Origin of the sequence: Streptomyces iconiensis, assembly GCF_028657195.3 — a bacterium.
Taxonomy (GTDB): domain Bacteria; phylum Actinomycetota; class Actinomycetes; order Streptomycetales; family Streptomycetaceae; genus Streptomyces; species Streptomyces iconiensis.
Window position 1 is genome coordinate 57,672 of sequence record NZ_JANCPR020000021.1, and the last position, 100,684, is coordinate 158,355.

Consider the following 100,684-nt stretch of genomic DNA (forward strand, 5'->3'; position numbering starts at 1 on the left):
GTCGACGAGATCCGCGAGACGCTACGCAAGGAGCACAAGAGCAGCTTCCGCGACATCCGCGGCCCCCGCTTCGGGCTGCACCCGCTGGTCTGGGTCGGCATCATCCTGGCCGCTTTCCAGCAGCTCGTCGGCATCAACGCGATCTTCTACTACTCGACGACGCTGTGGAAGTCGGTCGGCTTCAGCGAGTCCAACTCCTTCACGACGTCCGTCATCACCGCAGGCATCAACGTCGTCATGACCGTGGTCTCGATGCTGTTCGTCGACCGCGTCGGACGCCGCAGGCTGCTGACCATCGGCTCCGTCGGCATGTTCCTCGCGCTGACGCTCACCGCCGTCGCCTTCTCCCAGCAGCGCGGCAGCGGGGAGGACGTCAGCCTGCCCGACCCGTACGGCCCCCTGGCCCTCATCGGCGCCAACGCCTTCGTCGTCTTCTTCGCCCTCTCCTGGGGCCCCATCATGTGGATCCTCCTCGCGGAGATGTTCCCCAACCGCATGCGCGCCATGGCCCTCGCCATCGGCACCACCTCCAACTGGATCTTCAACTTCATCGTCACCTTCTCCTTCGAACCCATGACCGACAAAGTCGGCCTCTCCTGGCTCTACGGCGCCTTCGCCTTCTTCGCCCTGGCCTCCTTCATCTTCGTCCGCGCCAAGATCCCCGAGACGAAGCAGCGCGAGCTGGAGTCCATGACCGGCGAGACCTATCAGCGGCCGGCGCGGTAGTGCCCTGAGCGGGGCGGTCATTCAAGAACTGAGACGAGGCCCCGAGGAACCTCGTTCACCGGCCCTCCGTCGGAACCCGCACAAAGCGCCACCACCGCATGCCCACGGTCTGCGCCGAGGGCGGGGAGTGGTGACACTGCTGAAGCCGTGTTACTCAGGAGCGGTCCGCAGCGCACTCGGATTGCGAACCGGATGCCCCTCCAACGCCGTGCCCCTCCGCCGTCCCTGACTCGCGTCAAGGATCCGGACTCCTGAATCTCCTGCGCCTTCGGCTGCCGCTCGCAGCAGGCGGGCAGGCCGAGACAGGACTCTTGGGACCTACGGTCGAATTCCCGTACGGGGGAGTGCCTTCTCTTCTAGGATCCGAGTCTCTTCCAGGGGCCCGAGGACCTGGAGGACCCACTTCAGTAACGGGGGGAAGCCAGTGAAGTCCGGCAGACGGTTATGGGCACGTCCCAGCGGGACCGTACTCGTCGTTCTGGCGCTTGGCATGGCGACGGCCGTCGCCGGCTGCACAGAGGAGGGCGGTGCCTCGGCCTCAGACGGCGGCGTGCGCCTGTGGAAGAAGCATGTCGCCGTCGACGCCCGCGACACCGACCTCTGGGTGACCGAACGGCACGTGATGCTACGAGCCGGGGACGGACGGCTGGAGGGGCGGGACCCGCGGACCGGAACGCGGAAGTGGTCGCTGAAGCCGCCGGAGGGGATGGGCCTGCTGTGCGCGGTGGCGCCGCCGAACGAGGAAGGCATCGCAGCCGCCGCCTACGGGCAGCAGGAGAGCAGCGGCACCTGTCCGCGGCTCGCCGCCGTTGATACCAGGACCGGTGAGCGACTGTGGGAGAAGAGGCTCCCGGGCAAGGAGTCAACCTACGTACGCCCGTCGCTGACCGTCGGTGACAAGGCCATCGGCGTCGCCCCCCATTCCGGCCCAGCGCTGCGTGTGTCCCTTCGCAGCGGTGACGTCGTGTCCCGCCACCATGAGGGATGCCCGGCTTGCCCCAGCACCACGGCTGCCATCGACCGGCGGCTGGTGACCCTCAGCGCGCAAAACATCCGTGGCAGGCAGCAGCTGACCGCGTACGACGTGGACTCGGGCCGCAGGGTCTGGCGGCGCGAGGAGAGGTTCACCGTCCCCGCGGTCTTCGCCGACACCCTGTCCGGCCGCCCCCTGATCACCTCGCTGATGCACTCGGCGATCAGCGAATTGCGGACGTACGACGACCACGGAAAGCTGCTCCACGAAGTCGGCGGAACCAACGAGGACTTCTCTCTGGTCCCCTACGCGGACGGTGCCCCGGTAGGCAAACGCCGTCTGGTCGTGCAGCACGACGACTGGGCCGGGTCCGGCAGGGATCTGCTCGTGGGTGACCTTCACGCCTACGAGCCCCGTACGGGAAAGCGGTTGTGGCGGCTGAGGAACAACGGCTCGCGACAATTCGATCCCTCCGGCATCGCGGGCGACCGGCTCTACGGCGTCGTCACGGAACGCAAGAAACGCGGGACGGGCAAGTCCCGCCAGGAGCGCTGGTTCGCCGTGGCCGACCTCGACTCGGGACGCGTCACCAAGAAGGGGGCCGTCCCTTCCATCGACAACGGCTCCGGAAACCGCGACATGTCGGTCACCGCGCTGAGGAACGACGACGAACGCATGTACCTGGTCCAGGAGTCAGGGCGGAGCGAGTACTACCTGACGGCGTACCCGCTGCCGGACCAGAGCGCTCGCGGGGCCCGGTGAGCGGGCGGGGGACCACGTGGGGCTTCGCCTCTTTCCCCGTCGGCCTCGTCGGCCGGGCGCCTGGGGCGCTGCCCCGATAGCCCTCGCCTTGAGGGGACTCTGCCCACCTCCAGGTCTCCTTCCCCGCGAAGGGGACCAGACTTCCAAGCGCCAGGCCGAGGGGGCGCTTTCGAGCCTCTCCTGGGAGCACTGTTCTGAGGGCCCTGTCCTCGGGCGCTGTCCTGACGAGGCACCCCCGTTTCTTGGTCACTGGCCGGTGATGCGGGTGGTGAGGCGGGTCAACAGGGTTACGCAGTCGCGCAGTTGTCGCCGTTCGTCGGGATTGAGCGCGTCGTGGATCGCGGTGTTCAGCCATGTGGCGCGCTGGCTGCGCTCCTGCTGGAGGCGGGCGCGTCCGGTGTCGGTGAGGTGCAGGACGAGCTTGCGACCGTCACTGGGATGAGGTGCGGCGCGCACCCAGCCGCTGTCGATGAGCTCCTTGACGGACTTGGCCGCGGACTGGTGGGTCACTCCGCGTCGGTGCGCGAGTTCGGCCGTCGTCTGCGGGCCGCTCCGGTCGAGGTGGCCGAGGACGGCGGCCTCTCCGGGCGGCATGGTGTCGGCGGTCCGCACGGCGCGGACCAGTTCACCGATCGCTTCTCGCAGGTCTTCAGCCAGTGCCTCGTCGTCCATGGCCCCATCCTAGCTGAGCTGTACAATTAATTTGTACAGCTTGGTTGTATAGTTATGGCACTGCCAAGGAGGTCCACATGCATCTCACCAAGTTCGGCCACGCCTGCGTCCGTATCGAGAAGAACGGCCGCCGCCTGGTCGTCGACCCCGGGGGCCTGACCGGCCCGGAAGCACTCGACGGTGCCGACGCCGTCCTGGTCACCCATGAACACTTCGACCACTTCTCCGAGGAGGCGCTCCGCAGGGCCGCTCGGGACAATCCCGCCCTGCGGATCTGGACCAACACCGCCGTCGCCAGGCGGCTGGACGGCCTCGGCGGGAGGGTCACCGCCGTCGGAGAGGGAGCGGCGTTCACGGCTGCCGGCTTCGACGTGGGAGTGCTCGGCACATGGCATGCGGTCATCCACCCGGACATCCCGCGCGTCGGCAACATCGGCTTCCTCATCGACGGCGCACTCTTCCACCCCGGAGACGCCCTCACCGTGCCGGACGTTGCCGTCGACACCCTGCTGCTGCCGGTCCACGGCCCCTGGTCCACCACTGGGCAGCTGATCGACTACGTACGCGAGGTGGGCCCCCGCCAGGTCTGCGCCATCCATGACGGCGCCCTCAACGACGTCGGTGCCACCATGGTCGGCGGCCTTCTGGGCGACAACGGCCCCGGAATCGGCGCCCGCTACCACCACCTGCCCGCCGGCGCGTCCGTCGCGATGGGCGCCGAGCCGGTCGAGTGACCGTCCGCGACCGTCGATGATCGGCCCCGTAGCGCGAGCGGCCGGGCGGGACGGAGCGGGCCTGTCCCTGTCAGCGTGGACTCCACCACGGTCCGGGCTCGCTGTGACGCTGTCGGGGGAAAGGGGCCCGGCAAGGAGGATGCCGTGAAGCTGGCCCCGTCGAGCGCCGGCTGCATCCGGCTCTCCGGGCTGACCTGAGCGGGACCGCTCCCGTTGGTCACGTGGTTGGACATGCGACGGAGGGACATGCAAGATCCCTGATCAACAGGGGCCTGAGCTGGTGTCCGAGGAGGGCTTGAACCCGGCACGGGGTCGGCCACGGCCTGCAAAAACCGGCAAAATTCCCTCGTGCGGGTTAATGCCGGTGCTGTTTCGATCCAGCGGAGCCCTTCTCGATCTGGTTCCGTGCCCACGAGTGGGCACGGGGCATTGATAGTGCGTACAAACTATGCGGAGACTCGTCTCGATCTCGCTTGGTCGACGCTGCAGGGGGAGAGCCCTCACCCATGGTCACCGGCCCGCTCGCCATACCAGCAAGATCTCCTCTGGCTGCCGTCACTCATCCAGGTTGAGCGCGGTTCGAATGGCGAGTCCCAGGGCATGCCCGACGGGCGGAGGGGAGGCGTGCCCCACCTGCCTGTAGCGGGCTGTCTTACGGCCCGCGAATTCCCAGTCAATCGGAAAGCCTTGAAGACGTGCTGCCTGCCCGACAGTCAACGGGACGAGGCCCTTGGCGCCGAGCGTGGGGTCCAAGCGGAAATCCGGGCCGGGCACTAGATCGGCGACTGTTCCGCCGTTCACTCCCATCCGAGCCCAGGTGCGTTTCGACCCCGTCGGCCCCAGGTCCGCGCCGCCGCGATTCCACGATCCTCCGACCAAAGTGGGGGCGACCCGGTCGGCTTGCGCGGTCCATGCAGCCGCCTGAGGCCAGCCGCGGGCGGCCATGGAGGCACCGAGCGCCGCTCCCACGGTTACCGGTTGTACAGCGTTGGGCGCAGGGGCGGCGAAACCATCCAGGTGGTCGCCCTTGAAAGCAACGAGAATTCCCTGTTTGCGGTCTTGCGGAACGTCAAAGTCCATCGCGTTGAGCACAAGCCAACGATGCCGATAGCCAAGGTGTTCAAGCTCTCTCGCGATGTACGTGCGTATAGGCTCATAGGCAGGCTTTGACACGAGATCGGGGACGTTTTCGACGAGCAGGGCTCTCGGTTGCACGGCGTGCATCAGCATGATCGTGGCCTGGAGTAGGCGGATCTCCTCGTCGCTGTCCTTCCGCGTGACCGTGGCGGTCGCCTTGACGCGTGGGAGGCCAGCCGCCAACAGGTCCACGTCGTAGGCCTCGTGATGGTCGACGGGGTCGAAGTCCAGCAGGTCGGCTTCGAGCACGTTCCATCCAGGACGGTTCAAGCGCAGGGTCTCGCACGCTACCGAGCGGTTGTCCAGGAGCAGGACGGGGTCGAATCCGGCCTGTTCAAGTCCGAGGGCGAGGCCGCCGGCGCCGGCACACACGATGAGGGAGCTGAATCGTTCGGGCAGGAGATCCTCCATATCGCCATCTGGGGTCGTCGAGCAGTGCCGATCAAGGGAGAGACTGGGTGCTTCTGTCCACGTATCGGGAAGCTCCGTCGGGCCTCGATCTTGTCGCTTCTCATTCATGGTGATCCAGGTGGTTGTCCACGAGTGCGGCGTGCCCAGAGGCAGCAGCACCGATGATATGTACAGGTTCTGGTGGGATAGGTGCCGATGGTCCCGTTTCATTACGAATGTCACAGCTACCCGAGCGTGCATGAGGCCGCAGAGGAGCCGTGGCACTCGAACCGGGCTGGAGCCGCGTCGAGCGCTGCACGCAGCGGGTCTCCGTTTTCGCGTACACAGCCGCCGCTCAGTCGCCACTCTGCACGGGCCGACTGCCGCGGACCGGTGCTTCGTCGAACAGTTCGCGGAACTGCTCGGCGAGGATCTCCACGGACTCCTTCGGGGTTCGTTCCTCGTCGGGGCCGCCCGGGAGGATGCGCCTGTTGACGGGCATGGCGTCCTCGGCTCCGTCGCTCCACGCGCGGATGTCGGTCGGGTTCCGGTCGACGTCCGGAGCGAGCGCATCGAGGAACAGGGTCGAAGCAGCTGCGTTGACGGCAGCGGCCAAAGCATTGGTCTCCCTGCCGGTTCGGACCGTCCCATCGGTGAGGAGCCGAACGACAGCTTGGGCAGTCGGCCGATGGTCCATGACCTCCAGACGGATGGCGAAGTTCAGGATGTCCTGGATTCCGCAGGCCGTGACGACCGGGGTGTAGTCCGGGCCGTCTCGGAAGAGTTCGGCGGTCCACCACAGACGTGCGAACGCCTGCTTGTAGTGCGGGCCCTTGAATCGCTCGGCCGGGACGGGAGCGGTGGGCTCCGCGGGACGCTCGCCTGAGGGGTTGTGCCGCCAGTGCACGTAGTCCGGGGCGACGCCGAGGGCCAGGTAGTTCCACAGCCCGGGGTCGGCGGCTTCCACGCGGGTGAGGCGCAGCGTGGCGTGCAGGCGGGGGGCGAGCCAGGCGTCGGCGGCGGTGCGGGTCTCGCCGAATTCGTACATGGCGTCTTCGAGCAGGTCTCGGACGCCATCCCAACGGAAGCGCTTCTCCTCGGGGAGAGGCTGGGCCTCTCCGTCAAGCTGGATCGATTTGACGTCGTCCTCTCCGGTGAGGAGGCCCTCTGTGAGGAAGAGGCCCGCGCTGCTGTCCGGGAGGAGCCGCAGGTACTTGGGCTGTCGGGTGGGCTTACCGGTCACTCGTCGTCCTCCCGACGGAGTCGTTCCAGCCCGCGCACGGCTTGGATCAGGGGGGAGCCGGTCCCGCCCCGGCGGGCGGCGGCATAGTGGATGCGGGGCTGGATGTCGGTCCAGCCGGTGGCGCCGACGCGCCGTTCGTTCAGGGCCCGCAGGGCGGTTTCGAGGGACTGCTCGGGGAGGATGTCGGGGAGCATTTCCCGCAGCACGGCGCCGCGCCAGCCACTGGGGAACATCGGCCGTTCACGCTCGTCGAGTTCGAGGTCGCCGAGGGCCGCGTGGAAGACAGCGAGCCAGATGTCGGAGGCCATCTGCGCGGCGAGCAGCTCGCCGACGGCGCCCTCCATACCGCGGCCGTCCGCGTCCAGCAGCGCTTCGATGCCTTCGACGTCCGTGTTGATGTGGACCGTGGGCAGCTTGCCGGCCGGGTCGACGACCCACGGCACGTCCTTCATGCGCCGCAACCAGTAGGGCCCTTCGGCGAAGCTGTGCCGCACGGTCTCGAACGGCCGGTCCCGGACGGGCACGTCGGCGGTGACATCGATGAACCAGTCGTCCTCCGACTCGCCGACCAGTCGACCGGGCACTCCGTCGACCGTCGCGACGACCTGAGCGGACAGACGGGCCCGGTCGAAGATGTCGGCGCGGGCAAGGCCCAGTTGGCCTGTCCAATGGCACGGATCGTCAGCCGTGGGAGCGAGGCGGGCGGTCAGGCGGGTGTTCGTGGCGCCTTCGGTCAGCAGCGCAAAGACCGCGAGATCCGACCACGGTGCGTCGTGGCGGAGGGCGCTCTCGGGCACCGTGGCGCTGACTTTGATCACGGCAGCGTCCCAGCCTTGAGTCTCCGCGGTGCCGAGGCCGAGGACGCGGTCGATGACCGAGCGGGCCGAGGCCGCGAGCGGTTCACGCGGGACACCGGGAGCGGTGACGCTCGCGCTGTCGATGGTGATCGTCGTGGCGGCGCGCAGGCGGGGATAGGGGTAGATCTTCATCACACGTCCCCTTCCACGAGGTCGAGTTCGACGACGAGACCGGAGCGGCTACCGCGCACAGGCTGGGTGGTCGGGTCGGTGACGGCCCGGAAGACAGCGCTGCGGGCGCTAGGGGCGAAGTGCAAGGTGCCGTCGACCGCTTCGCAGCCCTGCACGCCCTCCAACTCGGCCCAGGCGACACGGGGCCGAGGGCCAGAGCGGACGTCGAAGGCGGCCGTCGGGCGGGCGATCCACCTGTCGCCACCCCGAGGAACGTTGATCTCTCCGGTGACCTGCCAGGCGCCGTTGGGCAGGATCGTCGGCTGCAAGTCTTCCAACTCAGGGCGCGAACCCGCACTCGGGCGCGGCTTGGCCTTGGGCCTGCTCTTGGGCGCGATGCGCTTGGCCAGGTTGCCCGCCTCTCGCTGGGCGCTGCTTTTCCGTTTCGGTTGTGCGAGCAGGCTCTTCACCTGCGCGTGTGCATCGTGGATCATCGTGGCGATGCGGCGGTGGGCGCTGGGCGCATAGTCGTTGGTGAGTTCCTCCGTCTGCATCCACTTGTTGTGCTCCGGAGGCTCGGCAGCGCGCAGGAATCGCTCTGCTTCCAGCGCACAGGGCGTCTGACCGGCGGCGGTGCCGGTGAGCAGCACGGCCTGGAAGGGGTTGGCGCCGAGTGGAAGGCCGGGAACGTTCTTGGTGCGCACCGTCATGAGGTTGCCGCGCATCGCGGCCATGACGTTCACGGGCTGCTCACCGTCGATGGCATCGGTGACGAGCAGGACGGCCTTGTGAACACCGGCCGTGCTCCGCGCGTCGCGGCCGGGGAGCTTGAGCTGGATGCTCGCCTGAGCGACCTGGCCGGTCTCGGTGAGGCGGTCCACGGTGGTGCCGTCCAGGAACGCCTTGAGGGCGCGGGTGCGGGAGGGCTCGACGAGGGTCGGGTCGATTCGCTCCTCCGGGATCAGCTCCATCCCGTCCCGCAGCGTGCGGACGGATGCCTCCAGGTGCGGGCGGGCGCCGTCGGCGGCGGTCATGGCGGCCCAGAAGTTGCGACCGAGCGCGTCCACCAGGCGACGGTGCATGTTTCGCAGCTCGTCACCGTTTTCGTCCGGCTCCTCGTCGTCGGCGAGCGGCTTGCCCTCGGCGAGACCTGCGACGTCGTGGGCGCCGACGACCAGGAAGGAGGTACCGGGTTCGTCGTTCTCACGAGCGAGGTGGAGACGGCGCACGATGTCGTCGTCGGCCCACCAGGAGCGGGCGATGCGGGCGCCCGGGGTGTCCGGGTCGGCGCGGCCGAACCAGGACGGCCCGGCCAGAGCCTCGTCGCCGACGCGCCGCCAGGGAAGCTCCAGACGCCCGACGACACGGCGTTCGGTACGGCCCTCGTACGGCTCGGAGAGAGTGGAGTTGATCAGCACCATGCCGAGGCGGCTGGTGCCCCACAGGGTCGCCTTGCCCAGGCCGTAGGATCCGCCGGAGGTGCCGTCCGTGTTCTTGTGGCTGTCGAGAGTACGACGGACGACGGCCGCGTAGGTGCTGTCCCCGTACTCGTCGCCGGTGAGGCCCAGGGCGTTGTAGTCGTCCACCCGCAGCAGGACGAGCCTGTCCCGCCTGTACAGATCGTTCAGGCCGGCCTTGACGGCCCGGCTGACCTTCTGGCGGGCGCTGTCGGCGACTGCCTGGTAGTGCGGGGCCAGTTCGTCCCACTGCACGGCGGCGAGGAAGTCGGCCAGCTTCTCGCCGGTGATCTCGTGCAGCGTGAAGCGCAGTCGTACGGGGCGGCCGTTGTGCTCAAGGCGGGCGTCCAGGCTGTTCTGCCCGATCTCACGAGCAAGGACCTGGACGTCGGCGTCGAAGGCGAAGGTGGCCGCGTTCCCCATCTCGCGTCCGCCGTCCGCGTGTTCGGGCCGGTGATACCAGCCGACGGGGAGGCCGGCGGTGGTGTCGGTGTCGCGCGTGTGCACCGTGGCGATGTCGGTGCCCAGGGCCTCGGCGATGAGGGCGGCCATCTCGGGGCGTGGAGTGGATCGGTTGGTGACCCAGGCGGAGACCGCGGCCCGGGTGACACGCAGCTCCTTCGCCAGCTCCGTCTGGCTCTTGCCCGTGAGCTTCAGCTGCCGTGCCAGCCACGGGCCGAACTCGGTTCCTGTCGTCTCCACTCTCCACCTGCTCGGTTAGACGTCCGCGGGGGGCGTGCGACGACTACCGTACCGTACGCGCTTGACAGGGATCCACGTTGTCAACAAACCTTTGACTTGCTGTGCGGGCACGGCCCTCATTGTTGGGGTTGGGTCCGGGAGGCTTCGAGGGGTCGAGGGGTGGTCGACACGGGATCCGGAGGATTGGATTCCGAATTCGGTTGCCCGATGTCCTCAGAGGGGCGAGCGGGGTCGGGTTCGGGGGACTTTTCCTGTGCTCACCAGGCCGATCGCCACTCGATGGTGGGAATTCCGCCAATCCGCTTGCTCTCCCCGGAGAAACATCCTAGCGTGGCGCATCTTCGGGTGTGAATTGCCCGGTGGCTCAATCCGTCCCTCTTGAGGGACAGGTGCGTCCAATTTAGAGAGAGGTCTCTGCTCTTGAGCACCACGCCCGGCTCCCACGAGCCGCCCGAAAAAGAGCTTGCCCGGATCAAGGAGCTGGTCACCGAGTACTTGAAATGTGAATCCGACGAGGACCGTGCCACGTATCTCCGTCGGCACGACCAGACGGAGGCGTCGATCCGGCTCCTCCAGGCGTCCCTGGAATGCATCCACTGTCCCGGAAAATCCGGGGGTAGCAATCATGCGCGGTGCGGTGGGAATGTGCACTACCCGCGCCACCGCCAGATCGTGCGCCACCGAGTGTGCTACTGCCGTATCCACTGACGGGAGTGGTCTCACAGGGCCACCTACCAGTACTTATCACCGCCTCGCCCCCCCGTCGCCATCGTCCACCCGTCCGATCGGAGCGTCATGTCCGACGTCACCTCGTCCGTGATCCAAAAAGTCCGCGACATGTCGGAGACGGTTTTGCGGGTCTACGCCGAAGACCCCGGAATCGTCACCGAGAACGCGAATTCCGAGCGCCGTATCGTCAAGGGCGGATACGGGGATCGCCAGCTCTTCGAATTGGTGCAGAACGGGGCCGACGAGGTGGCGGCGGAGCCGGGTGGGAAGGTGCAAGCCGTCCTTACGGATACGCACCTGTACTGCGCGAACCAGGGCACCCCGGTCACGGCCGAAGGCGCGGAGACCATCCTGCGCATGGGGGTCTCGAAAAAGCGTGGTGGGCAGATCGGAAGATTCGGCGTCGGCGTGAAATCCGTTCTCGTCGTCACGGACGTCCCGCAGTTTTTTTCCACGACCGGTTCTTTCGGTTTCGACAGGGCATGGGCGATGGAACGTATTCGAACCATCCCGGAAGTCGCCGCCGCCCTCGGCGGCGACTTCGAGGCCCCGGTCCTGCGCATGGCCCGCGCGCTGGACGAGGCCGCCGAGCGCACCGCCGACCCGGTCCTGGACGAGCTCATGCGCGAGCACACGACGGTCGTGCGGCTGCCGCTGCTGGACGGAATGGCCGACCGTCTGAGTGAGGACATGATCGGCCACACGGGTAACGGACGCTCCTTGGGGCGCGAGGAGTTCCCCACCGGGTTCCAGCTGTTCTCCCCTCACGTCGGCACGGTGACGCTGGAGGACCGCCGGCAGCGGCCGGTCCAGCGCCGGGTCCTCACCGTCACACACGACGGCAACCGTCACCGTGTGCACGAGGTCCGCAGCCAGAAGGCGCCCGAGGACTCCCGGTGGCGGGTCTTCCGCAGGAGTCACGAGCCGTCCCCCGCTGCCCGCAAGGACGCCGGCGAACTCCACGACCGCATCAGGCTGGAGCTGGCCTGGGCCGTCCCGGAGTTCACGGTCGACGAGCAGTCCGGGCTCCACCAGGCGCAGTCGCGTCGGGGCCGGATGTGGACGTTCTTCCCGACGAAGTACGAGATGACGCTCACCGGCATCCTCAACGGAGCGTGGAAGACCAACGAGGACCGGCAGAACCTGCTGGACGCCAGCGCTTTCAACGACGAGATGCTCCGGGTGGCCGCGGAACTGGTCGTCGACTCGCTGCCGCAGTTGGCGCCCGCCGAGGACCCCGCCGCGTACCTCCCGCTGCTCCCCGGGCGCACCAAGGCCGTGGAGATGCTCAGTTGGGCGGACGAATGCCTGACGAAGACCGTCTGGGCCGCTGCCGCGCGCCGCCCTTCTCTCCCCGACCAGGACGGCGTCCTGCAGGCTCCGGTCGACCTGAATGTCCATCCCTCCCTCGGCAAGGACAAGTCGCTCGCCCGGTGGTTGCGGATGTGGCACGAGTATCCCGGTCGGCCCGCCGAGTGGTTGCACCCGTCAGCCGAGGCCACCGACCTGCGTTCCGGGAAGGTCGAGCACATCCTGTCCGCCGCCCGCAAGGAGCGGGCGAGCCTCACGGAGTGGCTGGAGGCGCTTGTCGCGGACGGCACCCCGAAGTCGTCCGCGGTCGCCCTGGCCATCGTGGCCGACATGGTCGAGAGCAACCCGAAGCTCGGTGCCGAGGCCCGCACCGCGAAGATCCTGCTCACCGAGGACATCGGGATGGTGCCCCCAGCCCCTGGCCAGATCTACCTCCGCAGCGACGAGGGCGGTCTGCGCGAGACCCTCACCTACGTCCACCCGGAGCTGGCCGCCGACGCCGAGGCGCAGCGCGCGCTGCACGTGCTCGGCGTGCGCGAGGCGGACGCGGAGGGCCGGTTCCTCTCCGTCCTGGAGGCCGGATTCGACGGCTACGGGCCGCGCGAGTGGGAGTTGTTCTGGGACCGCCTGCACCGGGCGGGCAGCAACCGGCTCGGCCACCGGATTCTTCAGCAGATCGACGATGCCACCTCGACTCTGCACGTGCGCACCGTCGCCGGTCGGTTCGTGCCGGTGCGGGACGCGATGCTGCCAGGCGCGGTGGTCACTGCCGAGTCCGACCCGACCCTCGCGATCGACCTCACCTTCCACTCCGACGACGGTCCGTTCTTCCGCGACCTGCGTCTGAGCGACCGGCCCACGTCCGGCCACGATGTGACCGAGGCCTACTGGTTCGACGACTACCGCGAGGCCCTGCGCAAGATGATGGCTCGAAAGCCCGAGTTCGCGAACCGGGCCCCGAGCCTCGCCACGATCAAGGCCGAGGGGTCACCCGTCGGCGGGCCCTTGCACCTGCTGGAACAGATGTCGGAAGAGGCCCGCGCCCGTTTCCTCACCGAGCTGCCCACCGACGCGCTGATCGACTTCTGGACCGTCCAGATCGGCAACCGCGCCACCACCCGCCAGCAGGCTTCCTCTCCCATCCGCTGGATGCTGAGGAAGCACGGCCGGGTGCGGACCTCGCAGGGGATCAGGCCGCTCGCGCAGGCCGTCGGACCGCAGCTGGCCGAGTACGGCACCTTCTTGCCGGTGGCCGACCTGCCGGCCGAGAAGGCACGCAAGTTGCACCTGGCGACGACGCTGGAGGAACTGCCGCAGGCCCGCTGGGACGAGCTCTTCGAGGAGCTGGTCCGGAGCGAGGACGACGCGTTCGTCGGCTCGATGTACGTGCTGCTCACCCGCCGCGAGCTGGACTTCCCCGACGGCCTCACCCGCTGCCGCGTCGGCGACGCCTGGGAGACCCGGGAGGACGCCGAGATCGCCGTGGCCGCCGACGCCGACCAGTATCGGGCTCTGCGCGCCGAGAACATGCCGGCACTGCTCGTCGGCTCCGCCGAGGACGCGGAACTGATGATCGAGCGCTGGAACATGATCCCGTTCGGGGACGTGATCAGCGTCGAGACGCGACACGTGGCCGGCGACGAACCCGTGCAGGTCGGTGAGTTGTTCCCGTCCCTGCGCAAGGTGGCGGGAAACAAGATCAGCCAGTACACGGTGGTGCGCTGCTCGGAGCTGGAGGAGGTGACCCGCACCCCCAACGGCGTCACGCCGAAGCCGTTGCCGTCCGCGTTGCTCGGCTCGCGGGTGCTGGTCGCCGCCGACGCGGACCGGCTGGAGACCCTCACCGCCGTCTCCTCCGAACTGCGCCTTGGCATCGACGCGAACGGCTGCCGACGACTGCTCGACAGTGAGCGGCAGGACGCCGAGGACAAAGCGCGTCGCGAGGCCCGCAGGCAGGTGCGCGACACCGAGGACATCGTCGACAAGCTGCTCCTGCTGCTCGGCGCGGACACCTTGCGCGAGCGGCTCCCCGAGACCCTGCTCGACGCCGAGCGCACCGCCACCGGCGACGAGCTCTCCGACCGTCGACTCGCCGAACTCGCCTTCCACGTCCACGAAGAGGGCATCCTTCAAGTCCACTGCCGCGATCTGCAGCAGCGCTACCCGGACGCCCCGGGCTCCTTCCACGGCTCCTCGACCGCCACCCGCTTCGTCTCCGAGCTCGGCTTCCCCGGCTCGTTCGCGGGCTTCCGCACCCCGACCCTGGAGTCGCGGATCGACGTCGACGGACCACGCGACTTCCCCCGCCTGCACGCCTACCAGGAGAAGCTGGCCGACAGCGTCTTCGCGATGCTCGACAGGCTCCAGCCGCAGAGGGCGATGCTGTCGCTGCCGACGGGGGCGGGGAAGACCCGCATCGCTTCCGAGGCCGTGATCCGCTGGATCAAGCAGGTCGGTGAACTGTCGGGACCGATCCTGTGGATCGGCCAAACCAGCGAGCTGTGCGAACAGGCCGTCCAGAGCTGGAAGTTCGTCTGGGAGAAGGCGGGTGCCGCCGGGCCGTTGGCGATCAGCCGGTTGTGGAGCGAGCGCGAGGCGGGCCCGGTGGACGACCGTCCCCACCTGGTCGTCGCCACCGATGCCAAACTGTCCGAGGAAACCTGCCTGGCCGACCCTTCGTACGAGTGGCTGCGGCAGGCCGCGCTGGTCATCGTCGACGAGGCGCACGCGGCCACCGCGCCCAGCTACACCCGCATCCTCACACAGCTCGGGATCACCTCCCGTCAGACGGATCGGCACCTCCTCGGCCTCACCGCGACGCCCTTCCGAGCCCGCAGCGAGGAGGAGACACGCCGGCTGGTGGAGCGGTTCGGCGCACGACGCCTGGACGAGGGTGTCTTCACACGCGACGACCCCTACACCGAGCTGCGCGAACTCGGTGTTCTCGCCGACGTCGAACACAGGGTGATGCAGGGTGGCTCCATCACACTGAGCCACGAGGAGCTCGAACGGGCAGAGCAGATGCGGGTCCTCTCCCGCACCGCCGAGCTCAGGCTCGCCCAGGACCACGACCGCAGCACCCGCATCGTCGAGCAGATCGCGGCGATGCCGGAGGACTGGCCGGTGTTGGTGTTCGCCACCTCCGTCGACCACGCCAAGACACTCGCTGCCCAGCTGAAGGACCTCGGCGTCCGCGCGGCCTCGGTCGATGCGAGCACCTCGACGCAGGACCGTCAGTCCCGCGTCGAGGGCTTCCGCGCCGGCCGCATCCGGGTGCTCACGAACTTCGGCGTCCTCACCCAGGGCTTCGACGCCCCCGCCACCCGGGCCGTCGTCGTCGCCCGGCCCGTCTACAGCCCCAACGTCTACCAGCAGATGATCGGGCGCGGTCTGCGCGGTCCGCTCAACGGTGGCAAGGAGACCTGTCTGATCCTCGATGTCCGCGACAACATCGAGAACTACGATCACAGTCTCGCCTTCACCGAGTTCGAGCATCTCTGGAGCCGTCAGTGAACGACCTCCGTCCCGCTGCACCGCCGCTCACCGAGGAACAGCGTGCCGTGGTCGAACAGCCCTGGGACGCCCGCCTGTTGGTCTCGGCCGGCGCGGGTTCCGGCAAGACGCACACGGTGGTCCGGCGGTTGGACCACCTGGTCGGCGGCGACGATCCGGAGGAGTCCCTGGAAGCGGGTGAGATCCTGGTCCTCAGCTTCTCCAGGGCGGCAGTGCGCGACCTGACCGAGCGGATCGCTCGCCACGGCGAGCGGGCGAACCGTGTGCGGGCCCGCACATTCGACGCCTGGGCCCTCGACCTGCTGTTGCGCACCTACCCCGACACGGACTGGCATGCCGAGTCCTTCGACGCCCGGATCGAGGCGGCGGTGAAGGCCGTCGAGGCAGGAGCCCTCGACGCGACCGAGGAGGGTCCACCGACGCACGTCGTGATCGACGAGGCGCAGGACCTGGTCGGGGAGCGCCGGAACCTGGTGGAGACGGTGCTGGACAAGTACCAGGATGAGCTGGGCTTCACCGTGGTCGGGGACGCCGCCCAAGGCATCTACGGCTTCCAGGTGGAACCTGACCTGCGGGAGCAGGAGAACGGCTGGTTCTTCGACTGGCTACGCAGTTCCTATCCGGACGACCTGAACGAGCTGTCCCTCACCGCGAATTTCCGAGCCCGCACGACCGAGGCGCGCGTCGCCTTGTCGCTCACCACCCGGGTGCAGCGGCTGGGCACGGACGATGCCGAGGCCGAGCGGCTGTTCCAGGCGCTCTCCGACCGGCTCGCCGACCTGCCCGGCTTCACCTCGCTCGACGACGAAGTGCTTCTCATGGCCGTGCGCGACAATCCGACGCCGACGGCGATCCTCAGCCGGGACAACAGGCAAGCCCTCATGGTCTCCGAGCGCCTGCGCGACCACGGCGTCCCGCACATCCTCAAGCGCAAGCTGGAGGATCGGTCCGCACCTGGCTGGATCGCGGACCTACTCGCCCGCACCGATGCGAGCACCCTGGCCAAGAAGCGTTTCGACACGCTTTTCTCCGAGCTCGACCCGCCTGCCGGCATCGACTCCGAAGAGGCGTGGCCAGTGTTGCTGCGGTACGCCCGCGCGGGGTCCGGCAGGGCGGAGCAGATCGACGTCGTCCGGGTGCGCGAACTGATCGCGACCAGGCGCTTCCCGGAGGAACTGGCACCCCTCGACACCGCCCCGCTCACCGTCTCGACCGTCCACCGGGCCAAGGGCCTGGAATACGACCGCGTCATCCTCCTCGATCCACCGGCCTGGTCCGAGCTGCCGAAGAGGGTCAAGGACGAGGTCGACCCGGTGGCCGAGGTACGGGGGCTGTACGTGGCCATGACCCGGGCCCGTGACGACCTGCTGCACGTCCCCGGTCCCGAAATCCGGCAGTTGCGCACCCAGCGGCCCTCCGGTCGCTCGTACCTGGGCGGCTTCAAGTACTGGGAGCGCTACGGGCTGCAGCTGCGCGGGCGGGACGTCCGGCGGGACGTCCCGCCGGGCCACGGCGCGGACGCGGACCCGGCGAAAGTCCAGGAGTACCTGCGCGAGGCGGTCCGGCCCGGCGACCCGGTGACGCTGGTCGCCCCGCTGGCGTTGACCGAAGGGGACCGGCAGAGTCCGCGCTACCTGATCGTCCACGGGGACGAGGAACGGGTCGTGGGCGAGGTCTCGGAGACGTTCCGGTGCGAGCTGTACGCCGTGCTGAAGGTGAGCGCGACCTGGGAGATCCGCGACTGGCCCGAGCGGATCGAAGGCGGGCACGTGGACTGCGTCGAGGCAGTCGCCGGCGCCGCCTCCGTCGCCGCGGACGTAGGCGTGACGGGCAACGGCGTGTGGTCGGCGGTGCGCCTGGCAGGACTGGCTCGGTTCGCACGGGCCGAGAACGACGAGGAGCAGACGTGAATACGCAGAAGGGTCGGTACACCCGCCACTACGAGGTGCGAGACGAGCTGGTGGATCGGCTGCGTCGCGAACTCCTCGGCCCGGACGGACCGGGGCACCCCGACGGCGAGGAGATTCTGACCGAGGACGCGCCCGTCACCCGATACCCCACTGGTGTGCTGTTCCCGCGCCCTGCCGCGAGCAGGAGCGGCACGTTGCCGGACGGTGAGCCCGACCCGCAGGTTGACGACAACGTCGCCGAGCTACGTGGAAAAGCGGCGGACGACAATCCGGAAGATGCGCCCTCGTCGGCGGCGGGGCAACGCCGACCGTCCACCATGGGCGTCACCTTCGCCGTGGACCCGGCGCTGGCCTCCCGCATCGTAGTCATCGCGCGCGGCGCCCGTTACGAGCCGACTGACGCCGGGGGGCGCCGCGTCGCGGCCGGTCGTGCCGAGGCCCGCACGACGGAGGCGCAGGTCGAGCATTGGCGACGGCACGAGCTCGATCTTGCCCCCGTCGAGGTCGACACCACCAAGCCCGACCCGAAGACAAGGACCGACCTGGCCGATGGGTTGGAGCTGGATGTACGGGTCCGCCGCGCGAGCCCGGAGACCGGAACCGTCACCATCACCGCGACGCTCGTCAACACCCGCACTGTCGACGAGCGCGATCTGGCCGATGCCCACGCCGTCTTCCAAGCCGGACTGACGGTGCGCGCGGTCGACGACGCGAGTTGCTTCGTCGAACGCCCGGCTGTCCACGGCGCGGACGATCCGGACGTGCGCACCAACCGCCTTCTCTACCGCCACGTCCCGACCTTCGCCGTGGGCCACGGCTGCGCGGCCGAGTGGGACTGGCAGCCTCCGCAGATCGGCCTCGCAGACGTGGAGGGCGCGGCCGTCGACGAGATCCGCACCGAGTTCGTGCCGAGCCACGAGGTGCTTCTGACAGAGTCCAACCCGAACATCGACGCCTCGGCACTTGGCATGATCGGCTTGGCGCACGGCTCGGAAGCCGACGTGGTGGACGCGCTGTCCCGGTTGGTGGACGGCTACGAGCACTGGATCACGGACCGCCGGAACGACGCCAAAGCCCTGGAAAGCACCGTCCACGGCCGAGCCGCCCACGCGCGAATCGAGGACTGCGACGAAGTCCTGAAGCGCATGCGCGCAGGCATCGCGCTGCTGGCCGAGAAGCCGGACGTGCTGCGCGCGTTCCAATTGGCCAACGAGGCGATGGCCGCCCAGCGCGCCCGTAGCGCCTGGATCAAGGACGATCGAGGGGGCGAACCGAATCTGGCGGAAGCCCGGTGGCGTCCGTTCCAGATCGCCTTCGTGCTGCTCTGTCTCGCCGGGATCGACGACCCCGAGCACCCGGACCGGTCGGTCTCCGACCTGTTGTGGTTCCCCACTGGCGGTGGCAAGACCGAGGCGTACCTCGGGCTGATCGCCTTCACCACGTTCCTGCGCCGACTCCGTCTGGGCCAGCGCGGTGGCGGCGTCGCCGTCCTCATGCGCTACACCCTGCGGCTGCTCACCCTCCAGCAGTTCGAACGCGCCGCGATCCTGATCTGCGCCATGGAGGAGCTGCGTCGACGCAACCCGGACGCGCTCGGCACGGAGGAGATCTCCATCGGCATGTGGGTGGGCAAATCGGCGACGCCCAACACCCTCGAAACGGCGAAGAGTCGACTCCGCAAGACATCCGGCGGGCAGATCCTCCAAACGGAGAACCCCGTCCAACTGGCGCGCTGCCCCTGGTGTGGCACCGGTCTGGACCACCACGCCTACGAGGTCGACGAGACGGCCGTGCGCATGAACATCCACTGCCCGAACGCCTCCTGCGACTTCCGCGACGGACTGCCAGTGCACGTGGTCGACGACGCCGTCTACGCTGCCCGTCCCACCCTCGTCATCGCCACCGTCGACAAGTTCGCCTCCATGCCGTGGCGCCCGAGGACCGCCGCTCTGTTCAACCGGGACCGGCAGGACGGCACCCCACCCCCCGAGCTGATCGTCCAGGACGAGCTGCACCTGATCTCCGGCCCGCTCGGCACGCTGACCGGCCTGTACGAGACCGCGGTGGACGCTCTCGCCGACCGTCCCAAGGTGATCGCTTCGACCGCGACCATCCGCCGCGCCGCGGACCAGGGCCGCAGGCTCTTCGACCGCTCCGTACAACAGTTTCCGCCGGCGGGCCTGGACGGCCGCGACTCCTGGTTCGCCGTCGAGACCTCGCGCGAGCTCAAGGCCGCCCGCCGCTACGTCGGTCTGTTCGCCCCCGGCACCAGCCAGGCCGTACTCCTCATCCGCACCTACGCGGCCCTGCTGCATCAGGCGATGCGAGCGGACTGCCCGGACGACGTGCGGGACGCGTATTGGACGCTGGTGGGCTTCTTCAACAGCCTCCGGCTGCTCTCGGCCGCCGAGCTCCAGGTCCACGACGACGTCGTAGGCCAGCTCAAGGTGCTCGCCCGAGCCGACGACTGCGAACCGCGCGACAGCAGCGGCTACGCCGAGCTCACCAGCCGGGTCGACGCCAGCGACATCCCACGCCTCCTCAAGCAGATCGAGAAGAGCCTGCCGCACTCGGACACCGTCGACGTCCTCCTCGCGACCAACATGATCGCGGTCGGTGTGGACATCGACCGGCTCGGGCTCATGGCCGTCATGGGCCAGCCGCAGACCACAGCCGAGTACATCCAGGCCACCAGCCGTGTCGGCCGCCAGTGGCCCGGCTTGGTCGCCGTCATGCTCAACGCCGCCCGCTCCCGGGACCGGTCGCACTACGAGAACTTCACCCACTTCCACTCGGCCCTCTATCGCGAGGTCGAGTCGACGTCCGTCACACCGTTCTCCGCTCGGGCTCGCGACCGCGGTTTGCACGCCGTCGTCGTCGCGCTGACCCGCCTGACGATCAAGGAGGCGGCGGACAACACGGCAGCCGGTCGGATCGACCGCTTCGTCCACCGCATTCGCACCGAGGTGAAGCCGTTGATCACGGCCCGAGTGCACAACGTGGGGTGTGAGGAAGAGAAGGCCACCGACCTCGCCGTCGAGGACTTCCTCGATTGGTGGGAGGAGGAGGCGGAGCTCTACCCCAACCTCACGTACGAGCCGCAGCGCGGACGCCCCGGCCGGTCCCTGCTCGCCCCCTTCGACGACCGCGCCGAGGGCTCCGAGGCGTGGGAAACCTTGTGGAGTCTGCGCGACGTCGACGCCGAGTCGAAGCTCTTCCTGGAATCGCACACCACTACGCCCGTGGGCAGCGCGAACACGACCACCACCGATGCGACCGAACCGGAGGCATCCGCATGACTCCGCCGTCCCGCCGCCGTCGGCGCACGGGCTCCGACCTGGGCAGCGCCACCCCACGCCGCACCCACCCGGTCAAGGGCGCAATGCGCCGCTCTCAGATGATCACTACGTACGGGGTCGGCGGTCTCGTAGCCGTCGACAACGAGTCCTTCATCGTCTCCGGCCTCGACAACGCCGACCGGGCTTGGGCGCGCGACGAGGCCCCGCCGGTCCGGGAGCCACGCCTCGCCACTCTGCTCGGGGTCACCCATTTCCGTCTGCCGCCCGCCTCCGGCGACGGCAGCGAGGACGGCATCCGGGTCAAGCGGTTCCCCTGGTGGCAGTCGTGCTCCAAGTGCGAACTCCTCGCGCCGTACAAGGACTTCAACAGCCCATCGGGAAAGAGCGTCTGTCCCACTTGTGCGGACAACCCACTCACCCCGTCCCGCTTCGTGATGGCCTGCGAGCAGGGGCACATCGAGGACTTTCCGTACTGGAAATGGCTGCACCGCAAAGATCGTGGGCGAGGCACGAGCAGCGGAAGGTGCGGCGGCACCATGCGGCTGCGCTCCACAGGCACCACCACCTCACTCCGCTCCGTCGTGCTGTCGTGCAGTTGCGGCGTACCGGACGTCTCCATGGAGGGCGCTTTTCGGCAACGTGCCCTTGCCGACCTCGGCATCACCTGCTCCGGCCGCCGCCCGTGGCTGGAGGCGGCTCCGGCGGAGCACTGCACCAAACCGCCTCGCATCCTTCAACGTGGTTCGTCCTCGGTGTGGCAGCCGGTGCTGAGCTCCGCGTTGTCCATCCCCCCGTGGAGCAGGAACGACGAGTTGGCGCAGGTCGTGCTCGCCCACCGGGAGAACCTGCTCCACTTCGAGGATCATCCCGAGCAGCTCGCTGCCGCACTCCGGATGTTGCTGAAGTGCACCGAGGTCGATGTGGCCACGGCGCAGAAGCTGCTGCAAGGCAACGTCCCGAAGCAGGAAACCCCCTTGGAGGAAGGGACACACCTGATCCGCCGAGAGGAGTACGCAAGCCTCACCGACGGCAACGCCGTCGACGTGGAACAGCAGGACCACAGCGAGGACTTCGTCTGCGTCCCGCCCGGCGCCGACGCCGGACTCCTCGCACCGTTCGGCCTCATGGACCCGATGTTGGTCAAGCGCCTCCGCGAGGTGCGGGCTCTGACGTCGTTCACACGTATCGTCGACGCGGAGGCGGCCGGACCCACCCATCACGCCCGGCTCTCTCGTGAGCGCAAGAGCTGGTTGCCCGCCATGGAGGTACGCGGCGAGGGCATCTTCCTACGGCTGCACGAGGACCGCCTGCACCGCTGGGAGCAAGACCCGGCGGTCCGCACCCGCATCGATCAACTGCACACCAACCACACGGAGCATCTGCGCGAGTACCACTCGGGCGACGGCCCTCCGCGCGTCTCCCCGGCCTCCCCTCGTTACGTGCTGTTGCACACCCTCGCCCACATCCTCATCGAGGAATGGAGCCATGAGGCGGGTTACCCCTCAGCAGCCCTGCGTGAGCGCCTCTATTGCGACGACGAGATGGCGGGCCTGCTCGTCTACACCGCCACCAGCGATTCGGCCGGCAGCCTCGGCGGCCTGGTCGCCCAGGGTGAGCCGAAACAGTTGCTCTCTTCACTGGAATCGGCGCTGCGGCGAGCCTCTTGGTGCTCGGCGGACCCACTGTGCGTCGAGTCACGGAACACAGGCGTCGGTGGTACCAACCACGTGGCCTGCCACGCCTGCCTGATGCTTGCCGAGACGAGCTGCGAGAACAACAACATCCTGCTCGACCGCGCCTTGCTGCTCGGATCCCCTGAAGAACCACATCTGGGGTTCTTCGCCGGAGTTTTGGGCCTGACCACCTGACGTGCGCATCACCTCCCGTCGGTGCCGGCAGGAGGTGATGCGCGGTAACTGCGCCCCGCCATGGCTCCAGCCGTTCCACGGATAGGTGTCCGTGCGACGCATCGGCGATGGGCGCTACGGCCGGTCGGCGAGTCGTCGGCCCGAAGTGCTCGATGATAGGCACACGGAGATCGATGCCTGCCGACTCCCTCGCATTCTCCCTGGGAGAGGAGGATGGTCCGACGGGCCCGAGGACCTTACCGGAGCCTCACGAAACGATGGCGCTGAGCGGCCTGAAGACCACCGAGGCAACTGGCACCCGTATGAGCCGGCAGAGGAGCCGCGACACTGTGATCGAGATGACTCCGCGCCGAGCGCTGCACACGGCCGCATTACGGTACCGGGTACACGGAAGACCCGTCGCCGGTGTGCGACGCGAGGCCGATCTCGTCTTCGACCCGGGCACGCGTCACGGTGTTCGTCGACGGCCGTTTCTGGTACGGGTGTCCCGAGCACGCCACCTTGCCCAAGAACAATGCGGACTTCTGGCGCGCGAAGATCGTGAAGAACCGTGCACGCGACCGCGACACGGATGCCCGCCTCGCAGAGGCCGGGTGGCTGTCAGCGCGCGTGTGGGAGCACGAATCCACCGAGGTGGCCACGGGCCGAGTGAAGAAGATCGTGCAGCAACGTCGATCGAAACAGAACGGACGGTGAGAGCTCGGGCCGGTGCCGCCGTGGGAGGCGACTGCCGACACTCCAGGGCCGCCTCGCAGCCGTCAGCCCTCGACCGGCACAGGCGTGCGCTCACCACGCGCGCTGGGCACAGAGTCCCCGGTCGCGGGACTTCCCCAGACCGCCAACCCACTCAGAGCCGCCTCGGACGGCTTGCTCCCCGTGTCGAAGGCGGCGCGGAGGATGTGGGCAGCGAGGCGGGGTGGAACGGCGTTGCCGATCTGCTGGGCGACGTCACGGCCGCTCCACGGATAGTCGATCGGGAACGTTTGTAGGCGCCCTGCCTCGGAATGGTCGAAGCGTGGCAGCTCCGTGCCATCCGGGGCGACGACTCGGTTGCGGGAGATCTTCCCGGTGACTGTCGCGGAAGGCTCGTCGGAGCGTCGACGACCTCTGGCCTTGGGATCTCCACCAGTGCCGTAGTTAGAGATCACGACAAACGGGCTGGGGCGAGAAAGCACGTCCGCCATGGTCACCCATGGGGACAGCAAGCTGTCTCCGTGCTCGTGTGGGACGCCCTTGCGATAGGGACGGTGCGTGGGCTTCGGTAGCTCGACGGCCCAGGGCGTGCGCCTGGCGATCAAGACCGCACGTTTGCGCGTCTGTGGCACTCCGAATTGTTCCGTGCGCAGGATGCCGCAGTCGACCGAGTAACCCTCGACCGTCAGCGTCTTGGCCACGGCTTCCCACACGGGAAGCACAGCAGGCACCTGCTCCAGCACAATCGCCCTGTACGGGCGCTCAAGATCGTCGATGGCTTCCAGCGCCCACCTCAGCGGCTCCAGGACGAGCCCCGTGCGCTCGTCCTTCAGCCTCGCCAGATCCTTCTTGATCGCTTCGCGGTCTTCGCGCGCAGCCATGCGCTGGACGAACGAGAGCACGTCGTCCAATGCCTTGCGCCCGGCTCCCTGCCCGGCGACCGTGTACGTCTGACACGGTGGGCCTCCCGCGAGCACATCCGCATCGGGGAAGTGGGCCGGCCCCCATTCACGTACGTCCCCCTCGATCGTCTCCAGACCGGCCGCACGGCGCGTGGCACACGCGTTGGGGTCCCATTCGAGACCCACCGCTGGAATCCCGAGCTTCTGTGCCGCTACGTCCAGCCCCCCAGGCCCGGCGAACAGGTCTACGATCTTGACGGGGTGCACGTGGTCTCCCGGGGTCGGACTGCCACTGAACCAAGTCGGAGTGCGGGCACCCGACGACGGCATCACCGGCGTATCTGTTCTTGAAATCGCTTGTCAGCGGTCACACAGGCTACCTGGCCTGCTGTTGGTGTATGCGCGGCATTGCTGAGGCGTAGGCGGAACCCGCGACGGGCTGGGCACCAAAGGCTCGGACGTCCGTCAGTACGGAGCCAAGACGCTCGCAGCAGGCTCCGTCTCTTCAGAGAGGACGTAATCCTGCTCGCTGATCGCGATCGATCGGCGCGGATCGTCATCACTGGGTGCCGCGAGCTGCGCTACCACCCACGAACCTCGACGAGGCGCCGGGATTCCCAGAGCTTCGGCCATGGCCCGATGCTCCCGACCGTGCCCGAGGACGACGATCCCCCCACCGCCGAGGCGTTGGGGCAGCCGCGCGTCCCGCGCACGCTTGGTCCGTCCTCCCGCCGGGCCACCGTCAACACGATCGTGCGGTCGACCAGGCTGCCCTCCGGCCGGCCATCTTTCGTTTGCCGGAACGCGACTCTGCAGAAGAGCTCGTCTATGCGCAGCAGGCCGACGCGGAATCTGGGGCGGTGGTCCTCCCCGCCCACATGAGCAGGCACACGTGCCTCACGGCCTCGCGGGGATCGTCCACGTTCTGCGGGTGGTGAATCACGCGTCGACCTCGTGACCCATGATGTCGTAATCCATGGACGGACCGTCGTCGAGTTAGAAGGCGGGCCGGACGATGATCTTCGCTTTCGTGCCCAGGTATGTCTTCCCCGTCTTCTGCCGCGACGTCACGTCGAACCTGCCTGTCCGTTGCCTGTCGAGAACCTCGTCGATGGACTGCCGCAGCGCAGCACCGAAACGTGCCTCCATGTCGATTTGCTCATGGAGCCACGCGGAGACCTGGCTCAGTGCGTGATCCTCCGATTCGCTCGACGTGGGATTCGCATCGCTCGTGGGGAAGACGAAGGTTAATACCAGGACAAAACGTCGAATTGGTCGAGCCGGTGCGAACCAAATAGCTCAGCGTTTGTCAGTGGTGCGCGCTACGTTGGCGTACGCAAGCAGGGACAGTCGTTCGGGGAGGGCTCCGTGGGTTCGCTGGTCGCCGGCACGACAGCGGGAGAGGTGCTGACTCACTTCTTGGTTTCGCAAGCTGCGCAAAGCGCCTACGAGTCCTGGCGTGAGGATGAACGGTACAAATCGGATGTAGTCCCCTGTGTGCTCGCGCATAAGACGCGCGTTGCTTATCGACTCATCCCGGATGATGTGGAACGTGCGTGCCAGGCCACTAAGAAACCCGGCGGACATGCCCTGGGCTGGGTGAAGAAGGCCGACGCCGACCGTGTGCCTGCCATCGCCGACTGGAACCCGCCGTTCGCCTTCGGGTACCTGTTCCATCGCATGCTGGAGACGGGCGGACGCATCCCTGAATGGCGGGATGTCTCCAGGTACATCAGTAACCATCCTGACGGCGTGCATGTCCTCGGTTCCGCGATACGCCGGGCCCACGCGGACCACGACGCGACGTATGGGCGGCAGCTCGTGGAGGACGCGATCCAGTGGCGCCTCGGCAACGCCTACTACTCCTTCCTACGGGAGTTGCACGTCCTGTCGCACCTCCGTGCTCGCGGGCTGGACGCTCAAGTGCATCCGCTCGCGGATGCCTTGTTCCGAGTCGACGCCTGGTGCGGCAACCGAGTGCTGTGCTTGTACATCGGCAACAAGGCCTACCGAAACGAGCACGAGGGGCGGAAGAAGGAAGCCGTCGCGATCCTGGGTGCGCAGAACTTCGAATTCGACGTGATCAACCTTCCGCCCGCGACCACGTACGGAGAGGTCCATCTGCCGACCACAAGTGACATTGAGGAACACCTGCGGAGACTCCTGGCCTCGGGGTAGAAGGGTGCCGATGGGGTGGCGCCTCGACTCTTGGTGAGCCCGGACCATCGACTTCAATCTGGTGTGTTCCTGACGGTTCGAGCGCGAGAAGGTACCCGAACGTGCTGCGTGAACCCGTGGCACTTACCGTCGACGACGAGGGCCGTGTCTCGCTGCCCATCGGGCTGCTCGTCGAGTCCGGCCTCTCGCCGGACGCCCATGTGCTCGCCTACAGCCTTGGCGACGCAATGTACATTGCCCATATTTGGTTGAAGAAGATCAAGAGCATTGGTGAATCTACGACCACGGCTCCTTCTCGATAGGCCATCGGTAGACCGGTGTGGGAGTTCTTCCCGAGAGAGGAGAGCGTGGAGTTGGGGGTCTGATTCTCTGGCCTGAAGGTTTCCACCGGAGGAACCGATGGGCTTCCGGGGCCGCGGTGCGCAACCCTCGCATGGTGTCCAGAGAATTCGTCCGGGAGCGCGGGATGGCCCGAGCCCCACCAGAAGTAGGCCTGTCCTCCCAAGGTGGTTGAGGATTGAGAGCCGGCGTCGTCGTATGGCGCGAGTCCGAGCGGATCCGCCCAGGCATACGGATTCTCGACGTATGCGATTGGGTTGGGTGCTGGGGCCAGGCCGAGTGGAGCAGGGGAAAGGTGTCGAGCCGTCGCGGGGTCGTAGTGCCGACGTTGGTAATGGAGATCTGTCTCGGGCCGTAGTACTGGCCTGAGAAGCGGAGTGGGCTGTATGTCGTGCTGTCCGCCAGCCAGGTTGTTGTGCCCCCAGAGCGTGGAGCGGGCGTGGCAGGCTATGCTTCCCGACTCGTCGATCAGTTCTGTCGGTGTGCCGACCAGGTTGGTGACGATCGCGTAGAAACGCGAGTCGATTTCCTGTTGTGTCGCCTCGTTGGTGAGGCGTTGCGTCTGGGCCAAGGATACGAAGCCGTCGTGGTCCCAGGTAAGGGTTATCGGGTGGGGGAGAGACCCGGCGCCTTGCGTCGTCTCCTCGATGAGTTTCGGGCCGTCCCAGGTGAAGTCAACCCCATCGCTCTCCGACTCCTTGGTGATGCGGCGGCCCAAGGGGGCGCAGGCGTAGCGCCATTCAGTGCCGTCCGGGGTGGTGACCTTTGGGAGGCGGTCTTCCGCATTCAACCTCATAGCGCCAGGTGTCGGGTTTCTTGGAGAGACGGGGTTTGCGGCGGTGTGTGATGCGCCCCGCCTCGTAGTGTTCGTAGTGGACGCGGCCCGCCGTGCGGATCGCCGTGCCCTCGTACGTCCCGGGCCTAGCTTGACTCTGTCGGGGATCTTGGGGATTCCCGGCGGGGCAGCCTGGTCAACGGGCATGCTCGGCGCTGTTCAAGGACCGACGCAGTTGTCGAGGTGCCCGTTGTCTCTTCGCCCCCGTTCCGGTGAGCAGGTCCCGCCTCTGACTGCGCAGATCGCGCGGGCGAGCAACCCGGGCGGCACGACGGCGATATGGGTGCGCGACCGCCTCGACGGTCTGTGGTGCGACGAGGATTTCGTCGACTGGTACCCGTGTGACGGGCGTCCGGGGCTCTCGCCCGCTCAGCTGGCCACCGTCTGTGTGCTGCAGTTCCTGCTCGGCCTGTCGGACCGGCAAGCCGCCGAGGCGGTCGGATGCCGCATCGACTTCAAGTACGCCATGGCCATGGAGCTGGACGATCCCGGGTTCCACCACAGCGTGCTGGCCGACTTCCGTGACCGTCTCGCCGAAGACGACCGTGCTGACGGCCTCCTCGATCTCGCGCTCGCGCGTCTCAAGGAGGCCGGGCTGGTGCGCGAGCGCACCACGCAGCGTACCGACTCCACCCATGTCCTGGCCGCGGTGCGTGACCTGACCCGCATGGAGCTGATCACCGAGGCCGTCCGCGCCGCACTCGAAGAAGTCGCCGGTTCTTCCCCGCACCTGCTCGACGGACTGGTTGACGAGGACCGGGGGCTCCGCTGCGGCCGGCCGGTCCGTCTGGGCAAGAACCCCACCAAGCCCAAGACCAGGATCCTGGCCACCGGTGATGACGCCGTCCGGCTCCTGGAACACCTCGACCGGCACGGAGCAGACCGCGCGTCCGGTCCTCGCATCCAGGCCCTGCGTCAGATCATGGTGCAGAACTACCACCGTGACGAGGCAGGGCACCTGCTCTGGCGCACCGCTGAGAAGGAAGGCGGGCCCGGACTGCCGCCCTCGTCCCGGGCGATCGTCTCTCCCTACGACACCACGGCCCGCTACGCACGGCACGGACACATCATCAGCTGGAAGGGGTTCGCCGCTCACCTGACCGAGGCCTGCGCTCCCGACGGCCCCAATGTGATCACGGACGTGGCCACCACAGCGGCCACCACCCACGACAGCCAGGTCCTGCCCGGCATCCACACCCGCCTGGCGCGTCGCGGGCTGCTGCCCGCCGAGCACCTGGTCGACGCCGGCTACACCTCCCTGCCCCACCTGGAACAAGCCGCCCGTGATCACCAGGTCACCGTCTCCGGGCCGCTGCGGAGCAACCCCACCCGCCAGCACCGCCGGAACGAGGGTTTCGCCCGGGACGACTTCCACATCGACTACGACCGTCAGCAGGTCACCTGCCCGAAGGGGCAGGTCAGCGCGGGCCGGCACGGCCCCTATCCGACCTCCTCGCCTACTGCGGCCCCGCTGATCGTGGCCCGGTTCGCCAAGAGCCAGTGCCGTCCCTGCCCGGCCCGCGCCCAGTGCACCAGCACCGCCGACAGCGCCCGCACCGTGGGCTTTCCCCCGCGAGAACTCCGTGACCTGCAACTCCACGTCCGTACCGAGCAGCAGACACCCGAGTGGAAGACCCGCTACGCGGTCCGCTCCGGAGTGGAGGGCACGGTCAACGAGTTCGCCCACGGGCACGGCATGCGGCGCTGCCGCTACCGGGGACAGGGGAAGGCACGTATCCAGCACGTCCTGACGGCCATCGCCGTCAACATCGAGCGACTCAGCGGACTGCCCCCGGCCGAGGAAACCCTCATGCCCCGACGACCGACCTCCTTCCAGAACTACCTCGACCAGCGCGAGATACCCCGGCTGAAGTCCTGGCGAACCCTGGGCACCTGACCTCGGAAACCCCAAGATCCCCGACAGAATCAAGTTAGTGCTTCCGGTGACGCCTGCTGCTGTGGCCAACTCGCCTCTGTCTGGTTGCCTGCCTCGTCGTAGACGTAGCGCTCCGTCCAGCCGCGGGCGTCGACCGCTCAGGCGTTTTGGGGATCTTCGGCAAGACCCTACGTCGGTAAGTAGGTGACTGGTAAAGGTGCCTGGCACGCAAAGCGACGCTCCGGAGCAATACGGTAGAAGGTGCCTCGTCCCAACAGGCGGGGCGCCTTCGAGCGGTGCTGACCAGTGGAAGGGGAGAGGCCATCTCATGGCTATACCCAAGTTGGTGTTGCGGTGGATCACTTCACTTGTGCCCCCGTTCGCAGCGTACTTCCTCATCGTTGTGCCGTGGGTCTATGGATGGGAAACCACAGCGGCCTTGGCCTGGTCCGCAGGAGCATGCATTTCGATCACAGCCCTGTTAGCCCTGCTGCACCGTTCAATTGGGCTGCCCATTCCTTTGCTCCACTCGGCGTGGCCGCCCAGCGATACGCATGAATATTTGTCCGCTGATGAGAGCCAGAAAATGGTGTTCCCCGTTCGGCGTCGCGTGAGTGGCCTCCCGTACTTCATGCTGGAGCCAGGCTTCGTCGTGGTGTTGACGGGGGATCAGGTGATGGCGTTCAGCTGTCACAGAGGCACCGGGCGGATCAAAGAGAGGCTCTGGGCCGAAGAAGACCTGGAACTCTCACTCAAGGAACACCATCTGGAGCTGCTGCCCGGTGCCGAGGCAAGGATTCCCCTGGTGACATCAACCGCCTACAGGGCGGATGTGGAGTACTGGGTTGAGCGCCTGCGCGACCAACGCTGTGGTGGGCGTGGCCGGTGTGGGACCGAGTAAATTCACGTCTATGGCGAGCAAGGGCCGACGCTAACAAGGCCGAAAGGGAAGGGCTGGGCGCTCGGAAGGGGTATGTTCCGAGCACCCAGCCCGCTTCGTATGCACTTTGAAGGACACCGCATTGGCCAGGCATGTGAGTCCGCCTGTGCGGCTGTTGGAGCCGTTCTGGAGGTTCGCGGTACCCATCCTTTCCTGGGGCGGCGCACTCCTCGCCGCGAGGTGGCATTGCCCGGTGCCAGTCACCATCGGAATTGCTTTCGCCGCGACCCTCTTCACGGGTGCGTTGATTTTCGCCGTGCCATGCGGATGGTTGTGCCCCCGTGACCAGGCAGTGAAGGGCCGCGTGCCACCCGTCAGACCCGGACATACACGAACTGCAGCCCAGCGTGTGTGGGGGCTGAGGGCCAGCGCGCCGCGCGTCGAACGCTTTGTCTCGCCCCGCCCCGCAGGGCATGGCCAGTCTCACCGCGGAAGGACACCACGGGATTCATGGGGGTGACCGTGGGAATCTCGGTGGCCCGTGCGGGTACAGCACGGGCCAACGTCCTGAGGCCGTAGGTGTGCCGGGTTCACCCGATGCCGTGCGCACCCGCCGCAGCACCCTGTTTCAGGGGGCTGTCGTGGCCGACGCCAGTATGCGGTGCTCGCGCTCCGAAGTTTTCGGGGCGCGAGCACGGGAGCGGTGAGGTGTGTGGGTGTCAGCGGTGTTCGGCTGGTACGGGCTGACGAGTTGAGGTCGCTCCCTTCTGGATGTTTGGTCCCGAGGAGTTGTACTGGAAGCGGCGCGGTGTCTCGTTCACCTGGCGGGCGTGTCCCTGGGCGACGAGTTTGGGTAGGGCGTTGGCGATTGCGCTGGAGGAGCGTCCTACGGCCCGGCTGATGCCGGTTGCGGTGAACTCCTTCTCGGGGTGTGCCTGGAGATGGACCAACACGATCTCTTGCAGCCCTCCGGGGTGCAGCCTGTTGCCGTCGGTCGCGAAGCGGGCGGCGCTGCGGTTGCCCGCACAGGGTGCAGCATTCGCCCGGCTCGGGCGACGCGAGAGCCGCCGGAGCCGAGCCGGGAGCGGCGGGGGCAGGGGGACTCGGCTCGGTGTCGGACGTCCCGGCAGCCGGGGCGCTGGGTGTGGGGGCCGGGGGCGTCCGCTCGGTACTGGATCGAGTTCCCAGGTCCGGGTTGGGCGCCTGCTCGCGTCGGGCCGCTTCGGTTTCCTGGTCGGTCAAGGCCGAAGCGGGGGTGGTTTCAGCGCCGGTGGCGTTCCCGCTGTCCTTGGGCGGCAGGTTCGCTTGCTCTGCGTCTGATACCTCCTCGATGGGAACGGCGCGTGCGTCCGGTCCATGCTGCCGGGATGCGTCCTGTGCGAGGGCGTGCTTCTGGTTTTCCGGGGCGGTCTCGGTGCCGCTGCCTTTCAGGGCGGAGCCGTAGTCCTCGGACAGCTCGTCGTGGCTGTCGCGGTCCGGGGAGGGGTGGGTGGCCCCCGGGGCGTTGTGGGGGAGGGCGTGCCAGAGGTCGGGGGTGGATTTCTTGCCGGGGCCGTTCTCGCCCCGGTCGCGCACGGCCAGGTGACGTGATTCCAGGAGGGTGAGGGCTTTGCTGGTGGTGGAGCGGCCGAGTCCGGCGGACTGGGCGAGGGCGGCGGCTGTGGAGCCGGGGTTCGCCCGGAGTGTGTCGAGGATGGCGGTGTGGGTGGCGCTCAGTGTGTCGGATGTGGTGTCGGATGTGGTGTCGGGTGGCAGCGGGGGGCGGGTGTGCTGGTGTGACATGAGAGGACCTCAAACCGTTGTGCTGCGGTGTGGTTGGGGTCCCCGGCCGGGGTGCGCGGCGCGCGGGGCGTGCAGCGCATGGTCAGCGGGTCGCGTGTACGGCGCGGTGGTGCCCGCCGACGACCATGGACGCTCGACATTCACGACAAGTCAAGCGGCCCCCCGTTGGGCCGTTATGGCTGGTCACGAGGTGTTTCGAGAACTGCCACGTGAGCGGTTTGCGTCCCGGCGTACTGATGCGTGAGTTCGCCCGCACGACCCCGCGCTGCGGGTCAGCCCGGCCGGTCTGTCGCCGTGCCGTCAGTCGGCCTATGGGCGATCCGCTGGCCGATCTGCCGCCCGCGCGTTCCGATCGGTGTCGCCGCCCAGGTCAGCGCGCTTATGCGAGCGATCCCCTGCGTGCCCGCCTCGCGGTATGTCGTTGTCATGAGGTACGCGCAGGGCGGCGGGCTGACGGAGGAGCGGCGGGAGTTCCGAGAGGGCCTTCGGCTGACGGCGGCCGGGCGGTTCGCCCGGGGCGATACGAGTCCGGTGATCGCGAAGGATCTGCGGGTCAGCGTCCACTCGGTACAGCGGTGGCGACGCGCCTGGGCCGGTGGCGGTCCGTTGGCCTTGCGCTCGGTCGGTTCGGCCTCGTCGCCACGCCTGAGCGAGGGCCAATTCGGCCAGTTGGAGGGCGAGTTGGTCAAAGGACCCCCCGCGCACGGCCGGCCGGACCAGCGGTGGACTCCGGCCAGGGTCAAGACTTGACAGGCCGTCGGTTCCACAAGAGCTGCACCGTCCAGGGTGTACGCAAGTTGCTGATCCGGCACGGCTATTCCTGCCAGGTTCCGGCCAGACGTGCCGTCGGGCGCGACGATCCGGCGATCTATGGCTGGGTGAAAGAGACCTGGCCACACGTGGAAGCATCGCGGCGGCGCCCGGGGCCCGGATCGTCTTCGAAGACGAGTCAGGCTTCCCGATGACGCCGCCCATCGCCCGCACCTGGGCCCGGCGCGGGCACACCCCCGTCATCCGGGTCCGTGGCCGCTCCAGGCGCCGCGTCCCGATCGCTGCCCTGACCTGCTAAAAGCCCGGCGAACGCTCCCGGCTGATCTACCGCCCCGCCGCGACGACGGCCAGCGTGACGGCCGCAAGAGCTTCGCCTGGACCGACTACCGCAACGTGCTCCAGGTCGCCCACCACCAGCTCGGCGGCCCGATCGTGCTCATCCGGGACAATGTGAACGTCCACCTGGACACCGGACTCCGCACCTGGACCGCGGACCGGGACTGGCTGACCGTTCACCAACTGCCCACCTACGCACCGGATCTCAACCCGGTCGAGGGCATCTGATCCCTGCTGCGAAGCGGCTGGCTCAGCAACGTCGCCTTCACCACCCCCGAGCACCTCGTCCAGACAGTCCGTCGCGGCCTGCGCACGATTCAATACCGCAGCGACCTCAACGACGGATGCCTCGCCGGAACCGGCCTACCCCTCACCCCGACGACCCCACGAGTTCAAACTCAGTAACTAAGGTCTGCCTTCCCCATCGGGTCGAGGAGACGATCGATCTCATGGCGTCTGCCACGGCCGCGCCGGACGAGCCCTCGATCGATCCCGGAACTGCGGCGCGTGCGCTTATCGTCGAGTGCGACTCCAAACTGGCCGCCCACCGCGCCGCACTTGAAGCCGGCGCAGATCCCGTACTTGTCACACAGTGGATCTGCGAAACCCAGGCCCGCAGAGCCCAAGCAGAGACTGAGCTGCGAGCCGACTCCAGGAAACGGCGTGCCGTCACGGACCGTGAAGAGGTCGCACGTCTCGTACGGTCGGTCGGCGATCTTTCAAAGGTGATCCCTCAAGCCGACCCGGCCGACGAAGCGGAGCTCTACAAACGGCTAGGAATCCGTCTCCGCTACGATCCCGCGCAACAAAAAGTGCTGGTCGAGATGCATCTCGACCAGCACTCTACGAGTACCCGTGGGGTACCAGTACGTGTCCGAGGGGGAAGTTGGACCGATACCCTACGGGTCACGCCCCTGACGACTGCTTTTGTTCTTGCGCCCAGTAGCCATGCACAACGTGTGGCCATTACGCGTCGGTCAACAGGGCCTTCTTAACCTCGATCTTGCATGAGGGTCCGCCGACGAAGTCGGTGGACCCTTTCGCTTTCCGGAGCTGATGGTGGGCAGGCTGGCGGCCCGGTTGTCGCTTCGGGCGGGCGCCGGGTTCCACTGCTCCGGGCTGGGGTCTCTTCTCGTAGGGACAGGCGAATCCGCTGGTCAGCCGGGGTTGGGTAGGAGCGCAAGCCGTTCGAGGGCGCTGGTGATCTCATGGGTCCAGGGCCAGTGGCGGGCGAGGCGGAGGATGCGGCGCCGGCCAGTGGTGACGAGCTGGGCGACTGCGGAGAACAGGCGGAATCGCAGGCGGCCCGGCCTTGGCGAGCGCCACGACGGCCAGGAAAGAGAACCCGAGAAGGGAATGACCGGAAAAAGGCATGGGGAACACCTCTTCCATGGAGGGAGTACGTCCGTCCCCGAGGGGCGAGAGCCGCTTCGGTTCTTCACCACGTTGCTGATCGACGCCGTGAACGACTGTCACAGGGGAGCTGTTTGGCGCTCCAGGAAAAGCCGTAAATCTGGGCAGAATGGCCTGTCGGTGCGACTGTCGAACCCGTGGAGTCCCATACGTTCCGGTTCGATCGTCAGCCCATGTGGGGGCCTCGTGGTCGGTCCTGAGCGTCAGAAGTGCGCTGGTGAGGGAGGGGTTGACGAATACCAGGGAGAGGTGGGTGGCGAAGAGGGGCCCGGCGAGGGAGGCGGAGCTGAAGAGGCGAGGCTGGTGGCGAGGGCGACGGGGGTGCAGAGGAGTTCGGTGAGGGCGTCGTAGCAGAGGGTGCCCCAGCGGTCGGCGACAGCAGTGACCTGGAGAGGGGGACGGTTGCCACGCACCATGCCCGCGATCACGGGCAGCGTGTCCAGGATCGGTGTCAGGCCGGGGACTGGCTTGGTTCACGAGAGCCGGGATCAGGCGCGAATTCCGCGAGGACGACCATTGGGATTCCGGAATCGTGACGTAGCGTCAAGTGGGGCGTGGCGCCGTGTGGAGGGGACGCTTTACCTCGCAGCGAGACCCGGGATCACAGCATGCCGGTCGCATCACGTTCTGGCTTGGGGGGTCGGGAGCTGCTTGATCCGGTCGGTCTTCCCACAACTCCATGGCGACGTCGCAGCGCCCGCGTCAAGGAGAACAGTCGGCTCTATGAGGCCCTTGGGCCTGTATTCGGCCACTTCGGCACGTGCGCTGCCAGGGACACTCTCCCGCCGGTCCGTGGGCGTGCGTTACGCGGTGCTGTGTGGTGCGCAGACGGCGGAACGGTGATCACGGAGTTTGGGCGCAAGTTGTCGTGAACCCGATATCACGTGCCTTGTGGCCCCCCCATAGGCTGCCGACGGCGCGCGGCAGTAACACTTTCCCCGTGCGTCTCCTGGCAACGTGAACTCCGGAAGGAGCACGCATTCCATGAAGAGAATCTTAGCCGCGGTCGGCGTGGCCGCGACGATCTGTCTGCTGGTACCCACCAGCCAGGCAGCCGGCGCGGGGGAGAGACCCGAGCCCACGCCGACCGCCTCCGCCACCCCTGAGCAGCCGGGTGGGCCCATCAAGGAGACCGATGGCTGTAAAGCCCAGGAGAAGGCCGCACAGCGCCGGGCGGTCCAGGGTGATGACCAGCAGGTGTGTATCCGGCCGAGCACTCCGGACGAAGCGCGGCAGACCCAACCTCGGGCGCTGGAACGCAAACTTGAAGATCACAGGCCCAAGGACTATGTGCCGATCCCGGAGTGGTGCTGGGATCATGCCCTCGACGGCTGGTGGGTCAACCGCGAGCATGCGTGCAAGATCTCTTCGAAGACTGCCATCGTGCGGCAGTTTCCGACGTGGAAGAAGATCGGGGAGATCTACTTCCTTGAAATCAACTACGCCTACACCGACGCCTCCGCTCCTACCTGGGGCAACCAGATCGTCGTCGACAAGTCTGGTGGCTGGGGAGCCATCGAAGGGGCTCGGGTGCAGGGCTTCGCTGCCTGCAGCGGTCAATGCAAGGTCGGCGAGGGGAAGTTCCCGTCCCAGCTCTTGTCCAAGGAGAAGGTCTCGTACGGCGAGTGGTTACTGGACTCGACCGTGAGCGCCGGTCAACGCGGGAACGGGTCCAACGTTCCCGGCTACTACATCACGGTGCCGGGAGCGATCCCCAGCCCTCCGGAGTTCGACGCGACCGAGACCATCCGGTGCGATGACGAACTGCGTCCCAGTAAGGGCCCGGGGTGCGTGGTGCCCAGCTATGAGCCGCCCTGGGCGGTGAGCCTGTCCGGCCAGTGGAAGAACTTCGCCCGACATGTGCGCGACGCGCAGAAGTCCGGGCTTCCCGGTGCGTACCCGGACGGCGAGCCCCTGACCCGGCTGCGGGACCGTGCCGACATACGCCGCAACGGCGACCGCGCCTGCCCCCAGGAGGGAGCCGGCGGCTACCCGCGCCCGACGGGCTATAGCTGCGACGAGTACCCCTTCCGCTCCACCCATCAAGGCGCGTACACCCAGTCGCCGCCGCCACAGCCCCCGGCGCCTGGACGTACCTTCGACTGGTGCCAGATCAACCAACTGGGGTCCGGGACCGGCGCCAAGGGCTGGTCCGCGTGCATGATCCCAGCCACTGAGAACAGCGAGGCCGGACGCGAAGGACTGCGTCCCTTCTATGAGGACAACCGCGTCCTGGCGAAGGACGAATTCCACGTCTGGATCGTGGAGTAGCAACACGTCTGGAGGTCCGACGTGCACGAGCAGGCAAAGTCAGCGAGCGGCCTGGTCTCCGTGGAATACCGGTCATTCCTTCTCGCCGAGCCCGGCACGTCGGGCCGCTCCGCCCCGGAGCACTACGCCAACGGCCTGGTCTTCACCACCACGCCCGGCGAAACCGTGATCCTCACCGGTATCGCCAGCGGCGACGTCACCGTGAATCTGGAGATACGACGGCAGCCACCGGACACGGTGGACCTTGATCCGTGGGACGAGGTCGTCGACCACTCCCTGGTGGCGCCCATAGGGGAGGTGCGGGTCCTGTGTGTCGACGACGTACCGCCCGACTTCCCCGTCCTCTCCCAGCAGGGCCCCGGGAGCTACCGAGTGCGCGTCCACGCCCGAGGGCGCGACACCGCACCCGACGGGGTCACCTTCGAGCCGGTGGAGGAATACCACCTCACCGTCTGGCCCGCACCAGCCGCGCCCGACCATGTCCACAAGCAGACCGACTCGGTCGGAGCAAGCTGGCGCAGAGCAGCACAACGGCCGACTCCGCAGTCTCCTCCACCAGACGCTCTTCCCAGCACACCACCGGCAAAGTCCTCCGGCCCGCACCCGCCGCCGGAACGATAGTCCAGCCCCTCGGCGCGAGGGACGGTCGTTCCGCTCCGTCCGGACCATGGGACGGTCTGCCTTCACAGCAGCTCATCCGCTCCTGTTCGTGCAGCTCTCATCCGAGGCGACGTCGCACCCAAATGACTCCACGTCACGATGCTGGAATCCCAGTATCGTCCTCACGGAATCTTCGCCTGATCCGAGAGCCGACAGCACCTACAGGAGCTCGGGAGGCTTCGGTGGGCCATCGTGTTCGGGCGGTTCGTGAGTCTTCGTGCGGATCTGCTGTCGTCTGATGGTGTGGCGGCGGGGCGGAATCTGCCGGTCCGCGGTTGTTGATCTGGTGATGTGACCGGGTGAGTGAACGCAAGCCGACCGGCACCGCCCGGTCAGCGGCCATCAGGGCGCCTACGACATGCGGGAGATCATCAACGCGCTCCTCTGCCAGGGGCGGACCGGCTGCCAAGGGGCCTACCTCCCGCACGACCTGCCGCGGAAGAGCGCAACGTACTGCTACTTCGCCGCCTGGCGGGACGACGGAACCGATCAGGTCATCCATGAACTCCTGCGCTGCCAGGTCCGTGAACGCTCCCGCCGGTGAGAGGACCCGGCCCTGGTGGTGCTGGACACCGGGAGTGTCCACGTGGCCGCCGGGGTTCCCGCCGCCACGAGTGGCCACGATCCGGCCAAGCGGGTGCCCGGCCGCAAACGTGGACTGGCCGTGGACGTCCCCGGCCTGGTCATCGCGGTCGTCGTCCCCGCCGCGAACACGCACGACAACACCGTGGGCACCGTCCTGCTTGACCAGGTCGCCGATCACGCCGGCGACACCGTCCGCAAAGCCCTGGTCGGCCAGGGCTTCAAGAACCAGGTGGTCCTGCACGGCGCCAACCTGGGAATCGATGTCGAGATCGTCGCACGCAGCCCACAGGAGACGGGGTCGGTGCTGCAGCCGAAGCGGTGGAGGGTCGAGCAGACCTACGGGATTCTGATACTGCACCGGCGCCTGGTCCGTGACTACGAGCACCGCTCCTCTTCCGCCGCCTCCCGCGTCTACTGGGCGATGATCCACGTCATGACCCGGCGCCTCACCGGTGCGAACGCCCCCTCCTGGCGCGTGGCGCAGGAGGTGACCGTGTGAACATCCGGCCTCTGCCCGATGCCCTGGACCTCCAGGAAGACGCCGCCCGGGCCCTGGCCGACGACCTCCGCGCTCAGATCGACGACCTGGAGACCCGGTTGCGGGAGGCCGAGATGCACCTGGAGCACCTCACGATCACCCGCAAGACCGTCACCGGCCTCGCCGACCGGCTCCCGCATCCCCGCCGGAGCTGCCCGAGCACCCGGACTACCCACGCATTCTCGCTGTCTTGAACGAGGCGACCGGCCCCCTGCGGGCCAAGGATGTCTGACAGGTCCTCGGCCGCGACGTGCTGCCGAAGAACGTCGAAGGCACCCGGGCCAAGCTGAAACGCCTTGTCAAAGTCAAACTCGGCATCCTCACCGAAGCCGACACCGGCAACTTCGCCAGAAAGCAGTAGCCAGCACCGCGGCTGGCGCCTCTGCTCCAACCGTCACTTGGAAACGGGCATCGACTCACGAACCGCCCACTTAAAGGGCGTTGAACTCGCAGCTGCCGTCAGGTGTGGCCCAGGGGATAGTGCGGTTACTGCTGACGACCTCGGGAGAAACCGAAATGCGGATGTGCTGGTCTGGCGGTTCGGCTGGTGGGTGATCAGCAGGCTACATCGCGGACGAGGACGAGTTCGGTGCTTGTCTCGCGGCGGGTGGCCCGTCGTGATGATCGGTCGGAGACAGGTGCAGCGATCGCGATGTGGGTCTCGGCGTAGTTGTCACGGGGGCAACCGTCGTGAGGGCGCCCGCTGGCGGAGCTCGGCGTCGGCGTGTTCCACGTAGATGCGGGCTGGGACGGCGCCGCGGCTCCCGCCAGACGTACTTGTCCCCGTCGCATGCCTCCTCCTTGGGCTTCGTCGACGGAGCGCTGACCTGGGCGCGAAACTTCTTAGCCGGCCCCAGGTACCCGGAGCCGTCGGCCTGGGCCTTCGCCCTGGGCCAGGTCCGGAACTGCTCGGCGATGCCCTCGGTGCGCATGGCGATCTGGACGCGCTTCCGGCCCGGCCACACCAGACAGCTGCATGCGGCCCTGGCTGTCGCTGAACGTGTGGCCGGGTGAACTCGTCGACCCCGCCGAGGTGTTCGAGGACGGCTCTGCTGGGGCCCCCCTTCGGACAGAAGGTTCGTTCGCCCTCGGTCCGGTCCGCGAAGTGGTGGAGTTCCGCTTCAATGTGTAGCGGGCGCGGATGGCGGACCATCCGCGACTAGTCAAACCAGCAGGTCAAAAGGGGTGTGCCCATTTCCGGGCTCACCCCGCTGCGGTTCCGGTCGCTGGTTGGGTGCTGGTGAAACTGATACGTCGTCACCTCTGGTCACCCGTCGTTATCCGTACGGTTGCTGGTTGTGCGCTGGTTCGAACGGGGCGTCAGTTTTGGGCGGGTAGCCAGCCCCGGAATCCGCCGTCATAAGCCCCTCGTCGGCCGCGGTTCCCGGCACCCCGGGGGCCGCTGTCGGCCCCGTAGCCGCGCTCCGCAGTTGGACACACCGATTCGTCCCGGCCGCGTACGCGCGGCGGCACACGGCGTATGGCTCCAGGTGAGTCCCGTTTCCCGTAGCCGTAGGTTCGAGCCCCCGGCAGGGCGCGCCGCAGATGGGAAACGTCCAGCCCTGCACCGGGGCGGGGCGATCGTTGTGGTCGAGGAGACGTACCGCCTGGGATGAGGGCTTGGTGGGGGCTGGGCGGGGGCGTGTGGGTTCGTGCACTGCCTAGAATCGTGCCCCCCAACTGGCCACAACGCGAACCCCGCCGGGCTCATCGAGGCGTCGGCCGTCGGTCTTCTCCCGTCGCACGCGAAGATCCGGAGGGACGCTTGTCACGCGGCGGGTGAACCGACGGATAATCGACTGTAGGTGGATCTCGCGTCCTTCGGACGTGGGGGAGTCTCGGTCTGGTCGTCCCGCCTTGCTTCACGTAGGTGCGTGCGACAGCATTCGCTGCACGGCATATCCGGCATGGGAGGCGTGATGTTCGGGGATTTACCGTTGGCTGAGGCCATTGCCAGTTCCTTCACGGGGGCGATGGGGACAAGCCTGTGGGGAGCGGTGCACGCGAAGGTCGCGCGCGTGTTTCAGCGCGACCAAGGTGACGAACCTGCCACGCTCCTTGCCGAGTTGGAGAACAACGCGCGGCTTGTGGCAAGCGCCGAGGACGCAGCGGCGGCTCGGCAGCAGCTGGCTCCGTATTGGCAGTTCCGGTTCCAGGCGCTGCTTCGGGAGGATCCGCAGATCGAGTCCGAGCTGCGTGATCTGGTCGCCGAGCTCGCCCCGCAGTTGGCGCAGGTCCATGGGGCGCAGGTGCAGACGAACAACGCCTACGAGGGGTCGTCCGTCTTCGCTGCCCAGGGTGGGAACGTGATCGTGCATCAGGCTCCTCCTCCCCCGCCGGAGGAGGAGAGTGGCCGGTGACCGAAGAAGAGGGGACGCCGCGCCAGCAGATCTTCGTCGAGTCGGGATACGGCGTCGGCGTGGTCGGCGGGGATCTGAGCGTCTACCAGGACCGTGGCCCGGTCTACGTACTGCTGGAAGACCGCCCGCACGTGCCGCCGGACCCCGCCTGGCTGGTGGAGCAGCCCAGCCGCATGCTGAACGCCCACCACCAGGTGGTGGAGTTCACCAGCCGTGAGGGCGAGTTGGCGGAACTGGCCGACTGGCGGGACGCGAGCTCACCGCGTTTGTCCGCGTGCTGGATGCATGGTCCGGGCGGTCAGGGGAAGTCGCGCTTGGCGGCCGAGTTCGCCGCGCGCAGCGCCGAGGCCGGGTGGAAGGTGGTGCACGCCGAGCATGGCCCGCAGTGGCGGGTGCTGCCGTCGCCCGGGAGCCAGGATATGCGGCTGCACGGTCAGGAGAGCGGGCTACTGCTCGTCCTCGACTACGCCGACCGCTGGCCCGCCTCGCACCTGAGTCTGCTGTTCAACAACAAGCTGCTGCACCGCGAATTCCCCACTCGCTGCCTCCTGCTGGCGCGCTCGAAGCGTCCTTGGCCGGTGGTCCTGTCCGCGCTGTCCCAGGTGCAGGCCGACACCCGTATCCAGGAGCTGCGCCCCCTGGCGGACGGCCCTGACGAGCGCCGTCGCGTCTTCCGCGTGGCCAGGGACTGCTTCGCCGCGCGCCACGGGCTGAGCCCGGCTGATACCGACACCATCGCGCCCCCGGCGGCTCTCGAAAGGTCCGCGTTCGACCTCGCGCTGTCGGTGCACACTGCGGCGCTGGTCGCGGTCGACGCCCGTGTACGGGGACTGCGGACCCCCGAGGACATGGCAGGGCTCACCTCCTACCTCCTCGACCGCGAAGCCGAGCACTGGCAGCGGCTCCATGAATCGGGCATAGAGGGGCAGGACTATGGCACGCGCCCGTCCACCATGGCGCGCGCCGTCTTCGCCGCCACCCTGACCGGTGCGACCACGCACGCGCGCGGTGCGGCGCTGCTGCGCAGCCTCGACCTGGACACCCACCCCGATCGGGTGCTGGCCGACCACGGCGTCTGCTACCCGCCGGCCGAACAGGGCGCGGTCCTCGAACCCCTCTACCCCGACCGCCTGGCCGAGGACTTCCTCGCACTCAGCCTCCCGGGGCACGACGTGGCCGACTACGAGGCCAAACCCTGGGCACCGTCCACGCTCCATGCACTTGCGTCCGGTGACGGCGATCCGGATGAGCCGCTGCCGCACGCTCCCCGCCTGGTGACCTTCCTGGCCGCCGCGGCGGGGCCCGGCCGCTGGCCGCACGTCGCGCGGCACCTGGGCGATGTACTGCGCACCGACCCGGCCCTCGCGGTCGCGGCGGGCGGAGCGGCCCTGACGGCCCTGGCCGAGGTCGAGGACCTGGCCCCCGATGTGCTCGCAGCAGTCACCGAGTGCTTCCCGTCCCGCCGCCGAATAGACCTCGATGTGGGGATGGCCGCGCTCACCGCACGCGTCACCCGCGACCGTCTCGGTGCTGCGACCCCCGAAGACCAGGTCCGACTCCTGCTCCTGCTGGCCCGCAGACAGAAGGACGCGGGCCGCTACGAGGAGGCGCTGGAGGCGCTCGATCGGGCCGAGTCGGTCATCCACGCGCAGACATCCATGGTGCTGCCGGACGGACAGGAGTTCTCCGCGCCGGACCTCGCGCTGCACGTGGACTCGGTGAAGGAAGTCTTCGGCAGCATGGGGGAGTTCGGCGAAGCCCTCGACGCCATACGGCAGACCGCTGCGATGGGCGCGGTCTTGCTGGTGGAGACGTTGGATGACCGCAGCGCCGTCCTGGCGGAGCTGGGACGGTGGCAGGAGTGCGCGACGAACGCAGGTGCGGCGGTGCGGATCTACGACGGATTCCTCGCGCCCGACCTGGGGGACCGTACCGAGGATGCCGACGCGGCGATGGCGGCCGCGCTGCTGGCCGCATCGGCCCTGACCCACCTCGGCACGGCCCTGGCCCGCGTGGGCAAGTACCAGGAGGGGCTGGTCGCGGGGCAGCGGGCGGTGGAGCTGTACGAACAGGCGGCCGACTGGATCGGCGAGTCGGACAACTACGGATACGAGTCCTCGCTCGCCACAGCCCTGATGAACCACGCCAACCGCCTCGCCGAAGCCGACCGCCTGCAGGAGGCTTCCGACACCGACACCCGGAACGTGCAGATCCTCCGCCGCATGGTCGAGAAGTATCCCGGCCGCGACGAGGCGAAGCTCGCCCGCGCCGTGTCCAACCAGAGCCAGCGCCTGCACCAGCTCGGTCGTCTCCGGGAGGCCCTGGTCTGCGAGCGCGAGGCGATCGCCCGCTTCGAGGAGCTGGCCGGGGTGAACCCGGCGGCGTACGAGGACGGCCTCACCCGCTGCCTCGTCCGGCTCAGCGGACAACTGCTGGAGGACGGGCAGACGGAGGCGGCGCGGGAACCGGCGCAGCGGGCGCTCGACATGCGCACGGGACTCCTGCGTGAGCGCCCGGGGCCCTACCAGGAGGCGCTGCTCGCCGAGGCACGACTCGCTCTTGCCAGGGTGCTGGCCGCGGGGGAGGAGCCGCTGCTGGCCGCGGAGCAGTGCCAGGCGGCTGCCCGTACGTACGCGCATCTGCGCCGCACAGAGCCCGGAGTGTACAAACCCTGGCACGCCCGCGCGCTCACGCAGCTGGCATCGGCCACCTTGAAGGCGGGGGACCTGCCGGCCATTGAACGGGCCGCAGGCTACGCGGATGAGGCCCTGAGCCTCTGCCGGGGGCACGGGATCCAGGCCCGGGAGGCTTCGGGCCGCACCGTCGCGGGGGCGGCGTACGCGGCCCTCGCGGACGCGGTCCGTGTGCTCGCTTCCGCCCAGATGTCGGGACGGTACGGCGGGCGGCCCGCCGAGGTGGCCGCCGGATTGCGGTTCGCCGGTTCCCACGAGGCGGTGATGGCGTTCCTCGTCGGTGCCATGCCGTTCCTCGATAGAGAGGATGGCTCCGGCCGGGGCGGGCTGTCTCCTGGTCCGGACAACGAACGCACCGAGGCACGCGAACTCCTCGACGCCGTGTCCACGCTCCTGCCGTGGACCTCGCACGGAATGCTCGGACGCGGTCCCGAAATGCTGCGTAGCGCCGTGAACGGGGAGAGGCCAGCCGAGCTCACCGCTGAGGAGAGGCGCCTCCTGGGACTCTTCCAGGAGGCGGAAGAGTCCCTGGGCCGCGGCAGGCCCGCGAGGGCATATGACGCCTTGTGCGAGATGGCGCGCGCGTTGCCGGCGATCCTCCTTCAGGAAGGTGACCGGTCCGAGGTGGCCCACATGGGTCTCCTGCTGGGTGTCACCAAGCTGGTGGCGTCGGCGAAGGCGGCAGGCCGCCTCCAGGGCGCCGCCACCGTGCTGCGGCAGACCGTCGACGCGCTGCGGGCCTTGCCGCCCGCCCGGCAGGTCGGCGCGGTCGATGTCGCGCTCAGTGCGCTCGCCGAAGCCCTGAGCGGCCTCGGGCACCACCAGGAGGCGGTCCGGGCGGCGGGCGAGGCCGCGGCAGTGGTACGCGCGGACGAGGCGTGCCCCGCCGAGAATCTGGTCATGGCGCTCACCCGCCTGGCTCTGGCCGAGGCGCCCCTCGGCCATGTCGAGTCCGGCCGGAGGGCGATCGAGGAGGCCGTCGAGCTGTGCCGGGAGACGCCGGGCTTCTCGGACGAGGCGCGTGCGGGTGTCGCCCGCTCCCTGCGGGAGCTGGGCGACGGCCTGGCAGTAGCGGGCGAACGGTCGCTGGCCAGGGACTGCGCCATCCAGGCCGTCGAGATGTTCACCGATATCGCCACCCGTCTACCGGCGTACGAGTCCGAACTCGCGAGGGGCTGGCTGGACGTGGGAATCCGTGAGTGGAACCTCGGCCGCTCACCCCATGGCGAAGGCGCCGTCGACCGGGCCATCGATGTGGGGCGCCGGTGGAAGGACCACTCACCCGAAGCGCGTGCCGCCCTGCTCTTGGCCCTACGCCGGCGCGCGGAGATGTACCGGGCCATCCGCGCTTTCCCTCAGGCCGCAGAGGCAGAAGCCGAAGCGGACACGCTGGAAGCCGCTATTCCTCCACCGACCCTGCGCCGGCCCCGGACACCGCCGAAGAAGAGCCAGAAGCCGAAGCGTCCCAAGAAGGACGAGAAGCCGAAGCGTCCCAAGAAGTGGAAGTAAGCGGTGCCAGGCACCCCGGCGGGTGGCAAAGGCTCGCGCACCCGACCCAGTAGTCCTCGCTGACCCGCACCTCGTGGCCCTGAGCGCTCAGCAAGAACAAGAAGCCGTGGGCCTCCTGGCCCAGCTGCTCACCGGCTGGCGGGACGGTCCTTCAGTGCTTGCTCGACAAGATCACATACTCGACGGAGTACGGACAGACCGAACTTCGCGTAATGACAAGTCGAACCCTGCGCAACGAAGATCAGAAACTAGGGATTCCCGCAGGTCAGGGTGCTAAGCGCGCCCCCTGATCCGTCGTTTGGGGCATCATGTGGACGCCGGACAGGAACAGCAGCCACACGCCATATCCGCCGGAACGAAACCTGTGGAGACGTTGAGCTCGTCCTCTTCGTCGTCCTCCACCTTCGGGCCGGTGGCTGCCTTGCCGATGGCGAAAGTCAGTAGGAGCGCCCCTTTTTCGCGTCTCGCCTGCGTCGCCGCCCCGGGGCAAACACGTCCGGGCTGCTCCCTATCGCACTCGCCTACATGTGGGCGTCGTCCTTGCCGTGCGCTTGTCGGCAGTTCAACTGCCTCCGCGCCTGAGGGCTACCGCCCTCGATTCGAGCGTGAGTCGCGACAAACAGGGCCCGTTCACTGACGAGGAGAATCGAGCACCCGCATCGCACTCAGCGCAACGCGTGGCGTAGGGTTTTTGCCGAAATGCGGCCTGTCAGCATGGTGTCTGCCGGGCGCGGAAGAGCACCGTTGTACAGGGGGGCGGCGCATGAGTTTTGATCAGGAGTGGACCGGCCTTGTCGCCGCGGCGCGGTCGCGGCAGGCGGAGGGCACCAGGCTCAACTCCGCAGGTGCTGGTGGGGCGGATGGCTCAAGCAAGGGCAGCCTGAAGGTCACAGCCGGGGCGTTGCGCAAGCGCGCCAAGCGCGCGGAAGAGACAGTCGCGAGGGACTTCGTGGATGCCCAGCGGGTCACGGCGTCGAGTACCCGGGAAGTCCCGGGCACCTTGGAGGGCTTCGCCTGTGACGAGGCCCTCCAGGACTATATGGATAGCTGGAAGAAAAAGGTCGCCCACGTCAAGGACAGCCTCGGGCCAGAAGGGGTAGCCGGAGCACTGCGGACGGCCGCTGACGCATTCTCGGGAGAGGACCATCGCCAGGGCAGCAATTTCGCTGGTTCCGGTTCCGGGGAAAACGACGGAAAGACTTCCGAGGTTCGTGAGATGCCACCGAGGAAACCGTACGAACCAGGCGACGTTGTCTGACGAGAGGGGAGCCTGTGGCACCGGGCTACACACACGTCAAGAACGTGAACCTGGAGAAGCTCGCCTCCGCGGTCGGGCAGTGGGCGAAGCTGTCCGGGAAGTTCTCGGCAGTCGAGAGGACCTTCAACACACAGGTCACCAAAGGGCTGCGCGCCTCAGGCTGGGAAGGGGAAGCGGCCGACGCCGCCTTCACCTCATTTAGCGGGATCCGGTACCAGATCGACTCAGCGGGCACGGAGGCTGACAGCATCCATCGCCTGCTCTCCGAGGGCCTGCACGCCTTTCGCGGCGCGAAAGAGCAACTTGACACCATCGCGGATGCTGTCAAGGGACATGATCACCTGTCCCTCAACGACCACGACGGATCCGTCTACGTCAACCCCGACAAGGTTGAGACGAAGGACCTGGGAGCGTTGCGGAAGGCGTACCAGGAGACCATCCACAGCTACCGCATCCGCAGGGACGAGGCCCTGGAGGCAGCTCAAAAGGCCGATTCCGTCCTGAGCGAGGCGCTGCGCTTCCTGGCCGAATACACCCTGGGCTTCAACAACGCGGCCTTCACCAGCTTGAAGGACGCCAAAGAAGGGCTGGCACGGCAGCGCCGCGACGGCCCACCCCTCTCCCTCAAGGACCTCTCCGACCGCGTGGTCGCCAGCCAGACCAACTCCGTGCCCGGCAGCAGCACCCTCAAGCCCGCCGCCGAGTTCCTCAGCCTCCGCCCCCTGATCCTCGGCAGTCGGCAGATAACGGACGGCAACCTGAGCAAGGGCCTGAACACAGCGACCGGCTTCCTCCCCTCCTACGCTGCCGGGCTAGGAGCCGACGCCATGGACAAACGCTGGAAGGGAGGCCCAGGAGCCGGAGGCCGACACCGCAGCCCCTCATTCATCAACCGGCTCGGCAAGGGCGGCAAACCGCTCTTCGGTTGGCAGGCCGCGGCCGTCGCGACCGGGATCGATTTCGCCTACACACCCGCCCTCGATCCGGAAGAGAAGACCGCGACAAGTCGGGTCGTCGCACCGGGCGCCCCGAAACAGGTGAGGTGGAAGTAAGCATGGGTCCCGCAGGAACACCGCCGGACCGGGGCGGCAGACATCGCGATACCGAGCCGCACCGTACTTCCCGACCCGTCCTGCTCCCATGGCTACGTGCTCTGGGACGCGGAACTCTCCGGTACCGGCCCTCTACATGGCGGGACATCGTCCTGGGGGTCTTCCTTGTGGTGGTTGGCACCTCCGCCTTCCGAGGAGACGCGGGAGTATGGGAAAGGCTCGGGCTGATGGCCATCGGGGTCCTCGGCCTCCTCTGGGCAGTGGTGAGTACCCGGCATTACCTCATCGAGATGCGCAGGCGCGGGCGGATGTGACGCTGCCTGCCGCGCAGACCGGTCTGCCGTCGTCGCCCGCCCCAATCCGGCTGGTACGCCGATCGGTTCCCCGCACTTCGTCCGCCCTCGATCAGGCGCCGGAGCCGCAGGCAGTCCGCCCCCCCCCGGTAGAGGCCGTCGCGCCGCAAGGGCCGGATGGACCGGGTTACGTCGCCCGCCGCGCCGACGTCCCTCTCGCTTTCTCACCGACGTTCCGTTGCCCCCAACCCCGTGCCGACTTCTCCTCGTTGTGTGACGACGGCTCCGCTGCTGTCCACGAGGTGAGCCGCTGCCTCACTCCGTAGAGCAGCACCCGCCAGGCGACGGCACCGGAAGCATGCGGAGGCCCGAAGGCCCCGCTTCGGAGAAACGCACGGCTGAACGGCCTTCGGCGGAATCCGTTCGCCCTGGGCCCGCCATCGCGGGGGTGCGGAATGTCCATCCCTACCGTCAGCACACTTCGCGGCTTCCGCGCCTGCCCGTGCCCCAACCACCCATGCCCCACGTTCCCGAGCACCACAGGCGACCGTACGCAGTCCGCCCGCACCTGTGACATCGCCTCCCGCACGGCGCACGCCCGACAGCAGCCCCGCCGGTACCGGTCGTGTCCACCGGCCACCGTCTGGCTCCCCGCCCCCGGCACCGGGGCCGACGCCGAGGCGCTGTCCGAGGACGGCTGGGTACTGCCCGACTGGGCCCTGGACAAGATCCGCACCGACCTTGTCCCCCGCCCCGACGGGGGGCCGCTACCGCTGCTGCGCGTACGGATCGACCCCGTCCGCACTCACCGCCGCCACAGGCTTCGACACCCGGGCCCGAACCACCGCCTACACCAGCCCCGATGACGGCCCGTCCGGCATTCCGCTGCTGCTCGTCGAGATCCATCCCGACACGGTGATCGACTTCAGCCCTTCGCCTCCGGCCGCTCTGCTGGAACCGCTGCCCGGGCCGCAGGCTGCCTGGCCCGGCTTCTTCCACCGCGCCCACCGTCTGCTGCCGCCCGAAGGCATCCTGCTGGTTGCCACCCGCCAACACCGCGACGAGCACGGCCTCTACGACCCGCTGGGCGAGCTGACTGCCTGCGCACGCAGCGCCGGATTCCTCTACCTCCAGCACATCATCATCGCCCACACACACCCCGACGCGGACCACCTCACCCCACCTCACGCAGCAAGGGCAGACGGGCTGCCCACCGGTTTGGCGCACTCCGACCTCGTGCTGTTCTTCCCACGCGCCTGAAGACGCAGACGAACGCGCCGGTCACCCCCCCGCCCACTCCCCGAAGCTGTTCAAGGAGCCGTGCATGCCAGAACCCGCCCCTGCCAGCCCGGACCTGCCCCCAGCCGGGTTGTCAGTGTGGAACACCGCCCCCACCTCGGCGCCTCACCAGCGCCGGGCCCGCCACTACGTACCCGGCTCCGCCGACCACCCGGCCAAAATGCTCCCCGCCCTCGCCGCCCACGCCATCCGTACCTACTCCCGCCCCGGCGAACTGGTAATGGACCCGATGTGCGGCATCGGCACCACCCTCATCGAAGCCCAACACCTCGGCCGCCACGCCCTCGGCATCGAATACGAAGCACGCTGGGCGCATCTCGCAGCCCTCAACGCCGCCACCGCCCCGCACGAGGGCGCCACCGGAGCCGGAGAGGTCTACTGGGGCGACGCCCGCCATCTCACCGGCCTCATCCCCACCACACACCACGGCCGCATCGCCCTCGTGCTCACCTCACCGCCCTACGGGCGCAGCCTGCACGGACAGGTCCGCTCCACCCGCGAGAGCGGCACCCCGGGCGTCACCAAACGCCACTACCGCTACAGCAACGACCCCCACAACCTCGCCCACGCCCCCACCGACCAACTCCTCGACGCCTTCACCGACATCCTCACCGCCTGCCACGCCATGCTCCGTCCCGGCGGCATCACCGTCGTGGTCACCCGTCCCTGGCGCGACCACGGCGAACTCATCGACCTGCCCACCGCCGTCCTCGGCGCCGGACGCCGCGCCGGTCTCATCCCCATCGAGCGGAATGTCGCCCTTCTCGCCGGCATCCGCGACAGCCGACTCGTCCCCCGCCCCTCCTTCTTCCAGCTCAAATACGTCCGCGACGCCCGCCGCTGCGGCACCCCCCTCCACCTCATCGTCCACGAGGACGTCATCGTCTTCCGCAAGCTGGAGCACGAGACGGCGAATGGCCGCAGGGGACAACCACATCGCCCTGCCTCGAACTCGAACGACGGGTACGTCCACCTCCCTGCCGACCACGCGCCCGACCGGACACATCGGTCCGAACCAGACACCTCACCCACCTCCTCGGCAACGCCGTCGTTCCCTAACGGGCCACCGGCACCCGGGTGACGACGCCCGTTTGGGGACGGGCTTGAAGAGGGCACTGAGACGGAGCGCCCATAGTCAGCGATCAACCGGCAGTCGGGCCGCAGCAGAGCCTCACGCGCCCGCACCATGTCCTGGACCGGCACGGCGCGAGCTCTGGGCGGTGCAGCAGCAACCGGAGGCCGACTATCCCTTACGGCAGTCCAACGACCTGACCGCCCCGCCCGGATGCTGCTCCCCCAGACGGAGCCTTCTCCGAGTGTTCGGCCCGGGCTCTACTCCCTCAGCGGCGTCGCCCTACGACGGACGAGTATGAACGGCGTCGGACGTGACGCCCTGACGAAAGGTGCCGCTTGAGCAGACGGCCTGGCCCAGACACGCCACCGGGCCAACTGCACGTCCAATTCGTCGTCTCCGAGCCGGAATTCAATCACGCTGCCGCCGCAGTTCTGTTGCGGTTCCTCAAGCAGTACGTAGAGCGCACTGGCGCTCTGGCGAGCATGGAGCTACCACTGGACGACCCCACGGAACATCAACACGAGGAGCGTGCGCATGGGCGAAACTAACCCCTGCCTGCCCTGGCTTCACCGCTCGCGGAAGCAGGCACCCACCACCGATGCTGCTCCCCGTCGACCACTTCGATTCGCCAGACCCGGCCCGCAATCCCCACCGCGATACCCGCGCCTGGTCCAAGAGCGCCGTCCGCGCCATCCTGGACAATCCCCGCTACACCGGCCACCAGGTCTGGAACCGGCAGCACAAACACGAGTCGCTGCTCGACGTCCATGATGTTGGTCTCGGCTGTACCACCAAGCTTCGCTGGAACAGCCAGGACAAGTGGATCATCTCCAAAGGGATCGTCCACACCCCACTTGTCGATGATGACACCTTCGCCCGAGTGCATGACTTCTTCCGCAGTCGGGCCCGTACGGGCCCGGCGCATGGAATCCAGCACCCCCGGAACATCTACCTGCGTGAAGCCTGGGTAATCGGTCCGTTGGATGACTGGCTGACCAAGGTCTTCCTTCCCCATCGGGTCGAGGAGACGATCGATCTCATGGCGTCTGCCACGGCCGCGCCGGACGAGCCCTCGATCGATCCCGGAACTGCGGCGCGTGCGTTTATCGTCGAGTGCGACTCCAAACTGGCCGCCCACCGTGCCGCACTTGAAGCCGGCGCAGATCCCGTACTCGTCACACAGTGGCTCTGCGAAACCCAGGCCCGCAGAGCCCAAGCAGAGACTGAGCTGCGAGCCGACTCCAGGAAACGGCGTGCCGTCACGGACCGTGAAGAGGTCGCACGTCTCGTACGGTCGGTCGGCGATCTTTCAAAGGTGATCCCTCAAGCCGACCCGGCCGACAAAGCGGAGCTCTACAAACGGCTAGGAATCCGTCTCCGCTACGACCCCGCGCAACAAAAAGTGCTGGTCGAGATGCATCTCGACCAGCACTCTACGAGTACCCGTGGGGTACCAGTACGTGTCCGAGGGGGGACTTGAACCCCCACGCCCGATAAAGGGCACTAGCACCTCAAGCTAGCGCGTCTGCCATTCCGCCACCCGGACTGGGCTGCGCTCCGGCCTTGGCCGGTGCGACGTGGACAACGATACCAAGGGTTTGGAGTGCTTCTCACCAGGGATTTCCGGTGTATGGCTGCGGGGTGAGCGGAGCGTCACGGAGGGTGAAAGAGGCGCCCCGTCAGGGGCGCGGGGAACTGCGCGACGAGCCACGGCGCAGCTGCGGCCCGCGAAGCACCGGCAGGGGCACCCTCTTCGCGAGCCCGGTCGGGAAAGGGGCACGCGCACGCGGCCCGTGAAGCGGGGGGCGCCCGGTTCGTGGGGTGGGGGGAACGGGGTTATGCCGTGGGCTTGGTTCGCCATAGGAGCCAGGTGAAGTACGGGGCGCCGAGGACGGCGGTGACGAGGCCGACGGGGAGTTGGGCGGGTGCGGCCAGGGTGCGGCCGATGGTGTCGGCGACGGTTACCAGGAGGGCGCCGAGCAGGGCGGCGACGGGGAGCACGCGTGCGTGGCGTTGGCCGACGAGGGCGCGGGCCGCGTGGGGGGCGACGAGGCCGACGAAGCCGACCACGCCGACCGCGGCGACAGCGGTCGCGGTGAGGAGGACGGCGATGCTCAGCAGGCCGAGCCGGGTCGCGCCGGGGCGGATGCCGAGCAGGCGGGGTGTGTCGGCGTCCAGGCCGATGAGGTCGAGGGTGCGGCGCAGCGTGACGAGTATGGGCAGGCACAGCAGGAGCGCCGCCGCGACCGGCAGCACCTCGGGGAACGTACGGCCGTAGGTGGAGCCGGAGAGCCACACCAGCGCCTTGGTCCCGTTGTGTGGGTCAGTGAGCACGATCAGCAGGCTGACCAGCGCGGACGTACCGGCCGATACACCGATGCCGACCAGTACCAGCCGGTTCTGCTCCAGGCCGCGGCGTGCGGCGAGTCCGAAGACGAGTACGGCCGTGAGCGCGGCGCCCGCGAGTGCGGAGCCGCTGACCAGCACGAAGCTTGCCAGGGGTACGAGGGTGAGGGTGAGGACGGCGCCGACGCCGGCGCCGCCGACGACTCCGAGGATGGCGGGCTCGGCCAGCGGGTTGCGGGAGACCGCCTGCACGACCGCTCCCGCTGTGGCCAGCGCGGCGCCTGCCAGCAGTGCGGCGGCGATCCTCGGCACGCGGGTGTCGAGTACGAACGCGACGGCCTGACCCACGTCCCCCGTAAGCCAGTTGGTGACGTCGCCGAGCAGCAGCGGGGTGTCGCCGAGGAGGGTGGCGGTCACGACAGCGGCGACCAGGCCGGTGCTGGTCAGTACCAGGGTGAGGACGAAAGCGCGTCGGCCGCGCAGGCGCGCGAAGGCCGTCGTCGCGCCGGCGGCGCCCGCGTCGCGGGCGCGGTAGGCCAGCGCGACGAGGACGACGGCACCGAAGAAGGTCGTGACGATCCCGGTCGGCACGGCGGCGCCTGCCTGGGCGCCGAACAGGGCGCGCAGCAGCACATCGGCGCCGAGCAGCACGAGCGCTCCGGCCAGCGCGGACGCGGGGACGAACGCGCGGTGGCGCGCGAGTCCGGGCGCCCACGCGGCCACGAGCCGCACGATGGCGGGCGCGCACAGGCCGACGAAGCCGATCGGTCCTGCGATCGTGACGGCGACGGCCGCGAGCAGTACGGACAGCAGGACTGCGATGCCGCGGGTGAGGCGCGGGCTGACGCCGACGACGGAGGCGCCGTCGTCGCCCAGCGCCAGGATGTCGAGCCGCCGGCCCAGCAGCAGGAGGCCGAGCAGCGCGGCGGCGACGACCGGCGCCAGCTGTTCGACGGCGCCCATACCGGTCTGTGCGATCGAACCGTTGCCCCAGGCGAAGAGGCCCGTCGTCTGCTGGGCGCGCAGGAGCAGCAGCATCCCGCTCAGCCCGCTGAGTGCCAGAGCGAGCGCGGAGCCGGCCAGCACGAGCCGGATCGGTCCCGTTCCCGCCCGCGAGAGGCCGAGCACGATGCCGGCGGCGAGCAGACCGCCGGCGAACGCCGTGCCTCCGGCGGATAGTACGGGCAGGGAGATGCCGAAGGCGGCTACGGCGACGACAGCGAGGTAGGCGCCCGCGTTCACCGCGAGGGTGTCGGGGGAGGCCAGCACATTGCGCGACACCGATTGCAGCGCCGCGCCCGCCGCGCCCAGCGCACAGCCCACGAGCAGCCCTGCCGCGAGCCGGGGCAGCCGGGAGGCCACGAGTACGGGTGCGGCGTCGCCCGTTCCGCTCCGTCCCGACATCCAACTGGTCACCGCCTGCCAGAGGGCGTGCGGACCGATGCCCGCGGTGCCCTGGCTCACGTGTACGGCGGCGAGGAGGACGAGGGCGAGGAGCGCGGCCACGGCCAGGAGGGCCGTACGGGCGCCGTTGGTTGAGCCCGTTGAGCCCGTTGGCCCCGTTGGCCCCGTTGGGCTGGTTGGGCCGGTTGTGACGAGTGAGGCGTTTGTGGCGGGGGCGCCGGCCGGGGACGCTGCCTCGGCCGGGCGCGGTGCCTCGGCCGGTGTGGTCGCTGACGTGTGCCGGAACTTCATGGTTCGGATGTTCACGGGTGGTGGCCCGGGCTCAGTTGGTCAGGGACTTCACGAGCGCGTCGGCGTACTGCCGTGCCGACGCGGTGCCGCCGAACATCCAGATGCCGTCCGGCAGCCGGTGCACCCGGTCCTTCTTGACGAAGGGCAGGGACTTCCACACGCCGTTGTCCTTGAGTCCTTCGGCGAACGGGTCCTTGCCGTCGGCGGAGTTGGTGATGTACGCGAAGTGCGCGTCACCGATCTTCGTCAGGCCCTCGACGTCCGTGGCCGCGAGGCCGTAGTTCTTGTCGCCCTTCATGGGCCAGGGGTTCTTCAGGCCCAGTTCGGTGTTGATGTCCGCGAACAGTGCGCCCTTGGCGTACGGACGTATCGAGACCTGGTTGCCCTGCTGGGAGCCGTCCGCGAACGCGACCTTTTCGCCGTCCAGTCCGGCGGCGGCGAGCTTCTTCCTTCCGGCGGCGAGCGAGGCGCGGAAGGAGGTCACCTCGGCCTTGGCCTTGTCCTCCTTGCCCGTTGCCTGGGCGAGGAGGCGCATGTTGTCGGTCATCTGGGAGATCTGCTTGCTCGCGTCGGCGGACTTGACGACGACAACCGGGGCGATCTTGGAGAGCTGGCGGATCGCGGAGTCGGGCAGGTCGGTCGTGGCGGCGACGAGGTCCGGCTTCAGCCCGGCCACGGTTCCGACGCTGGGTTCACCGCGTGTGCCGATGTCCTTGACGTCGCCGGTGAGCTTGGCCGCGGTGTCGTAGGCCCGGTAGCCCTTGACGTCGGCGACACCGACGGGGGTGACGCCCAGGGTGAGCAGCGACTCGGTGACGTTCCACTCGGTGGTGACGATGCGCTTGGCAGGCCCGTCGAGCTTCACCTTCTTGCCGCGGGCGTCGGTGACGGTGAGGCCCGAAGCGGAGTCGCTGTCCTTCTTGGGCGCCTCTGTGGTGCCGCAGCCGACGAGTGTGGTCGCCGTGGCGGCGGCGATCAGGAGCCATGTCTTGTGCTTGGTGGCCATCGGGGAGTTCAGGGCCTTTCGGTGTGCTGGTGGCGAAGGTGGTGCCGGCCCACCGCGCGGGTGCGGGGGCTGCCGGGGGAGGTGTCGTGGTCGACCTCGATACGGATGCCGTACGTCTCCGACAGCAGTGCGGGGTCGTACACCTCGGCCGGAGTGCCGGTGGCGGCGACGCGTCCTGCCGAGAGCAGGACGATCTGGTCGGCCACCGAGGCGGCCTGGTCCAGGTCGTGCAGTACGACTCCTACGGTCACGCCGTGGGCGTCGGCGAGGTCGCGGACCAGGTCGAGGATCTCGACCTGGTACCGCAGGTCGAGGTAGGTGGTCGGCTCGTCGAGCAGCAGTACGTCGGTGTCCTGCGCGAGGCAGCAGGCGAGCCAGACGCGCTGCAACTGGCCGCCGGAGAGGGTCTCGACACCCCGGTCCGCGAACGAGGCGGCATCGGTGACGGCCAGAGCGTGCTCGACCAGCCGTGTGCCGTCGGGGTCGGCGCCGGCGCCCCGGAACCGCTGCCGGTACGGGTGCCGGCCGAAGCCGACCACCTCGCGAACGCTGAGCCCGGACGGCGCCGCGCGGCTCTGCGCGAGCAGCGTGATCCGGCGGGCGAAGTCGGTACGGGAGAGCGCGAGTGCGTCGACCGGATCGGGTGGCGCGAGCGGAACGGCCGGGGCAGCCGGGGCAGTCAGGGCGGCCGGGTCGAGCGCGTCGAGTGCCTCTGCCCGGTCGGTGGCCGGGGTGACCCCGGTGGCTGCGGCGCCCGCAGCGACCTTGGCGGTCCCGACGGTCCCGGCGGTCCCGACGCCCCCGGTGCCTTTCGCGCTTTCGGTGTCCTCGGCGCTCTCGGCGACCCCGGCGCCCGCAACCGCTCTGGTGTCCTGGGCGGGTACGGTCACGCTGCCTGTGCGGGGTTTGTGCAGCCTGGCCAGGGCGCGCAACAGGGTCGATTTCCCGCTGCCGTTCGGCCCGATCAACGCGGTCACGCGGCCACGTGGCAGGCGCAGATCGGCCTGGTGCACGACGTCGGTACCGTCGTAGGCGACCGTGATGCCCGTCGCGTCGAGGCCGTATCCGGCAGGACCGTATCCGGGCGAGGTTGATCCGGCAGGACTGGCTCCGGCGGCGCCGGCTCCGGCAGGGCCGTATCCGGCAGGGGTGGGTCCGCGCGGGGGGAGCGCGTCCCGGCGGGGTGCCTTGGTGTTCACGTCGCTTAGGTTAGCCTAACCTAAAACGATCTTGAGGTGACGGGGGCCGTGCGCGGCTCGCCGGGCCCGCTCCGGGCCCGGCCCCCGTTTTCGCCCGGTCTGCCAACTCCGTTGCGGCGACGGGCGGTTCAGCGAGAGGTAGAGGAGGACGCGGCGGCGGACGCGGTGGCGGAGTCCGCTGTGACCGAGGCCATGCGGGCCCGGTCGTCGACCAGGGCCTGGAAGGCCGGCAGGTCGCCGATGACTTCCTCGGCGCGGTCCTGCTGCTGGTGCAGGGCGTAGTAGCGGGCCCCGATGGCATCGGGGTCGGACTCGCCCTTGCCGGGGGCGATACCGGTGGCGATGGTCACCGTGCCGACGTATATCCCTTCCGGCCGGAGTTCGGTGTGCAGGGCGTGCGCCCAGTTCCGCAGGCCGGCCATGGCCATGCCGACGTTGGCCAGGAAGGGTGCGGGGACCGTCGAGGAGACTCTCGTGGTCAGCAGCAGGGTGCCGTTGCCCCGGGCGCGCATCTCCGGCAGCACATGCTGTACGGCGGCCACGGCGCCCAGTGTGTGCAGTGCGAACTGGGCGGTGGCCGAGGCGACCGTGGTCCGAGCTGCGTGGGTGATCGGTCCTGTCGGGCTGGGGCTGAACTCCAGGACGTCGATCGGCCCCAGCGCGCTCTTCGCCGCGGTGAGAGCGGCGGCGAGGGCTTCGGGGTCGCGGATGTCGGCGGGGAAGGCGGCGGCGGTGATGCCCGGCCCGGCCAACTCGTCGACCAGGGCATCCAGCTTCGCCTTCGTGCGCGCGATCAGTCCGACCCTGAAGCCATGGCGGCCGAACGTATGGGCCACCCCCATTCCCAGCCCGGGGCCCGCGCCGACCACAACCAGTGTCTTTGCCACCGAAGTTTCTCTCCGACCGGAAACCCGGCGCAACTCGCGTGCGGGGCCCGATACTTACTTCTTGTTCGTAGGTGCATGCTTCGTCACTACGATGAGTTGGACAAGACGGCACATTGCTGTCGGTCACGTACACGGAGGTAACCGCTGTCTCCCATCCCGGACGACCCGCCGGCAGCCGGCATCGGTGAGGGTGAAGGCGAGGCGGAGAGCGCGGGCGAGGGCGGGGGTGGCGAGTCCGAAGAGGACGTGTGCCGGCAAGTGCTGGGGGTCCTCGGCGTGGTCGGTGACAAGTGGAGCATCCTGGTCGTCGGACAGCTCCGTGACCGCACTCTGCGCTTCGGCGAGCTGCACCGCGCCGTCACCGGTATCTCGCAGCGGATGCTCACCCTCACGCTGCGGCAGCTCGAACGCGACGGTCTGCTGACCCGCACCGTCTACGCCAGCGTTCCGCCGCGCGTGGAGTACACCCTGACCGAACTCGGCTCGACGCTGCTGGACGCCGCCACCGCCCTGGGTGAATGGGCCGCGGCGCACCGCGAGGAAATCGGTGACAACCGGCGCCGCTACTCCGACGCTCATCCACCGCGGTCACGGTCCTGACCGACCGCATGGGGGTCAGCGCCGGGGAGCGGTGAACGGAGAGCGGGGAGGGGCAGCGAGAGGGGGATTTGTCGGGTGTGCTCGGGTATCCGAGTTCCAGTTGTGGCGTGTTTGCAAAGGTTGGGCGTCGATCGGCGCACGTTCTGCCACCCCCGTGGAGCTTTCCTTACGGGTACTTGATGAGATGTATTTCGTGACAGGCTCATCGATACCCACCGTGACAGGACCCGTCGAGTCGTACGTGGCGATCGGCGACAGTTTCACCGAGGGCGTTGGGGACCCCGGTCCCGACGGTACGTTCGTCGGCTGGGCCGACCGCCTGGCCGGGATGCTTGCCGCGCAGGCGCCGCCCGGTTTCCGCTACGCCAACCTCGCCGTGCGGGGCCGGCTGCTCGGCCCGATCGTCGCCGAACAGGTGCCGCGCGCCACGGCGCTCGCGCCGGACCTCGTCACCTTCTGTGCGGGCGGGAACGACATCCTGCGGCCGGGGTCCGACCCGGACGCGCTGGCGGAGCAGTACGAGAAGGCGCTGGTCCAGCTCCTCACCCGCGTCGGCACCGTGGTCGTGTGCACCGGCTTCGACACCCGCGGCGTGCCTGTGCTGCGTCATCTGCGCGGCAAGATCGCGACGTACAACACACATCTGTGGGCACTCGCGGACCGGCATCACTGCCCTGTGCTCGATCTGTGGTCGCTCAGGTCGGTGCAGGAGCGCGATGCCTGGAGCGAGGACCGTCTCCACCTCTCCGCGCTCGGGCACGAACGGGTGGCACGCCGCTGTGCGGAGGCGCTCGGCGTCGAGGCCGCAGCCCCGTCGTCGCCCGTTCCGCCGCCCGCCGCGCTGACGGCGGCGCCCTCGCTGCCTGCTGCCGGGCCCAGGTCACCGGCGGCGGCGCGGCGCGACGACCTCCACTGGGCGCGCCACCATCTCCTGCCGTGGATCGGCCGCCGGCTGCGGGGCCAGTCCTCCGGCGACCATGTCGAAGCCAAGCGGCCCGAACTCCTGCCGCTGTAGGCCCCAAGTCCTGCCGCTGTAAGCCCGGGCTCCTGCCCCTGTAGGTCCGGGCTCCTGCCCCCCCCCGTAAGCCCGGGCCCCTGCCGCTGTAGGTCCGGACGCCGTCCGCCGCCTCGGCACCCGCTCCCAGGTGGCGCGGGGATGTGCGCCAGCATGGGTGTATGGCATCGCAAGGCAGTACCGAGGCACTGGTCACCGAACGGTTGGGCGAGAACGTCTTCGCGTTCGTTCAAGGGGAAGGCGGTTGGGGGTACGCGAACGCCGGGCTGGTCGCCGACGGTGGTGAAGCCCTGCTGGTGGACACGTTCTTCACGTTGGCACAGACACGGACGCTGTGTGCCGCGGTCGAGGAGGCCGTACCGGGCGCGCGGGTCGGCACGGTCGTCAACACGCATCTGAACGGGGACCACTGCTGGGGCAACCAGCTCTTTCCCGGGGCCAGGTTCCTCACGTCGGCGGCGAACGTGGCCGGTGTGGACAAGGAGGTCTCGCCGGCCCTCCTGCGGCAGCTCCAGGAGCAGCCGCCGCCGGGCGAGGTCGGGCGGTATCTCGTCGAGCACTTCGGTGCCTTCGACTTCGGCGGCGTGGCGGAGACCCGCGCCTGGACCACGTTCTCCGGTCGGCTGACCGTGCAACTGGGCGGCACCGAGGTGGAGTTGCTGGAGGTGGGGCCCGCGCACACCGAGGGCGACGTGGCCGTGCATGTGCCCGGCGCCGGTGTGGTCTTCTGCGGTGACCTCTTCTTCCACCGGGGCCATCCGGTCGTCTGGAGCGGGCCCCTGACGAACTGGGCGGCGGCGTGCGACCGGCTGCTGGCGACCGGCGCCGAGACCTTCGTACCCGGCCACGGCCCGCTCGCCGACCGGGGCGACCTCGCCGGTTTCCGCGACTACCTGCACCACGTACAGGCCCACGCCTCGCGCGCCGCGACCGCGGGGGTCCCCCTCCTCGACGCGGTGCGCGCCATGCCCCTCCACGGTTACGAGGAGTGGACCCACCCCGAGCGGCTGCTGACAGCCGCCGCCTCGGTCTACCGCGAACTCGGCGCTCCCGCACCGGAGTCGACGCTGGAACTGCTCGGCCTGGCCGCGTGCCTCACGGAGCCGCGTGCCTCGGGAGCCGCGTACCCCGCGGAGTGAGGTGCCGCCTCCCGGGGAGCCCCGGGCATGACCGGGGCCCCGCGCTTCGATGTGCGCGGGGCCCGGGCCGGGGTGGTGCGGGCCGGTCCGTGTGCTGCGGCTGACCGGCCGGTGTGGGAAGGCGCTCAGACGTTGACGCCGAAGTCCTGTGCGATACCGCGCAGGCCGGAGGCGTAGCCCTGGCCGACGGCGCGGAACTTCCACTCGGCGCCGTTGCGGTACAGCTCGCCGAAGACCATCGCCGTCTCGGTCGAGGCGTCCTCGGTGAGGTCGTAGCGGGCCAGCTCGTTGTTGTCGGCCTGGTTGACGACGCGGATGAAAGCGTTGCGCACCTGGCCGAAGCTCTGCTGGCGGCTCTCCGCCTCGTGGATGGAGACGGGGAAGACGACCTTGTCGACCTCGGCCGGCACGGCGGCGAGGTTCACCTTGATCGCCTCGTCGTCGCCCTCGCCCTCGCCCGTGAGGTTGTCACCGGTGTGCTCGACGGAACCGTCGGGGCTGGTGAGGTTGTTGAAGAAGACGAAGTGCTGGTCGGAGATGACCTTGCTGCCCGTGTCGACGAGCAGCGCGCTGGCGTCCAGGTCGAAGTCGGTGCCGGTGGTGGTCCGTACGTCCCAGCCCAGTCCTACGGTGACGGCGGTCAGCCCGGGTGCTTCCTTGCTGAGCGAGACATTGCCGCCCTTGGCCAGTGAGACTCCCACAATCCCCTCCTGAGGGTGTTCGGGTGTGCATCAGGTGCCGAAAAACCTACAGGACTGTAGAAGGGATGCGGTGTTGCGTCCTGGCAGCGAATTCGCCGGTTTTTGCCGCCCCGCTCAGGGCAGCGGCTGGCCGCCCGTCGCGTTCAGGATCTCGGCCGTGATGTACGTGGCGTCCTCCGAGGCGAGAAAGACATAACCGGGAGCCATCTCGGCCGGCTGCGCGGGGCGTTCGAGCAGGCTGCCGGCGCCGAACTCGCTGGTGTCGGGCAGCGTCGAGGGAATCAGCGGCGTCCACACGGGCCCGGGCGCGACGGCGTTGACGCGGATGCCGCGCGCGGCCAGATTCTGCGCGAGGCCCTGGGTGAAGGTGACGATCGCGCCCTTGGTCATGGCGTAGTCCAGCAGGTGCGGCTTGGGCCGATACGCCTGTACCGAGGTCGTGTTGATGATGCAGCCGCCCTGCGGGATGTGGGGGAGGGCCATCCGGCACAGCCAGAACATGCCGTACAGATTGGTGCGCACCACGCGGTCGAACTGTTCCGTGCTGATGTCCTCCAGCCCGTTGGACCGTGCCATCTGGTAGGCGGCGTTGTTGACCAGGACGTCGATACGGCCGAACTGTCCGGCGGCCCTCTCCACCAGCGTCCTGCACTGTGCCTCCTCCCGGATGTCACAGGGCACCGCGATCGCCTGCCGTCCGGCGTCCTCCACGAGCCGTACCGTCTCGTCCGCCTCGCTCGCCTCCTCGGGCAGATGGCTGAAGAGCACATCGGCACCCTCGCGCGCGTAAGCGAGCGCCACCGCCCGCCCGATGCCCGAGTCGCCCCCGGTGATGACCGTACGGAGGTCACGCAGCCGCCCGCTGCCCCGGTATGTGCGCTCTCCGTGGTCGGGGCGCGGCTCCATCTGCTCCGTGTCACCGGGGGGCTCCTGTTCCTGCTGGGGGAACGAGGGCTTGGGGTGCTTGTCGGCCGGATGCTCACCTGACCCGTTCATGGCTCCTCCTGTGGTTCGGTCTCCTGCGGTTCTCCGGCCGTACGGGCCGACCCGGCGCGGACGGCGGCACGCCCCGCTGCCTCCCGGTCGTCTGCGGGGCCTCGGCAGGGGTAACCGCCGGGGACCTCCCGAAACACGCTGCTCAGGCCGCGGTGCCCGGACGGCGCAACACACGGTGCGGGGCCCGGCAGCGAGCGCGTCGGCCGTTCGGGCCCCTCCGGGTGGTGGGCGCCCGGCGTACGTGGGTGACTGGGCTGGACCGCGAGGGGAACCCGCCCTCGGCCGCGGGGGACGGGTGTACCTGAGGACCGGCGCCGTCCGGTGCGTGCCCGGGGACCGACGACGAAACGGGACCGACGACGAAAGACGAAACGGGACCGACGACGAAAGGGGTGCACGATGGCCGTCACTACCGGCGGTGCCCGTACCGAATCCGGGCCCAGGAGCCTGCAACTGCCGGGCCTGGTACTGGGCGTGGGGCTCGGCGGATTCGTCGACGGCATCCTGTTGCACCAGATCCTGCGCTGGCACCACATGCTGACCAGCACGGATCAGGACCGTATCGGCGTGAAGTACTACTCGGCCGACACCGTTGACGGGCTCCGGATGAACACCGTGTGGGACGGCTTCTTCCACGCCGTCTGCTGGATCGCCGTCCTGGTGGGCCTGGCCGTCCTCTACGCACGCGTGACCCACGGCAGGCGCCGCGTGTGGACCTCACCCGCGCTGTGGGGCTGGGTGCTCGCCGGGTGGGGCGTCTTCAACCTCGTCGAGGGGCTGCTCGACCACCAGATCCTCGGTATCCATCACGTCTACGCCGGACCTCACCAGGCGTGGTGGGACGCGGCGTTCCTGGTGGCGGGCGGGCTGTTCCTCATCGTGGGCTGGCTCATCCAGCACCGCGCACGCCCGTTCGACCCGGACGACGACCTCCTCACCGGCCCGCCCACCCGCCCGGCCGCCTGATGCTGTCCGGCGGCGGAACGGCGCTCACGAACGGGGTGTCCGGCGCCGGTACGGAGCTCGCGAACGGGGTGTCCGGCGCCGGTACGGCAGACCACTGGCTGACCGGACACGCACACGTACAGGCGCACGCGCAGGCACTCGGGCACGAGCACGGGCACGGGCACCACGGGACCGGTACGAGCAGCCCGCTGCTGGACGTGGCGCTCCCGGTGACCGCTGTGCTGATCCTGGGCGCCGGCTACCTGCTGCTGGCGGCGCTGGCGCGCGAGCACAACCCCACGGTGGGCTGGAGCCGTTGGCGCACGGGATGGTTCCTGACGGGACTCGTCCTGCTCGGCGGTGCGCTGGTGCCGCCGCTGGCACCGTTCGCACACGCGGACTTCAGGGGCCATATGCTCCAGCACCTGCTGATCGGCATGTACGCGCCCCTCGCGCTCGTGCTCGGCGCCCCCGTCACCCTGCTCCTGCGCACCCTGCCGGCCCGCCACGCACGGCGCCTGGCCCGCGCGCTGCGCAGCCGCCCCCTGCACCTGGTCGCCAACCCGGCCGTCGCGCTGCTGCTGAGCGTCGGCTCTCTGGGAGCCCTGTACTTCACGCCCCTGTACGAGGCCACGGCAGGCCAGGCCCTCGCCCACCACGCCCTGCACGCACACTTCCTGCTCTCCGGGTGCCTGTTCGCCTGGGTGATCGCAGGCCCTGACCCGGCGCCGTCCCGCCCGGGTGTCCCCGCACGCCTGTGCGTCCTGGGCGTCGCCATCGCGGGGCACGCGACCCTCTCGCAGCTGATGTACGCCGGACTCCACCTCGGCGTACGCGCACCGGCCGAACAGGTCCAGGGCGGCGCGGAGATCATGTACTACGGCGGCGACATCGCCGAACTCCTCCTGGCCGCCGCCCTCGTAGCCACCTGGCGCCCGGTCCGCCGGGCCCGTACCGCGCGGTCCCCGGACGGTACGGCCACGACGCACATGTTCCGGCCCGGCACGGGCGCCAACGCCTGAACGACGCCGCTGCCGACGTGGCTCGCAGGGGGGCGGTCGGGCCCACGGGTTCGACCCGTCAGGCTGCACCCGCGGGAACGAGGTCGAGTAAGTACCTGGGCAACTGGCAACCGGTTGAAGAACTACCGGGCCGCCGCCGCGCGCTGTGCCGCGAGGGCGTACGTGTCTCACGGCACCAGTGGCCTTCCGATGCCTCACGTCTCCGGCCCTGGCTACTGATCAGCCGGCCGTTCCCTGGCCGCTCCCTGGCCCTTCACCAACGAGGCCACCAACCGTGTCATGACGGGCTGTGGGTCGGGTGTGCCGGGCCAGCTGGTCAGCAGCAGGTGATGGGCGGTGCCGACGATCGCGAGCGCCATGGTGCCCGGGTCGGCGCTCTTTGCCACCCTGCCGAGCTTCTGCTCGGACTCCAAGTAGCCGGTGATGGCCTCCTGGATCGAGGCGAAGCCCGGTGCCCCGCCTTCCAGTGCCTCGCGGATGCGCAACGTGGCGTTGGGGCGGGTCATGGCCAGGCCCGACAGTGCGGGGCCACCGGAGTCGAACAGAGCGTGCACGACAGCATCGAGGTTCCGCACCACCGTGCCCTGCCCGGAGAGCTCCGTCAGCGCCTCCGCCTTCGCTGCCGTCCGCGCGAACCGGTCGAGGCAGAGCTCGGCCACGAACACGTCGAACCCTGCGAAGTGCGCGTGCAGCAAACCCTTGGCGCAGCCCGCCTCAGTGGTGACGGATCGGCTGGTGAGCGCGCCAGGACCCGCCCGCTCCACGACTCGCTCGGCGGCTGCGAACAGCCGCTCGCGCACATCCGGTGTCGCCACTCCTCGCGGTGACATGGGCCTCTCTTCCGTTGTGCCGCCATCGCCCGCAACAGGGCCCCCGACCTCGCGCATCGTAGCGAGGATTGCCTGTATGGGCACGTGCCCATATGGTTTGGGCGCATGCCCATTCTTGTCGTCCCAGCGCAGGAGGCACTCGTGTCAGACGTCGTCAACACCGAGCAGGCGAAGGCATGGAACGGCTCCGAAGGCGTCCACTGGGCTCGCAACCAGGACCGCTGGAACGCCGTGAACGAGGGTTTCGACGAGCCGCTGCTCGAAGCCGCTGGAACAACCGGGGCGCACCGGACCCTTGACGTCGGCTGCGGCTCCGGGCAGACCACGCGCCTCGCCGCACTGCGGGCGCCCCGGGGGAGCGCGCTGGGCCTCGACCTGTCCGGCCCCATGCTGGCCGAGGCGCGGGCCCGTTCGCAGAAGGCCGGCATCGCCAACGTCACCTTCACGCAAGGCGATGCGCAGACCTACTCCTTCGAGCCCGCCGCGTTCGACGCGGCGATCAGCCGCTACGGGGTGATGTTCTTCGCCGACGCGGTGGCGGCGTTCGGGAACGTCGGCCGGGCGCTGCGACCCGGCGGGCGCCTGGCGTTCGTCTGCCCGGCCGACGCCACGCTCAACGGCTGGGTGGCGGCGCTGGCTTCACTGCGCGACTTCCTTCCGGTCGGCGACTTGGGGAGGCCGGGCCTGCCCGGAATGTTCTCCCTGGCCGCCCCGGACCGCATCCGTGGCGTCCTCACCACGGCGGGATTCGCCGACGTCACCCTCACCCAGACCCAGGCGTACGGGGTATGGGGGCGCGGAGCCGAGGACGCGGCGGAGTTCATGCTGGGAACGGGACCCGGGCGCCACCTGATGGAGCACGCCGGGCCGACCGCACGGGCCCGCGCCCTCGGCACCCTGACGGAACACCTGCTCGGCCACGAAGCGGCGGACGGCACTGTCTGGCTGTGCAGCACGTCATGGCTGGTCACGGCGGACCGTCCGGCAGGGTCCTAACCCTTCAGCCGTTCCCGCAGCCTCTCCACTTCCGTGAGGAATCGGGTCTGGCCGCGCCTCGGTCGGACTCGCGGGTGAAGTCCTGGGGGCTGAACCGGCCGCCGTGCGGGGCGAGGTGTTGCCGAGGGCGGCGAGGCCGTGCGGTAGTTGACGGACTTCTGGACGAGGTCGCCCGGGACGCGGGTGTGGAGCTGGAGGAAGGCGGCGTCGAACCGTTCGGCGGAGCGGCGGGGGTTACGAGTGGAAGCGGGTCGTCTCGTGCAGTGCGGCGCGGGGTACCGCGACGCTGTTCACGGGGGCCGTGGTGTCCGCGTAGCCGAAGGAGACACCGAAGAGGATCTTCCGGTTCTCGATGCCGAGCGAGGCGCGAATGGTGTCGGCGTAGAAGCTGAGCAGTCCCTGGGGGCAGCTGGCGATGCCGTGGGCGGCGAGGGACAGGAGCAGGGTCTGGCCGTACATGCCGACGTCGGCTGCCATTCGTTCCTCGGCGTTGGGCGGCATGAACAGCAGCGCCACGTGCGGTGCGCCGTAGAACCTGAGGCTCTCCGCGTTGAACGCCTCGCGCTTGCCGTGCTCGTCCCGGCCGATGCCCAGCGCGCCGTACATCGCCTCCCCCGCCTCGCGGCGGCGCTCGGCGAGGGGGCCCGCGTACATGTCGTGGTCGTAGGGGAAGTCCAGGGACAGGTGGTTGCTCGCGTGGGCCGCGAGCAGGTCCTCGCTCAGGCGGTCACGGACGGCACCGCTGACGACCTCGACATGCCAGGGCTGGGTGTTGGAGTTGGACGGAGCCGCGCTCGCCAGGGCGAAGACCTCCCGCAGGGTGTCCTCGGGCACGGGGTCGGGCCTGAAGGCGCGGGTGGCACGCCTGCCCCGGATCAGTTCGTGCGCGTAGTCGGGGAGTTGAGCTGTGGACATGAGCCTTCCTTGGTTCGTGGGCGGGGAATGTGCCTGTACGGCCGCGGCGCCGGGGTGGTGCGGGTCAGCGCTCCATGTAGGAGGCGATGACGCGGTCCGCCGCGTCCTTCAGCGCTGCCGCCGACTTCTCGGGGGAGTAGATCTGGGTGGTGACACTGGCGCCTTCCACCAGCATCTGGAGCATGTAGGCGAGGGACTCGGGGTCGCGGACGGGGAGCGGAGTCACCAACTCCGTGAACAGGTCGAGGTATTCGGCCTTGCGGGCCTCCACGGCGGCACGGACCGGGTGGTCGCGGTCGGGGAACTCCACGGACGCGTTCACCAGCGGGCAGCCCCGGAACCCGGGCTCGCTGATCTGGTCGGCGATGTCGGCGATCACCTGCCGGAGCTGGGCCGGCGGGTCGTCGGAACAGGCCGCGCGCGCCGACTCCAGCCAGGCGCGCGGGGATACCGCCTTGGCGTTCACATAGGCCAGCGCGAGCCCGTCCTTGGACGCGAAGTTGCGGTAGATGGTCGGCTTCCCGACCCCGGAACGTTCCGCGATCTCCGCCACGCCCGCCGAGTGAATGCCCTCGCGATAGAACATCTCGCACGCGGTCTCCCACACCCGCTGCCCCGCGGGTGAGCGCTGCTGCTCGGCTTCCGCCACGTGTCGTCTCCTTGGGGTACGTGCTCGGTTCGGCGCCCCGGACGGTGCTACGCATCGCTGGGTACCGATCGGTACGCAGGGGACAGTACCGATCGGTACGCGGGGCGTCAACCGTGCCCTGACCAGGGAGCCGGCGCGGCAGCCACGCGTGAGGGAGGTGCGGCAGCCACACGCAAAGGAGGCGGGCCCGGAACGTCTCCGGGCCCGCCTGCGGGGCGTGCGTGGCGACGCGTTCAGGCGGCGACGGCGACCGCTTCGACCGCCGGGGTGCGCAGGGTGCGGCGGGCCGTGATGAGGCTCGTGACGAAGGTGGCGGTCACGGCCAGTGCGGCGATGGTGAGCCAGATCCCCGGCCCCTGCCCGCTGGGCATCGTCTCGTCGGTGCGTACCGAGGTGAAGGTCAGGATTCCGGCGAACGCGGCCAGGGTGCCGAAGAAGACGCCGGTGACGACCAGGACGAGGCTCTCGGTCGCGACGGTCGCGAGCACCTGGCGCGGGGTGGCACCGGCCAGCCGCTGGCGGCCGAACTCGCGGCTGCGGTACGCCGTCGTCGCGTACAGGGTGTTGATCAGCATGACGCAGGCGAACACGACGATGATGCCGACGACGACCAGGTTGACGGTCTCCAGGTTCTTGTCCTCGACGGACTTCTTCATCCCCGAGGCGGTGATCGCGTCGCTTTCGATGCCCTGGAGGTAGAGCGTGGCGGTGGCGATGCCCACGAACAGCATCAACGGCATGAGAATGCCGGTCAGCTGCTCGGCCCGGCGCCGCAGGTTGCGTACGGCGATGTAGCCGCCCCCGCCCGTGAGGGCGGAGACGGGACGGCTGAAGCGGACCAGCAGGACGCGCAGCAGCGCGGGGGAGAAGACGGCGAAGCCGAGCGAGAGCAGGATGGAACCGTAGGCCGCCGGCGCCATCAGAGCCGAGTCCTTGGCGTCCATGGAGAACGCGGTGCCCATCGAGCCGACGCCCGCGACCAGCGCCAACAGGCCGCCCGCGGTGCGCAGTCGGGCACGCGGGCGCCGCCCCTCGGCCGCCTTGGCCGCGCGGCGTACCGCGAGCGCGGCGGCGCCGACGGCCGAGACCAGGGTGACGGCGAGACCCGCGCCGAGCGCGACGGGCCCGAAGGTGTGCTCGACGTTCCCCGCGACCTGCCCCGTGTCGCGGAACTCGGCGACCAGGGCCTGCCCGCCGAGCATGGCGGGAACGATCGCGAGCAGTACGCCCAGCAGCGCGACCGCAGCCGCCTCACCCGTCACCATCCGCCGGATCTGGCCGGGCGTCGCGCCCGTGCAGCGCAGCAGGTGCATCTCCGCCTCGCGCTGGCGGACGTTGACGGTGAGCGTGGAGGCGATGGCGAAGAAGACCAGCAGCGTGCCGTACCCGCCGACCACGCCACCCGTCAGCGACAGCGACTCGCTGCTTCTGGCGTCGACGCCGGAGGCGGCGGCCGTGTCGTGCAGGGAGTTGAACATCATGGTGATCGCGGAGCCGAGGAAGGCGGCGAGCAGGGTGGCGATCAGCCGTGCGGGGCGGTGGCGCACGGAGCGCCAGGCGAGGGTCAGCATGGCTCAGGCTCCGATCGGCTGGTGGTGCGGGGTGGCGGCCTGGTGGGCGGGGTCCCCGAGGTGGGCGAGGCGCTCGGCGACGCTGTCCGGGGTGGGCGCGGCGATCCAGCCGGCCAGCTGTCCGTCGGCGAGGAACTGCACGGTGTCCGCGTAGGAGGCGGCGAGCGGGTCGTGGGTGACCATCACGACCGTACGGCCGTGCGCATGGACGGCCTCCCGCAGAAGGGACAGCACGTCGCGGGCCGACTTCATGTCGAGCGCGCCTGTCGGCTCGTCGGCCAGCACGATGCTGGGCTCGGCGACCAGCGCGCGGGCGATGGCGACACGCTGGCACTGGCCGCCCGACAGCTGGTCGGGCCGGTGGGCGAGGCGGTCGGCGAGACCGACCTGCGCCAGTACGGTACGAGTGCGCTCGGGGTCGGCGCGGCGCCCAGCGAGCTTCAGCGGGAGCGTCACGTTCTCGGCGACATTGAGCGTCGGCATCAGGTTGTACTGCTGGAAGATGAACCCGATCCGGTTGCGGCGGAACTTCGTCAGCTGCTTCTCGCCGCCGCCCGTCATCGGGACCCCGTCGATCAGGATCTGGCCCTCGTCGGGCCGGGTGAGCCCGGCGGCGCACTGGAGGAGCGTCGACTTGCCCGATCCCGAGGGGCCCATGACGGCGGTGAAGGTGCCGGGCGGCAGGCTCAGGCTCACCCCGTCCAGCGCGGCGACTGCCGCGTCGGCCGCACCGTAGACCTTCCGTACGCCGACCAGTCGCAGCGCCTCAGCGCCGCCAACGGACTCAGGGCTCTTCCTGCCACGAAACGCTGACATGGGTCACTCCTCGGTCGGGAACTCGTATGTGTCGTCACGGGCCAACCAGGTGCGGATACACGTCACTTGGCGCCACTTACGAACCTAGAAACCGCCGCTTCGGAGCGCGATGGGCGTACGACCCGGGTGCGGTCGGGTTGACACCCCGGCCGGGGGTGTCGCTTGGTACACCCACCTCGGGGGTCCAGAACGCGTGCGTTCCCCTGGCCCGGTGGGGTCGGCGCATATAGTCTATTTGGACTGTTAGAGTTCGACCATGCCACGCCGCACTCTGGACAATCCGCTCGTGCCCGCCGTGCTCGGCCTGTTGCTCGAACAGCCGTCGCACCCGTATCAGATGCTCGCCGAGCTGCGGAAACGTAGCGACAACAACGCCGCGGCGCTGAACAGGGGCTCGCTCTACAACGTCGTCGCCGCGCTGGCCGAGGCCGGCTGGGTGGCGGCGCAGGGCCAGCAGCGTGCGGGGAACCGCCCGGAGAGGACGGTCTACGCGCTCACGCCGACGGGGCACGGTGAACTCGTGCGGCAGCTGGACTCCCGTATCCGCAACCCGGAGCGGGAGTTCTCCCGCTTTCTGGGCGCGGTCACCTACCTCGGCGCCCTCGGGCCCGGCGGAGCCGCCGAGGCGCTGACCGAGCGCGCCGGGCGCCTGCGGGAACGTACGGCGGCCGACGAGGAGCGCCTCGCCGAAGCGCTGGCCTCCGGTGTGCCGCGGCTGCACGTCATCGAGGCGGAGTACGCGCTGAGCCTCGCCCGGGCCGAACTGGCCTGGATCGACGCGATCGTTGACGACATCCGCACCGGGGCCCTGGAGTGGCCGGCCGGACCGGCGGGGTCCGGGGCAGGGTCCGGGGCGGGGTCGTCGGATTCCGGGCCGGCTGCGTCCGCCGCCCCGGCGGAGTCCGGGCAACCGGAACGCTGACCGTACGGCCACCACCGTACGGGTCACGGCCACGGGTCACGGTCACAAGCCACAGGCCGCGGCTTTGGGTCCCGGCCACAGGGTCACAGGTCACGGCCCTGCACACCGTTCCGACCAGCCAGCGAGAGGAACCGCGTCATCATGCAGACCGCGAGTGAAGGACTGCTCTTCGGGGTGTATCCGGGGGGAGTTGCCGGGGACGACACAGGCGGGCTCGCCGGGGGGCCGCCCGACGAGCCCGCGCGGGTGAGCGCCGCACTCGACCGGCTCCAGGGCGTTCCGGGGCGCCCCTTCCTGGTGCGCGCCTACACGGGGTTCGACGACACCACCCGTCTCGGCGGCCCGCACGCGACGGCGACTCCGGCCGACGCGTGGCAGTACGCCGTGCGGGGGCGCCGCCTGGACCTCGTGGCGCAGTACCAGTCGGCTTCGGGAGACGTGGACGGTTACTGCGCGTTCGTCCGCGAACTCGTCGAGCAGTACGGCGCGGTCACGGACACGCTCCAGATCACCGAGGAGCCCAATGTCACCACCGTCGCGACGCTCGACGGCCACTACCCGCGGGTGCGGGAGGCCCTGGTCAGCGGGGTGTACGCGGCCAAGGCGCGGGCGCGTGAACTGGGCCACGGCGGGCTGCGGGTCGGCTTCAACACCACTCCGCTGTTCGGACCCGCCGCCTCCTTCCTCGCCGGACTGACGGAGTACGGAGGGGCGGAGTTCATCCGCGAACTGGACTACGTGGGGCTCGACTTCTTCCCCGACGTGTTCCGGCCCGTGGCCGCTGCCGAGCTGACCGCCGCCGTCGAAGGGCTGCTGCGCCACCACCGCGAAGGGCTCCTCGCCCCCGCCGGACTGGGACGGCTGCCCCTCCACATCACCGAACACGGCTGGCCAACGGGGCCGGATCGGCCGCCGCACCGCCAGGCCGAGGTCCTCGACACCGTCGTACGCGTCGTTGCCGCGCACGCCGGGGAACTGGGCCTGAGTGGCTACACCCACTTCGCCCTCCGCGACGCCGACACGGGCGAGCCCGGTCTCTTCCACCGCTTCGGCCTCACCACCGACGACTACACACCGAAACCGGCGTTCGAGACCATGAGGGTGCTGGTGGGGGAGTACGGGCACGGGCGCTGACCGTAGGCCCGTAGGTCCTTGGGCCTTTGGGTCCTTGGGCCCGTAGGCCCCTAACGCCCGTCAGACGGGAGGGAGTTGGGTGTCGCAGCCGGGCGGCGCGGTACCGCCTCAGCGTCTATGCCTGGTCGTTGGCGGCCTGAGTCACCGTCAGTCCGTGGCCGGCGAGATGCTTGATGAGGAGTTCAGCCAGCACAGCGGCCCCGCCGTGCTGGTGGAGCAAGCGGTTGCCGTCCCCGTCCTCGTCTCCGGAGGTGAAAGGGTAGTGGCCGGGCAGCACGACGGCGCGGGTGAAGAAGTCGCACAGAACATCTGAGAACTCCGCGTGCGGGCGCTCGGGCACAGACTTACCCAGCACCGTGAGGCCGGACTCGACGATGGTGTTGAGGTAGCGGCGGCGCGCATTCCTGTCTCGCCGGGCCTCACCTTCGGCCCCCTCCTCCGCCGCCTCCACCACACGAAATCGGCCGGGGTCACTGCCCGGCCCGGCATCCGGCCACCCGTCGCCCTCGCGGACCTTTGCCAGGGCCTCCTCCATGGTGCCCGCATGCACCTGGGTCGCGCGGCGGATCCTCTCCTCGGGGCTTTCCAGCTCGACTCGGAAACGAGGCAGGGCGCCTTCCCCTCCCGCGCTCGACGGCTCACTCATCAGTCCTCCGTAGCTCGCCAGGTGTCCATGAGGCTGTCACCCCGTGGGTACTATACACCATGTGTATAGCTGGCTGCCACAGAAGAGGCGGTCTAATAGCCGACGCTCAGGCCGAGGGCTGAGAGGGGTTCGGACACGGGCTGGTGGAAGGAGGAGCCGCCGGAGGCGCAGTTGCCGCCGGACACGAGGATGCCGATGGCGTCGTTGCCGGAGACGGTGAGGGCGCCCGACTCACCGGGGGCTGCGCACAGGGTGGTCCGGAAGAGGCCGTGCACGGTGCCCTCGGGGTAGTTGACGGAGACGTTGACCGCGGTGACGGTGCCGCACTGCCAGCCGGTCGCGCGGCCCGACTGGCAGACGGACAGGCCGATGAGCGGCTGGGAGGCGCGTTCGATGCGCCGGGGCCCCAGGGGGGTGGACACCTCGCTGGGGTACGTCAGGTCGGGGTTGGTGTAGCGCAGTACGGAGTAGTGGGAGCCGGGGAACGTGGCGGCCACGGTCACCCCTACGGGGATGCTCAGTTGGGGGTCGGCGAACCAGCGGGTGCCGACGATTCCGCAGCGGCCCGGCATGATGCCGTAGAAGCCGCTGCCGTTCGTGGCGTTGAGCGCGACGGTGCAGCGTATGGCGCTGGAGTAGAGGGTGTCCCCGCCGCGCACGACCCCCGCGGCCTCGCCCGTGGGAGCCCGCGGTGCTGAGGCCGGGGGAGCGGCGGCGGTAGCTGGTGTGCCCGTCAGCAGCAGCGCCAGTAGCGCCAGCAGTACGCCCAGGCCGAGGGGGCCGAGGTGCGGGGCCCGTGGCGCACGCCGGGCCCGTACGGTGCGGATGGCGTGGACAGCTCGTACGACACGAACGGCGCGCACGGCGCCTCCCCGGGGTGGTCGGGCGACGGTGACGAACGCGCTCATTGTCGCCGAGACGGGCCACGGGCGTAAGGCTTCGCGTAGCGGTTGGGTCCGCGTGTGGCGGCCCCAACTGTCAGACGCGGTCGGCCAGTTCGGGCTTTCCGCTCATGCGGGCGCAGTGCGCGCAGCAGAAGAACTGGCCGCCGCCCTGCAGCCCGTGCCCCAGGATGCGGCACTGGCAGTGTTCACAGACGGGCGCGAGCTTGTGCGCCGCGCACTCGATGCTGTCGAAGGTGTGGGTGCCGCCCACGGTGCGTACCTCGAAGGCCAGGTCGTAGTCGTTGCCGCAGGTCTCACATTTCGCCATGGTCTCTCTCCTGTCGGGGGTGCGAATGGTCTTCACCGGCCGGTGACGGGTGCGTCAACGGCCGGTGACGGGTGCGTCAACGGCCGGTGGTGGGCCGGTCGTTGTCAGTGGTGGGCCGGTTCGTGGGGGCCGGAGCCGGTTTGGGGGACGGGGGCCGCGGCGGCGTGGTGTCAGCCACTGCTCAGGGCCAGCAGGCGGTCGGCGACCTCGGTCAGGTCCCGGCCCGTGACATCGGGACGGAGGAACACGTCGGCGTGGATCCGTTCCAGCCGGTCGCACCAACCGGTCACGCACCCCGCGCGCTTGGCGCCGTGGCAGTCCCAAGCGTGCACGGCGACCAGGGCCATCCGGTCAGGGGCGACGTTCATGCGTTCGGCGGCCGTGCGGTACACCCCGGGCGCGGGTTTCCATGTGCCCGTCTCACCGGCCGTGACCACGTGTTCGACGTGCGGCGCCAGGCCCGTGCGTTCCAGGAACGTCCAGGTGGGCGCGGCCTCGCCCACGGTCAGGCAGCCTACACGGACACCGGCGCCGCGCAGCCTGCGCATGGCGGGCTCCGCGTCCGGGTGCGCGGGCAGTTCGGCGAACCCGTCGAGGACGTGAGTGATCTCCTCGTCCGTCACCGACTGGCCGCTCTCGGTGTGCAGCGCCTGCCGCGCGACGTCGAAGAAGCCGGGGTCGGGACCGCTGAGCGCGAGCGCCATGCAGTCGCGCTGGACGCGCAGGAACCACGGCTGGAGGAGGGCCGCGGGCCGGCCGATCTCCTCGAACCGCGTGCCCAGGGAGTCCAGGTCCATCAGGGTTTCCAGGACGTCGAAGGCGACGGCCTGCGGTGGTGCGTTCACGCGGCGCCCCTTCCACCTGTCACGGCCACTCTCACCGGCGGCGCTGCTCGGTGCCGATGCCCAGGTCCCGCACGATTTCCTGGACGTTCGCGTACTGCTTCTCCATCGGCAGCCGCCCGGCCAGCTCCACCAGACGGTCGGGGGCGTGCTGCTCGCGCAGGGCGTCGACGACCCCGTCGCGGTCCACGGGGTAGAGGTGGCGGCCGAGGTGCTGGGCCAGCTCGGTGCGCAGTTCCACGTCCCGCGGGGTCATGCCCTCGGGCGTGGACCCGGTGCGCAGCGCCTGCGGGTCGGAACCCGGCTCGGGCTGATCCTCGCCCGAGGGTTCCAGCAACCGCTCCTCCTCCCGGTTGGAGGCCAGCTCCCCCTGGAGCCGCTTCTTGGCCTCGTCGTCTCGCAGCGGGCTGTTCTTGTCGTTCTCCTGCATGGGGCTCTCCTCTGCGCTCTCCCGTGGCGGCACGGGCAACACGGTCATCGCTGCCACCGACCGGGGTCGGGCAATCAACGCTGTTGCTGCGATCGGTGGACGCCGACCGGCTCGGCGAAGCCGTAGGCGGACCGTGTAACCGCAGGCAGCGGGCGGGAAACACCCCGGAGCCCGTACCGCCGGGTCGCGGGTGGGAGGGTGCGGGTGCCGTACCGGCGGGAGAGTGCGGGTGCCGTACGGGCGGGAGGGCGCGGGTGCGGCGCGTGTCGTGCGGGAGAGTGCGGGTGCGGCGCGGGCGTGGGACGCGGTGCATGAGAGTGCGGGTGCCGGGCACCCGTCCCATGATCCGCAAGCCACCCGAGGGAAGGGGACACCATGCTGATGGCCCACCCCGCGATGCTGGACGATCTCGTCGACTCCTACGAGACGCTCGTCGCGCTCGAAGCCAGGACAGGCAGCCCCGACGCGCGCCGCCGGCTGGGAGATGTGGCCTACACGCTGTGCGTTTCCACCGGCACCAAGGACGTGGACGCCGCACTGGTCGCGGCGCGGCACCGGCTGCCCGGCGCCCGGCCGCTGGACGACTCCGTGCTGAGTGCCTGAGTACGTGAGTGCCTGAGCGTCTGACCTCGTGGCCCGGTGACCTCGTGGCCCGAGGGCCGTAGCCCGTAGCCCGTAGCCCGGTGGCTGATGGCCCGGTGGCGCATGGCCGGTAGGCCGGCGGTTCGGGTCGCGGGCGCGGCGCCGGGCTGCTCGTTCTGCGGGCCCGGCGGCCCTGATCTACGTTGGAAGACGCGGGGGAGTCCGGGACAGCCAGGAAGAACCCGCGCAGGGAGAGAGACATGGCGGACAAGAACCTGACAGGCAGGCGCGTTCTCGCGCTGGTCTCCAACTACGGCGTCGAACAGGACGAGCTTCTCGTCCCGATGCAGCACCTGCGGGACAGCGGCGCCGATGTGGACCTGGCGGCCGTCTCGGCCGACCCCGTCCAGACGCTCGTGGGCGACAAGGACCCAGGCCAGAGCGTCGAGCCGACGATGACACTGGCCGAGGCGGACCCCGCGGCGTACGACCTGCTGCTCCTCCCCGGCGGCACCCTCAACGCCGACGCGCTGCGCCAGCAGGACACGGCCGTCGACATCGTCCGATCGTTCACCTCGGCGGGCAGCCCCGTGGCGGCGATCTGCCACGGCCCCTGGACGCTGGTGGAGGCCGCCGTCGTCCAGGGCAAGTCGCTCACCTCGTACGCCTCGCTCGCCACGGACATCCGCAACGCCGGAGGCGACTGGACCGACAGGTCGGCCGTGCGGGACAGCTCGGGCGGTTGGACGCTCATCACCTCGCGCACCCCCGACGACCTGGACCACTTCCTCCAGGAGATCGACGCCACGCTCACCGGCGCTGCGGCCTGACCCGCGCCGTGGGCGAGGGGAGGCGTCCGTCCGCGCACCGGGACGTCGTGGTCGTGACGGGTGCGAGCGCGGGTGTGGGGCGCGCGACCGCGCGGCTGTTCGTGGCGCGGGGGGCCGCCGTCGCGCTGCTGGCCCGGGGAGCCGAGGGGCTGGAGCGCGCAGCGCACGAGGTACGGGAGGCAGGCGGCGAGGCCCTGCCGCTGCCGTCGATGTCGCAGATGCCGATGCCGTCGAAGCGGCGGCCGACCGGATCGAACGCGAACCGGGGCCCCGTGGACGTGTGGGTGAACGCCGCCTTCGCCACCGTGTTCGGGCCCGTTACGGAGGTCGGCGCAGCGGAGTTCAGGCGGGCGACGGAGGTCACGTATCTGGGGTGCGTGCACGGCACGCTGCCCGCGCTGCGCCGGATGGTGCCCCGCGACCGGGGAACGATCGTGCAGACGGGTTCGGCGCCGGCGTACCGTGGCGTTCCGCTCCAGGCCGCCTACTGCGCGGCCAAGCACGCCATCCAGGGCTTCCACGAGTCGCTGCGCTGCGAGCTGCTGCACGAGCGCAGCGGCGTACGGGTGACGATGCCGCAGCTTCCCGGGCTCAACACCCCGCAGCTCTCCTGGGCGTTGTCGCGGTTGCGCACCCAGCCGCGCCCCGTGCCGCCCGTGTACCAGCCCGAGGTGGCCGCGCGTGCGCTCGTGCACGCGGCCGACCACCCCGAGCGCCGCGAGTTCTGGGTCGGCGGCTCGACCGTCGCCACGCTGCTCGGCGACAAGTTCGCGCCGGGCCTGCTCGACCGTTACCTGGCCAGGACCGGATACGAGGCCCAGCAGACCGGGGCGGCCCCGTGAGCCGGAAGCGGCGCACGAGACCCGCGGCAACCTGTGGCACCCGTGGGACGCGGAGGGCAGCACCGACCACGGCGCACGGGGCGTGTTCAGTACCGAGGCCAGAGGCCGCAGCGCACAGGCGTGGGCCTCCCGCCACCGCGCGCTGCTCGCCGCCGCCGCGACGGCGGTGGGCGGCGTCGCCGCCGAGGGACTGGCCGCCGTACGCAGGGTCCGCGCCTGAAGGCGGGGCCTGAACGTGGTGCCTGTGCAGGTGTCTGTGCCTGAACCCAGGGCCCCGGGACGCGCGCCCGGTTCCGGGGCGTGCCGCACGCCCGGGTGGGTTCGCGTATCCGCGCGTGCGTGCTCAGCGTCAGAGCCTCGTGCGTGCTTCGTGCGTGGTCAGCGTGCGAGCAGGGTGGCGGACTCCAGGAGTACGGCGTGGACGAAGCCCTGGGGGAGGTTGCCGCGCAACTGGCGCTGCACCACGTCGAATTCCTCCGCGTACAGGCCAGGCGGACCGTGCGCGGCGCGTGACCGCTCGAACCAGCGCAGCGCCGCCTCCCGGTCGCCCAGATGCCGGGCGGCCAGGGCCATCGTGAACCCGCACAGCAGGAAGGCGCCCTCCGCCTCGGCCAGGGGCAGGTCGTCGTGGCGGAAGCGGTAGAGGAAGCCGTCCTCGGAGAGTTCGCTCTCGACGGCACGGACCGTGCGCGCGACGCTCGGGTGGTCCCGTGGCAGACAGCCACGCGCCAGCGGCAGCAGCAGCGAGGCGTCCACACCGGTGTCGTCGGCGGCGCGTCCCCATACGCCGTCGGGGCGCAGACAGCGGCGGCGGGTCTCGTCCAGGACGGTGTCGGCGAGTGCCCGCATGCGCTCGGCGTCCGGGCCCGGCATCCGCGGTACGAGCGCCTGGAGCCCGGTCACCACGCTCAGCCGGGAGTGCGTCCACCAGCGCTCCTCCAGCTCCCACAGCCCGGCGTCGGGAAGCTCCCAGTTCTGCTCGACGGCGGTCACGGCGGCCCGTACGGCGTCGCGTGCCTCCGGGTTGTCGAGGTGGCCGTGGCGTGCCGCGGCGGCGAAGAACTGGAGGACCTCGCCGTAGGTGTCCAGCTGGAACTGTTCCCCCGCCCTGTTGCCGACCCGGTCGCTGCCCCCGGGATAGCCGGGCAGCGAGAGCGTGCGCTCCGCGGGCACGGGGCCGCCGGTCACCGTGTAGGCGGGGCGCAGCCGCTCCCGGTCGGCGAGCACGCGGGCCGTGACGAACGCGACGGCGCGGTCGAGGAGCGGGTGCGGGCCGTGTGCGGCGACGGCGATACCGGCGTAGCACTGGTCGCGCAGCCAGGCATAGCGGTAGTCGTAGTTGCGGCCGGTGTTGGCCCGTTCGGGCAGCGAGGTGGTCGCGGCGGCTGCCATGCCGCCGGCCGCGCTGGTCAGCCCGTACAGCACGGCGTACGCCTGCCGCGCGTCGCGCGGCGCGAGCAGTTCGCCGCAGTCGGGAACCGCCTCGCGCCACTCCTGTTCGGTCTGCCGCCACAGCCGCGCCGCGTCCAGGCTGCCCGGGTGCGCCTGGGCCGCAGCGCGCTCGGTGGCGATCTCCACCACGATGTCGCGGTGTTCGCCCTCGCGCAGCGTGAAGGCGGCGCGCAGCGCGCCGCCTTCCGCGCGTGCCTCCGGTACACCGGCGCAGCGCAGCCGCAGTCCGCCGCCCGCCGCTGTCCACAGGCCCTCGCCCTCGCAGGGGCCTTCCGCATGTGGGCCTTCCGTGTGCGGGCCTTCCGCGTAGGGGCCCTCCATGCCGGCGGAGCCGAAGCCAGGCCGCGCGTCGAGCAGCAGCCGCACCCGCGCCCCGCCGGAGGGCGCACGGCGTGTGCGTACCTGGCGCAGCAGTACGAGCCGTTCGGGCTCGGCGGGCAGGGCGAGCGCCTCCCTGCACTCGATCACGGTGTCGGGCCCGACCCAGCGGGACACATGGACGAGGGAGCCGTCCTCGTAGGAGCCGCCCCACACGTGCCAGTCGTCCTCGGGCCTGATCACGTATTCGCCGGCGCCGCCGATGAGTTGGGAGAAGACCGCCTCGCTGTCCCAGCCAGGGGCGCACAGCCAGACCACTTCGCCGCGCGGGCCGACCAGGGCCCCGCGCTCACCGTCGCCGAGGAACGCGTAGTTCCGCAGCGCCCAGGGCATCGACTCGCCCATGCGTTCCCACCTCCTCTCGTGAGCCGCTCGTCCCGTTCCCCGACCGTACGGAAGCTCCGACGGAACGGGCACGGCGTCCGGCACGCGCGACCGGCACGGCGTCCGGCACGGAACCGGCGCGTAACCGGCCGCGCGTCCGGCGCGGCGACCGAAGCGGCAACCGGTACGGCGCAGCCCCGGTACGGCCCGGCACAGCACGTGGTCGCTCATACGTACCTCGCGCGGGCGCACCGAAACGGCCTCGTCGCAGGTGGCCGGAGTGAGGCCGACGGAGTGGAGCGGCGCGGGGGCCGTTTGCTTCCCGTCAGGCGTGGCAACCGGAGCGATATGTCATACGAAGTCGAGAACGACAGCGCCAGGACCCCGCCGAGTACGCCGGCCCGCGCACTCGCGGACACGCTCTCCAGGGCGCCCGTCGCGGGCCCCCTGGACAAGTTGTCGGGGACCAGCGCCCTCGACCCGCTCATCGGGCCGCTGCGCAGCGCCGTACGGGGGCTGCCGCTCGGCCCGGCACGCGACGTGCTGCACGGCGGCTGGCTGGGGCACCCGCTCCACCCCGCGCTGGTGCAGTTCCCCATGGGTGCCTGGATGTCGGCCGGCGTCCTGGACCTGCTGCCGGGTACCCACCGCTCCAGCCGCGCCCTGGTGGGTGCCGGGCTGCTCGCCGCGCTGCCCGCCGCGCTCGCGGGCTGGACGGACTGGGCCGAGCAGCGCAAGCCGCAGATGCGTACCGGGCTGGTGCACGCGGCCTCCAACTCCCTCGCCGTCGGCCTCTACACGGCGTCCCTCGCCGCACGTATGCGCGGGCGGCGCTGCCGCGGCAAGCTGCTGGGCTTCGCCGGGCTGGCCGCTGCCGGCGGCGGTGCCCTCCTCGGCGGGCACCTCGCCTACCGGCAGGGCAGCGGCGTCAACAAGACCGAGTCCGTGTCCGACATCGTGGAGCCCGGCTGGCACGCGCTGGGCCGCGCCGAGGCGTACTCCCTGGGGCGGCCCTCCAGGACGACGCTGGGCGAGGTGCCGCTGCTGGTCGTCCGCGAATCCGACGGCGTACGGGTCCTCGCCGACCGGTGCAGCCACGAGGCCGGTTCGCTGTCGGGCGGCGAGGTGGCCGACGGGTGCGTCACCTGTCCCCGGCACGGCAGCGTCTTCCGCCTGTCGGACGGCTGGAACCTCGCGGGCCCCGCCACAGCGCCCCAGCCCTCCTTCGAGACCCGCGTCCGCGCCGACGGCGTCCTGGAGGTACGGCTGCCGGACGCGTGAGCGGGGGCTGCCGCGCTTCGGTCGGCAGCGGTTCGCATGGGGTGTACGGGCGTACGGGAACGGTCCGCGCCCAGCCCAAGTGCCCGCCCCCGGGGCCCGGTTCCGGGGCCACGCGTCACGCGGGCTCCCGGCCGCACCGTCCCCTGGCCGGGGCGGGCTCGCCGCGAGGGCGGGCCGCCCCGGCCCCGGGTGTCAGCGGGCGGTCACTCAGCGGACGGTCACCACAAGGGTGTTGGAGACCGTGCGGTCGGCGACGAGGCGAAGCTCGTTCTTGCCCTTCAGGCCGAGCTTCACGCGCAGCGAGTAGGTGCTGTCGCGGTTGACGGCGGTCTTGGCAGGCAGGCTCCTCCAGACTCCCCCCTGCTTCTGTTGCAGCACGACGGGGGTGCCGGGCCTGATGCCCGTGACCCTGCCGTGGATACGGAACTCCTGCCACGGCCTGACCACCTTGTGGTCGGCGGTGGCGTGGTGCGTCTTGACGACGGGCCGGGAATCGGTGGACGCCTCCACCGAGGCCCCGGCGGGAGCGGGTTCCGGGTCCTGCGGGCCGGTCACCGCCGCTGCGGTGGCGCCGGCGCCCACGAGCCCGGCGGTCAGCAGACCCGCCACGAGACAACGGGTGCGATAGGTCCTGCGGATGTGAGTCACGAGGTGCTTCCTCTCTCAGGAGCAGTCGGTACACGCTCCAGACAACAGGAACCCCACCACATCCGGTATGGGCACTATGTACTCTTTACGGTTTGTCGCCCCTACGGGCTACGTCACGGCCTGAGGGTGAGGGTGAAGGTACGGCCGTAGGCGTGCCGGGTGGGGAAGCGCAGGAGGGTGCCGCCGGTGACGGTGCGGGCGGTGACGCCGGGGTCGGCCGCGACCGGGCGCAGGCGGCGGTCGCGGAGGAGGACGGTGAGGTGGTCGCGGCGCATGGTGGGGTCGGAAGCCGCGACCGTGATCCGGCCGGGTGCGCGGCGCACGAGGACGGACGAGGGCCCGTCGACGCGGAGACCCCGGGTGCTGTGCCTGCCGGGGGTGAAGGAGTTGAGGGCTGTCAGCCCGAGGCCGCTGTGGTGGACGGCCTGGAGGCGCGGGGTGTTGGCGAGCACGTCCAACGGGCCGTGTGCGTAAGCGCGCAGGGCCGCTTCCGTCGCTCCCGGGACGAGTGCGTAGGCGAGCGCGAGGGGCCGCGTCCCGGCTTCCTGGTGGAACGTCACGTCGAAGACCTGCCGCGTGACGGCCGTGTCCGGGTTCGCCGTACGGACGGTGCGGCGGCTGCGGGTGACGGACTTCAGCGCGACCGTGACCTGGGGCGTGCGTCCGGAGGGGTGGGGGGAGCGGTTGGGGGAGCGGGGGGAGTCGGCCGCGTCTGCCGCGTCGGTCGTCTCTGCCGCGTCGGTCGTCTCTGCCGCTTCGGCGGCGTCTGCCTCGCCGGCCGTGAGGAAGGCGTAGCCCACCGCCGTGTGCTCGGTGGCGTTGGCGTACCGCAGCCAGCTGAGCCCGGCCGTGCCGGTGCCCCGCCAGGGTGCGCCGTCGGTCCGCGCGCTGGTGAGCGTGACGCGGTCGCCCGGCGCCGCCGTACGGGCGTCGACGGTGGTGGTGACCTGGCGTCCCGCGCGGTCGCCCACACCGGCGGCGAGTACGACGATCTCGTCGTCCAGCAGGAACCACGACTTGGTCGCCGTCGCGTTGCGGTAGACGGCGAAGTCGTCGGGCAGGCGGTCGCGGTGCGCGTACGGAACATCGTCGGACTGCACCATTCCGGCCGCGCCGTACGCGTCCAGCACGGCGCCGCCCGAGTGCGTGTGGGTGCCGCGCGGGAAGTACACGTAGGTGTTCTGGGACTCCGAGGACGCGGTGAAGTGGAGCGGGTGGTCCGGGTTGTCGTAGTACGGCTTGCCGTACAGCTCGGGGACGGTCCCGCGCGGCTCGACCGGCGCCGTGACGCCTGCCAGTCCGTACGGCGAGACGGTCGTGAAGTAGTCGACCCCGTAGGCGTGCCTCTGGTCCTGGCCCGCGAGGTACAGGTAGTGCGCGCCGTCGCCCTGGAACCAGGGCATCAGGTTCTCGCCGCTCATGTACTCGTACTTGCTGATCCGGTCCGAGCTGCGCGAGAGCGCGAACGCGTAACCGGGGCGCCTGTGCACCGTCTTGTCCATGGCGTTGAACGCGGTGCTGCGCGCCGCCGGGTTGAGGTCGGCAGCCGGAACAGAGCCGTCGGCGAGGATGTCCGCGTAGCGCGTCACCGTGAGCGGGGAGGCGAAACGGGCCGGGTCCGGCTCCTCGCGCGAGGCGGTGTGCAGGTGCTTCACGTAGCTCTTCAGCGCGGTGGCGCGCGCTCCCTCGGCGTAGGCCGACAGATCGGTGACGGCCTCGGCGATCGCCGCCGTGTCCGCGTACCCGGTGCCCGTACGGGAGACCGAGCGGCCCTTGACGATCTCCATCATCCAGCCCTCGAAGATCACCGGAGCGAACCCGTCGGCCACCCACCGGTGCACGACGGGCACGAGCACGGCGGTGTCCGCGTACCCCGTGCCGTCCAGCAGCTTGAGCGTCTGCGTGACGCGCGTCAGCAGCCCCTTGCCGTACGAGCCCGTGTAGGCGACCGAGTGGTGCTGGATGAAGGAGCCGTCCGCGTAATAGCCGTCCGTCACCCCGTGCTTGAGCGCGTACGGGTCGATCGTCGCGTAGACCGTGAGCTGGTCCTCCAGCGCCTTGCGTACGCGCTGCTCGCCCGGCCGGCCGCCGAGCAGCGCGCCCTGGAGGAGGCGGTTGGTGGTGATGTCGGCGAGGTTGGCGCCGGTGTGGAAGCGGGAGTCGAGGTCGACGTCGCCGTCCTTGCCGTTGCGCAGGTAGGCGTCCATGGAGGTCACATATGTACGGGTCAACTCCGGGCGCTGGTCGGCGAGTTGGTCGGCGAGGAGCGCGAGGGTTGCCGTGACGCTGGTGGAGATGCCGATCTCCCAGGTGAACCAGTTGCCGTAGTAGCCGCGTGACTGGTCGCCGTAGTAGCGCTCGTGCAGGGTGACCAGGCCCTCGATCACGCGCCGCCGCGCCGCGCCGTCGCCCTCCAGCGCCCCGCCGGGCGTACAGGTCGCCAGCGCGATCTCGTAGAGCCGCCGGAAGGTGGCGTTCAGGTTCGGGTCGCTGCTGCCCAGCTCCAGCCCCTCGAACAGCTCGCCCTCGCCCGCCGCCTCCATGGCGGCCAGATGCGCACGCGCGGCCCGCTCCACGGCCGCCAGTTTGCCTGCCGTCTCGGGCCGCGCGTTGGACTCGGGTGTGCCCGCGAAGGTCCGCACGGCGTTGGCCAGCAGCTTCGCGAGGCCGTTCGCCGCCGGGGCCCCGCCGGACGGGCCCGCTGCCGCTGTCGCGGCGCCCGCCGGGAGCACCGCGGTCAGCCCCGCGGCCGACAGAAGGGACAGCACATGTCTCCGCGTGAACTCCATGGGGGTCCTCCCCGCCAGGCGCGAGTGTGACGGTGCGCAGTCAAACAGCCGGGGGAGCGGGCGACAAGCGGGGCACGCCGCCGGGACCTGGGTCCGGGCCCGGGCCCGGACCCGGGCCGGGAGCGGGGTCCGGGTCCGGGGTGGCGGCGCACGAGGCCAGCCAGTGGCGGGCCAGTTGATCGTGCGGGCGCCGTTCGAGGACCAGCTCCCACTGCCGGGCCGCCTCCTGGACGTCGCCCAGCTCGAAGGCGGCCAGTGCCAGGGCGCTGCGGGCCTCCGTGTCGTGCGGGTGCCAGTGCACGACGGCGGCGAAGCGGTCCCGCGCGGTTCCCGTACGGCCGGCGCGCGCCGCGGCGAGCCCGTCGTTGAACAGCGCAGCCGCATGTCCCCGCAGCCGCAGCCACCCGTGCAGCGGCACCCCGCAGCGCAGGCAACTCCCGGCCCCCGGCGCGTTGGGGGCCCGGCAACGGGGGAGCGGACAGACGAGCGGGGAGGCATCGCGCGTGCCGGTGTCACTCTCAGGGCCGACGGGCGGGGTGGCGTCGGTGGTTTCCGGGGTCGGGGTTTCCGGTGCCGGGCTTCCCTGGGCGGGGGAGTCCGATGCCGGGGTTTCCGGTGGCGGGCTTCCCGGTGGTGGGGTGCCGGGTGTCGGGCTTTCCGGTGTCGGGGTTTCCGGTGGTGGGGGCATGGGGGCCTCGGGTCAGACGAGAGGTACGGCGTCGGTGTCGTCCTCGGGGCGGTCCTGGAGTCGGGTCTCGATCTGGCGGAGCCTGGCGATGAGCTGGTTGGCTCCCTGGATGGCGCTGTGCGGGTCGGTGGCGATGCGCGGCGCGAGCTGCTCCGCCTGCTGCCTGATCTCCCGCAGTTCGCGTTCGGCCGCACGGTCGACGAGAGCACGGGCCGACATGACGAGCCCCGAGGCGGTCTGGAGCACGGCGGCCGTCATGCCGCGTGCCTGGTCCTCGGGCGTCAGATCGTGGCCGCGGTGGGAGGGGAGCAGACCCTGGAGGTAGGACTCCAGGCTCCGCAGCCGGATCACTGCCTCACCGTAGGCACGCTGGTTGCCCTCCTGGTACGCGCGCTCACCCTGGACCCGGTGCGCTTCGAGGGTGCGGGTGACCTCGTCGGTGCTGAAGGGCTTGCCGGGCGCCGTTCCGTACTCGGAGAGATGGGCGATCAGCTCCCGCACCTCCCGTACGAGCGTGTCGTAGTCGTGCTTCGGCGGCTCCAGGGACACCGTGGGCCTGCTGAGCCCGGCGACCAGTTCCTCCAGCTCCTCGAACTCGTGCACCGCCTGCTGGGTGTCGCCGCGCTCCCGCGCCTCACCGAACGCGCGCAGGGCCAGGGTCCAGCGGGTCCTGGCGACGTTCTGCGGACCGCTCGGCACATACGCGACCACCTCGTCGAACTTCGCGCTCAGCGCCTCCACTTCGTCCTGCCCCGGCATCGTGCGCGGCGGAGGGACCTCCACCAGCGTGTCGAAGCCGGCCTCTTCGCCGATGCTGCCGCGCACGGTGATCGCGGAGTTCTCCCGCATGGTGACCTCCAGCCGGATCGGGGTGCCGCGCTGCGCCAAGCCCTGCACCCGCACGGTGATCACCTGGATCGGGCGGCTCTTCTGGAACAGCCGGAACTCCACCACCGGCTTCCCCGGGTGCAGAAAGGAAGGATTGGTCTTGAACGGCAGCGACACATGGGCCGGCACCAGCTCCTGGCGCTCCCTGCGCCCGTCCCTGTCGACCTCCAGCAGGATCGGCTTGGCGTTGACGGCCAGCCCCGAGCTGCCGCCCGGCGGGCGCTGTTCCCCGGAGGTGTGGGTGAGCGGCCTGTCCACCGTGCCCACGAGCGCTTCGTGCGCGTCGTGCACGGCGAACGTGTGCAGCGCGGCCATCGCCTCGGGTGTGAAACAGCGCGGGGTGCCGTCGAAGTGGTGGTTTTCGGGGCCCTGGGGAGGCGGGTTGTAGGCGTCGATGGTGTCCAGGACGTTCTGCGGTCCCGCGCCCTCGCTCAGCGCGAGGTCGAGCACGGAGAGCAGTGCGGGATCCCCCGACGCGACGGCGGCGTGCAGCACATCGCTGGGCCGCAGCGTCCCCAGCGCGCGGCGCGTGGCCGCGAGAAGGACCTTGACCGCGCGCTCGTCCACGATCCGCTGCGGGGCGAACACCCCGGTGGGGAAGAGGAGTTGAGGTTCTTTCTCCATGTGAGTGCGGCAGGGGACGACGCCGGATTTCTCGCTCTGCCGAACCACCTCCCCGTGCCGGAAATGATTCCACAGCCCCTCCCGGCGGGCGGGCCTTCTGCGTCAACAGGCATATTCCATGACCGCGGGGGAGGGCCGCCGGGCCCGCGCGGTTAGGGTCAGCGCTTACGGGCCGGGACAGCGGCGGCGTACGGGCGGGGTGAGCGGAAGTGAGGGTGCGGAGATGAGTGACGACTCCGGCGGCGGGCCATCGGGCCAGGGCCGCGGTCCTGGCCGGCAGCCGCTGCGGCTGGACCTGCTGTACCGGGCGATGCGGTGGGAGACGTTCGTACTGGCCGCCGTACTGGTCGTGCTCGCGGCGATCTTCGCCTGAGAGACGAGCGGTTGCCGGGGCGCCCGGGTCCCCGGACCTGGGCGCCGCGTGCGCCGGGAACACATGGCCCGGTGTCCCGGCGGCGAACCCGCCACCCGCCACGACGAGTCGGGAGTGTGCCGGCTCGCTGACGCCGACCACCGGAACCGCGGCCGGCGGGAAGAACCCAGCGGTGCGAGGAAAGGGCCTGGGCGGGGGCCCGCCCGGTGGAGCGGCCACTTCGCTTTCCGCGAAGGCCGGGCGGGGTCGGTCAGGAGACCGCCAGGTCCTTGTCGCCCAGGTCCTCGCCGCCGGCGCTGTCCTGCTGCGCCTGTTCGGGCGCTGCGCCGCCGTTGGCGCCCCGCAGCATCAGTGCCGCGATGATCAGCGCGGAGAACACCAAGGCCGCCGCGACCCAGAACGCCACGTGGTAGCCGCCGAGCATGGCTTCCTTCGCGCCCTTTCCTTCAGCGGTGAGGGTGTTGGTGCGCGAGGTGACGAACGCGCTCAGCACGGTGAGGCCGATGGCGCCACCGATCTGCTGCGTGGTGTTGAACAGGCCGGAGGCGATGCCCGCGTCGGCGGGTTCGACGGCGGCCATGCCGAGTCCCATCATGGCCGGGGCCGCGAGTCCGAAGCCGAGGCCCATGACGAGGGTCGCGGGCAGGAAGTCGACCGCGTAGACGCCGTCGACGCGCGCGAAGGAGAGCATCACGAAGGCCAGGGTGATCAGGACGAGCCCCAGGAACAGCACGGGGCGCCGGCCGAACTTCATGATGACCCGCGCCGAGAGGCCGAGTGAGACCGCCGCGATCACCACCGCGATCGGTACGAAGCCGAGACCGGCCTCCAGTGCGCTGTAGTTGAGCACGCGCTGCACGTACAGCGTGCCGAAGAACAGCAGCCCGAACATGCCCGCGATCATCATGAACTGCACGATGTTAGCCGCCGTCAGGCTCCGCGAACGGAAGAGCCGCAGGGGCAGCAGCGGCTGCGCGATCGTCGCCTGGCGGTAGATGAACCCGGCGAGCAGCGCGAGGGCCACCGCTCCGAGTATCAGGGTGAGCGCCGAGCCCCAGCCGCTCTTCTCCGCGCCCACGATGGTGTAGACGAGCAGCATCAGGCCGGCGGTGACGAGGAAAGCTCCCAGGAAGTCGGTCCCCTTGGACAGACCGCCCTTGCCGGAGTCCTTCTTGACCGTACGCAGGCCGGTCAGCACCAGGACGGCGCCGATCGGTGCGTTGATGAAGAAGATCCAGTTCCAGCTGAGGCTGTCCGTGAGCACGCCGCCGAGCAGCGGTCCGACGGCGCCGCCACCCGCGGAGGCGAAGCTGTAGGCGCCGATCGCCTGGGCCTGCTCGCGTCCCTCCGTGAACATGGTCGCGACCATGCCGAGGACGCACGCGGAGGCGATGGCGCCGCCGATGCCCTGAACGAACCGGAAGACGATGAGCATGGCCTCGTTGGTGGCGAAACCACAGAGCAACGAGGCCAGGCTGAAGAGCGTGATTCCGGTGAGGAAAATGATCCTCCGGCCGACGAGGTCACCGAGCCGCCCCGCGAGCAGCAGCAGGCCGCCGAACGGAATGACATAGGCGTTGACGACCCAGACGAGATTCTCCGAGGAGAAACCGAGGCCCTTCTGGACGGCCGGCAGTGCGACATTGACGATGTTCTGATCGATCACGATCATCATCTGGCCGACGCAGAGCACAGCAATCGTCAGCCACGGTGATGCGCTCTTTCGCTGGGCAGGCTGGCCCATCTTCGGTTCGCCTCCAATGGTGCATCCTTTGTTACAGCAGCCATGATGGGTTCCCTTTGGGGCGGGCGGAAGAAGGCACTTTGATGTGCCACCGACACATTGATGTGACGGTGACGTGAGCAGGCACGCAGCGGGGCGCGGCCCGGCGGCGCAGCTCGGCGCCGCAGCTCAGCGGCGTGGCAACGGGACCGTGCGAGGGCCGAGTTCCAGCGCCCGGCCGGTGGTGAGGCGGGGGTCGCAGGCTCTCTCGTACCGGCCGGCGAGCACGTAGTCGCTGATCCCCCGCGCGCTGTCCAGGCACGCGGTCACGTCGTCACCCGTCAGCTCCAGGTGCACGGCTGCGGGCTTCCGCCCTGCGCAAGTGGTGCGCCGAACCGCCCGGCGCGCGCGGCCCGTTGGACGTACTCGCCGCCCTCAATGGCATCCTCGCCGACACCGTTTCCCGGACGGCGGGCCGCCGGGCGGCCGGGCGGTCGAGCGGCATCTGACGTGCTTCTACCGGAAGTTGGATATCAAGCGCCGCAAGGAACCTTCCGGCTGGCCTCGGGACGACGACGCCGCGCCGCAGCCCCGGGAGGAGTCAGCCGTCCTGGGCCGGCCGGTCGGTGTCGTAGGCGTGCCGGGCGGCCGAAATGGTCTCCCGGTGCCGCGTCGCCCAGTCCGTCAGCGAGAGCAGCGACTGGTGCAGTTCCCGCGCGATGTCCGTGAGGGTGTACTCGACCTTGGGAGGAACGGTGGCGTAGACCTTGCGGGTCAGCAGCCCGTCCCGTTCCAGATTCCGCAGGGTCAGCGTCAGCATGCGCCTGCTGATGCCGTCGATCGACCGTTCCAGCTCGGTGAAGCGCACCGGGCCGCGCGCGGTGGCGACGATGATCAGGATGCTCCACTTGCCCGCCACCCGGTCCAGCACTTCACGCACCGGACACGCCTCGACGACGATCTCTTCCCCCGCGGCGGTCTCTGCCTGTGTCATGGTGCCGCTCCTTCCGGTCCGTTCATAGTGCCCCCACGGTTCTCTCTGTTACAACAGGTCACCCAAGAGAAGATCGCGCATGGCCGGGAGCCTCACCGCTCCGGCGATGTCCGGCTCGACCGCAGCCGCACTCAAGAGCGCCGACCTCGCGGTCAACGCCACGCCCCTCGGGCGCCGGGTCAGCCCGGTCAGCCCGGGCTCTCGGCCCGCCCGGTCAGCCCGGGCTCTCGGCCGACTCGGCCGACTCGGTCGGCTCGGCCCTCTCCGCGCTTTCCGCCGTTCCCGTCGGCGCGGCCGTGAGATAGCGGGTGAGCATGGCGACGAGTTCGTTCTCAAGGCGGGTGACGTCGATGGGGTCGGGCTCGGCGATGAGCTGGTGGACGACGAGTTCGACCGTGGAGACGGCGAGGGAGGCGGCGACGTACGTGTCCTCGACCTGGACCTCCGGGTGGTCCTCGAACAACTCCTGTGCGTAGGCGACGTGTTCCGCCTTGTGGAGCGCTACCTTCTCCAGCAGTTCGGGGGACCTGGGTGCCTGCTCGAACATGATGCGGAGCAGATGCGGGTCGTGCTGGTGGTTCTCGATCGCGGCGCGCACGTTCGCGCGGATGATGTCCTCCAGTGATTCGGGAGGACCTGCGTCCCGGTTGCGCCTGGCCACGGTGATCCCGGTGTCGAGGTGCCGGACCAGCAACTCGACGAGGATCGCGTCCTTGTTCGGGTAGTACTGGTACAGCGAGCCGATCGAGACCCGCGCCCGCTCGGCGATCCGGTTGGTGGTCCCCGCCGCGTAGCCGTACTCGGCGAAAACGTGAGCAGCGGCGGTGAGGATGCGCTGCCGGGTGAGTTCCGCCCGTACCTGGCGTGGCTGTTTACGTGGCTGAAGTCCGCGGTGGCCCGACGGCATGGCACCTCCTGCGCAGCGCCTCGAAAGCGAGTAGCGCATGACCTGAACAATTGCTCACAATGGTGCCATGAACTGCGGCGGAGCGGTGAACGGCCGCCCTTCGTGCGGTGCGCGTGACCGTACGGGCCAGGCCGGCCTTGCGGGCCGCGGGTGCCTGCCGCCCCCGCGTCCTCCGGGAAAGGAGCCTTTGTGACGCATGCCAGCACGCGCCCCCGGGCGGTGTCGCCTGACGAGGTCCGGGAGCGGCTCGGGGAGCCCGACGCGATGGTCGAGGCCAAGATCTCCGACCGGGTGGACGAACATGCCCGCCGCTTCCTCGCGCATTCGCCCTTCATGACCATGGCCACGCCGGACGGCTGCACGTGGAGCGTTTCCAGTCGGTGGCCAAGTCGTTCGCGCCCAACACCGGGTTCGAGGCGGTGTGCGCCAGGTCGGGGCTGACGGTCCAGGTACCGCCCGACGAGTCGCTGCTGGACGCGCTGTCCTACGCCGGACACCGCGTGGCGACGGGATGCGGAGAGGGCGTCTGCGGGAGCTGTGAGCTGACGGTCTTCGACGGTGAGCCCGAACACCGCGACGACATCGGCGCCCCGGCAGGCCGATGTACGCCTGTGTGTCCCGCGCGCTGTCACCCCGGCTCGTCGTGGACCTCTGAGTCCGAGCCGGGGCCTCTGCCCGTGAGCAGTGGGCCGGCCTCTGTCCCGAACAGCGGGCCAACCGACCGGTGAGCCCGTTCCGACCGAACCGAAAGCGAAACGCGCCATGTTGCCGAAGTTGCGCACGCCCGAAACGCGACGAATGATCACGTTGGAGGTGTGCAGGAACACCAAGCTGACCCCCACCTTCTCGACCATCACGCTCGGCGGCCCGGAGGTGGAGCATCTGAAGCCCACGGGCTTCGACCAGACCGCGCGGCTGTTCTTTCCCCGCGAAGGGCAGGACAGGCTGAGGATGCCGACCCGTTCCAGCGAGGCGTGGATGGCGGAGGTGCTCCTGATGCCCAAGTCCAGCAGGCCCTGGGTACGCAACTTCACCATCAGGCGTGTCAGACCTGAACTCGGCGAGGTGGACGTCGAGTTCGCCCTGCACGGCGACACCCCGGCCTCCCTGTGGGCGCGGAACGCGCGGCCCGGGGACCAGGCGGGGATCTTCGACATGGGCGTGACCTATCAGCCGCCCGCCCATGCGGAGTGGCAGCTGCTCGCCGGGGACGAGAGCGCCGTGCCTGCGGTCCTGGCCATACTGGAGGACGCCCCCGCCACGCTGACCGGCGAGGTCTTCCTGGAGGTGCCGAGCACGGAGGACTTCCGCAAGGACATCACCGTGCCCGGGGGCGTCCATGTGCACTGGCTGGCCCGGAACGGCACCGGGGCCCAGCCCGGCACGGTGGCCCTCGAAGCGGTCAAGGAGTCGGATCTGCGCCCCGGCCCGTTCTACACCTGGGTCGCCGGGGAGTCGGGGCTCGCCACCGGGCTGCGCCGTCACCTGGTGCGCGAACGGGGCGTGCCCAAGGCGGACATATCGTTCTTCGGGTACTGGCGACAGGGCCGCTCAAGCCCCGGCTGATCCCGGCGCCCGGCCACGGGCACCGTCCTCGGCCAGCCTGCGCAGTTCCGCCAGGTCCTGCGCTGCCTGCGTCAGCAGTACGCGCATCGCCGTCTCAGCGGCGTCCGGGTCCTGCTCGCGTACCGCGTCCAGTACCGCGCTGTGGCTGGGCACGGGATCCTCCGGGTGGTGGCCCGGGCCGTGCACGAGGCGGTCGCGCGCGGCGAGCCCGGTGGCGATGACCATCTCCATGCGCTCCAGCAACTCGTTGTGGGAGGCGGCCAGCAGCGCGCGGTGGAAGGCGAGGTCGGCCTCGACGGCCTCGGGGGCGCCGTCGTCCGCCTCGCGCATGGCGTCCAGCGCCGCGTCCAAGGTGGCGAGGTCGGCGTCCGTACGGCGTTCGGCGGCCAGCCGCACAGCGGCCGGTTCGACGATGCCGCGCACCTCGTCCAGATCGCGCAGCAGCGGCGGGCCCCCGTGCCCCGAGGCGCCTGAGGCGGCCTCGGTCGTGGCGCCGTCCGAGGACTGGAGCTGCCAGCGCAGCACGTCGGCGTCGAGGAGGTTCCAGTCGGCGCGGGGCCGTATGAAGGTGCCGCGCCGCTGCCGCGCGTCGATCATCCCCTTGGCGGCCAGCACCTTCAGTGACTCACGCAGCGCGGTGAGGCTGACGCCCAACTCGGCCTGGAGTGCGGTCAGATCGAGCGTCGCCCCCTCGGGGATCGTGCCGCCGAGCACCCGGTGCGCGATGGCCTCCACGGTCTGGCCGTGTACTCCCCGGCGTGCGTAGCCCGACATGGGCGCCTCTCCTTCTTCCGGTCAGGCCGACGACTTTACGACGCTCCAGCCACCGTCAACGACCAGGCTGGCTCCCGTGACGTACGACGCCTCGGCCGAGGCGAGGAAGGCGATGGCAGCCGCCACCTCCTCCGGGTCGCCGAGCCGTCCGGCGGCGGTCTGCGCCGCGCTGGCCCGGCGTTCGTCCTCGGGTACGCGGTCCCACAGCCGGGTCAGAACCGGTCCGGGAAGCACGGTGTTGACCCGCACCAGCGGCCCGTACTCCACCGCGAGCTGGCCGCTCAGGGAGAGCAGCCCGCCCTTGGCCGCGGCGTAGGCGGGGTGACCGGGGATGCCGTGGCGGGCGTGTACGGACGACACCAGGACCACGCTGCCCGCGCCACGCCCCGGGCCTGCGCGCTCGCCCTCTTCGCGCTCGCCTCCTTCGCGGCCTTCGCCCCTGCAGCTCCCGGCTTCGCCGTGCTGGGAGCGCAGGTCGGGCAAGCACGCGCGCATGCCGAGGAAGGCCGAGGTCAGGCCCACGTCGAGCTGCCGGTGCCAGGAGGCGGGCGAGGTCTCGTGTGCGGGGGCGACATCGACCGTGACCGCGTTGGAGACCAGCACGGAGACCGGGCCACAGGTGTGCGCCGCTTCGAGGATCCGGGACCAGCCGGCCTCCGTCGCCACGTCGGCCGCGACGGGGACGGCCGTGCCGCCCCCGTCCGCGACGGACGTGGCGACGGCAGCCGCGCTCTCCGCTTCGATGTCGGCGACCACGACGGCGGCGCCTTCGGCCGCCAGACGGTGGGCCGTTGCGGCGCCGATACCGGCACCGGCCCCGGTGACGATCGCGGTACGGCCCGCGAATCTGAGCCCTGTGGTGGAGGAAGCCATGACCACGAGAGTGCGTACTCAACGTCGCGGCGTCAAGAACTATTAATAAATAACGAGTTCTTGTACGGTGCGGCGTCATCACCGTACGAGCCGCGAGGGGCAGGCACTCATGACGGCAGGCGACATGCGTAACCTCCGCACCACCCGTATTCACTTCGGCGCCGACTACAACCCCGAACACTGGCCCGAGGAGGTCTGGACCGAGGACATCCGGCTGATGAAGGAGGCCGGAGTCACCATGGTCACGGCCGGGATCTTCTCCTGGGGACTGGTCGAATCCCGGCCGGGCGAGTACGACTTCGGCTGGTTCGACCGCGTCATGGACCATCTCGCCGAGGCCGGCATCCGTGTCTGCCTCGCCACCATGACCGCCTCACCCCCGCCGTGGCTGAGCGAGCGGCACCCCGAGAGCCTGCCGGTCGGCGCCGACGGCGTCACCAAGTGGCCCGGCTCCCGGCAGCACTACTGCCCCTCCAGCCCGGTCTACCGCACGCACGCGGTCCGCCTCGTCGAGCGGCTGGCCACCCGCTACGCCGAGCATCCCGCGCTGGACACCTGGCACATCGGCAACGAGTACGGCTGCTCCAACCCCGTGTGCTACTGCGAGGTGTCGGCCGAGGACTTCCGCCGCTGGCTGCGTGAGCGCTACGGCACCGTCGAGGCGCTCAACACCGCCTGGTCCACCACCTTCTGGTCCCAGCGCTACGACACCTTCGCGCAGGTGCTGCCGCCGCGCACCACGCCGACGCACCCCAACCCGGCGCAGGTGCTGGACTACGCGCGCTTCAGCGACGACGCGCTGCTCCAGTGCTATCTCGCCGAGAAGGAGGTGCTGCGCCGCATCACCCCCGAACTGCCGATCACCACGAACCACATGCCGCACCACAAGCCCGTCGACCCGTTCGCCTGGGCACCGCACGAGGACGTGCAGTCGCTGGACTTCTACCAGGAGCCGTTCGACGCCGGGACGCACATCGACGCGGCAGCCGCCTTCGACGTGACCCGCTCGGCAGGGCACGGGCGCCCGTGGATGCTGATGGAACAGGCACCCAGCGCCGTCAACTGGCGGGCACGCAACGGCCCGAAGCCGTTCGGGAAGATGCGGCTGTGGAGCTGGCAGGCCGTCGCGCAGGGCGCCGACGCGGTGCTCTACTTCCAGTGGCGGCAGTCCAGGGGCGGAGCCGAGAAGTTCCACTCGGCGATGGTGCCGCACGGCGGTACCGATACCCGGATCTTCCGCGAGGTGAGCGAACTGGGCAGGGAACTGGCCGCCGTACCGCAGATCGCGGGGAGCAGGCCGGCTCCGGGGGTGGCCCTGGTCGTCGACTGGAACAGCTGGTGGGCGCTGGAGCAGGGCTCGCACCCGACCTCGGCGCTCAGCCACAAGGAGACCCTGCTGCGGCACTACGCGCCGCTGTTCGAGGCGGGCGTGCCCTGCGACGTCGTACCGCCCGACCGCGACCTGAGCGGCTACAAGCTGGTCGTCGTCCCGAACCTGTACCTGATGAGCGAGGCGACCGCCGACCGGCTGACCGCGTACGTACGCGGCGGCGGCCACCTGTTCGTCTCCTACTTCACCGGTATCTCCGACGACTGCGACCGCGTACACCTCGGCGGCTACCCCGCGCCGCTGCGGGAGGTGCTGGGCCTGCGCGTGGAGGAGTTCTGGCCGCTGGACGAGGGGCAGCGCGTCTCCCTGCGCGGCGAGATCACCGCATCGGGAGACTCGTGGTCCGAGGCCATCGACCTCGAAGGCGCGGCCACCGTGGCCGAGTTCGGCGACGGTGAGCTGGCAGGACGCCCGGCGCTCACCCGGCACACGTACGGCGACGGGGTCGCCTGGTACGCGGGCACCCGGCTGGAACCCACCGCCATGCGCGCCCTGATGGACCGCGTACGAGGAGACGCCGGCGCCGCACCCGTGATCGAAGGGCTGCCCGCCGGAGTGCAGGCCACCGTCCGCGAGGGCGCGGCAGGCCGCTTCCTGTTCCTGCTCAACCACGGTGAGACGACCGCCGAGATCGCCCTGCCGCACCCGTGCCACGACCTGCTCGGCAGCACACCGGAACAGCTCACCAGCCTCACCCTGCCCGCACGCGGAGTCGCCGTGCTTCAGCACTGAGCGCGCCCCGAAGGGGCGCGGGGAACTGCGCGGCCAGCCACGGCGCGCGCGCAGTCGGCAACGCGCCCACAGGGACCTGCGCTCTCCCGAGCCGGCCCACCGGCTCACGCGCACTGACAAGGAGGTCAGATGCCCACCCGAAGGAACGTACTGGCGGGAGCCGCTGCCGCGGCAGCCGCCCCCGCGCTCGCCGCCTGCGGAGAGTCGGCGGGTGCCACCCGGATGACCAGCGCGACCCGGCGCAAGCCGGGCCAGAAGGTCAAGCTGGTCTTCTGGACCTGGGTGCCGCTCCAGAAGGCCGCGGCGCTCTGGAACAAGCGGAACCCCGACATCCGCGTCGAGGTCCAGATGGTGCCCGCCAACACCTCGGGCGGCTACCAGAAGATGCACTCGTCCATCAAGGCGGGCAATCCGCCGGACCTGGCCCAGATCGAGTACTGGGCGCTGCCGGAGTTCATGCTCGCCAACGGCCTCACCGACATCTCCGCCTACGGCGCCGACAAGCTCAAGGGCGAGTACGTCGACTGGCAGTGGAAGCAGGGCGAGTTCGCGGGCAAGACGTACGCCATGCCGCAGGCGTCGGGCCCCATGGGCTTCTTCTACCGCCAGGACCTGTTCGACAAGTGGGACGTGGAGGTCCCCAGGACCTGGGACGCGTTCCGCAGGGCCGCCATGAAGATCAAGAAGCGCAGCGGCGGCGACTCGTACATCACCGCCTTCTCGCCGGGCAACGTCGTGTGGTTCTCCTCGTTCCCCTGGCAGCGCGGCGCCCGCTGGATACGTACGGAGGACGACACCTGGGTCGTGGACGTCGCGGGCAGGGCCTCGCTGGAAGTGGCCGACTTCTGGGACGGGCTCCTGCGCGACAAGCTGGTGGCACCGATCCAGGACTCGCAGAGCGCCTTCTTCAAGGGGCTCCAGACGGGACAGCTCTCCGGCTGGCTCGGCGCCCAGTGGCAGGACGCGCTGATACGGGGCAACGCGCCCCGCACCAAGGGCAAATGGCGTGTCGCCGGGCTGCCGCAGTGGGAGGCGGGCCGGCATGTCTCCTCCAACTGGGGCGGCTCGGCCACCGCGGTACTCCAGGGCTCCCGGCACCCGGTCGAGGCGCTGCGGTTCGCGCACTGGCTCAACACCGACCCGGACAGCATCGACCTGCTGGTCGCCGCGGGTTACGGCTGGCCGGCCGCCAAGCTCGACCTGAAGAAGTCGGCGCTGGGCAAGGCGGACCCTTTCTTCGGCGGCCAGGTCTACAACGAGGTCTTCGAGACCTCCGACAGGAACGTCGACACCTCCTGGCAGTGGGCCCCGACCACCACCCAGTCCTTCGGCCACATCCAGGACAACTTCGCCCAGGTCTTCGCCGGGCACGGCACCATCGCCGACGCGCTCAGGGACGCGCAGGGGCGGATCGTGGACGACCTGGATGCCAAGGGCCTGAAGGCGAGGAGCGCGTCATGACGACCTCAGCAAGGCCCCAGGCGGCGCCACCACGGCGCCGTGCCCGCCCGGACCGCAAGGCGTGGCGGTTCCTCGGTCCGTTTCTCGCGGTGTACCTGTTCGCGATGATCCTGCCGATCTTCTACGCCCTCTACCAGAGCATGCTGAAGGTCGAACGCTCGGGCCCCATGGGCTTCGGTGAACCCACCGTCGTCTTCGCCGGCTTCGAGAACTACTCGCTGGCCCTCCAGCAGACCTCGTTCCTGGAGGGGTTCGGGCGGGTGTTCCTCTTCGGCATCGTGCAGGTCCCGGTGATGCTGGTGCTGGCGCTCGTCCTGGCCCTGCTCCTGGACCAGGTCTCGAACCGCTGGGCCGGCCTGATGCGGGCCGCCTACTTCCTCCCGTACGGCATACCCGGCGTCATCGCGACGATCCTGTGGGGCTTCCTGTACGTGCCGGGGATCAGCCCGGTCAACGACATGCTCTCCACGTTCGGCTTCCAGCCCGACTTCCTCGGCTACGACAACGTGCTGTGGTCCCTCGCGAACATCGTGGTGTGGGAGTTCGCCGGCTACAACATGCTGATCATCGTCGCGCAGCTCAAGTCCATCCCGCAGGAGCTGTACGAGGCCGCGAAGATCGACGGCGCCGGGCCCTGGCAGACCGCGCTCCGCATCAAGATCCCGCTGGTGCGGCCCGCACTCATCCTGACCTGCGTCTTCTCGATCATCGGCACCATGCAGCTGTTCGCCGAACCACTGGTGCTGAAGAAGATCGCACCCGCGGTCACCAACGACTACACCCCGAACCTCAGCGCCTACTTCGACGCCTTCGCCAACGCCAACGTCTACATGGCCGCCGCCAAGTCGGTGCTCCTCGCGGTCGCCGCCATGGTCCTGTCGTTCGGATTCCTCAGCCTCGTCAACCGCAAGCAGAGGAGCCGTCGATGAACGCCACGGCAGCGCCGGCGACCCGGCCCGACACCGCGCCACCCGACCCCGCCACCGGCACCAGGCCGGCGCGGCGCCGCCGCGTACCGCGCCCGGGGCGCATCCTGCTCGTCGCCGTACTGACGCTCGCCGCGCTGTACTTCCTGCTGCCCGTCTACTGGCTGGTGGTAGCGGCGACGAAGTCCAACGACAGCCTCTACGGCAGCTTCGGCCTCTGGTTCGACGCGCCCCAGCTGCTGCACAACCTCGGCAAGGTCTTCACCTACAACGACCACATCTATCTGCGCTGGGCGCTCAACTCCCTGCTCTACGCGGGAGTCGGCGCCGTGCTCGCCACGCTGCTGTCGGCAGCCGCCGGATTCGCGCTGGCCAAGTACCAGTTCAGAGGCCGCGAGGCCGTCTTCAAGTTCGTACTGGCCGGTGTGCTGCTGCCGTCCACCGCGCTCGCGCTGCCGCTCTACCTGATGTTCAGCAAGATCGGGCTCACCAACAGCTACTGGGGTGTGCTCATCCCCAGCATCGTCAGCCCGTTCGGCGTCTACCTGTGCCGCATCTACGCCGAGTCGGCCGTGCCCGACACCGTGCTGGAGGCGGCACGCGTGGACGGCGCGGGGGAGGAGCGGATCTTCTTCACGCTGGTGCTGCGCATCATGTCGCCGGCGCTGGTGACGGTCTTCCTCTTCCAGTTCGTGCACATCTGGAACAACTACTTCCTGCCCCTGGTGATGCTCTCAGAGGACAGGAAGTACCCCATCACCCTGGGCCTGGTCACCTGGAAGGAAGCCGCCGACCGGTTCCCCGAACTCACCCAGTACACCATCGGCGGCGCCTTCGTCTCCGTCGTCCCCCTCGCCTTCGCGATGCTCGTACTCCAGCGTTACTGGCGCACGGGTCTGACCGAGGGCAGCGTCAAGGAGTGACCACGTGAAGATCACCCGGGTCGAGACATTCGCCCTCCCGCCGCGCTGGCTCTTCTGCCGCATCGAGACCGACGACGGCCTCGTCGGCTGGGGCGAGCCGGTCGTGGAGGGCCGTGCCGACACCGTGCGCACGGCCGTGCACGAACTCGCCGGACAGTTCCTCGTCGGCGCCGATCCGCTCCGGATCGAGGACCACTGGCAGCTGATGACCAAGGGCTCCTTCTACCGGGGCGGCCCGGTACTCTCCTCCGCCGTCGCCGGACTCGACCAGGCGCTGTGGGACATCGCGGGCAAGGCGTACGGCGCCCCCGTGCACCAGCTGCTCGGCGGGCCAGTGCGCGAGCGTGCCCGCGCCTACTCCTGGGTCGGAGGGGACGAGCCCGCCGCCGTACGCGACCAGATCGCGGCGCAGATGGAGGCGGGCTTCACCGCGGTGAAGATGAACGGTTCGGGCCGGATGGACAGGCTGCCCAGCACCGCTGAACTGAACGAGATCGCAGCACGCGCCGAGGCGGCACGCGAACAGCTCGGCCCCGGCGGTGACTTCGCCGTCGACTTCCACGGCCGCTTCTCCGTGGCCGGCGCCGTCAAGGCCGTCGGCGTACTGGAGCCGTACGGGCCCATGTTCATCGAGGAACCCGTACTGCCCGAGTACACCCACCTCATCGGCCGCGTGACCAGCTCGACCACGCTGCCCGTGGCCACGGGCGAGCGCCTCTTCTCCCGTACGGACGTGCTCCCCGCCCTCCAGGAGGGCGTCGCCGTCCTCCAGCCCGACCTGTCGCACGCGGGCGGCATCTCCGAGTGCCGGCGCATCGCCTCGCTCGCCGAGATGTACGACGTGGCGATAGCACCGCACTGCCCCCTGGGCCCGCTGGCGCTCGCCGCCAGCCTCCAACTGGCCTTCGCCACACCGAACTTCCTCATCCAGGAGCAGTCCATCGGCCTGCACTACCACGCGGGCGCCGAGCTGTTCGACTACGTCGCCGACCCGGAGGTCTTCCGCTTCCACGAGGGCCATCTGCTGCGCCCGACAGGGAACGGGCTGGGCGTCGAGATCGACGAGAAGGCGGTACGCCGCGCCGACGGCAGCGCGGAAAGCTGGCACAACCCCGTATGGCGCCACCCGGACGGCTCGTTCGCCGAATGGTGAACCGGCGCCGGCCTGACCGGCCGCGGAAAGCAGTACCGGGAGCACCCCCGAGGCAGGGTCGCAGCGCGCTGGAGCCCCGGTGGAGGCCCGCGTGCCACAGGCGCAACACGCGTGCCTTTGCCGTTACTTGGAGCTTCCCACGTGGTGAAGGGGGGGACGCCGACCATACCGCCGAGTACTGTTGCCCCATGAATTCGGCTCTCGTACGGATGCGCGTTCTGGCATCACTGGTACTCGCGCTCACCGTCGTCCTCGGCGTGCTCGGGGTCACGGTCCTCGTGCCGGACGCCGGCCTGGAAGGCGACATGGTCTTCTGGATCCCCGCCGCCGTTTCCGTTTTCGCCCTCCTCGGTGTGCACTACGCCGCCGACCCGCTGCTCCTGCCCAGGTCCGACCCGAGCCCGCGCCGGACAGCGCGCGCGGTCTACTCGATGATGAGCGCGCGGCTGCTGGCTTCCGGCGTCACCGCCGTCGCCGGAGTGGCCATCGGTATGGCCACGCAGTCCGACCCGGCCGTCCTCGTCGGCTCCGGCGCCTCGGTGGTGATGCTCGCGCACTGGTGGCCCGGCAAGCAGTTCGCGAACACGGTCAGGGCGAAGCTGGCCAGGACAGGAGGCGCGCGGTACGTCGGACCTGCCCTGCACAGGACCGGCGTGTGAGACCTCGGCGGCCGAACGGGTCAGCCGCCCGGCTGGATGGTGATCCAGCCGCGGTTGTACGCCTCGGCACCGGCCTGGAAACGGGTCGCGACTCCCAGGTATTCGAGCAGTTCCGACACCCTTCTGCTGAAGGTGCGAGGAGAGAGCCCGAGCCGCCGGCTGGCCGTGAGGTCCGTTGCCCCGCACAGGAGTTGTTCCAGTATCGGTTCCAGATGGGCGGGCGGCCTGGCCGTGCGTTCGTCGTCGCGCGGGTACGGGTGCAGCAGGCGCGTGCCGGCGGTTGCCGGGGAGACGAAGGCGTCGTGGAGTAGGGACCGGCGTTCGTGGTCAGCGGTCGGATACGGAGTCGGCGGGTGCGGACTGTCCGAAGGTGAGGCGGAACGGGCGTGCCCATGAGG

At 69.7% G+C, this 100,684-nt stretch carries 78 protein-coding genes, 1 tRNA gene and 6 pseudogenes (1 of these 85 running past the window's edge); 45 read left to right on the forward strand and 40 right to left on the reverse strand.

Annotated features, from left to right (window positions below):
- Together NMN56_RS21510 and NMN56_RS21515 are read left to right on the forward strand one after the other, a co-directional pair.
- On the forward strand, positions 1–726 hold the 3' portion of the coding sequence (locus tag NMN56_RS21510) for a sugar porter family MFS transporter (protein WP_274042018.1). The gene continues 711 nt to the left of window position 1, outside the view; 726 of the gene's 1,437 nt are visible here — the last part of the coding sequence; the start codon falls outside the window, past its left edge; its stop codon occupies positions 724–726.
- A gap of 424 nt (positions 727–1,150) precedes the next feature.
- Positions 1,151–2,461 (forward strand): outer membrane protein assembly factor BamB family protein, encoded by a 1,311-nt coding sequence (locus tag NMN56_RS21515; RefSeq protein WP_347178630.1) that lies wholly within the window; start codon positions 1,151–1,153, stop codon positions 2,459–2,461.
- A gap of 246 nt (positions 2,462–2,707) precedes the next feature.
- On the opposite strand, the gene NMN56_RS21520 is transcribed toward NMN56_RS21515, so the two are convergent.
- Positions 2,708–3,133 (reverse strand): MarR family winged helix-turn-helix transcriptional regulator, encoded by a 426-nt coding sequence (locus tag NMN56_RS21520; RefSeq protein WP_274042019.1) that lies wholly within the window; start codon positions 3,131–3,133, stop codon positions 2,708–2,710.
- A 77-nt stretch (positions 3,134–3,210) separates the two neighbouring features.
- Between NMN56_RS21520 and NMN56_RS21525 the strand changes: the two genes are divergently transcribed.
- The gene (locus tag NMN56_RS21525) at positions 3,211–3,867 is read left to right on the forward strand and encodes an MBL fold metallo-hydrolase (protein WP_274042020.1); all 657 of its coding nucleotides are present in this window, start codon (positions 3,211–3,213) and stop codon (positions 3,865–3,867) included.
- A 555-nt stretch (positions 3,868–4,422) separates the two neighbouring features.
- Here NMN56_RS21525 and NMN56_RS21530 read toward each other — a convergent pair.
- The 4 genes from NMN56_RS21530 to NMN56_RS21545 all read right to left on the reverse strand — a co-directional run bounded on the left by NMN56_RS21530 (position 4,423) and on the right by NMN56_RS21545 (position 9,764).
- Complete coding sequence (locus NMN56_RS21530; RefSeq protein ID WP_274042021.1) at positions 4,423–5,415, reverse strand: DNA cytosine methyltransferase; 993 nt, start codon at positions 5,413–5,415, stop codon at positions 4,423–4,425.
- A 334-nt stretch (positions 5,416–5,749) separates the two neighbouring features.
- Positions 5,750–6,637 carry a DUF6339 family protein gene (locus NMN56_RS21535; protein ID WP_274042022.1) on the reverse strand — a complete coding sequence of 296 codons (888 nt, stop codon included), beginning with the start codon at positions 6,635–6,637 and terminating at the stop codon, positions 5,750–5,752.
- Positions 6,634–7,626, reverse strand: coding sequence for a hypothetical protein (locus NMN56_RS21540; protein WP_274042023.1), 993 nt, complete (start codon positions 7,624–7,626; stop codon positions 6,634–6,636). The genes NMN56_RS21535 and NMN56_RS21540 overlap by 4 nt, the downstream gene beginning before the upstream one ends.
- Positions 7,626–9,764, reverse strand: a complete 2,139-nt coding sequence (locus tag NMN56_RS21545; protein WP_274042024.1) for a helix-turn-helix domain-containing protein — start codon at positions 9,762–9,764, stop codon at positions 7,626–7,628. The genes NMN56_RS21540 and NMN56_RS21545 overlap by 1 nt, the downstream gene beginning before the upstream one ends.
- Before the next feature lie 795 nt (positions 9,765–10,559).
- Here NMN56_RS21545 and NMN56_RS21550 point away from each other — a divergent pair.
- The 5 genes from NMN56_RS21550 (at position 10,560) to NMN56_RS43045 (ending at position 23,090) form a co-directional block, all read left to right on the forward strand.
- Complete coding sequence (locus tag NMN56_RS21550) at positions 10,560–15,317, forward strand: DEAD/DEAH box helicase (protein WP_274042026.1); 4,758 nt, start codon at positions 10,560–10,562, stop codon at positions 15,315–15,317.
- Complete coding sequence (locus NMN56_RS21555) at positions 15,314–17,227, forward strand: UvrD-helicase domain-containing protein (RefSeq protein WP_274042027.1); 1,914 nt, start codon at positions 15,314–15,316, stop codon at positions 17,225–17,227. The genes NMN56_RS21550 and NMN56_RS21555 overlap by 4 nt, the downstream gene beginning before the upstream one ends.
- On the forward strand, positions 17,224–20,526 hold the full coding sequence (locus tag NMN56_RS21560) for a helicase-related protein (protein WP_274042028.1): 3,303 nt from the start codon (positions 17,224–17,226) through the stop codon (positions 20,524–20,526). Before NMN56_RS21555 ends, NMN56_RS21560 begins: the two co-directional genes overlap by 4 nt.
- A complete protein-coding gene (locus NMN56_RS21565; RefSeq protein WP_274042029.1) occupies positions 20,523–22,394 on the forward strand; it encodes a DUF1998 domain-containing protein in 1,872 nt (623 codons plus the stop codon). Before NMN56_RS21560 ends, NMN56_RS21565 begins: the two co-directional genes overlap by 4 nt.
- Positions 22,395–22,847: 453 nt before the next feature.
- Complete coding sequence (locus NMN56_RS43045; RefSeq protein WP_347178631.1) at positions 22,848–23,090, forward strand: hypothetical protein; 243 nt, start codon at positions 22,848–22,850, stop codon at positions 23,088–23,090.
- Between the two features lie 62 nt (positions 23,091–23,152).
- Here the strand turns inward: NMN56_RS43045 and NMN56_RS21575 are convergent, their stop codons facing one another.
- A complete protein-coding gene (locus NMN56_RS21575) occupies positions 23,153–24,256 on the reverse strand; it encodes a DNA cytosine methyltransferase (RefSeq protein WP_274042030.1) in 1,104 nt (367 codons plus the stop codon).
- A 729-nt stretch (positions 24,257–24,985) separates the two neighbouring features.
- Entirely contained in the window at positions 24,986–25,138 is a 153-nt protein-coding gene (locus tag NMN56_RS21580) for a NaeI family type II restriction endonuclease (protein ID WP_274042031.1), read from the reverse strand.
- A 219-nt stretch (positions 25,139–25,357) separates the two neighbouring features.
- Between NMN56_RS21580 and NMN56_RS21585 the strand changes: the two genes are divergently transcribed.
- A complete protein-coding gene (locus NMN56_RS21585; RefSeq protein WP_274042032.1) occupies positions 25,358–26,167 on the forward strand; it encodes a hypothetical protein in 810 nt (269 codons plus the stop codon).
- Between the two features lie 535 nt (positions 26,168–26,702).
- Here NMN56_RS21585 and NMN56_RS21590 read toward each other — a convergent pair.
- A pseudogene (locus NMN56_RS21590) lies at positions 26,703–27,432 on the reverse strand (RHS repeat-associated core domain-containing protein); the annotation flags it as partial.
- 99 nt (positions 27,433–27,531) lie between these two features.
- Here NMN56_RS21590 and NMN56_RS21595 point away from each other — a divergent pair.
- Both NMN56_RS21595 and NMN56_RS21600 read left to right on the forward strand, forming a co-directional pair.
- Positions 27,532–29,238 carry an IS1182 family transposase gene (locus NMN56_RS21595; RefSeq protein ID WP_274042033.1) on the forward strand — a complete coding sequence of 569 codons (1,707 nt, stop codon included), beginning with the start codon at positions 27,532–27,534 and terminating at the stop codon, positions 29,236–29,238.
- A gap of 307 nt (positions 29,239–29,545) precedes the next feature.
- A complete protein-coding gene (locus NMN56_RS21600) occupies positions 29,546–30,118 on the forward strand; it encodes a hypothetical protein (RefSeq protein WP_274042034.1) in 573 nt (190 codons plus the stop codon).
- 698 nt (positions 30,119–30,816) lie between these two features.
- On the opposite strand, the gene NMN56_RS21605 is transcribed toward NMN56_RS21600, so the two are convergent.
- The gene (locus NMN56_RS21605; protein ID WP_274042035.1) at positions 30,817–31,047 is read right to left on the reverse strand and encodes a hypothetical protein; all 231 of its coding nucleotides are present in this window, start codon (positions 31,045–31,047) and stop codon (positions 30,817–30,819) included.
- Between the two features lie 1,258 nt (positions 31,048–32,305).
- Here NMN56_RS21605 and NMN56_RS43290 point away from each other — a divergent pair.
- Positions 32,306–33,391, forward strand: a pseudogene (locus NMN56_RS43290) (IS630 family transposase).
- A 752-nt stretch (positions 33,392–34,143) separates the two neighbouring features.
- On the opposite strand, the pseudogene NMN56_RS21620 reads toward NMN56_RS43290, so the two are convergent.
- Positions 34,144–34,296 (reverse strand): annotated as a pseudogene (locus NMN56_RS21620) (IS1380 family transposase); the annotation flags it as partial.
- A 1,087-nt stretch (positions 34,297–35,383) separates the two neighbouring features.
- On the opposite strand from NMN56_RS21620, the gene NMN56_RS21625 reads away from it, so the two are divergent.
- The 11 genes and pseudogenes from NMN56_RS21625 (at position 35,384) to NMN56_RS21675 (ending at position 51,472) form a co-directional block, all read left to right on the forward strand.
- Positions 35,384–36,670 (forward strand): NucA/NucB deoxyribonuclease domain-containing protein, encoded by a 1,287-nt coding sequence (locus tag NMN56_RS21625; RefSeq protein ID WP_274042036.1) that lies wholly within the window; start codon positions 35,384–35,386, stop codon positions 36,668–36,670.
- Between the two features lie 21 nt (positions 36,671–36,691).
- Complete coding sequence (locus NMN56_RS21630; RefSeq protein ID WP_274042037.1) at positions 36,692–37,291, forward strand: hypothetical protein; 600 nt, start codon at positions 36,692–36,694, stop codon at positions 37,289–37,291.
- A 355-nt stretch (positions 37,292–37,646) separates the two neighbouring features.
- Positions 37,647–38,414, forward strand: a pseudogene (locus NMN56_RS21635) (IS5 family transposase); the annotation flags it as partial.
- The gene (locus NMN56_RS21640; RefSeq protein WP_274042038.1) at positions 38,411–38,647 is read left to right on the forward strand and encodes a hypothetical protein; all 237 of its coding nucleotides are present in this window, start codon (positions 38,411–38,413) and stop codon (positions 38,645–38,647) included. The pseudogene NMN56_RS21635 and the gene NMN56_RS21640, both read left to right, overlap by 4 nt.
- Positions 38,648–40,327: 1,680 nt before the next feature.
- Positions 40,328–40,813 (forward strand): hypothetical protein, encoded by a 486-nt coding sequence (locus NMN56_RS21645; RefSeq protein WP_274042040.1) that lies wholly within the window; start codon positions 40,328–40,330, stop codon positions 40,811–40,813.
- Complete coding sequence (locus tag NMN56_RS21650) at positions 40,810–45,015, forward strand: tetratricopeptide repeat protein (RefSeq protein WP_274042041.1); 4,206 nt, start codon at positions 40,810–40,812, stop codon at positions 45,013–45,015. The genes NMN56_RS21645 and NMN56_RS21650 overlap by 4 nt, the downstream gene beginning before the upstream one ends.
- A gap of 763 nt (positions 45,016–45,778) precedes the next feature.
- Positions 45,779–46,273 carry a hypothetical protein gene (locus NMN56_RS21655; RefSeq protein ID WP_274042042.1) on the forward strand — a complete coding sequence of 165 codons (495 nt, stop codon included), beginning with the start codon at positions 45,779–45,781 and terminating at the stop codon, positions 46,271–46,273.
- 14 nt (positions 46,274–46,287) lie between these two features.
- Positions 46,288–47,325 carry a hypothetical protein gene (locus NMN56_RS21660; protein ID WP_274042043.1) on the forward strand — a complete coding sequence of 346 codons (1,038 nt, stop codon included), beginning with the start codon at positions 46,288–46,290 and terminating at the stop codon, positions 47,323–47,325.
- A gap of 1,034 nt (positions 47,326–48,359) precedes the next feature.
- Positions 48,360–48,878 carry a class I SAM-dependent methyltransferase gene (locus NMN56_RS21665; protein WP_274042044.1) on the forward strand — a complete coding sequence of 173 codons (519 nt, stop codon included), beginning with the start codon at positions 48,360–48,362 and terminating at the stop codon, positions 48,876–48,878.
- A gap of 64 nt (positions 48,879–48,942) precedes the next feature.
- Positions 48,943–49,998: a TRM11 family SAM-dependent methyltransferase gene (locus tag NMN56_RS21670; protein WP_274042045.1), complete on the forward strand. Its 1,056-nt coding sequence runs from the start codon at positions 48,943–48,945 to the stop codon at positions 49,996–49,998.
- A 592-nt stretch (positions 49,999–50,590) separates the two neighbouring features.
- Complete coding sequence (locus NMN56_RS21675; protein ID WP_274042046.1) at positions 50,591–51,472, forward strand: recombinase family protein; 882 nt, start codon at positions 50,591–50,593, stop codon at positions 51,470–51,472.
- On the opposite strand, the gene NMN56_RS21680 is transcribed toward NMN56_RS21675, so the two are convergent.
- From NMN56_RS21680 to NMN56_RS21700, 6 genes and pseudogenes are all read right to left on the reverse strand, one after another.
- Positions 51,454–51,538 (reverse strand) — tRNA-Leu (locus NMN56_RS21680). The two genes, NMN56_RS21675 and NMN56_RS21680, sit on opposite strands and share 19 nt — an antisense overlap.
- Positions 51,539–51,828: 290 nt before the next feature.
- On the reverse strand, positions 51,829–54,033 hold the full coding sequence (locus tag NMN56_RS21685) for an iron ABC transporter permease (protein ID WP_274042047.1): 2,205 nt from the start codon (positions 54,031–54,033) through the stop codon (positions 51,829–51,831).
- Between the two features lie 31 nt (positions 54,034–54,064).
- Positions 54,065–55,039, reverse strand: a complete 975-nt coding sequence (locus NMN56_RS21690) for an ABC transporter substrate-binding protein (protein WP_274042048.1) — start codon at positions 55,037–55,039, stop codon at positions 54,065–54,067.
- 8 nt (positions 55,040–55,047) lie between these two features.
- Positions 55,048–55,929, reverse strand: coding sequence for an ABC transporter ATP-binding protein (locus NMN56_RS21695; protein ID WP_430542669.1), 882 nt, complete (start codon positions 55,927–55,929; stop codon positions 55,048–55,050).
- Between the two features lie 30 nt (positions 55,930–55,959).
- A pseudogene (locus NMN56_RS43295) lies at positions 55,960–56,238 on the reverse strand (ATP-binding cassette domain-containing protein); the annotation flags it as partial.
- Between the two features lie 128 nt (positions 56,239–56,366).
- Complete coding sequence (locus NMN56_RS21700) at positions 56,367–57,125, reverse strand: SDR family NAD(P)-dependent oxidoreductase (protein WP_274042049.1); 759 nt, start codon at positions 57,123–57,125, stop codon at positions 56,367–56,369.
- Between the two features lie 258 nt (positions 57,126–57,383).
- On the opposite strand from NMN56_RS21700, the gene NMN56_RS21705 reads away from it, so the two are divergent.
- From NMN56_RS21705 to NMN56_RS21715, 3 genes are all read left to right on the forward strand, one after another.
- Complete coding sequence (locus NMN56_RS21705; protein WP_274042050.1) at positions 57,384–57,725, forward strand: winged helix-turn-helix transcriptional regulator; 342 nt, start codon at positions 57,384–57,386, stop codon at positions 57,723–57,725.
- Positions 57,726–57,909: 184 nt separating this feature from the next.
- Positions 57,910–58,740, forward strand: a complete 831-nt coding sequence (locus tag NMN56_RS21710) for an SGNH/GDSL hydrolase family protein (protein WP_430542665.1) — start codon at positions 57,910–57,912, stop codon at positions 58,738–58,740.
- A gap of 161 nt (positions 58,741–58,901) precedes the next feature.
- Positions 58,902–59,879 (forward strand): MBL fold metallo-hydrolase, encoded by a 978-nt coding sequence (locus NMN56_RS21715; RefSeq protein ID WP_274042052.1) that lies wholly within the window; start codon positions 58,902–58,904, stop codon positions 59,877–59,879.
- 125 nt (positions 59,880–60,004) lie between these two features.
- Here NMN56_RS21715 and NMN56_RS21720 read toward each other — a convergent pair whose 3' ends face one another.
- Together NMN56_RS21720 and NMN56_RS21725 are read right to left on the reverse strand one after the other, a co-directional pair.
- Positions 60,005–60,580, reverse strand: a complete 576-nt coding sequence (locus tag NMN56_RS21720; protein WP_274042053.1) for a TerD family protein — start codon at positions 60,578–60,580, stop codon at positions 60,005–60,007.
- A 114-nt stretch (positions 60,581–60,694) separates the two neighbouring features.
- The gene (locus NMN56_RS21725; RefSeq protein ID WP_274042054.1) at positions 60,695–61,576 is read right to left on the reverse strand and encodes an SDR family oxidoreductase; all 882 of its coding nucleotides are present in this window, start codon (positions 61,574–61,576) and stop codon (positions 60,695–60,697) included.
- 399 nt (positions 61,577–61,975) lie between these two features.
- Between NMN56_RS21725 and NMN56_RS21730 the strand changes: the two genes are divergently transcribed.
- Positions 61,976–62,542: a DUF2243 domain-containing protein gene (locus tag NMN56_RS21730; RefSeq protein ID WP_274042055.1), complete on the forward strand. Its 567-nt coding sequence runs from the start codon at positions 61,976–61,978 to the stop codon at positions 62,540–62,542.
- Entirely contained in the window at positions 62,542–63,543 is a 1,002-nt protein-coding gene (locus NMN56_RS21735) for a cytochrome c oxidase assembly protein (protein ID WP_347178632.1), read from the forward strand. Before NMN56_RS21730 ends, NMN56_RS21735 begins: the two co-directional genes overlap by 1 nt.
- Before the next feature lie 212 nt (positions 63,544–63,755).
- Here the strand turns inward: NMN56_RS21735 and NMN56_RS21740 are convergent, their stop codons facing one another.
- Positions 63,756–64,373, reverse strand: coding sequence for a TetR/AcrR family transcriptional regulator (locus NMN56_RS21740; RefSeq protein WP_274042056.1), 618 nt, complete (start codon positions 64,371–64,373; stop codon positions 63,756–63,758).
- A gap of 141 nt (positions 64,374–64,514) precedes the next feature.
- Here NMN56_RS21740 and NMN56_RS21745 point away from each other — a divergent pair, with 141 nt between their 5' ends.
- Complete coding sequence (locus NMN56_RS21745; protein ID WP_274042288.1) at positions 64,515–65,369, forward strand: class I SAM-dependent methyltransferase; 855 nt, start codon at positions 64,515–64,517, stop codon at positions 65,367–65,369.
- A gap of 234 nt (positions 65,370–65,603) precedes the next feature.
- Here the strand turns inward: NMN56_RS21745 and NMN56_RS21750 are convergent, their stop codons facing one another.
- From NMN56_RS21750 to NMN56_RS21765, 4 genes are all read right to left on the reverse strand, one after another.
- Positions 65,604–66,284: a nitroreductase gene (locus NMN56_RS21750; RefSeq protein ID WP_274042057.1), complete on the reverse strand. Its 681-nt coding sequence runs from the start codon at positions 66,282–66,284 to the stop codon at positions 65,604–65,606.
- 64 nt (positions 66,285–66,348) lie between these two features.
- Complete coding sequence (locus tag NMN56_RS21755; protein WP_274042058.1) at positions 66,349–66,933, reverse strand: TetR/AcrR family transcriptional regulator; 585 nt, start codon at positions 66,931–66,933, stop codon at positions 66,349–66,351.
- A 233-nt stretch (positions 66,934–67,166) separates the two neighbouring features.
- On the reverse strand, positions 67,167–68,504 hold the full coding sequence (locus NMN56_RS21760) for an FtsX-like permease family protein (protein ID WP_274042059.1): 1,338 nt from the start codon (positions 68,502–68,504) through the stop codon (positions 67,167–67,169).
- A gap of 3 nt (positions 68,505–68,507) precedes the next feature.
- Positions 68,508–69,320, reverse strand: coding sequence for an ABC transporter ATP-binding protein (locus tag NMN56_RS21765; protein ID WP_274042060.1), 813 nt, complete (start codon positions 69,318–69,320; stop codon positions 68,508–68,510).
- 256 nt (positions 69,321–69,576) lie between these two features.
- Between NMN56_RS21765 and NMN56_RS21770 the strand changes: the two genes are divergently transcribed.
- Entirely contained in the window at positions 69,577–70,242 is a 666-nt protein-coding gene (locus tag NMN56_RS21770) for a PadR family transcriptional regulator (RefSeq protein WP_274042061.1), read from the forward strand.
- A 141-nt stretch (positions 70,243–70,383) separates the two neighbouring features.
- A complete protein-coding gene (locus NMN56_RS21775; protein ID WP_274042062.1) occupies positions 70,384–71,376 on the forward strand; it encodes a hypothetical protein in 993 nt (330 codons plus the stop codon).
- 115 nt (positions 71,377–71,491) lie between these two features.
- Here the strand turns inward: NMN56_RS21775 and NMN56_RS21780 are convergent, their stop codons facing one another.
- The 5 genes from NMN56_RS21780 to NMN56_RS21800 all read right to left on the reverse strand — a co-directional run bounded on the left by NMN56_RS21780 (position 71,492) and on the right by NMN56_RS21800 (position 74,506).
- Positions 71,492–72,022 carry a hypothetical protein gene (locus NMN56_RS21780; RefSeq protein WP_274042063.1) on the reverse strand — a complete coding sequence of 177 codons (531 nt, stop codon included), beginning with the start codon at positions 72,020–72,022 and terminating at the stop codon, positions 71,492–71,494.
- A gap of 92 nt (positions 72,023–72,114) precedes the next feature.
- Entirely contained in the window at positions 72,115–72,885 is a 771-nt protein-coding gene (locus tag NMN56_RS21785; RefSeq protein ID WP_274042064.1) for a S1 family peptidase, read from the reverse strand.
- Positions 72,886–73,000: 115 nt separating this feature from the next.
- Entirely contained in the window at positions 73,001–73,234 is a 234-nt protein-coding gene (locus NMN56_RS21790; protein WP_274042065.1) for a hypothetical protein, read from the reverse strand.
- A 170-nt stretch (positions 73,235–73,404) separates the two neighbouring features.
- Complete coding sequence (locus NMN56_RS21795) at positions 73,405–74,079, reverse strand: HAD-IA family hydrolase (protein WP_274042066.1); 675 nt, start codon at positions 74,077–74,079, stop codon at positions 73,405–73,407.
- A gap of 31 nt (positions 74,080–74,110) precedes the next feature.
- Entirely contained in the window at positions 74,111–74,506 is a 396-nt protein-coding gene (locus NMN56_RS21800) for a DUF2795 domain-containing protein (protein WP_274042068.1), read from the reverse strand.
- A gap of 375 nt (positions 74,507–74,881) precedes the next feature.
- On the opposite strand from NMN56_RS21800, the gene NMN56_RS21805 reads away from it, so the two are divergent.
- From NMN56_RS21805 to NMN56_RS21820, 4 genes are all read left to right on the forward strand, one after another.
- Positions 74,882–75,109 (forward strand): DUF5133 domain-containing protein, encoded by a 228-nt coding sequence (locus NMN56_RS21805; protein ID WP_274042069.1) that lies wholly within the window; start codon positions 74,882–74,884, stop codon positions 75,107–75,109.
- A 239-nt stretch (positions 75,110–75,348) separates the two neighbouring features.
- A complete protein-coding gene (locus NMN56_RS21810) occupies positions 75,349–75,918 on the forward strand; it encodes a DJ-1/PfpI/YhbO family deglycase/protease (protein WP_274042070.1) in 570 nt (189 codons plus the stop codon).
- Positions 75,919–75,971: 53 nt separating this feature from the next.
- Positions 75,972–76,760, forward strand: coding sequence for an SDR family oxidoreductase (locus NMN56_RS21815; protein ID WP_274042071.1), 789 nt, complete (start codon positions 75,972–75,974; stop codon positions 76,758–76,760).
- 82 nt (positions 76,761–76,842) lie between these two features.
- Positions 76,843–76,980 carry a hypothetical protein gene (locus tag NMN56_RS21820; RefSeq protein ID WP_274042072.1) on the forward strand — a complete coding sequence of 46 codons (138 nt, stop codon included), beginning with the start codon at positions 76,843–76,845 and terminating at the stop codon, positions 76,978–76,980.
- Positions 76,981–77,138: 158 nt separating this feature from the next.
- Here NMN56_RS21820 and NMN56_RS21825 read toward each other — a convergent pair whose 3' ends face one another.
- On the reverse strand, positions 77,139–78,935 hold the full coding sequence (locus NMN56_RS21825; protein WP_274042073.1) for a glycoside hydrolase family 15 protein: 1,797 nt from the start codon (positions 78,933–78,935) through the stop codon (positions 77,139–77,141).
- Between the two features lie 327 nt (positions 78,936–79,262).
- On the opposite strand from NMN56_RS21825, the gene NMN56_RS21830 reads away from it, so the two are divergent.
- Positions 79,263–80,195 carry a Rieske (2Fe-2S) protein gene (locus tag NMN56_RS21830; protein WP_274042074.1) on the forward strand — a complete coding sequence of 311 codons (933 nt, stop codon included), beginning with the start codon at positions 79,263–79,265 and terminating at the stop codon, positions 80,193–80,195.
- A 207-nt stretch (positions 80,196–80,402) separates the two neighbouring features.
- Here the strand turns inward: NMN56_RS21830 and NMN56_RS21835 are convergent, their stop codons facing one another.
- The 4 genes from NMN56_RS21835 to NMN56_RS21850 form a co-directional block, all read right to left on the reverse strand.
- Complete coding sequence (locus NMN56_RS21835) at positions 80,403–80,843, reverse strand: hypothetical protein (RefSeq protein WP_274042075.1); 441 nt, start codon at positions 80,841–80,843, stop codon at positions 80,403–80,405.
- 113 nt (positions 80,844–80,956) lie between these two features.
- Entirely contained in the window at positions 80,957–83,632 is a 2,676-nt protein-coding gene (locus NMN56_RS21840) for a polysaccharide lyase family 8 super-sandwich domain-containing protein (protein WP_274042076.1), read from the reverse strand.
- A 40-nt stretch (positions 83,633–83,672) separates the two neighbouring features.
- On the reverse strand, positions 83,673–84,050 hold the full coding sequence (locus NMN56_RS21845) for a DUF6584 family protein (RefSeq protein WP_274042077.1): 378 nt from the start codon (positions 84,048–84,050) through the stop codon (positions 83,673–83,675).
- Positions 84,051–84,332: 282 nt separating this feature from the next.
- Positions 84,333–85,832 (reverse strand): hypothetical protein, encoded by a 1,500-nt coding sequence (locus NMN56_RS21850; RefSeq protein WP_274042078.1) that lies wholly within the window; start codon positions 85,830–85,832, stop codon positions 84,333–84,335.
- 223 nt (positions 85,833–86,055) lie between these two features.
- Between NMN56_RS21850 and NMN56_RS21855 the strand changes: the two genes are divergently transcribed.
- Positions 86,056–86,205: a hypothetical protein gene (locus tag NMN56_RS21855; RefSeq protein WP_274042079.1), complete on the forward strand. Its 150-nt coding sequence runs from the start codon at positions 86,056–86,058 to the stop codon at positions 86,203–86,205.
- 250 nt (positions 86,206–86,455) lie between these two features.
- On the opposite strand, the gene NMN56_RS21860 is transcribed toward NMN56_RS21855, so the two are convergent.
- From NMN56_RS21860 to NMN56_RS21875, 4 genes and pseudogenes are all read right to left on the reverse strand, one after another.
- Positions 86,456–87,877 (reverse strand): MFS transporter, encoded by a 1,422-nt coding sequence (locus tag NMN56_RS21860; protein WP_280842729.1) that lies wholly within the window; start codon positions 87,875–87,877, stop codon positions 86,456–86,458.
- Between the two features lie 240 nt (positions 87,878–88,117).
- Positions 88,118–88,297 (reverse strand): annotated as a pseudogene (locus NMN56_RS21865) (3-deoxy-7-phosphoheptulonate synthase); the annotation flags it as partial.
- Between the two features lie 232 nt (positions 88,298–88,529).
- Entirely contained in the window at positions 88,530–88,922 is a 393-nt protein-coding gene (locus tag NMN56_RS21870) for a winged helix-turn-helix transcriptional regulator (RefSeq protein WP_274042081.1), read from the reverse strand.
- A gap of 214 nt (positions 88,923–89,136) precedes the next feature.
- Positions 89,137–89,829, reverse strand: coding sequence for a TetR/AcrR family transcriptional regulator (locus NMN56_RS21875; protein ID WP_274042082.1), 693 nt, complete (start codon positions 89,827–89,829; stop codon positions 89,137–89,139).
- Between the two features lie 362 nt (positions 89,830–90,191).
- Here NMN56_RS21875 and NMN56_RS21880 point away from each other — a divergent pair, with 362 nt between their 5' ends.
- Positions 90,192–90,557 carry a 2Fe-2S iron-sulfur cluster-binding protein gene (locus NMN56_RS21880; protein WP_430542666.1) on the forward strand — a complete coding sequence of 122 codons (366 nt, stop codon included), beginning with the start codon at positions 90,192–90,194 and terminating at the stop codon, positions 90,555–90,557.
- Between the two features lie 70 nt (positions 90,558–90,627).
- A complete protein-coding gene (locus tag NMN56_RS21885) occupies positions 90,628–91,395 on the forward strand; it encodes a siderophore-interacting protein (protein ID WP_274042083.1) in 768 nt (255 codons plus the stop codon).
- Here NMN56_RS21885 and NMN56_RS21890 read toward each other — a convergent pair.
- Both NMN56_RS21890 and NMN56_RS21895 read right to left on the reverse strand, forming a co-directional pair.
- Entirely contained in the window at positions 91,381–92,169 is a 789-nt protein-coding gene (locus NMN56_RS21890) for a FadR/GntR family transcriptional regulator (RefSeq protein WP_274042084.1), read from the reverse strand. The genes NMN56_RS21885 and NMN56_RS21890 overlap by 15 nt on opposite strands.
- A gap of 21 nt (positions 92,170–92,190) precedes the next feature.
- Complete coding sequence (locus tag NMN56_RS21895) at positions 92,191–93,042, reverse strand: SDR family NAD(P)-dependent oxidoreductase (RefSeq protein WP_274042085.1); 852 nt, start codon at positions 93,040–93,042, stop codon at positions 92,191–92,193.
- A 109-nt stretch (positions 93,043–93,151) separates the two neighbouring features.
- Here NMN56_RS21895 and NMN56_RS21900 point away from each other — a divergent pair, with 109 nt between their 5' ends.
- The 6 genes from NMN56_RS21900 (at position 93,152) to NMN56_RS21925 (ending at position 100,286) form a co-directional block, all read left to right on the forward strand.
- The gene (locus tag NMN56_RS21900) at positions 93,152–95,164 is read left to right on the forward strand and encodes a beta-galactosidase (RefSeq protein WP_274042086.1); all 2,013 of its coding nucleotides are present in this window, start codon (positions 93,152–93,154) and stop codon (positions 95,162–95,164) included.
- Between the two features lie 129 nt (positions 95,165–95,293).
- Positions 95,294–96,625 carry an ABC transporter substrate-binding protein gene (locus tag NMN56_RS21905; RefSeq protein ID WP_274042087.1) on the forward strand — a complete coding sequence of 444 codons (1,332 nt, stop codon included), beginning with the start codon at positions 95,294–95,296 and terminating at the stop codon, positions 96,623–96,625.
- Positions 96,622–97,554, forward strand: coding sequence for a carbohydrate ABC transporter permease (locus tag NMN56_RS21910; protein ID WP_274042088.1), 933 nt, complete (start codon positions 96,622–96,624; stop codon positions 97,552–97,554). Before NMN56_RS21905 ends, NMN56_RS21910 begins: the two co-directional genes overlap by 4 nt.
- Positions 97,551–98,474 carry a carbohydrate ABC transporter permease gene (locus NMN56_RS21915; RefSeq protein WP_274042089.1) on the forward strand — a complete coding sequence of 308 codons (924 nt, stop codon included), beginning with the start codon at positions 97,551–97,553 and terminating at the stop codon, positions 98,472–98,474. The genes NMN56_RS21910 and NMN56_RS21915 overlap by 4 nt, the downstream gene beginning before the upstream one ends.
- Before the next feature lie 4 nt (positions 98,475–98,478).
- The gene (dgoD, locus tag NMN56_RS21920; RefSeq protein WP_274042090.1) at positions 98,479–99,627 is read left to right on the forward strand and encodes a galactonate dehydratase; all 1,149 of its coding nucleotides are present in this window, start codon (positions 98,479–98,481) and stop codon (positions 99,625–99,627) included.
- A 188-nt stretch (positions 99,628–99,815) separates the two neighbouring features.
- Complete coding sequence (locus tag NMN56_RS21925; RefSeq protein ID WP_274042091.1) at positions 99,816–100,286, forward strand: hypothetical protein; 471 nt, start codon at positions 99,816–99,818, stop codon at positions 100,284–100,286.
- A gap of 20 nt (positions 100,287–100,306) precedes the next feature.
- On the opposite strand, the gene NMN56_RS21930 is transcribed toward NMN56_RS21925, so the two are convergent.
- Positions 100,307–100,684 (reverse strand): helix-turn-helix domain-containing protein (locus NMN56_RS21930; protein WP_488199814.1); only part of this gene is annotated, 378 nt, incomplete at its 5' end.

Coding starts and splice junctions, on each gene's coding strand:
- NMN56_RS21520 (WP_274042019.1), bottom strand. CDS start 3,133: ATGGACGACGAGGCACTGGCTGAAGACCTGCGAGAAGCGATCGGTGAA.
- NMN56_RS21525 (WP_274042020.1), top strand. CDS start 3,211: ATGCATCTCACCAAGTTCGGCCACGCCTGCGTCCGTATCGAGAAGAAC.
- NMN56_RS21530 (WP_274042021.1), bottom strand. CDS start 5,415: ATGGAGGATCTCCTGCCCGAACGATTCAGCTCCCTCATCGTGTGTGCC.
- NMN56_RS21540 (WP_274042023.1), bottom strand. CDS start 7,626: ATGAAGATCTACCCCTATCCCCGCCTGCGCGCCGCCACGACGATCACC.
- NMN56_RS21550 (WP_274042026.1), top strand. CDS start 10,560: ATGTCCGACGTCACCTCGTCCGTGATCCAAAAAGTCCGCGACATGTCG.
- NMN56_RS21565 (WP_274042029.1), top strand. CDS start 20,523: ATGACTCCGCCGTCCCGCCGCCGTCGGCGCACGGGCTCCGACCTGGGC.
- NMN56_RS21580 (WP_274042031.1), bottom strand. CDS start 25,138: ATGGAGGCACGTTTCGGTGCTGCGCTGCGGCAGTCCATCGACGAGGTT.
- NMN56_RS21600 (WP_274042034.1), top strand. CDS start 29,546: ATGGCTATACCCAAGTTGGTGTTGCGGTGGATCACTTCACTTGTGCCC.
- NMN56_RS21625 (WP_274042036.1), top strand. CDS start 35,384: ATGAAGAGAATCTTAGCCGCGGTCGGCGTGGCCGCGACGATCTGTCTG.
- NMN56_RS21655 (WP_274042042.1), top strand. CDS start 45,779: ATGAGTTTTGATCAGGAGTGGACCGGCCTTGTCGCCGCGGCGCGGTCG.
- NMN56_RS21670 (WP_274042045.1), top strand. CDS start 48,943: ATGCCAGAACCCGCCCCTGCCAGCCCGGACCTGCCCCCAGCCGGGTTG.
- NMN56_RS21675 (WP_274042046.1), top strand. CDS start 50,591: ATGCTGCTCCCCGTCGACCACTTCGATTCGCCAGACCCGGCCCGCAAT.
- NMN56_RS21685 (WP_274042047.1), bottom strand. CDS start 54,033: ATGAAGTTCCGGCACACGTCAGCGACCACACCGGCCGAGGCACCGCGC.
- NMN56_RS21690 (WP_274042048.1), bottom strand. CDS start 55,039: ATGGCCACCAAGCACAAGACATGGCTCCTGATCGCCGCCGCCACGGCG.
- NMN56_RS21710 (WP_430542665.1), top strand. CDS start 57,910: ATGTATTTCGTGACAGGCTCATCGATACCCACCGTGACAGGACCCGTC.
- NMN56_RS21715 (WP_274042052.1), top strand. CDS start 58,902: ATGGCATCGCAAGGCAGTACCGAGGCACTGGTCACCGAACGGTTGGGC.
- NMN56_RS21725 (WP_274042054.1), bottom strand. CDS start 61,576: ATGAACGGGTCAGGTGAGCATCCGGCCGACAAGCACCCCAAGCCCTCG.
- NMN56_RS21730 (WP_274042055.1), top strand. CDS start 61,976: ATGGCCGTCACTACCGGCGGTGCCCGTACCGAATCCGGGCCCAGGAGC.
- NMN56_RS21735 (WP_347178632.1), top strand. CDS start 62,542: ATGCTGTCCGGCGGCGGAACGGCGCTCACGAACGGGGTGTCCGGCGCC.
- NMN56_RS21740 (WP_274042056.1), bottom strand. CDS start 64,373: ATGTCACCGCGAGGAGTGGCGACACCGGATGTGCGCGAGCGGCTGTTC.
- NMN56_RS21750 (WP_274042057.1), bottom strand. CDS start 66,284: ATGTCCACAGCTCAACTCCCCGACTACGCGCACGAACTGATCCGGGGC.
- NMN56_RS21760 (WP_274042059.1), bottom strand. CDS start 68,504: ATGCTGACCCTCGCCTGGCGCTCCGTGCGCCACCGCCCCGCACGGCTG.
- NMN56_RS21765 (WP_274042060.1), bottom strand. CDS start 69,320: ATGTCAGCGTTTCGTGGCAGGAAGAGCCCTGAGTCCGTTGGCGGCGCT.
- NMN56_RS21770 (WP_274042061.1), top strand. CDS start 69,577: ATGCCACGCCGCACTCTGGACAATCCGCTCGTGCCCGCCGTGCTCGGC.
- NMN56_RS21775 (WP_274042062.1), top strand. CDS start 70,384: ATGCAGACCGCGAGTGAAGGACTGCTCTTCGGGGTGTATCCGGGGGGA.
- NMN56_RS21780 (WP_274042063.1), bottom strand. CDS start 72,022: ATGAGTGAGCCGTCGAGCGCGGGAGGGGAAGGCGCCCTGCCTCGTTTC.
- NMN56_RS21790 (WP_274042065.1), bottom strand. CDS start 73,234: ATGGCGAAATGTGAGACCTGCGGCAACGACTACGACCTGGCCTTCGAG.
- NMN56_RS21800 (WP_274042068.1), bottom strand. CDS start 74,506: ATGCAGGAGAACGACAAGAACAGCCCGCTGCGAGACGACGAGGCCAAG.
- NMN56_RS21805 (WP_274042069.1), top strand. CDS start 74,882: ATGCTGATGGCCCACCCCGCGATGCTGGACGATCTCGTCGACTCCTAC.
- NMN56_RS21810 (WP_274042070.1), top strand. CDS start 75,349: ATGGCGGACAAGAACCTGACAGGCAGGCGCGTTCTCGCGCTGGTCTCC.
- NMN56_RS21825 (WP_274042073.1), bottom strand. CDS start 78,935: ATGGGCGAGTCGATGCCCTGGGCGCTGCGGAACTACGCGTTCCTCGGC.
- NMN56_RS21830 (WP_274042074.1), top strand. CDS start 79,263: ATGTCATACGAAGTCGAGAACGACAGCGCCAGGACCCCGCCGAGTACG.
- NMN56_RS21840 (WP_274042076.1), bottom strand. CDS start 83,632: ATGGAGTTCACGCGGAGACATGTGCTGTCCCTTCTGTCGGCCGCGGGG.
- NMN56_RS21850 (WP_274042078.1), bottom strand. CDS start 85,832: ATGGAGAAAGAACCTCAACTCCTCTTCCCCACCGGGGTGTTCGCCCCG.
- NMN56_RS21855 (WP_274042079.1), top strand. CDS start 86,056: ATGAGTGACGACTCCGGCGGCGGGCCATCGGGCCAGGGCCGCGGTCCT.
- NMN56_RS21860 (WP_280842729.1), bottom strand. CDS start 87,877: ATGATCGTGATCGATCAGAACATCGTCAATGTCGCACTGCCGGCCGTC.
- NMN56_RS21870 (WP_274042081.1), bottom strand. CDS start 88,922: ATGACACAGGCAGAGACCGCCGCGGGGGAAGAGATCGTCGTCGAGGCG.
- NMN56_RS21875 (WP_274042082.1), bottom strand. CDS start 89,829: ATGCCGTCGGGCCACCGCGGACTTCAGCCACGTAAACAGCCACGCCAG.
- NMN56_RS21885 (WP_274042083.1), top strand. CDS start 90,628: ATGATCACGTTGGAGGTGTGCAGGAACACCAAGCTGACCCCCACCTTC.
- NMN56_RS21890 (WP_274042084.1), bottom strand. CDS start 92,169: ATGTCGGGCTACGCACGCCGGGGAGTACACGGCCAGACCGTGGAGGCC.
- NMN56_RS21895 (WP_274042085.1), bottom strand. CDS start 93,042: ATGGCTTCCTCCACCACAGGGCTCAGATTCGCGGGCCGTACCGCGATC.
- NMN56_RS21900 (WP_274042086.1), top strand. CDS start 93,152: ATGACGGCAGGCGACATGCGTAACCTCCGCACCACCCGTATTCACTTC.
- NMN56_RS21905 (WP_274042087.1), top strand. CDS start 95,294: ATGCCCACCCGAAGGAACGTACTGGCGGGAGCCGCTGCCGCGGCAGCC.
- NMN56_RS21910 (WP_274042088.1), top strand. CDS start 96,622: ATGACGACCTCAGCAAGGCCCCAGGCGGCGCCACCACGGCGCCGTGCC.
- NMN56_RS21915 (WP_274042089.1), top strand. CDS start 97,551: ATGAACGCCACGGCAGCGCCGGCGACCCGGCCCGACACCGCGCCACCC.
- NMN56_RS21925 (WP_274042091.1), top strand. CDS start 99,816: ATGAATTCGGCTCTCGTACGGATGCGCGTTCTGGCATCACTGGTACTC.